Below are 115,343 nucleotides of genomic sequence, written 5' to 3'. Positions count from 1 at the left end.
GATTGTCATGCTGCCCGGTATCGGCCACGCGCGCGCCGCGCAAGCGAGCACGATGGCGGCGGTGAACTGGATGACTGACCGCTTCGCCGGGAAAACACCTCTGGACGATTGCGTCAGATAGGCAACCTTCGCTTCGCGCGCGAAGGCTGGTGGCCCGGCAGGACTCGAACCTGCAACCAGACTGTTATGAGCGGTCTGGATCAGCAGAACACCCTTATCTTCTCGGGATTTTCTACGTCGATAATTTGCGATCTTCTGCGTTCGTTCACGTTCATGCGGGACCCAATCGGGACCCGACAGGACCCGAAGAACAAAGGAGAACAGTTGATTCCGTCATATGCGATCAACCCGCCATGCTTAAGCGTTATCGCCAGTGCTCTGAATCTGCTTCCGTCTTCGGCGACATAGCGGACATGGCTGGATTTGCTATTGGCGCGACCCGGTCGCGATTGGACCCGTTGCGTACATACGATCTGCTTCTGCTGAGTTCAGGAAATGTTCCGGAATTGCCAATCGGTTCCCATGCGCAGCCGGGTGATGTCCGTATTTGACCCCTCGTGTTCTAAGTTGAATTTGCGGGTGTCATGATTTGTTGCCGAACATTCCCGACGCCTCAGTGTTATCGAACGCACGATTGGAGACGGGACATGAAATACGCACTAGGTATTTTTGCGCTTCTGGCGCTCGCAGGTCCGGCGCTTGCCGATCCGGGTAAGGACGAAAGCGGAAAGTGGCGGGGGCGCGGCGCTTACAACTGGCAGGATGAAGGGCCACGGCGCGGGCGCGGCTATCATCGTGCGGAACGAATCCCGCGCGGTCACCTGCCGCCACCGGGCTCGTGCAGAACTTGGTATCATGGAATTCCGCCGGGTCACCAACCACCGCCATACCGGTGTTGATGGTTTGAGGCCGCCTCTGTTGGCGGCCTCTTTCATTTTCGCGAGTATCACCTGTTGGCCCCTTTCGGACCTCACACCACCGCGCGGCGATCTCCGTTGATCTAGGCAAAGCGAACTCAAACGCGGCTTCGTCCGACTCTGACCCGACCCTGAAATGAGCTGCTTATGCGGCTCGACCAGCGTCGTGACCGGCTCTCAGGCGAGCTGCACGGGCCCATGATCATCGCAATGATCGCCGTGCGGATGGTGCAGCCGGCCGTCTACGAGATAGTCGACGTGATCGCCGTGCGGTACCGCTTCGTGTCCGCAATTTGGACCGTGTTTGTGCGAGCAACGGACTTCCGGCGTGCACTGCACCGGATTTGCGGTGTTGACCGCGATCGCGTGCTCATCCACGTGATCCTCGTGCATGTGATGGAGATGGCCATCATGAAGGTAATCCACATGGCCGTCGTGGCGAATCGCGGTGTGCCCGCAGCCCGGACCATGCTTGTGGGGGTGGTTGTCGTGATGCTTCTCGGTGCATTCGGCCATTGTGGATACTCCTTGCGACTCAATTGCCGATCGATACCCCACTCAACCGCCAATTAATAGAATAGTTGCGGATGCCAGCCACCCGTCCACCAGCTGATTGATGTTGAGATGTGATGTTATAGTATTGCGCACATCACCAACTGGAGTGGAAGGTAACTTCCATGGCCCACTACCGAAAGCCCATAGCTGCTGCGGTTGGACTCAACACCGGCATTTTCGCCGTTGAAGCGGTCGCGGGCTATCAGGCTTCGAGCCTGAGCCTCATCATGGACAGCTTCCATAACCTGTCTGATGAACTGGCGCTCGTCTGCCTTTACCTGGCATTCATCGTCGCCCGAGGGCCGTCCCAAAAGCTGCTGAGGAGCGCCAATCTCTTCAATTCGGTTGGCCTGATCGCAGTCAGCGGGTTGTTGTTGTGGCAGGCCGTGGAGCGTCTGTGGAATCCCGTGCCCGTGCACGGAGTCGTCCCCATTGTTGTCGGACTTGCTGCCGCCGCCGCGAACTGGGGTGTCGCCCGGCTACTGTTGGAACCGAGCCGTAACAATGCCGCCATCCGGCTCGCATACATTCACAACATGGGCGACGTGTGGGTGTCGCTCGCACCGGTGGTGGCAGGGGTGCTCCTGCTCCTCACAAGCTATTCCTTTTTTGATTCTCTTATCGCAGGCACCATCGCTGTCTGGATAATTGTGACTACGGGCCGTGAGGTATTCGAATCTCACGAGGAACTGATCTGGCCCGAAAAGATCGTTTGCGGTCATCCGGATCACGCTGAATCGCGTGCCGCTGAAAGCTAGTGATTTTCAAACTGAGCGATGGCCGCTCTTGACACAACGCGGACATTCGACCTCTTGGATGTCTCCCTTGAAGGTTCTACGCTATGGTGTGCACAGCGGGGCATGGACCGATGCGCCGGCGAGACCTCATCGCGATAATTGCTTGCATCGCAGCTTTTCCGCTCGCGGCACACGCGCAGCAGCAAGCCTCGCCTGCCTCGACCGATATCTCAAAATGCGCGCACAATCCGGATGGGTTTCCCCATCCGCTCGACGGACCACGATGGAACGGCTGGGGCGCAGACATCAACAACAGCCGGTTTCAGCCAGCAGCGATGGCTGGATTGACGCCGGACCAAGTGCCTCGCCTACGGCTGAAATGGGCATTCGGATTTCCCGGCGCATCCGCAGCCAATGCCCAGCCCACAATCGTTGGCGGTCTGCTGTTTGTGGGGGGTGGCGATCGCAAGGTTTATGCGCTCGACGCCAAGAGCGGGTGCATTCGGTGGGAGTTCGCAACCGAGGCGGTTGTTCGAACGGCGATCAGTGTTGGTCTGCTCTCCGGCACGGATCAGTCAGCGGTTTTCTTTGGCGATGTGCACGCCAATGCCTATGCCCTGAATGCCACGACGGGCGCATTGCTATGGAAGACTAAGGTCGAGGATCATCCTGCTGCCCGGATCGTTGGCGCGCCGACACTGCATTCCAGCGTGCTGTATGTGCCGGTCTCTTCATTCGAGGAGGCGACTGGATCTAAACCCGACTACCAATGCTGCACTTTTCGAGACAGCGTCGTTGCGCTGGAGAGTGCGACCGGCAGTCAGATATGGAAGGCCTACACGATCCCTGAGGCACCGCGCCCGACAAAGCAGAATGTCATCGGGACGCAGCTGTATGGTCCGTCCGGCGCAGCCGTCTGGTCGGCGCCGACCATCGATGTTCAGCGTCAGGCGCTCTATGTCGCGACCGGGAACAGCTATTCGAACCCGCCGGCAGAAACTAGCGATGCCATCCTTGCGTTTGACCTGGCGACCGGCCGGATGCTCTGGCATCGGCAGGTCACGCCCCACGACAGCTATGTTGTGGGTTGCTTAGGTGCGGACCAGACCAACTGTCCGGAGGACCGTGGTCCAGATTCCGATTTTGGCCAATCGCCCATCCTAGTGAGTTTGCGCAACGGACAGCGCGTGCTGGCCGTCGGGCAGAAATCCGGTGTGGTCCATGCGCTGGATCCTGACCAGGAAGGCAAAATTCTGTGGCAAACGCGGATCGGTAAGGGTGGTCCGCTGGGAGGCATCATGTGGGGCTCCGCCGCGGACGAGGAGCGCGTATACGTCGCCAACTCCGATCTCCGGTTTCTTCCTGACGGCACGATGAGTCTTGATCCCTCTGCCGGCGGAGGCCTTTTCGCGCTGGATCTTGCTACCGGAAAAATCTCGATGCAGGTGTCGCCGGTCCCGTGTGGCCACCGGAGCCGATGCAGCCCTGCGCTTTCCGCTGCAGTCACTGTAATTCCCGGCGTTGTTTTTTCTGGCGGGGTGAGCGGCTATCTACGTGCTTATGCCACTGCTGACGCCAGGCTGCTTTGGGAGATCGACACGGCGCGAAAGTACGCGACGGTGAATGGCGTTTCGGCAAACGGTGGCGCCATGGACGGACCTGGTCCAACGATCGTGGGTGGGATGCTCTACGTAGCTTCCGGCTACGCCCAATGGAGTGGTCTGCCCGGCAACGTCCTGTTGGCCTTCGAAGTCAGGAATCCCTGATAAGGTGGTGTCGGCGATGACGTGATGCCAAGCCAATGTCGCCCGTTGGCACATCGCGTCATTTCGCTGCGCTGCGGAACTTGATCGCTATCCAGGCATAGCGGACTTTGGCAAGCCGTCCGCCCGGCAGATTATAGTTTCACGGCCTAGATTGCTCGAATGCTGCGAGCGCGGACGGCTGGCTTGGTAGTCTGGGGGGTGCCGAAGACGCGCTTGGTCGTCTCCCTCTTGCGAGTGATCGCCCCGGACGCTTCCTTCATGTAATCGGGATGGTGATGACCGTAGGTGTCGATCGGAACCTTCACCGACATGCCGAGATAACCAGCCGATTCCCATGGGGCAGTGCCAAGCTGCATGGGCCAGGTCGCTGCCGTATGGCGTAGCGTGTGCGGCGTGACGTTGCCGTCCGAGAGGTCGAGCTTCGCCACCTCCACCGCCCGCGCGAAGCCGTTCTTCACTGACTTGACGCTAGCGCCCTGCCACTCGACGAAGTGGTTGGCGATGATCTTCTTGTCGTCCCAGCGCCGCATGTGGACCAGCAGACGGTCCGGCAGCGGCACGGTGGGCTGACGCTTGTTCGTAGCGCGCCGTGGGGCCATGCGTTTAACGAATTGCGTGACGATGCAATTGTGCTGCTGATTTGCCCGACGTGTCAAAATGTTTTCGCAGAATTCGCTCAAGGCATCCATGCCCGCGACCACCTGCTACTTTGCATGGGGTTGTTTTCGATATTTTGGTTGGTGGCGGCACCAGTTCGCCTTCGCCAAGGCTCCGGCGCGACAGCCTTCGCTCGCTTCGCGGGCGTTTGTGGCACCGGCTTGCCTAGCCGAAGCTCGCGAAGCTGTCGGGACCAAACAGAAGCGAGTCGCTTAACCCATTGATTCTTTATTCGCGGCCCAGAAGTCGCGAGTCGATAAATCAAAGCGCCCCGAAGGAACCAATTCGCAACACCAACACCCGACCTTCGAAGCTGACACCGCACATGCGTAGAAAAGCTTGCTTAAACCGATGCGGGCAACTAAACTTAAGGATGCAAACGCCGGGGGGTGTCACAGCCGAGGGTCCCACACATGGCCCACAGTATCCCTGCCCGTGCCCATCGCGCGGCACGATCGAGCAAGAACCTGCCTCAGCCCAATCACGCCGAGGTCACGTGCAGCTTGCACAACGAGCTGGCCGCCGTTCATCTCATCACGCCGACAGAGTTCCACGCGCTACCGGCAGACCCGCCCAAGCTCACCGGACCGCAGCGCCGCGCGCTCTTCGCCACCAGGCTCGGCGAGGTAACCAGAAATTACGCCGCCATGGGCGACACGCTTACGCACCCGACGATCGGCGCAAAAGCGCTGTGGAACGTTTACAACGCGGGCCTGATCAAGGATGGCCTTAAGCAAAGCAGCACCACGACAATCATGATCCTCACGCCGAGGGGCGAGGCAGCAATCGGTAAGGATTAAGTGCGCGGCGCGCTGCGTTTGTCTACACCACTTCACCAGCGTCTTGCTCGAGAAGCTGCTCCACGATTACCAGATCAACAAGCAAAAAAAAAATCGGACCTGCTGCTCACGTCGCGCGAGCAGAGCGTGGTTCAGCTTATTGCGGAGGGACATACCAACCGATCGATAAGCGCCGTCTTGAAGCTGAGTGTGAAGACCGTCGAGACCCATCGCGCATCGGCCATGCGCAAGCTCGGGATATCGTCGACGGCAGAGCTGGTCCGCTATGCCATCCGCAAGAGATTGGTTGTGCCCTGAGATACTCCTCAATTATGGATCGCCACTATCTTGATCTGAATGGACGGTGTGAAGATCCATAAACTGCTCGAGATGGAGATTTATCATGCTCTACGTCGACATTCCGACTACCGGCGATCTGAAATCACTGGTCTCCCACCGCGATGACATCTGCCTGTCGATCTATATGCGAACCTCGCCTGTGACACAGGGGACCGCAAGCGATCGGATCGAGCTGAAGAATCTGGCAAAGCAGGGCATCCATCAGCTCGAAGCGGCGGGCGCCGACAAGCGCCGCATTGCTGCATTGGCCGAACATCTGGACGATCTTGTCGACGATGACGAGTTCTGGCGATTTCAGGCGCGCAGCCTCGCGGTGTTGGCGACGCCCGACAACATTCGGACTTTTCGTCTTCCCAACGCGCTGGAGCCCATCGTTGAGGTGTCCGACCGCTTCTTCTTGAAACCCCTGCTGCGGGCTGTCACGTTTCCTCACACTTGTTATGTGCTGGCGCTATCGGAAGGAATGGTCCGCGTGATCGAGGTTCCCGCCGATTTGCCCGCGACGCTCGTCAAGGTCGAGGGCATGCCGAAGGATGCCGCCAGTGCGGTGGGCCGCTCGACGCTGAACGATCGTTCTCCGAGCGGTCGCATTCAGGGCGCCGAAGGTCAGAAAGTGAGATTGCGTCAGTTCGCACGACAGGTGGACAGTTCACTGCGCGCACTGCTTGCCGGCATCGATATCCCCCTGGTGTTGGCGGCGCTTCAGCCTTTCGCATCGATCTATCGATCCGTAAATACCTATGCTCATCTGGCACCGACAGGGATCGACGGCAGCCCTGACGCGCTGACCGATGCTGAACTTGCGGCGCGTGCCCGCTCAGTGCTCGATAGTCTTTATCGTGACGAGATCGCGGCCTTCGCCAAGCGCTTCGACCTTCGCGAGAACCAGGGGCGCGCGACCACGGACATCGCCCAGGCGGCTCGTGCCGCAACCTATGGGGCCGTTGAAACTCTGCTGGTGGACATAGATGAGGTCGTACCCGGAAAGGTGTCGCAGGTGGATGGCAGCGTGACGTTTGCTGACAAGCCGAGCGCCGGCAGTTACGGCGTGGTCGACGAAATCGCAGGGCGAGTCCTGGACGCGGGTGGCCGCGTTCTCGGTGTTCGCAAGACCGACATACCAGGAGGTAAGTCACTCGCCGCGGTCTTGCGCTATCCCATATAGACCGCGGTCATGATCCAGCTCTGCGAGACGGATACCGGTGCGGGTGTGGACCCTCGGTATTTCACGCTTCTGATCCGGTTTGGCTAACACATGCTTTCGGCAGTTCCACCGCCGCACCGTCTGGAAGGCCCTGATCGGCCGTTTGGCCTTTTCGTGCGATAATGCCGCCGAATCTACGATCAAAGATAAGATCCGGTGGTCAGATCGAATGTAGAACACTAGTTTGCTGCGAGGTGAGGATGTACGACAAAGCGATGTGCAACAAGGCCAGGCGCTTCTGGTGCGCGATCGTAGAGTCGTGCCCCTGATTTGCCCGACGTGTCAATGTCACTCGAAGCCACTTTGGCGGCGACAGCCGGCTACTTTGCATGGGGTTGTTTTCGATATTTTGGTTGGGGCTGGCTGCTCGACCGTAGCTCGCGGGCCCGGAAGCCCGCCTTCGCCCCGATGGGCTTCGGCGCGGCAGCCTTCACTACGATGTGGCTTGTCGAGCCGAAGCTGGCGTAGCCAGCGAAGGCTGGTGGGCCCGGCAGGACTCGAACCTGCAACCAGACCGTTATGAGCGGCCGGCTCTAACCATTGAGCTACAGGCCCCGCCGCGGAGCGGCCGCGGGAGAGGGCGGCCGGCAACGGTGCCGCCATCGTTTACAGGCATGACAGCGATACGGCAATGCCGACCTTCCGGGCCGAAAACGCGCTTTCACAAGCGGTCGGGCTTGCCTACAACCCTCCGTGCATCATCGTCACCGAACGTTTGAGGCCAACAATGAAACTCGCTGGGATTGCCTGGGCCGGCCTGCTCCTGTTGGCCGGTGCCGCCGCGGCGCAGGAGGGAGGCAAGGCCATTACCAAAACCACGATCAGCCTGGGAACCGCGACGCCGGGGGGCGGCTTTCCGGTCTACGGCAGTGCATTTGCGGAGGTGATGAATGCGGCCGATCCGGCGCTGTCGATCGAGCCGCGCAACACCAAGGGCTCCAACGAAAACATCCCGCTGCTGGAAGCCGGCCAGCTCGATATCGCGCTGGTGGCGGGGGAGCCCGCCTACGAAGCCTTCATGGGCATCGGCCGGCCGGCGACGAAGCTGAAAATCCTGACCGCGATGTATTCCAGCCCCGGCATGTTCGTGGTACGGGCGGACAGTCCCTACAAGACGATCAGGGATCTGGTCGGCCAGCCGGTCGCGTTCGGCGCCAAGGGCTCGGGCCTGCCGATCCTGTCGCGCTATATCCTCGACGGCATCGGGCTGAAGCAGGACGAGGACTTCAAGTCGATCTATCTCGACCGCGCCGGCGACGGCCCCGCCATGGTCCAGGACGGCCGCGCCGCCGCGCTGTGGGGCGCGGGCATCGGCTGGCCCGGCTTTGCGGCGATGGCGCAAGCTCCCGGCGGCGCGCGATTTATCGCACCCGACGCTAGCGAGATCGCGCGCGTCCGCGCCAAGCACACGTTCCTTAAACCGCTGACTGTGCCCGCCAACAGCTATCCGAACCAGCCGACCGCGATCGATTCCATAGGCTCCTGGAGCTTTGTGCTGGCGCGTGAAAGCCTGCCCGACGACGTCGCCTACCGGTTGGCGCGCACGCTGCATGGGCAGGAGGCCGCGCTCTGCAAGAAGTTGCCGCAGGCCTGTGAGACCACGGTCGCGAACACGGTTGCGGCAGCGCCGAATGCGGGACTGATCCATCCTGGCGTGATCAAGTATTTCAGGGAAGCGGGGGTGGTGAAATGACCGTTGCCTTGGCTCGCGCATCAGCGCGAGGCAACGCAACGGTCATCCCGGGGCGCGCGCAAAGCGAGCGAACCCGGGATCTCGAGATTCCGGGTCTGGTCCTTCGGACCATCCCGGAATGACGACCTTCGGTCGTCATTTCTTCGCCATCGCGCACGCCGGATCGGGCGGGCCGAACGCTTCGTCGCCGGGGATCTTGGCGAGGATCTGATAGTAGTCCCACGGATATTTCGATTCCTCCGGCTTCTTGACCTGCACCAGCCACAGGTCGTGGACCATCAGATTGTCCTCGCGCAGTTTGCCGTTGCGGGAGAAGAAATCCTCGATCGGCTTTTCGCGCATCTTCGCTGCTACCTTCAGCGGCTCGTCGGTGCCGGCTTGCTTGATGGCGTTGAGATAGCTCATGACCGAGGAATAGACGCCGGCCTGCCACATCGTCGGCATCCGGTTCATCTTGGCGAAGTAGCGCTTCGACCATTCGCGGGTCTTGTCGTCCATGTCCCAATAGAACGACGTCGTCAGCAACAGCCCCTGCGCTGCAGGTAATCCAAGCGAATGGATGTCGGTGATCAACGCGAGCAGCGCGGCCATCTGCTGGCCGCCCTTGAACACGCCGAACTCTGCGCCGGTCTTGATCTCGTTCATGTTGTTCGGAGGACCGGCGGCAATGCCGATGATCTTGGCTTTTGAGGCCTGCGCCTGCAACACGAAGGATGAGAGATCAGGCGTGGCAAGCGGCGGGCGCACCGAGCCCAGCACCTTGCCGCCATTGGCCGTGACGACGGTGGAAGCGTCGCGCTCCAGCGAGTGACCGAACGCATAGTCGTCGGTGATGAAGAACCAGCTATCGCCGCCGCGCTTCACCACCGCCTGCGCGGTGCCGACCGCCAGTGCGCGGGTATCGAACACCCATTGTATCGCGTGTGGCGAACAGAACTTGCCGTGGAAGTCTGCGGTGCCGGTCGAGTGCACGATCAGCAGCTTCTTCTTTTCGTTGGTGATGTTTTGCACCGCAAGCCCGACTGCGGAAACCGGAACGTCGAGGATCACGTCGACCTGATCCACGTCATACCAGCGCCGCGCGATGCCGCCGCCGATATCCGGCTTCAACTGGTGATCGCCGACGATGATGCTGATCGGCTTGCCCAGCACCTTGCCGCCGAAATCGTCCACCGCCATCTGCGCAGCAGTGACCGAGCCCTGGCCGGTTGCCGTGGCCGCCGGGCCATTCATGTCGGTGAGAACGCCGAGCTTGACGACGTCGTCCGAGATTTGAGCGAGCGCCGCGGTCGATGCCAGCAGCGCGGCCATGAGCACGGCGAGCCTGGATAGTTTCCTGGCGAACATCCTGTCGTCTCCCTAGGAATCAGCACATTGGCCATTGGTGTTGTCAGGCGGTTGGTTCCGCCAATTGGTCTCATTTGCAACTATTTTGCGCCGGCGTCAATGTGGGCTAAACCACGCGCGCCGTATCCGGTTCTATTTATTTTCCTCCCGATTCAGGGCATAGGCGAGCGCCAATGACCTCGAACCAGCGCTTGCCGACTTCGCTAACGCCGCTCGATGTGGCGCTCGCCGCGTTGCTGGAGGGCGTGGATCCGGTCGCGCCGATGGAACTGGCATTGGCAGAGGCGCTGCGCTGTATTGCCGCTGACATGCCGGGGCTCGATGCCCACCCGCCGCGCGATATCGCTGCCGCGGATGGCTATGCATTCCGCGCGCGCGACCTTGTCGGCGCATCCTCCTATTCGCCGCTGCCATTAATGGCAGCGCCGGTGTGGGTCGAGGCCGGCGAGATCATTCCTGACAATTGCGACTGCGTGCTGGATTCCGATTCCGTCGAAATGTCCGGTCCGCTCGTGCAGGTGCTGGCCGAGGCGATCCCGGGTCAGGGCGTGCGCCGGGCCGGCAGCGATATCACAGCGGGCAGCCGTCTCGTTGAAGCCGGCCGGCGCGTGCTGCCGCGCCATCTCATGATCGCCCGCGCCGCAGGAATGGCGCGATTGAGCGTGCGCCGCCCACGCCTGCGCATCGTCAATATTCCCGGGGGCACAGTAACCGCGGATCTGGTCGCCGATAGCGCGCGGGCCGCGGGCGGTGAGGTTGTCTTGGTCGCGGCTGCAGGTCGCGATGCCGCAGCGATTATCGCGGCGATCGATGACGGTGCGTGCGATCTGCTCCTGATCGTCGGCGGCTCCGGTGTCGGCCGCACCGACACGGCGGTGACGGCATTGGGCGCGCGCGGGAAGATTCTCGCACATGGCATTGCCCTGCAACCAGGCCGCACTTCGGCCGTTGGTCGTGCAGGCAAGATGCCGCTCGTGGTGTTGCCAGGCGCGCCCGACCAGGCCTTGGCGGCGTGGTGGACCCTGGCGCTTCCCGCGCTCGATCGTTTATCGGGCCGCCGGCGGCGCAGCAAGCTCAATCTGCCGCTGGCGCGCAAGATTGCTTCAAGCGTCGGCATTGCCGAGATCGTGCTGCTGGAACGAGAGCAGGATGCCTGGGTACCGCTGGCGGTGGGCGAATTGTCGCTCGATGCGATTGCGCGCGCCGAGGCCTGGCTCGCGGTGCCCGCCGGCTCGGAAGGATTTGCGGCGGGCACCCCGGTCGATGCCTATATGCTGCGGGAGTGATATGGGTTCGGGAATGACGAATACGCCCTCGCCGAAAGGCCGCGACACTATCGATCAGGATCAATTCCTGACCATCCTGTCGCGTGAGGATGCGCTGGCGCGGTTTGAAGCCGCGCTGTTTCCGCGTGCGGTCGCGAGCGAGCAACGCTCGCTTGCGGACGCGCTCGGCTGCGCGCTCGCCGAGGACGTCGTGGCGCCGATCGATGTGCCGCCGTTCGATCGCTCCAATGTCGATGGCTTTGCGGTGCGTTCCGCCGACCTCGCTTCGGCCGGCGAGGCTTCACCGGTGCGTGTGATGCTGAACGACGAGGTGATCGCGTGCGGCACCGCGCCGACGCGGCCGGTCTTGTCGGGAACAGCCACGCCGATCGCGACCGGCGGTCCGGTGCCGCGCGGTGCGGACGCCATCGTCATGGTCGAGCATACCCAACCGGCGGGACATCGTGCGATCGACGTCCGCCGCGCCGCTTCGCCCGGGCAATTCGTATCCTATGCCGGCTCCGATATCGCCCGTGGCGAAGCGCTGCTGCGCGCCGGCACCGTCATTGGCTCGCGCGAGATCGGGATGCTGGCGGCCTGCGGCATCGCGGAGGTGGCCGTCGCGCGTCGGCCGCGCGTTGCGATCATTTCCACCGGCGATGAACTGGTGCAGCCCGGCCATTCCCTGCGGCCGGCCGCGATCTACGACACCAACGGCGCGATCGTCACGGCGGCGATCACGGAGAATGGCGGCGAGGCGAGGTTTCTCGGCGCCATCGCCGATGATGAGGCGCAACTCGAATCCGCGATGCGCGAGGCGCTCGCGAGCAGCGACATGCTGGTGCTGTCAGGCGGCACGTCCAAGGGCGCGGGCGACGTGTCCCACCGCATCATCGGCCGGCTCGGCAAGCCCGGCATCATCGCCCATGGCGTGGCGCTGAAGCCCGGCAAGCCGCTGTGCCTTGCGGTATGCGACGGCAAGCCTGTTATCATCCTGCCGGGATTTCCGACCTCGGCGATGTTCACCTTCCACGACATGATCGTGCCGGTGCTGCGGCGGATGGCCGGCCTGCCGCCGCGCTCGGACGCCAAGGTCAATGCGCGCGTTCCCGTGCGGATCGCGTCCGAACTCGGCCGCGCCGAATTCGTCATGGTGTCGCTGGTTGAAGGCGCGGATGGACTGATCGCGTACCCCACAGGCAAGGGCTCCGGCGCCATCACCTCCTTTGCTCAGGCCGACGGCTTTCTGCGCATTGATGCGCTGGCGGACCAGATGCCGGCGGGCAGCGAGGCCGAGGTGACGCTGTTCACGCCGCACGTGCGGGTGCCCGATCTCGTCATCGTCGGCAGCCATTGCACCGGGCTCGATCTCGTCACGGCGCCGCTGGCACATGCCGGGCTCACCGTGCGCTCGATCGCCGTCGGCAGCCTCGGCGGGCTCTCGGCCGCCAAGCGCGGCGAGTGCGATCTTGCGCCGATCCATTTGTTCGACGAGAAGACCGAGACCTACAACACGCCGTATCTCAGCGATGGGCTCGAACTGATGCCGGGATGGCGTCGCATGCAGGGCATCGTCTTCCGCAAGGGCGATCGGCGCTTCGAGGGATTGAGCGCGGAGGACGCGGTGCGTGCCGCGCTGGCCGATCCCGCCTGCATCATGGTCAATCGCAACCAGGGCGCCGGCACGCGCATCCTGGTCGACCGGCTGCTTGGCGGTGCGCGACCCGATGGCTACTGGAATCAGCCGCGCTCGCACAACGCGGTGGCCGCGGCGGTCGCGCAGCACCGTGCCGATTGGGGCATGACCATTGCGCCAGTCGCGCATGCGTCAAACCTGGGTTTCATTCCCTTTGCCGAAGAGCATTATGATTTTGCACTGGTGACGGCGCGCAAGCAGAGACCGGCCGTGCAGGGCTTTCTCGACGCGCTGGCCTCGGACGGGGCGCGCGCGGCGCTTGAGCAGGCGGGTTTCCGGCCGGCCTGAAGCCTTCGGAGCTGAGGAAGCCGTCAACAGAAGCGGCTCGGGCAGGGATGGGAATGGCAAGACCGCTATAGGCGAGGCTGCGCAGGGCGCGGCGATGGCGATCGAGGACGCCGCCGTGCTGTCGCGTTGCCTCGAGGGCGTCGAGCGGGAAGGCGTTGCCAAGGAGCGAACCGCGCGCATTCAGGCGACCTCCCGTGCGAATACCTGGCTCAGCGGCAGGACCGATACCGACTGGGTGTACGGCTACGACGCCTGGACCGTGCCGCTGGCGGCGTGAACTTTCGATGATGGCGCGTGTCCCGGACGCGGCGCAGCGTGTAACGCTGCTCCGCAGAGCCGGGATCCACTCTTCGCCCGGAAGGGCCCCGGCTCAGCAGCGCAGCATTGCATGCTGCGCTGCGTCCGGGGCACGAAATCTAACCGCCATCCAGCGCTGCCAGCCGTTCTGCTTCCGCGATGTCGTCCATGGTGTTGGCATTGAAGAACGGATCGAGCGGGGTGACCGGCCATGTCACCGTGGCGAGCCTGTAGCGCGCGGTCCAGCGATCGATCTTTCTGATGTCCTCGACGACCAGCGCGTGGCGAAGTTGTTCGCGCAAGCCGATGCTCCATAATCCGATCACCGGATGCGACTGGCCATCGGAGGCGGCAACAGCTAACTCGGCATTCTCCGCTTCGATCGCGTCATACAGCCTGGAGACCAGATCGCGCGGCAGGAATGGGCAGTCTGCGGCGGCGCTGAGAACAAATTTTACATCGGGCCGGTTGACCGCAGCCCAGTCGAGTGCGGCCAGAATGCCGGCCAGCGGGCCAGGAAAATCGGCGACGCTATCGGCAATTACGGGAAGGCCGAACGCTGCGAAGCGTGCTGGGTCGCCATTGGCATTGAGGATGAGCCCGTCGCATTGCGGCGCAAGGCGCGCGATCACGCGGTCGAGGATGGTGCGGCCGGCGATCGTGCGCATCGGCTTGTCGCCGCCACCCATCCGCCGCGCCAATCCGCCGGCGAGCAGAACGCCTGGAATTTTACTCGTCACGCTCTTCGCCCTTGCGCTTGTGCCGCGCGGATTCTTCCTCGACATAGTCGAGGTCCTGGTCGAACACGATCCGCTCCTGTCCTGACAGCGCAATGAAGCGCTTGCCGCGCGTGCGGCCAACCAGCGTCAGCCCGACCTGCCGCGCCAGTTCGACGCCCCACGCGGTGAAGCCCGAGCGCGAAACCAGGATGGGAATGCCCATCCGCACCGTCTTGATCACCATCTCCGAGGTGAGCCGGCCCGTGGTGTAAAGGATCTTGTCGGCGGGATCGACGCCGTGCCGGTAGATCCAGCCGGCGATCTTGTCGACCGCGTTGTGACGGCCGACATCCTCGGTGTAGCAGACGGGAGCGCCTTCCTTGCACAGCACGCAGCCATGGATCGCGCCGGCCTCCAGATAGAGCGAGGGCATGGTGTTGATCGTGCGCGTCATCTGGTAGAGCCACGAGGTGCGCAGCTCCGCCTTCGGCAGCGCCACGCTTTCCACTGCTTCAAGCAGGTCGCCGAACGCGGTGCCCTGTGCGCAGCCGGATGTCTGCGTGCGTTTCTTCAGTTTGGCTTCGAAATTGGTGTGATGCTCGGTGCGCACCACCACGACCTGAAGGTCGTCGTGATACTCGACCTCGGTGACGACGTCGTCATATTTCAGCATGTTCTGGTTCAGGAGATAGCCGAGCGCCAGATATTCAGGATAGTCGCCGATCGTCATCATGGTGACGATCTCCTGCGCGTTCAGGTACAGCGTCAGCGGCCGCTCCACCGGCACCCGGATTTCGACCGTCGCGCCCGTCTGATCGGTCCCGGCGACGCGCTCGGTCAGCCGTGGATCCTCAGGGTTGGGCACGATCAGGGGGGCGGGGGCTTTTTCCATCTTCATCATAGGACGCAGGTTAGCATGACTTTGTCTCCGGGCTGATATAAGGACCGGAGTTAACAAGTCACGGTCTGGCCGTCATGTCCGGGCTTGTCCCGGCCATCCACGCCTTTCTTGCTGCGATAGCGTCAAGACGTGGAAGCCCGGGACTTCCAGGGTGAAGACGCGCTTCGCGCTTTTGCCCGGGCTTGGCGGGGATACTAGTACCGCTGTCGGAGTATGAGATGAAAGTGATAGGCCTCGCGGGATGGAGCGGCGCCGGCAAGACCACCTTGCTGACGCGGGCGATCCCGCAGTTCGCAAAACAGGGCCTGCGCGTGTCCGTGATCAAGCACGCCCACCACGCCTTCGACGTCGACGTACCCGGCAAGGATTCCTGGCGGCATCGCGAGGCCGGCGCGGCCGAAGTTCTGGTGTCATCGGGGCGGCGCTGGGCCCTGATGCACGAGCTGCGCGGGGCGCATGAACCGCGATTGCCGGAATTGCTGGCCAAGATGTCGCCGGTCGATCTCGTCGTGGTCGAGGGCTTCAAGCGCGAGCCGCACCGCAAGATCGAGGTCTATCGCGCCGCGAATGAAAAGCCGCTGCTGTTCCCCGACGATCCCGGTATCGTCGGAATCGCGACCGATACGGCGGTTGAAACCACGCTGCCGACCGCCCATCTCGACGATATCGAGGCGGTGGCGGCCATGATGTTGCGGTCTGCGATATCGCTCGAAGACGTGCTGGCGAAATGCGAAGCTGAGGGCTGATCAGGCACATGGCGCAATTGTCCGACGATTGCTTTGCCTTCGGCGGCCCGATGATGTCGGTCGATGAGGCCGTCGGTCTCATTGCCACGCGTGTGACTCCGGTTGTGGATATCGAGACGGTTACGCTCGCTCGCGCCGATGGCCGCATTCTGGCGCACGAAATCCTGGCGCCGCTGCCGCTGCCGCCCTTCACCAATTCCGCCGTCGACGGCTATGCGGTTGCGAGCCGCGACCTGCCGCAGCAGGAAGAGCAAACGTTTACGGTCATCGGCCGCGTTCAGGCGGGTAGTTCCGCATCTGCGCCGCTCAAGCCGGGGCACGCAATGCGCATCTTCACCGGTGCGCCGATGCCCGAAGGCGCAGATACCGTGTTCATGCAGGAAGATGTCCGCGTCGAGGGCGACAAGGTGGTGCTTCCTGCAGGCCTCAAGCCGGGCGCCAATGTACGTCCCGCGGGCGAAGACATCGCTTCAGGTTTTGCGGCGCTGCTGGCCGGCCAGCGGCTGCGGCCGCAGGACGTTGCGCTTGCCGCAGCCTTCGGCCTGACACAACTCGATGTCACAAGGCGTATTCGCGTCGCCGTGTTTTCCACTGGCAACGAGCTGGCCTCGCCGGGCGAGGCGCGCGCCGCGGTGCAACTGTTCGATTCCAACCGTTTCATGCTAATGGCGATGTTGTCGCGACTCGGCTGCGAGGTCAGCGATCTCGGTATTATCCGGGATGATCGCGCCTCGCTAGCCCGCGCGCTGCAGGAGGTCGCCGGCGGTCATGATTTGATCCTCACGACGGGCGGCGTTTCGACCGGCGAGGAGGACCACGTCAAGGCAAGCGTCGAAAGTGTCGGCAGGCTGGTGCTGTGGCGGATGGCAATCAAGCCGGGACGCCCCGTCGCGATGGGCATCATCGGCGGCACGCCCTTCATCGGATTGCCGGGCAATCCGGTGGCGAGTTTTGTCACTTTCGTTCACGTGGTGCGGCCGACCATTCTGGCGTTATCCGGTGCCCGGCCAGAGCCGCTTCGGCCAATGCCGGTTCGCGCCGCCTTCAGCTACAAGAAGAAGATTTCGCGCCGTGAATATGTCCGCGTCAGCTTGCGCAAGGGTGCCGATGGCGCGCTCGAAGCGGTGAAATTTCCGCGCGAAGGCGCAGGGCTCTTGTCGTCGCTGGCGGACACCGATGGCCTCGTCGAACTCGGCGAAGAAGTCACGCAGGTGTCGCCCGGCCAGACAGTCGGGTTCCTGTCCTATGCAAGCCTGATCAATTGATGTCCGTTGACGATGCGGGCGCCCTTCGCCATGGTCGGCGCATGACGACGACAAAACTCGATCTCGCTGGCCTGAAATGCCCGCTGCCAGCGTTGAAGACACGCAAGGCGCTGAAGACGCTGCCGCCCGGCGACAGGCTGGAAGTGCTCTGCACCGATCCGCTGTCGGTGATCGACATTCCGAACCTTATTCGGGAGACCGGCGACAAGGTCGAAATCACCGAACGCAGCCCAAGCCGCATCGTGTTTCTGATAGAAAAAGCAAATGAGACGATATAAAAGCCGAATGCTTGGGCGATCCCGCTGATAAACCTTCGCGCGTTAATTAGACGAGTTCACGACAGCGCCGATTGCCGGGTGCGACAATCGGTCCTACAAATCCCGGCATGAACTTCCCGACATCGAAGGCGAGCGCGGCGATATCCCCTGCAACGGTCAATGAACCGGCGGCCAAACCAGGCAAGCCGGCCGGCGGTCCCGAGTTCAGCGCGCTGGCGCAGGCCTCGATCCTGATCGTCGATGACGAGCCGGGCATGCGCAATTTTCTCGTGCGCACGCTGGGGCCGCATTGCAAGCACGTGGAAGAGGCCGCCGACACCGACGAAGCCTCGCGCAAGCTCGACAAGAGCCGGTTCGACGTCGTCATTCTCGACAACATCATGCCGGGCAAGAACGGCGTCGACTGGCTGGCGGAGCAGCGGGCCGTCGGCTTCTTCGCCGATGCCATCCTGATTACAGCCTATGCTGATCTCGACACAGCGATCCAGGCGCTGCGCGCTGGCGCAGTCGACTTCGTGCTGAAGCCGTTCCGCTCTAACCAGATCCTCAATGCGGTTGCACGCTGCCTCGACCGGGTTCGGCTGCAGCGCGAGAACTACGTTTTGCGTTATGCGCTGCGCGCTTCATCCGATCGCACCTTCCTGCGCGACAATCTGATCGGGGAGTCGCCGGCGGCCCGCAGCGTGCGCGAAACCATTGCCCGCGTCGCGCGCCTGCCGACCTCGATCCTGCTCACCGGCGAATCCGGCACCGGCAAGGAAGTCGCGGCGCGCTCGATTCACTCGCTCTCCGATCGTGCCGACAAGCCTTTTGTGCCGGTGAACTGCGCCGCCATTCCGCCCGATATGATCGAGGCCGAGCTGTTCGGTCACATCAAGGGTGCCTTCACTGGTGCGGATAGCGGCCGCGAGGGCCTGTTCCTTTATGCGCATGGCGGCACGCTGTTCCTCGATGAGATCGGCGAACTGCCGTTGCCGATGCAGAGCAAGCTGCTGCGTGTTCTGGAGGACCGCCGCGTCCGCCCCGTTGGCTCCGAGCGTGAAGTGCCGGTCGATCTTCGCTTCATCTTTGCGACCAATGCCGATCTCCAAAAGCAAGTGGAGAAGGGACGCTTTCGCGCCGATCTCTATTACCGCCTGAACGTCATGCAGATTCATCTGCCGCTATTGAAGGATCGCGGCGACGACGTGCAGGAGCTCGCCACCATCTTCATGAACAAGCTCTCGATCCAGCTCGGCATGCCGCCGGTTCCGATCGATAGCGCAGTGCGGGCTGCGCTTGCGAGTTACGACTGGCCCGGCAATGTGCGCGAGCTGCGCAATTTGATCGAGCGCACCTTGATCCTCGGCGCGTTTCCGGACGATTTCGCGGGCCCACGGAACGACGGGCAGGTCGCCACCGCCGACAGCCTCGCGGACCTGGAGCGCCGGCACATTCTTTCCGTGCTGAAGGAAACCGGCGGCAACCGCGAGGAAGCGGCGCGGCGGCTCGGCATCTCGCGCAAGACCATCGATCGCAAACTCGCGTTATGGAATGGCTGACCGGGCAGGCTGCATCGAGGAGCCGGTGCGCGGAGCATCCGTCCGCTTCCGGCTGCTCGCGATTGCGCTGCTGCCGATGCTGGTCATTCTGCCGCTTCTGCTTGGGGTTGCCATCTATCGCTGGAATGCGCGGTTCGACGCTACGCTGATCTCCAAGGTGAACGGCGATCTCACCATCGCCCACCAATACCTGGCCCGCATTCTGGAAAAGACCGGCGTTCAGATCCGCGGCCTGAGCCTTTCGTTCCGCTTCCGGGAGGTCGAAGAGCGGGAAACGATCTCCGCGGTGGAGACTTTGCTTGAACAGTCCCGCAAGGAGATGGGTCTGGACTTCCTCTATTTGATGGATGCCGGTGGAAAAATCATCGCCTCGTCACCCGCGCTTGAGGGAGCGCCGAGGGCCGATTGGCCGATCATCACGTCGGCATTGTCAGGCGCATCCCCATCGACCGGCATCGATATCTTCACCAACGACGAACTTGCGGCGATTTCGCCGGCGCTTGCCCAACGCGCGCGTCTCGACCTGGTGCCGACGCCAAACGCGGTGCCGACCGATCGCAGCACGGAAACCCATGGCATGGTGGTGCATGCGGCCAGCCGCGCCACGGCCCCCGGAGGAGGGCCAGCCGCGCTCGTCGGCGGGATTCTGCTGAACCAAAATCTGGAATTCATCGACACGATCAACGATCTCGTCTATCGGGCGGCAAGCCTGCCCGAGGGCAGCCAGGGAACGGCGACGCTGTTTCTCGACGACGTGCGTATCTCAACCAATGTGCGCCTGTTCGAGGGACGGCGTGCGTTGGGAACGCGGGTGTCGGCAGCGGTGCGCTCTGCGGTGATGGGGGAGGGGCGCACCTGGCTGGACAGCGCCTTCGTCGTCAACGACTGGTACATCTCGGCCTACGAGCCGCTCGTCGACACCTACGGCAAGCGCGTCGGCATGCTTTATGTCGGATTTCTGCAGAAGCCGTTCAACGACGCAAAGATTGAGACGATTCTGATCATTGCGCTCGCGTTCATCGCGATCACGGCGGCAAGCGTGCCGATCTTCCTGCGCTGGGCGCAATCGATCTTCATGCCGCTCGAGCGCGTCACGGCGACGATCGGTGAAGTCGAGAGCGGCAACCTCTCGGCCCGCACCAAATTGCCGGCGTCGGGTGACGAGATCGGCCGGGTGGCGGTTCACCTCGATACCTTGCTGGACCAGATTCAGGAGCGGGATCGTCAGTTGCGCGAGTGGAACGAGGAGTTGAACGCGCGGGTGCGCGAACGAACCCGCGATCTCGAACTCGCCAATCTGAAGCTGGAGGCGACCACCAAGCAGCTCATCATGTCCGAGAAGCTCGCTGCCATCGGCGAGATCACCGCGGGCGTTGCGCATGAGATCAACAACCCGATCGCGGTGATGCAGGGCAATCTCGATGTCATCCGCAGCGTGATCGGCGCTGACACCGAGAAAGCCAAGGTCGAGTTTCGGCTTGTCGATGAACAGATCCATCGCATCAGCCAGATCGTAACCGAGCTCTTGCAGTTTGCGCGGCCGGAAGAGTATGCCGGCTATGTCGAGCGTCATGCACCCGGAAGTGTCGTGGCGGACTGCCTGCCGTTGGTGCAGCATCTCCTGAACAAGACCGAAATCAGGGTTGAGCGGGAAGATCGGGCGAGCCGCCTGGTCCTGATGAACCGCACCGAGCTGCAGCAGGTCGTGATCAACCTCATCGTCAACGCGATCCACGCCATGCCGGACGGCGGCACCTTGACGCTGCGCTCGTTCGACGCCGATCGCGACGGCAACCCGGGCATTTCAATTGACGTGGCCGACACCGGCATCGGCATGAGCGCTGACGTCCTGGACAAGGTCTTCGATCCTTTCTTCACCACGAAACGCAGGGAGGGGACCGGCCTTGGCCTTTCCATCAGTCAGACGCTGGTGAAGCGCCAGCGTGGCCAGATCACGGCGGAAAGCCGGATCGGCTCCGGGAGTACATTCCGGGTGTGGCTCCCGGAAGCGAGCTGAGCGGACATTTTGTCCAGCGGCTATCAGGACATTTTGTCCGATGCGTCGGTGTGCATTTGGTTAAGTGATTGATTTTCTGCATCGCGCGATTTGGCACGCGGATTGCTGACTTCTCACTCAAGGGTTGGAGTGGGGAGGGGACGCGATGATCGGATATTCGGTCGCAAGCTGGGCGACCGCGCGCGCTTGCCGTCTTCATGGCGTGCCCAGGCCGCACCTCAAAACGATTTTGCCTCGACTTGAACTCCGATCTGTCGCGCGGACATCGCACGCCCGCGCATACGGTCGGCGCTGCGTGGCCCCCAATCCAATACCCCAACCTCTCAACAATCGTGCCCGGTAAGGCCGCGAACCTGGAGAATACGCCTATGACGACAGCCGATGCCACGCTCGCACCATCGGGTGCGCTCGGGATTCTCGACAAGGAGCGAACGATTGCGACCGCCGGCTTCAATCGCTGGTTAGTGCCGCCGGCCGCACTCTGCATTCATCTGTGCATCGGCATGGCCTATGGCTTCAGCGTGTTCTGGCTGCCGCTGTCGCGCGCGATCGGCGTGACCGCGCCGAAAGCCTGCCCGGACATGACGCTGGTGCAGGAATTGTTCACCACCACCTGCGACTGGAAAGTCGCCAGCATGGGCTGGATGTACACGCTGTTCTTCGTGTTGCTCGGCGTCTCCGCCGCGATCTGGGGCGGCTGGCTGGAGCGCGTCGGACCGCGCAAGGCGGGTTTTGTGTCGGCGCTGTGCTGGTGCGGTGGTCTGGTGCTCGGCGCGATCGGCATCATCACCCATCAACTGTGGCTGTTGTGGCTAGGAAGCGGCGTGATCGGCGGCATCGGGCTCGGCCTCGGCTACATCTCGCCGGTGTCGACGCTGGTGAAATGGTTTCCGGACCGCCGCGGCATGGCGACCGGCATGGCTATCATGGGCTTTGGCGGCGGCGCGATGATCGGCGCGCCGCTGGCGAACCTGTTGATGAATTATTTCAAGTCGCCGACCTCGGTAGGCGCCTGGGAAACCTTCATCGCGATGGGCGCGATCTACTTCGTATTCATGATGATCGGCGCCTTCCGCTATCGCATTCCGCCGGCGGGCTGGCGCCCGGAGGGTTGGACGCCGCCGGCGAAAGCCAATGCGATGATCTCGCAGAACCACGTCCACCTGAAGGACGCGCACAAGACGCCGCAGTTCTGGCTGATCTGGTGGGTGCTCTGCCTCAACGTCTCTGCGGGCATCGGCGTGATCGGCATGGCTTCGCCGATGCTGCAGGAAATCTTCGCCGGCAAGCTGATCGGATTGCCCGACGTCGGCTTCAACCAGCTTGACGCCGCGCAGAAGGCGACCATTGCAGGGATTGCGGCCGGCTTCGCCGGGCTGCTCTCGTTGTTCAACATCGGCGGCCGGTTCTTCTGGGCCTCGCTGTCGGACAAGATGGGCCGCAAGAACACCTACTATACGTTCTTCATCCTGGGCATCGTGCTCTATGCGCTGGCGCCGACATTTGCGGCGATGGGCTCAAAACTTCTGTTCGTGCTCGGCTTCGGTATCATCCTGTCGATGTATGGCGGCGGCTTCGCCACCGTGCCGGCCTATCTCGCCGATATGTTCGGCACACAGTTCGTCGGCGCAATCCATGGCCGTCTGCTGACCGCGTGGTCGACGGCGGGCATCATCGGTCCAGTAGTCGTGAACTACATCCGCGAGTTCCAGCTTGCCGCCGGCGTGCCGCGCGACCAGCTTTACAACACGACGATGTACATCCTGTGCGCGATGCTGATCGCGGGCCTGATCTGCAACTACCTGATCAAGCCGGTCGACGCGAAGTGGCACATGAGCGACGCCGAGGTTGCCAAGCTGCAGGCGGCGACGGCGAGCGCGGGCAGCTCGGGGCCGTCAGGATCCTACGGCATCGGGTTCGGAGGGCTCGACGCCAAGGCTGCGCTGTTCTGGGCGTTCGTCGGCATTCCCCTGGCCTGGGGCGTCTGGAAGACGCTGGAAAGCGCCGTCAAGATCCTCTGACTCTTCTGGCCGTCGCGGGGCGAGCGTTCCGCGACGGCATTTCAGGCGCGATACCGATTTCAAATCGAGTAATCGGAAATGCAGATCAATGCGCATTCGCAATCGCAGCATGAGACGGCTTTATTGATCTCCGGACTAAATTCGCGTGTTCTCATCCCGTGATTAGGCAAAGCGAACGTGATTGCTCCAGGCGCGGAGTGGATCGAAAGCTCGCGGCCTGTGTTGCCCTAAATATCTGATAAATCTCTTGGCATCTGGCATGCCACTGACTAGAGTTGGCCGCAGACTGGCAGGGAACGAGACGTTTCGATGGATCACGACGTACACGACCTACAAAAAGTCCGATCGTTCGATCATCCGGGCGCGGGACGGAAGCGGGCCAAGGCGACGCCGAAGGGCCGCCAGGTCGACCCCACCGCCGCCCATGAGATCGAGCTTCTGCTCGGCGACCGGCCACGGCGGCGCGACCTGCTGATCGAGCATCTGCACCTGATCCAGGACACGTATCACCAGATCTCCGCGGCGCATCTGGCAGCGCTTGCCGACGAGATGAAACTGTCGTTTGCGGAAGTGTTCGAGACCGCGACCTTCTACGCGCATTTCGACGTGGTGAAGGAGGGTGCGCCCGATATCGCGCCGCTGACCATCCGGGTCTGCGATTCGCTGACCTGCGCCATGATGGGCGCGGAGAAGCTGCTGCACGAACTGCAGGACAATGCCGGCCCGGGCATCCGCGTGGTGCGCGCGCCCTGCGTTGGCCGCTGCGACACCGCGCCCGCCGCCGAAGTCGGCCATCACTTTGTCGATCATGCCACGGTTACGAATGTGCTCGCCGCCGCCAAGGCCGGCGACACCCACGCACATCTGCCCAAATATACCGACTATGACGCCTATGTCGCAGGCGGCGGCTACAAGCTGCTCAACCGCCTGCGCTCGGGCGAGCTGAGCAGGAACGACCTGCTGAAGGCGCTCGACGACGCTTCGCTGCGCGGGCTCGGCGGCGCGGGCTTTCCGACGGGACGCAAATGGCGCGCGGTGCTGGGTGAGCCCGGCCCGCGGCTGATGGCGATCAACGGCGACGAGGGCGAACCCGGCACGTTCAAGGACCGCTTCTATCTCGAAACCGATCCGCATCGCTTCATCGAGGGCATGCTGATCGGCGCGCATGTCGTCGAAGCGACCGACGTCTATATCTATCTGCGCGACGAATATCCGGCGTCGCGCGAAATCCTCACGCGCGAAATCGCAAAATTGCCGCCGGGCGGTCCCGTGCTGCATATGCGCCGCGGCGCGGGCGCCTATATCTGCGGCGAGGAATCCTCGCTGCTCGAATCGATCGAGGGCAAGCGTGGTCTGCCTAGGCACAAGCCGCCTTACCCATTCCAGGTCGGCCTGTTCGGCCTGCCGACGCTGATCAACAATATCGAGACGCTGTGGTGGGTGCGCGACATCGTCGAGAAGGGCGCCGACTGGTGGAAGAGCCATGGCCGCAACGATCGCCATGGCCTGCGCAGCTACTCGGTCTCGGGCCGCGTGAAAAATCCCGGCATGAAGCTGGCGCCCGCCGGCGTCACCGTGCGCGAACTGATCGACGAGTTCTGCGGCGGCATGGCCGACGGCCACACCTTCCACGCCTATCTGCCGGGCGGCGCGTCGGGCGGCATCCTGCCGGCATCGATGGACAACATCCCGCTCGATTTCGGCACCCTGGAAAAATACGGCTGCTTCATCGGCTCCGCCGCTGTCGTTATCCTGTCCGAGCAGGACAGTGTGAAGGGCGCGGCGTTGAACCTGATGAAATTCTTCGAAGATGAAAGCTGCGGCCAGTGCACGCCGTGCCGCGTTGGAACCCAGAAGGCGGCGCTTTTGATGCAGCGGCCGGTCTGGGACCGCGAATTGCTGGACCAATTGAGCCAGGCGATGCGCGACGCCTCGATCTGCGGGCTTGGACAAGCTGCTTCGAACCCGCTGACGTCAGTGATTAAATATTTTCCGGAAGAATTCGTGCCGAAAGAGGCCGCGGAATGACCAAGATCAAGTTCGAACTCGACGGCCAACAGGTCGAGGCCAACGCGGGCGAGACCATCTGGCAGGTGGCAAAACGCCACCAGAAGGAAATCCCGCATCTCTGTTATTCGCCGGAGCCGGACTACCGGCCTGACGGCAATTGCCGCGCCTGCATGGTCGAGATCGAGGGCGAGCGCGTGCTGGCCGCGTCCTGCAAGCGCACGCCGAGCGTCGGCATGAAGGTGAAGACCGAAAGCGCCCGCGCCGTCGCGGCGCAGAAAATGGTGATGGAATTGCTGGTCGCCGACCAGCCGGCGCGCGAGACCTCGCACGATCCTGATTCGAAATTCTGGCACTGGGCCGAAAAGGTCGAGGTGACCGAGAGCCGTTTCCCGGCGGCCGAGCGATGGCAGGGCGATACCAGCCATCCCGCGATGAGCGTCAATCTCGACGCCTGCATCCAGTGCGGCCTGTGCGTGCGCGCCTGCCGCGAGGTCCAGGTCAACGACGTCATCGGCATGGCCTATCGCAATGCTGGCGCCAAGATCGTGTTCGACTTCGACGACCCCATGGGTGAATCGACCTGTGTCGCGTGCGGCGAGTGCGTGCAGGCCTGCCCGACCGGCGCACTTATGCCCTCGGTGATGCTGGACGAAAAGCAGACCCGCGTGACTTACGCGGACAAGAAGGTCGACTCGCTATGCCCGTTTTGCGGCGTCGGCTGCCAGGTCACCTATCAGGTCAAGGACGAGAAGGTCATTTATGCCGAGGGCCGCGACGGCCCGGCCAACCACAACCGGCTCTGCGTCAAGGGACGTTTTGGTTTTGATTACATCCATCACCCGCATCGGCTGACAAAGCCGCTGGTGCGGCTGCCCAATGCGAAGAAGGATGCCAACGACCAGGTCGATCCGGCCAATCCGTTCACGCATTTCCGCGAAGCTTCGTGGGAAGAAGCGCTGGATATTGCGGCCAAGGGGCTGGTGAAAATTCGCGACGAGAAGGGCGTCAAAGCGCTCGCCGGCTTCGGCTCAGCAAAGGGCTCCAACGAAGAGGCGTATCTGTTCCAAAAACTGGTGCGCACCGGTTTTGGCTCCAACAATGTCGACCACTGCACGCGGCTGTGCCACGCTTCCTCGGTGGCGGCGCTGATGGAGGGCCTGAACTCGGGCGCGGTGTCGGCGCCGTTTGCTGCGGCGATGGATGCCGAAGTCATCATCGTGATCGGCGCCAATCCGACGATAAATCATCCGGTTGCTGCGACTTATCTCAAGAACGCGGCCAAGCGCGGCGCCAAGCTGATCGTGATGGATCCGCGCCGGCAGGCGCTCTCGCGCCACGCGTGGAAGCATCTCGCGTTCAAGCCCGGCAGCGACGTCGCCATGCTGAACGCGATGCTCCACACCATCATCACCGAAGGGCTGACCGACCAGCAATATATCGCGGGCTATACCGAAGGCTTTGACGAACTCGCCGAGCGTATCAAGGAATTCCCGCCGGAGAAGATGGAAGCGATCTGCGGTATCCCTGCCGAGACGCTGAAGGAGGTGGCGCGAACTTACGCGCGCTCGCAGGCCTCGATCATTTTCTGGGGCATGGGCATCAGCCAGCACATCCACGGCACCGACAACGCGCGCTGCCTGATCGCGCTGGCGCTAACGACAGGCCAGGTCGGCCGTCCCGGCACCGGCCTGCATCCGCTGCGCGGCCAGAACAACGTGCAGGGTGCTTCCGACGCCGGTTTGATCCCGATGTTCCTGCCGGACTATCAGCCGGTCGGACGCACCGATCTGCGCGAGCCTTTCGAAAAACTCTGGCATCAGGATCTTGATCCAGTTCGCGGTCTCACCGTGGTCGAGATCATGAACGCGATCCACGCCGGCGAAATCACCGGCATGTATATCGAGGGCGAAAACCCCGCGATGTCGGATCCCGACCTGCAGCACGCGCGCGAAGCGCTCGCCATGCTCGACCATCTGGTGGTGCAGGATCTCTTCGTCACCGAAACCGCGTTCCACGCTGACGTGATCCTGCCGGCCTCGGCATTCGCTGAAAAGTCCGGCACCTTCACCAATACCGACCGCCGCGTGCAGCTCGCGCGGGAAGTGATCCGTCCGCCGGGCGATGCGCGGCAGGATCTCTGGATCATCCAGGAGATCGGCAAGCGCATGGGGCTGCCGTGGAACTACGACGGCCCGGCCGATGTCTTCACCGAGATGACGCAGGTGATGCCGTCGCTGAAGAACATCACCTGGGAGCGGCTGGTGCGCGAGGGCGCGGTGACCTATCCGGTCGACGATCCGTACAAGCCCGGCAACGAGATCATTTTCACCACAGGTTTCCCAACCGCGAGCGGCCGCGGCAAAATCGTTCCGGCCAAGGTGATCGCGCCGGACGAGGTGCCCGACGCCGAATATCCGATGGTGCTCTCGACCGGCCGCGTGCTCGAGCACTGGCACACCGGCTCGATGACCCGCCGCGCATCCGTGCTCGACCAGATCGAACCGGAGGCGGTGGCGTTCATGTCGCCGAAGGACATGCGCAAGCTCAGCGTCTGGCCAGGCGATTTCATCAAGCTGGAAACTCGTCGCGGCGCGGTCGAGGTCAAGGTGCGGTCCGATCGCGACGTGCCGGAGAACATGATCTTCATGCCGTTCTGCTACGCGGAGGCGGCGGCCAACTTGCTGACCAACCCAGCGCTTGATCCGTTCGGCAAGATCCCCGAATTCAAGTTCTGCGCTGTGCGCGCCGAAAGGCTGGCGCTACAGTCGGCGGCGGAGTAGGTGGAGTGTAACGCATTTGGCGTGGAGCCGTCATTGCGAGCGAAGCAATCCATGCCGCCGCAAAAAGAAAGAACGGATTGCTTCGTCGCTTTGCTCCTCGCAATGACGAGGCGAGTCATGAAACCGCTATAGCCAGCCGGCGCGGCGGAAGCGCCAGAACAATCCTGCGCATACGAGCAGGACGATGCCGACCACGGTGAAATAACCGTACTCCCACTCCAGCTCCGGCATGTGCTTGAAGTTCATGCCGTAGATGCCGGCGATCGCGGTCGGGACCGCGATAATGGCGAGCCATGACGCGAGCTTCTTGGACACGGCCGTCTCTTGCGCCTGGCCGACCAGCAGGCTCGCCTCAAAGGCAAACGCCAGCACTTCGCGAAGCGAATCGATCCGCTCCTGCACCGTCCGGACATGATCGGTAACATCGCGGAACAGCGGCCGCATCGTCGGCCGCACCATCGGCAAATTGTCGTGCTCGAGCCGGCGGCAGACTTCGACCAATGGGCCGACGGCATTGCGCAGGCGCAACAGGTCGCGTCGCAACAGATATAGCCGCTCGATCTGCGTCCGCGTCATCGCGCTTGCAAGCACCTGCTCCTCCATCGCCTCGACTTCTTCCTGAATGGTCTCGAGCACCGGGGAATAATTGTCGACGATGAAATCGAGAATGGCGTAGAGGATGTAATCTTCGCCGCGGGCGAGGGCGCGCGGACAACTCTCGCAACGCTCGCGAACCGCCTTGTACGACGTCGAGGCACCATGGCGCACTGAGACGATGTATCCTTCTCCGACGAACAGATGGGTCTCGCCGAACGCGGTGCTGTCGCCCTCGAGTTGCGCGGTGCGCGCCACGATGAACAGTGCGTCGCCATACTGCTCGATCTTCGGTCGCTGATGGGCGTGATCCGCATCCTCGATCGCAAGGTCATGCAGCTCAAACTGCCGCTGTACGCGGCGCAGCACGGCGATATCAGGTTCATGCAGACCTATCCAGACCACGTGGTCGGGCTTGCTGCGCCAGCTCGATGCTTCATCGATGGCGATGTTGGCGACGCGCCGGCCCTCGACATAGACGCCCGCCGCTACCACGCCGTCGGAGGTGGCCGGTTCGGTTTTGATGATGCCTGGCGATGCGACGTTCATGGCTTCCGCCCTCGATTGCTGCCGAACTTTGCTTCGCGGCGTCGTTTCGATAGAGGCTAGCACCACAGAATCCGTGGTCAATGCGGCCGGGACGACGTTGTTCCGGCGAGTACTGCAACCGGCCCATCTTTATGCTCCGCCTATGCCAAAGGCCCGCCGGGCCTCTCGATATCCTACGCCCGTCTGCGCATGTTCGGTCACGCGGCACGCGCTTCGTGCCGGCATTGGAAAGACTGAACATGACGCGTTTCCATCCGCACCACGGCCGGTGGCGCGGTTCGGCTGCAGACCTTTCCGCTGGCCGTGTGGTCCGTCGCCTGCGGACCGCGTTGAAGAATATCCATCGCGCGATCGCCGCCGCAAGGATCCGGCGTCTGCGCAACGAGCTCCGGCTGCGCGCCGAAACCCGCGCGAAACTGGACGCACGTCCGCCGTATCTCGGTGAGAAGAAGGAGTTCTGACATGCGACAATCACAATCCATATCGAATGTGCCCTCGTTGTTGGGTGCGTTAACCCGCTTCCTGCTGAACTGGCTCGGCAAGCTTGGTAACGAGCCGGTCAGGGCCTATCGCCCAGAAGCCCACTACGTGCGTGGTCCCGGACCAGCGTGGCGAGCAAAGCACGGGCGGAGCTGAAACCTTCGCGAACTCCACAGTGTTGAGCGGATCAATAGTGGAAACGCGAGAAGTAAATCGCAGTCCTTAGCGCGATCAGTCCGACAAGCAGTCCTCCCGCTGAAAGTATCGCAAGCGCGCCAAAGCAAAACTGCCTGACTGTCGGCAAATGTATTCTGGTCGCGCCAGTTTTGATGGTCCGCCTTTCGGGCGAATGAATCGAATCTTCGGAGTGCGTCAACGTCGACATACCCGGAATCCTTTATCGGCTGATCGCAGCGAATGCTGCTTCGTTAAGGCCGATGATGTATCGCGGGCCCATAGGAATGCGAGAGGTTCGGCCGTGGCGTCGCATAGGAGAATCATAAAGCGGGCTTGGGCTCGTGTTTCCCTGAGGCTTGGACGTTGCGTGACGGCAGACCCCTGAACAGATCCTGATCCTGTTTCGGGCGTCGCTTCGCCGGCGCAGCGTCCGGCTCACGTATGCCTACCGCGGCTGCGAATGCCTGCTTCAATCGGGGCTCAGCGATCTGCGCAAGATAACGGCGCAAAATCGCAGACCCCGTCTCGCCACGGCCCAGGATTGCCAGGCAGAGCTTTGCACTTGTTCTCCTGAAGAAGTGGAACGCGCCTTCGCGATCCTTCCGGCCCATCCGATCGATCTCCTGCGCGATTGCCAGAACGTTGAGGCGATCGGTATCGTCGAGGGTGACCGCAAACCGCAAAATCGCTAGGTGCCACGCGCGCAGCGTCCGCTCATGCGGTTCAGTCGATACTCCCGTGCTCATTGCAGCGGCTCGACCGAAGTTCGCCCATGCGAAAACGACATCACGCCTTCGCGGGTCCCAATCAAGCCTTCATCGGAGACGGAGGCGAGCGCGCGTGCCACCCTCGCTTTATCGGCATCATCCAGTTCCATAATCGGCAAACGTGTGTTGGGTTGCATCAATCCGAGCAGGCACAGCGCATGTTTCAGGGCCGCCGGAACGTCCTTCGACAGACAAGCCTCCAGTGGGCCGAGACGCTCTTGCAACTGTCGCGCTGATTGCAGCCGGCCCAGCCTCAGGTTCGAAAAGATGATCCGGCAGGTATCCGGCGCGATATTCGAAAGCAGCGAAACACAGCCATCGCCGCCGCTGGCAGTGAAGCCAAAGGCGGTGCGGTCGTCGCCGGACAGGAGGCGAAAGCCGGGTCGCACAAGCGAGCTCAGGCGCATCGGGCGGGACACGTCACCTGTCGCATCTCTCAAACCCACAAACTGTTTGGACCGCGCGCCAGAGCGGCAATTGTCTCGTCCGCCAGCGGGCGGGCGGTTCGCGCGGGAATGTCGTGCAGGATGATCGGGAGCGCAGTGCAGGCGGCAATGGCGCGGAAATGCGCAATGATTCCGTTCTGCATCGGCTTGTTGTAATAGGGCGCGACCGACAACACGGCGTCCGCGCCGGCGCCCTCGGCACGCATCGTCAACTCGATGGCGCGATCGGTCGAGTTCGATCCCGCGCCCGCTATGACCCGGACGCGGCCTCGCGCGGTCCCGACCGCGCAGCGAATGAGGCGGACCTTTTCATCCGCCGTCAGCGTCGATGCCTCGCCGGCGGTCTCGCCGACTACGATCGCCGAGGCGCCGGCATCGATCTGGCGCTCGCACAACGCGGCGAAGGCACCGAGATCGAGCTCTGCTTGTTCGTCGAACGGCGTCGGGAGGTCGGCAATGTAGCCGGAAAGCCAGCTTGCCGGATTCACATGCGTGGTCATCGGGATTCAGGCGGTTCCGGAAGGAGTCGGTATGGCCCCGGGCGGCATGATGTCCGGCAGGGCAGCGCTGCCGGTCATATTGAGTTCGATCTCGCGCGACAGTTCGATGATCGTTTCCGGATGATGCCCGTTCTCGAACAGTGCGTATTTGAGCGCCTGGGCGCGATTGACGAACAGGCCGCCATAGAGGCCGCTCTGTTCCTGGGCCACCCACTGGCCGCGGCGGTTGCGGCCGATAAAGACGATGGTTGACGCGGCGCGGTACGATGGAGGTTCGACGAGTTTCACGTTGGTATTCCTTCACAAGACAGATAGGCGCCCCCGCAATATCTTTGCGGGTGGATATGAATTCCAGCGGAGTGCGAGCGCGATCTCATAAGGGCGGCATAGGCTGCCGATGTCGGGATACTCAGGCGAGGGTGCAGGTCAGCGCGCATAGCGCGCCATAGGCCGCCATCTCGTCCCAATGGTTGAGATTGCGATCGAGGAGCGGTTCTCGCCGAATGCCGGCGATCACGCCGCAGAGGAGTGTGGCCATCCAGAACAGCGCCATCAGGCTGCGGTTCAGCCCAATGCTCGCGAAGCTGGCGAAGACGATCGGCACGAGCAGGCGGAAGCCAAATCGCACCAGGACCTGGGTCGATCGCAACCGTCGCGGCAGGTTCGGCCAGCGCTGCAAGGGTGACCCGCGTCAGGCGAAATTGTCGCTGAGGACCGGCTCATATTGCGGGTTCGCTTCCCGCGGCACACTTGGGACGCTGGTCCGCCTCGACAGCGCGCTGACGCGTTGTGCCTCGACGTATGCGATCAGGATCGCTAATGCCAAGTCGGCGTGACGGGCCTCGATCGATTGATCAAGCCACCCGGGCAGCTCGCGCTGGCGCGATAGTGCGCAGTACCATTCGCCATCGTCATAGGCGAGGCGGCGGACCTGCCATTGCGGCAGCTCCAGATCGATCAGCGCCAGCGCTGCGTCGGTCCAGGCCTGCGATTCGATCAGCCGCTCGATGCGGGCGTTTTTGAAATTCCGATCCATTGATGGAAGGCGCCGGCAGGTGGCGTGGATAATATCGGACAGGAACTCGACCGTGACGCAACAGGCGTCGCGCAGCCGATCGCCGAGTTCGGCGGGAGCTTGCTGTTCCAAAAGGAGTGACATGGCGTTGTCTCGTTGGTGGCGCGGCTGTCACGGCAACCGCGCTCTCCAAATTGGCGAGATCGCCGTTTGAAAACGAGAGGAGGCGAGGGGTGGAAATATAGGGATTTCATAGGGCCTTTCTTCCCCCTCTCCCCTTGTGGGAGAGGGTGGATCAATCGCGCAAAGCGCGATTGAGACGGGTGAGGGGTCTCTCTCCGCGGAGAGAACCCCTCATCCGGCGCTGCGCGCCACCTTCTCCCACAAGGGAGAAGGAAGAGGGCCGCGTTTTTATGAGATTCCTATAACGTCGCCATCCTTCCCGTCTCGAAAACCTATGCGCCCGGTGGCACCTCAGCCCGGCAAACGCGTTAGCCGTCATTCAGCTTGCGGTTGCACGTCGCACAGGAACATTCCCATGCTGGACATTGTCATATTGGCGCTCGCCCTTGGTTTCTTCATGGCAGGCATTGGTTACGCGTATGCCTGCGAACGGCTTTGAGGGAGAGCGGCCATGATCTTCGACTATTCACTCGCCGGCCTCGTCTCGCTTGGCCTGCTGCTTTACCTGACTTACGCGCTGCTGCGCCCCGAGCGGTTCTGAGGGCGCCATGACTACGCTCGCCGCCGTTGTGCTCGCATTCCTTGCGACCGCGGCGCTACTCATCGTGCTTCTGCGCGTGCTGCTGCCTGCAAGGTAATCTAAAGGACTTTTCCCATGACCCCCATCGGCTGGTTTCAGATTGTTCTGTACTGCGCCATCATCGTCGCGCTCGTGAAGCCGCTCGGCTGGTACATGACGAAGGTCTTCAACGGCGAGCGTACGTTTCTCTCGCCCGTCCTGCGGCCTGTCGAAAGCGCCCTGTACTGGATCGGCGGCGTCGATGAAAAGCGCGAGCAGCATTGGCTGACCTATACGGTCGCGATGTTGCTGTTCCATGTCGGCGGCTTCCTCATCATCTACGGCCTGATGCGGCTGCAGGCGCTGCTGCCGTTCAACCCCGCGGGGCAATCCGCCGTCGCCCAGGATTTGTCCTTCAACACCGCGATCTCCTTCATCACCAACACCAACTGGCAGAACTACGGCGGCGAAAGCACGCTGTCGTACCTGACGCAGATGGTGGGCCTGACGCATCAGAATTTCCTGTCGGCGGCGACCGGCATCGCGCTCGCAGTGGCGCTGATCCGCGGCTTTTCCCGTTCTTCGATGCGCACCATCGGCAACTTCTGGATCGATGTGACGCGTTGCACTCTCTATGTGCTGCTGCCGATCTGCATCGTCTACGCGCTGTTCCTGGTGTGGCAGGGCATGCCGCAGACGCTTGGCGCCTACGTCGAGGCCACGACGCTGGAAGGCGGCAAGCAGACCATTGCGGTCGGCCCTGTCGCTTCGCAGGTTGCTATCAAAATGCTCGGCACCAATGGCGGCGGCTTCTTCAATGCCAATGCCTCACATCCCTTTGAAAACCCCACCGCACTGTCGAACTTCGTGCAGATGATCTCGATCTTTGCGCTCGGCGCGGCGCTGACCAACGTGTTCGGCCGGATGGTCGGCAACCAGCGGCAGGGGTGGGCGATCCTCGGCGTAATGGGCGTTCTCTTCCTTGCCGGCGTCGCCGTCACCTATTGGGCCGAAGCCAACGGCACCTCGACGCTCAATGCGCTCCAACTGACCGGCGGCAACATGGAAGGCAAGGAAGTCCGCTTCGGCATCGTCGCCTCCTCACTCTTCGCGGTCATTACCACCGCTGCCTCCTGCGGCGCGGTCAATGCCATGCATGACTCTTTCACCGCGCTCGGCGGCATGATCCCGCTGCTCAACATCCAACTCGGCGAAATCATCGTCGGCGGCGTCGGCGCCGGCATGTACGGTATGCTGCTGTTCGTCGTGCTGGCGATCTTCGTCGCCGGCCTGATGGTCGGCCGTACGCCGGAATTTGTCGGCAAGAAGATCGAGGCGCGCGAGGTCAAGATGGCAATGCTCGCGATCTTGATCCTGCCGCTGATGATTTTGGGCTGGACGGCCGTTGCGGTCGTCTTCCCTCCGGCGGTGGCGTCGATGGCCAATGCCGGTCCGCATGGCTTTACCGAAGTGCTCTATGCCTTCACCTCGGCGACCGGCAATAACGGCTCGGCCTTCGGCGGCCTGACCGGCAATACCTTCTTCTACAATCTGACACTCGCCAGTTCGATGTTCGTCGGCCGCTTCTTCATGATCGTGCCGGCAATGGCGATGGCGGGATCGCTTGCGGCCAAGAAATCGATCCCGCCCTCGGCCGGCACGCTGCCGACCACCGGCGGCCTGTTCGTCGGCCTCGTCGTCGGCGTCATCCTGATCATCGGCGGCCTGACCTTCTTCCCGGCGCTGGCGCTCGGGCCGATCGTCGAGCACCTGGCGATGAACGCCAACACCTTGTTCTGATCGAAGCCGTCAGGAGTGACGTCCATGGAAACCATGAAATTGCAGAAAAAGACGACGGCGTCGGCAATGCTCGATCCGAAGATCGTGATGCCGGCGATCCGGGCAGCGTTTGCGAAGCTCGATCCGCGGCTGATGGTCAAAAACCCGGTGATGTTCGTGGTCGAGGTCGTCGCCGCGCTCACGACCGTCATCTTCCTGCGTCATCTTGTGACCGGCGGCGAGAGCCTGGCCTTCACGTTCCAGATCATCCTGTGGCTGTGGTTTACCGTACTGTTCGCCAATTTTGCCGAGGCCGTTGCCGAAGGCCGTGGCAAGGCGCAGGCTGAGTCGTTGAAGAAGACCCGCACCGAGAGCCAGGCAAAATTGCTGGAAGGTCCCGGCAAGAACTATCGTCTGGTACCCGGAACCAGCCTGAAGGTGGGTGACATCGTCCTGGTCGAGGCCGGCGACAACATCCCCTCTGATGGCGAGGTGATCGAGGGGGTGGCTTCCGTGAACGAGGCGGCGATCACGGGTGAATCCGCGCCTGTAATCCGCGAATCCGGCGGTGACCGTTCGGCGGTGACCGGCGGAACGCAAGTGCTGTCGGACTGGATCCGCGTCCGGATCACGGCGGCGCAAGGCTCGACCTTCATCGACCGCATGATCAAGCTGGTGGAAGGAGCGGAGCGGCAGAAGACGCCGAACGAGATCGCGCTCAATATTCTGCTCGCAGGCCTGACCATCATCTTCGTGTTCGCCACCGTGACGATCCCGAGCTATGCGGCCTATGCCGGCGGCTCGATTTCGGTGGTGGTGCTGGTAGCGCTGTTCGTCACGCTGATTCCGACCACCATCGGCGCGTTGCTGTCGGCGATCGGTATCGCCGGCATGGACCGGCTGGTGCGCTTCAACGTGCTCGCCATGTCCGGCCGTGCGGTGGAGGCCGCCGGCGACGTCGACACGCTGCTGCTGGACAAGACCGGCACCATCACGCTCGGTAACCGGCAGGCGACGGCGTTTCGCCCCTTGCGCGGTGTCACCGAACAGGAGTTGGCCGATGCGGCGCAGCTCGCCTCGCTCGCTGACGAAACCCCGGAAGGCCGCTCGATCGTCGTGCTGGCAAAGGAGAAATACGGCATCCGCGGCCGCGACATGAAGGAGCTCAATGCGAGCTTCATTCCCTTCGCCGCGCAGACGCGCATGAGCGGCATCGATGCCGGGTCTTCCTCGGTGCGCAAGGGCGCGGTGGATGCGATCCTGAATTATGTCGATGGTGGCGGCGCGACCCGTGCGGTCGCTTCCGGGAATGCCGCGCGCGCCGTGTCAGGCGTCCTCTCGGAGGCGGCTCGCGAGATCCAGGCGATTTCCGACGAGGTCTCGAAAGCCGGCGGCACGCCGCTGGCGGTCGCCAAGGACGGCAAATTGCTCGGCATCGTGCATCTGAAGGACATCGTCAAGGGCGGCATCCGGGAGCGCTTTGCGGAATTGCGCCGCATGGGCATCCGCACCGTGATGATCACCGGCGACAATCCGATGACCGCAGCCGCCATCGCCGCCGAAGCCGGCGTCGACGATTTCCTTGCCCAGGCAACGCCGGAGGACAAGCTGAAGCTGATCCGCGACGAGCAGGCCAGGGGAAAGCTGGTGGCAATGTGCGGCGACGGCACCAACGACGCGCCGGCGCTGGCGCAGGCGGACGTCGGCGTCGCCATGAATACCGGCACGCAGGCGGCGCGCGAGGCCGGTAACATGGTCGATCTCGATTCCAATCCGACCAAGCTGATCGAGGTGGTCGAGATCGGCAAGCAGCTTCTGATGACGCGCGGCGCGTTGACCACGTTCTCGATCGCCAACGACGTCGCAAAGTACTTCGCCATCATCCCGGCGATGTTCCTGGCGTTCTACCCGCAGCTCGAGGTGCTCAACGTCATGCACCTTGCAAGCCCGCAGAGCGCCATCCTGTCGGCGATCATCTTCAACGCGCTGATCATCATCGCGCTGATCCCGCTGGCGCTGAAAGGCGTCGCCTATCGCGCCGTCGGGGCAGGGGCGCTTTTGCGCCGTAACCTGCTGATCTACGGCTTGGGCGGCATCATCGTTCCCTTTATCGGCATCAAGGCCATCGACCTTGCGGTTGTGGCTTTGCATCTGGCCTAACACCACAACCGTCATTGCGAGGAGCGAAGCAACGAAGCAATCCATCTATCCGCTTGTGGGGTCATGGATTGCTTCGCTTCGCTCGCAATGACGGAGAACTTACGGAGACCTAAAATGCTCAGAGAAATCCGTCCCGCGATCCTCATCCTGCTGCTGCTCACCGCGATCACCGGTCTTGCCTATCCCCTTGCCATGACCGCCATCGCCGGCGCGATCTTTCCGAGGCAGGCGCAGGGCAGCCTAATCGAGAGGGACGGCAAGATCATCGGCTCCGCGTTGATCGGGCAGGAGTTCAAGGAAGACAAATATTTCCACGGCCGCCCGTCCGCGACCACGGCGCCGGACCCGGCCGATTCGACCAAAACGGTTTCCGCGCCGTACAATGCGGCCAATTCTGGCGGCTCCAACCTTGGGCCCACCAGCAAAGCGCTGGCCGACCGGATCAAGGAAGACGTCGAAAAGCTGAAGACCGAAAACCCGGCCGCGCCCGTGCCGATCGATCTCGTCACCACCTCCGGCAGCGGACTCGATCCCGACATCTCGCCGGAAGCCGCGCTATTCCAGGTCCCGCGCGTGGCGAAGGCCCGCAACCTGCCGGAGGCGCGCGTCCAGCAACTGGTTACTGAGCACATTCAGGGCCGCATGGCTGGATTGCTTGGTGAGCCGCGCATTAGCGTACTGGAAGTGAATCTGGCGCTGGATGAGGTTTCAAAATGAGACCCGCTAGGCCCCCCGAAGGGTGAGGACTATACTGCCGCATGGCCCAAGCCCGCCGCGACCCCGAACAACGTCCCTCGCCGGAGGCCCTGCTGGAGGCGGCCCGGCGCGAGGAGAGCCGCGCCGGCAAGCTCAAGATCTTTGTCGGCGCCGCGCCCGGCGTCGGCAAGACCTATGAGATGCTGCAGAGCGCCCACGCCAAGAAAAAGGCTGGAGCCGACGTCGTGATCGGCATCGTCGAAACCCACGGCCGGGCTGAAACCGAGGTGCTTCTGAACGGCCTCGAGGTGCTGCCGCGCCGACGGCTTGTCTACAAGGAGCAGACGCTCGAGGAGATGGACCTGGATGCGCTGATCGCGCGGCGGCCGCAGATCGCGCTCGTCGATGAGCTCGCTCACACCAATGCGCCCGGCAGCCGTCATCCCAAGCGCTATCTCGACGTCGAGGAATTGCTGTCCCACGGCATCGACGTCTATACGGCAGTCAATATCCAGCACATCGAGAGCCTCAACGACGTGGTCGCGCAGATCACGCATGTGCGGGTCCGCGAGACTGTGCCGGATTCCGTGTTCGACCGCGCCGACGCCATTGAGCTGATCGACGTCACGCCCGACGATCTGATCCAGCGGCTGAAGGAGGGCAAGGTCTACGTTCCCAAACAGGCCGAGCGCGCGCTGGAGCATTATTTCTCGCCGGGCAACCTGACCGCGCTGCGCGAGCTGGCGCTGCGGCGCACCGCCGAACGCGTCGACGAGCAGTTGCTCACCCATATGCAGGCCAATGCCATAGCAGGTCCCTGGGCGGCGGGCGAGCGCATCCTGGTTTGCGTCAGCGAAGATCCGCGTGCGGCCGGGCTGGTGCGCTATACCAAGCGGCTGGCGGACCGGCTGCACGCGCAATGGACCGCTGTCAGCATCGAGACGCGGCGCAGCCTGCGACTGACCGACGAGCAGCGCGACCGGCTGGCCGATACCATGCGGCTGGCGGAAGCGCTCGGCGGCGAGGCGCTGACCATTCCCGGCGTCGGCCGCCGCATCGCCGACGACGTGATCCATTTCGCGCACGCCAATAACGTCACGCAGATCGTCATCGGCAAGTCGACCCGCTCCTGGTGGTTCGAGCTGACGCGCGGTTCTGTCGTGCACGATCTGGTGCGCCGCGCCGGCCATATCAGCGTCCACGTCATCCCCGGCGACGAACAGGGCGTGGCGAAAGCGGCGGTGCAGACCGCGGCGCGGCAGGAGCCGTTCAACCTGCGGCCCTACATGATGGCGCTGCTGTTCGTCGCGATCGGTCTCGGCGCTGCCGAACTGATCCAACCGATGTTCGCTGGTATCGAGAACGTCGATCTCGTCTTTCTCACCGCCGTGGTCGGCGTCGCCGTTCGCTACGGGCTATGGCCATCGCTGCTGGCGAGCGCCGCGGCGTCGCTATGTTACAATTTCTTCTTTATGCCGCCGTTCTATACCTTCACCATCGCCGATCCGACCAACGTCGCCGCCTTCTTCTTCTTCTTGCTGATTGCGCTGTTGGTCTCCAATGTGGCGGCACGGATCCGCTCTCAGGCCGACACCGCGATCGGCCGGGTGCGCACCACCGAATTGCTCTACGCCTTCAGCCGCAAGCTCGCCGGAACTGCGACGCTGGACGACGTGCTGTGGGCGACCGCCTATCAGACCGCGCTGATGCTGAAGGTGAGGGTGGTGCTGCTATTGCCGGAGGACGGCGCGCTCACCGTGAAGTCGGGCTATCCGCCCGAGGATCAACTGGGCGAGGCCGATCTTGCCGCCGCCAAATGGGCTTGGGACAACGACCGTGCGGCCGGGCGCGGCTCGGATACGCTGCCGGGCGCCAAACGGCTGTTCCTGCCGATGCGAACCGGGCGCGGCGCGATCGGTGTCATCGGCATCGACGACGACCGCACGGGTCCGTTGCTGACGCCGGATCAGCGCCGCCTGCTGGATGCTCTGGTCGATCAGGGCGCGCTGGCGATCGAGCGCGTGCTGCTGGTGGAAGACATGGACCGGGTCAAGCGCACGATGGAATCCGACCGGCTGCGCGGCGCGCTGTTGACCTCGATCTCGCACGATCTGAAGACGCCGTTGGCCTCGGTGCTCGGTGCCGCTTCCACCCTGCGCGATCTCGGCTCCAGCCTCAACGACGCGCAGAAGAACGAACTGCTCGCCACCATGATCGACGAATCCGAGCGCCTCAATCGCTTCATCGCCAATCTGCTCGACATGACCAAGCTGGAATCCGGCGCGATCGTACCGAATACCGCGCGGCATGACGTCTCCGAGATCGTCGGCAGCACGCTGCGCCGCGCGAACAAGATCCTCCTGCATCACAAGGTGTCACTGGAGCTCAGCCCCAATCTGCCGATGCTGGAGCTGGATGCGGTTCTGTTCGAACAGGTGTTGTTCAATTTGCTCGACAACGCGGCCAAATACGCGCCGGCCGGCACCACGATTTCGATCCGGGGAACGCGCGATCAAGCCAGTGTGTCGCTGCAGATCCTCGACGAAGGTAGCGGTATTCCGCCTGCGGAGGTGGAAAACGTGTTCGACAAGTTCTATCGCGCCCAAAAGGGCGATCACGTCCGTGCGGGCACCGGGCTGGGGCTCGCCATCTCGCGCGGTTTCGTCGAGGCGATGCATGGCACGATATCGGCCGCCAATCGTACCGATCGCTCTGGAGCCATCATCACGATTCGACTGCCCGTCCCGGCCTCCGATAGCGCGCTGGATACCGCCGCATGAACGCCGCCCAGATCAAGGTTTTGGTGATCGACGACGAGCCGCCGATCCGCAAATTGCTGCGGATGGGGCTGAGCACGCAGGGCTACGACATCCTCGAAGCCTCCAATGGCAAGATTGCGCTGGAAAAGCTCGCGGATGGCCCGGCGCTGATTATCCTCGATCTCGGCCTGCCCGACATCCAGGGCCATGATCTCCTGCGCATGATCCGCGGCCGCAACGAGAGCGTGCCGATCGTGGTACTGTCGAGCCGCGGCGACGAGGCCGGCAAGGTGCAGGCGCTCGACCTCGGCGCCGACGATTATCTGACCAAGCCGTTCGGCATGGACGAATTGCTGGCGCGGATGCGCGCAGCGCTCCGGCACCAATTGCAGGTGCAGGGCGAGCGCCCGCTATTCCGCGCAGGCGATCTCTCGGTTGACCTGGTGCGCCGCATCGTCAAGGTCGGCGAGCGCGACGTAAAACTCTCGCCGAAGGAATACGAATTGCTACGCGTTCTGGTGCAGCATGCCGGCAAGGTTCTTACCCATCGCTTCCTCTTGAAGGAGCTGTGGGACGAGCTGACGGATGCGCAATATCTGCGCGTCTATGTCCGCCAGCTCCGCCAGAAGATCGAAGCTGATCCCGAGCGCCCGCAATTCGTGCTGACCGAGACGGGTATTGGGTATCGGTTGCGCGCACCGGATTAATCATACCTCCGGTGGCGGAGATCCCCGCACTTACGGTCAGCTTGCCCCACGCGGCATCACCATGAAGTGGTATGCTTCACTGCGGAAGCCGGGTTGGACCTTCCACCCAGGTGGTTCAGAGCAGGAGGGCGTACGGCATGGCTGACAGCGTCATGTATCACGACGGTAACAGGCAATTGCAGGACCGGTTCGACAGCCGCCGGATTTCGGATCGGCTCGAAGAGAAGCTGATGCGCAAGGAATTTTCGGCCGACGACAAGCTGTTCATCGAAGGCCTGCCCTATTTCTTTCTGGCAACCGCCGACGCCGAAGGCAGGCCCGATTGCTCGTTCAAGGGCGGGGCGCCGGGGTTTGTGCGCATCACCGGGCCTTCCGAGCTCGCATTTCCCGACTATGACGGCAACGGCATGTTCAAGAGTCTCGGCAACGTCGTCGTCAATGCCGATGTCGGTCTGCTGTTCATCGCCATGCACGACAAGCCGCGGCGTTTGCGTGTCAACGGCCGCGCCAGCGTGAGCGACAGCGATCCGCTGCTCGCGGAAACCGTCGGCGCGCAGCTCATCGTTCGCGTGACGGCGCGTGCGATCTTCCCGAACTGTCCGCGCTATATTCCGACGATGAGTTCGATCGAGCCGTCGATCTACGTGCCTCAAGCCGGACAGGACGCGCCGGAGCCAGCGTGGAAAGGCTTTGCGGATTTCAAGGACTGCATCCATCCGCGGCAGCCTACATTCAAGGGGTGAGCGGGCAACCGAGCCCGCACCGAAAATCACCCTCGTCGTCCCTGCGAACGCAGGGACCCATGACCACCGGCCTGGATTGCAGCGAAGGCAATTGGCCCCATCGCGCCGCAGATAAGCCGCGGCGTATAGGTCCCTGCGTTCGCAGGGACGACGGTCAAAAGTATTTGAACGGAAGCTCCCTAGATCGCCGTCATCTCGCCCTTGGTGCAGGCTTCCCGCAGCTTGAATTTCTGGATCTTACCCGATCCGGTCAGCGGGAATGCGTCCACGACGTACCAGTGTTTTGGCGTCTTGTGCGGGGCAAGCGAGGCACGCATGTAGGCGATCAATTCTTCCTTGTCGATCGCGGCGCCGGGCGCCGGGCGGATGAAGGCTGCGACCTCTTCGCCCCATTTCTCGTGCGGCAGGCCGATCACGGCGACCTCGCCGACTTTGGGATGCTTGAACAATAGTTCTTCCAGCTCGCGCGGATAGATGTTTTCGCCGCCGCGGATGATCATGTCCTTCAGCCGGCCTTCCACGGTGCAGTAGCCGCGCGCGTCCATCGCGCAGAGATCGCCGGTGTGCAGCCAGCCGTCGGCGTCAATCGCAGCCGCACTCGCATCGGGCATTTCGAAGTAACCGATCATGACGTGATAGCCGCGGGTGCAGAACTCGCCGATCGTGCCGATCGGAACCGTCTTGCCGGTGTTGGGATCGATGATCTTGGTTTCCATATTGGGCAGCGGCAGGCCGATCGTCTTGGCCTTGTCCTCGACGCTGTCATGGGTGCGGGTCTGCGCCGCGACGGGGGAGCATTCGGTCTGGCCGAAAACAATCGTAAAGGGCGCGCCGAGCTTTTCCTCCAAGAGCCGCACCAGCGAGGCCGGCACTGTCGAGCCGCCGGAGCAGATCGCCTTGACGGAGGACAGATCGGTCGCCGCGAATGTCGGGTGCTCCAGCATCGCAACCAGCATGGTGGGAACGCCGAGCATGGCGTTGCCGCGATAGGTCCCGAGCATTTCCAGCACCAGCCCAGGCTCGAAAGCCTCGACCAGCACCGTGGTCGCGGCCTTCGATACCGCGCCGATCACGCAGCAGACGCAGCCGCCGGTATGAAACAGCGGCATCGTGGTGACGAAGACGTCGCCGTCGTCGACGCCCATCCGGTCGGCGGTATCGGCACCGTTGTTGAGCAGTCCGCGATGGCGGAGCAGGGCGCCTTTCGGAAAACCGGTCGTGCCCGACGTGTACTGGATCATGACGGGATCGTCGGGGCTGACGGCCGGCAGCTTGATGCCCTCGTCGTCGCCGGCCGCGATGAAGGCATTCCAGTCGTCGAAGCAGATGATCTCGCGCAACTCGGGGCAGTTCGGCGCCACCGCCTGCACGGTCTCCAGCATCGGGTTGCCGCGGAAGCCGTTGACCACGAAGACGCCGGCGGCGCGCGACTGTTTCAGCACATATTCCACTTCCCGGGCGCGAAAGGCCGGGTTGACGGTGACGAGGATCATGCCCGCCATGCCGGCACCGAATTCGAGCATCATCCATTCCGGAATGTTCTGCGCCCAGACGGCAATGCGCTCGCCTGGCTTGAAGCGCGACAGCAGCGCTCGGGCGGTGCGCTGGGCTTCGCGATAGAACTGTGCGTAGGTCCATTGCCGCCGCTGCGCTGGGTCGGGCACGCCCGCGATCAGGGCGAGGCGATCGGGCGCGGCCTCAGCCGCCTTGCGCAAGAGATCGCCGAATGTCATCTCCCGTACCGCAGGTGTGGTCGGTCCTGCGACGTGCGACTTCGTCAATGCCATTCGTTCCTCCCCGGTCCGGCGCCGCTATTGTCGATGGCGTCAGTTCCCAAGAGGAAAATGCCTTCCGGCTTCGGGTAATGCAAGCGGGAGGGTGGCCAAGGTGCGCGAGAACCGCGTGAGCAATGACGCGGATATGCCTGCGTTAGCTCGCCTTGCGGTGCCTGGCTGTAGACCGGTGCGCTTTCCTTGCCGTCCGGCGCGCCGGCGCCCGCCGCGAAGACGTGGCGTGGGCGCGCCGTTTCGTCGCCGCTTTGCCTTTCAGGCTCGCCTTCAGCGCGTCCATCAGGTTGATGACGTTGTCCGGCCTCTCCTCGGGCTCGGCAACCTTGATCGGCTTGCCGGAAGCCTTGCGGCGCACCAGCGCCTTCAGCGCGTCCTCATACTCATCCTTGAACTTCGAGGGATCGAAATGCGCGGCCATTTTGTGCAGGATGTGGCCCGCGAGTTCGACCATGTCCTTGGTGATCTTCGGGGTCTTGATGTCCTCGAAGAAGTCTTCCTCGTCGCGCAGCTCGTAAGGGTAGCGCAGCGTGGTGCCGAGCAGGCCCTTGCCGAGCGGCTCGATCGCCATGACATGCTCGCGGTTGGTCAGCACGATGCGCGCCAGCGCCACCCGTTCCTCATCCTTCATGGCGTCGCGGATCACGGCGAAGGCATCGACCGCGGCCTTGCCGTCGGGGGCGATGTAATAGGGGTGGTTGTAGTAGCGCTTGTCGATTTCGTCCCGCGGCACAAAACTGTCGATCTCGATCGTATGATTGCTCTCGATCTGGACGGCTTCGAGTTCCTCCTTTTCGATCTCGACATACTGGCCCTTTTTCAGCTCATAGCCGCGGCCTTTCTGGTCGCTCTCGACGACATCGCCGGTCTCGGCATCGATCATCTGCTGTTTCAGCCGGTTGCCGGTCTCCTTGTTGATCATGTGAAAGCGGGTCTTCTCGACCGATGTCGAGGCCGGATACAGCACAACCGGACATGACACCAAAGAGAGCTTAAGCGAGCCTTTCCAGTAGGCGCGGGGGGCCATTGCAATCTCCGGGCGCAGTTTGGGTTTGGGAACTTCAACGGTTAGTATGGGTTTTCGTTCCGGGTGTTGCCGCGGGGCGGTTTTGATTGAGGTGTGGCCGTGGCGTTGAAGAAGCTCAGCACGTACCGCAAGAAACGCGATTTCCGCAAAACGGCGGAGCCCTCCGGCGACGTCGAGGTCGCGCCCGCCCGAGAGCGGCGGTTCGTGATTCAGAAGCATGATGCAACCCGGCTGCATTACGATCTCAGGCTGGAATTCGACGGCGTGTTCAAATCCTGGGCCGTCACCAAGGGGCCGTCACTCGACCCTCACGACAAGCGGCTCGCGGTCGAGGTCGAGGACCACCCGCTCGATTACGGCGATTTTGAAGGCACCATTCCGGAAGACCAGTACGGCGGCGGCACGGTGATGCTGTGGGACCGGGGCTATTGGGAGTCCGATGATCCCGATCGCGGCTTCAAGAAGGGCGACCTGAAATTCACCCTGCATGGCGACAAGCTGCATGGAAGCTGGGTGCTGGTGCGGATGCGGGGCGACCGCTACGGCGGCAAGCGCACCAACTGGCTGCTGATCAAGCACCGTGACGAATTCGTTAGGGAAGGCGAGGATAACGACATTCTCGACGAGGACCTTTCGGTTGCCTCCGGGCGCACAATGGAGCAGATCGCGCAAGGCAAGGGCAAGGCGCCAAAGCCGTTCATGCTGGCCACGAAGACAAAGGCCGACGCGGTCTGGCAATCCAACCGCGGCGATGCGGCCGAGGCGCGGACCTTGCGGAAGACGGCCGCCTTGCGGGCCGCGCCGGAGATCAAGACGCGCGCGCCTGCGCCAGCCGTCAAACCGAAGAAGGTCGCGGCGATGCCGGATTTCGTGGCGCCGCAGCTTTGCACAGTCGTCGAGCGGCCGCCCGGCGGCGAGGGCTGGTGTCACGAGATCAAGTTCGACGGCTACCGGGTGCAATTGCGGGTCGAGGACGGCGATGCGGTGCTCTACACCCGAAAGGGCCTCGACTGGACCGACAAATTCCAGGCGATCGCCGAGGAAGGAAAATCGCTTCCCGACGTGCTGATCGACGGCGAGATCATCGCGCTCGATCATAACGGCGCGCCTAACTTCTCTACCCTGCAGGCGGCGCTATCGGACGGCGACAGCGAGAGCCTGATCTTCTATGCGTTCGACCTGCTGTTCGCCAATGGTGAAGATTTTCGCAAGCTGCCGCTCGGCGACCGCAAGGCGCGGCTGAAGAAATTGCTGGAGGCACAGAAGGGCAAGGACAAGCAGATCCGCTATGTCGAGCATTTCGAAAGCGGCGGTGATGCCGTCCTGCAATCGGCCTGCAAGCTCGAACTGGAGGGCATTGTCTCCAAGAAACTCGATGGGCCCTATCGCTCGGGCCGCACCGAGAGCTGGACCAAGGCGAAATGCCGCGCCGGCCACGAGGTGGTGCTGGGCGGCTGGAAGACCACCAACGGCAAATTCCGTTCGCTGATGGCCGGCGTCTACCGGGGCGATCATCTCGCCTTTGTCGGTATGGTCGGTACCGGTTTCGGGCAGGACAAGGTGCGCCGCATCATGCCGGCGCTGAAGGCCGCAGCCTCCGACAAGAACCCGTTCGGCGGCCAGAACGCGCCAAAGAAAACCCGCGACGTACATTGGCTGAAGCCGGAGCTGGTCGCCGAGATCGAATTCGCGGGGTTCACCGCGGACGGAAATATTCGTCAGGCCGCGTTCAAGGGTCTGCGGCAGGACAAGCCGGCCGAGGAGGTGGAGGCGGAAACACCGTCCAAGGCAGGCGTCGCGCAGCCGAAGCCCGGCAAGGGCAAGGGCGCGACGGTGCGGGCAACGCCCGCAACAGCGAACAAGACCAGCGACGTCATGGGCGTGGTGATCTCAAAGCCGGACAAGGAGCTATGGCCCGACGCCGGCGACGGCGAGGGCGTTACAAAGCTCGACCTCGCGCAATATTTCGAGGCGGTCGGCGAATGGATGATCAGCCACCTCAAGGGCCGTCCATGCTCGATCGTTCGCGCGCCCGACGGCATCCATGGCGAGAAATTCTTTCAACGCCACGCCATGCAGGGCGCGTCCAACCTGTTCGAGCTGGCCAAGGTTTCGGGCGACCGCAAACCCTATCTGCAGATCGACCGGATCGAGGGATTGGCGGCGGTGGCGCAGATCGGCGGCCTCGAATTGCATCCCTGGAATTGTGCGCCGGACGCTTACGACACGCCGGGGCGTCTGGTGTTCGATCTCGATCCCGCGCCCAATGTTGAATTCTCAGACGTCATCGAGGCGGCAAAAGACATGCGCCAGCGGTTGACTGCAGTTGGCCTCGAGAGCTTCTGCAAGACCACCGGCGGCAAGGGGCTGCACGTGGTAACGCCGCTGCTTCATGGCGCAAGGGACAAGGTTTCATGGAAGGAGGCCAAGGCCTTCGCGCAAGGTATCTGCCAGTGGATGGCGAACGATGATCCCGAGCGCTATCTGCTCAACATGTCGAAGAAGCTGCGCAAGGGAAAAATTTTCCTCGACTATCTTCGCAACGACCGGATGTCGACGGCGATCGCTGCCTTGTCGCCCCGTGCGCGCGAGGGTGCTACCGTGTCCATGCCGTTGACCTGGACTCAGGTGCGCGGCGATCTCGATCCGAAGAAGTACACGATCCGCACCGTGCCGTCGCTACTGGAGAAGACGAAAGCGTGGGACGGTTACGATGACGCGGCAGCGTCGATCAAGCCGGCGATGAAGAAATTGGCCTCAATGTAGGGTGGGCAAAGCGAGAGGGTGCCCACCATCTTTTCTCAACAAGAAAGGTGGGCACGGCGCAAGTGCGCCTTTGCCCACCCTACGATTCGCGACGCGTGACTCAGATCTTCCCGAGCAGCAGCAGGATCAACAGGATTACGATCACCAGACCCAGTCCGCCGCCGCCGTAATATCCGGTGCCATAGAACGGGCCGCCACCGATGCCACTGAAACCACCGAGCAGGGCGATGATGAGAATAATCAGAATGATTGTGCCGATAGACATAAATCTCTCCTCCGCCCGAAGCGGGGCGTGTGTCTATCCTGCCTTCGCGGGAAGTAACAAGCGTGAATCACGAAAGTTCCGGTCTGCGAGGCGATCGTGCGGTCGTCCCTTACTTTCGAACCGCGTACAATTACATGCAGCTAGATCAGGGAGGATTTTTCAGCGATGACCAAACCGCTCGTGGTTTCCATCCCGCATAGTCTGGGCCGCGAGGAGGCGATGCGCCGCCTCAAGACAGGACTGTCGCGCGCCGCTTCCAGCGTACCGATGCTAACTGTCGACGAGGAGCGCTGGGAAGACAACCGCATGATCTTCCACGTTAGCGCTCTCGGGCAAGGCGCGGCAGGCCATGTTGACGTCGCCGACGATCACGTGCAGGTGGAAGTGGTGCTGCCATGGTTGTTGCAGCGCTTTGCCGAAGCGGCCCAGGCTGCGATCCGCAGCCGCGGCCAGTTGCTGCTGACCAAGAAGAGCTGACGTATCAGCCGCGAAGGCGCCTTGGTGCGAGTTCTGCCGCGTCATTGTACCTTGCTTTCAGCACCGCGACCGGCAGATGCGTCAGCAGGTCTGACAGGCGCAATTGCGCAGCATCGGCGTCGGCAAAACCTTCCATCGCGTAGCCGCCGACGTTCAGCGCGGCGTCGTAGTTCTCCGGACCGGGCCAATGTCTGCCGCCATCAGTAAACGGCGCGAACCATCGTGGGACCACGACGATCGCAGCCTCGCGGCCTCGCCGGCGGGCGAACGCGATGAAATGGTCGCGACGCGGTCCGCTAACTTCCAAGGGCTCGTAATCACCGCTTGCGAACGTATCGGCGAGCTCGGTTCGAAGCTTGAGCAGATGCCGTGTCCAGGCCAGCTTCAGATGACCGCTCGGCCACTTCTCGACCAGTCGATCCCAATCCGGATTCTCCACCGCGCCCAGCCGGCCAGCGCGTTCGGCAAAGTCGACGGGCCGCCGGTTGTCGGGATCGACCAGCGAAAGATCCCAAAGTTCCGTGCCCTGATAGAAGTCCGGCACGCCCGGTATCGTCGTCTTCAGCGTGATCTGGCTGAGCGAGTTCAGGGCGCCCAGCAACGAGAGCCGCTGCGCCAGTGTTTGCAGGGAATTCAAGAATTCGCCTGACAGCGAGGGGTCGAGGATCTTCGCAATGAAGCACTTGACGCCTGTCTCGTAGGCCGCGTGGGGATTGAGCCAACTCGTTTCCTGCTTGCCCTCGCGCGCCGCCTTCAGCGCATATTCCTGCATTCGCTCCACGAACGAAGCGTCGTCCGGCTGCCATGCCCCCACCAGCGCCTGATACAGCATGTATTCGAACGCCGCCGACGGCGCGCGCAGATCGCCATCGACGAGCAGATGCGGCGCGTTGAGCAGTTTCCATCGGGCTACAATGCCGGTCCATTCTCCCGCAATTTCCGCAAGCGCCATGATGCGCGCGCGCGCATCCTCGCCGCGCTTGGTGTCATGCGTTGCAGTCGCGGTCATGCCATGCGGCCATTCTTTGGCGCGCGCCTCCATCATCCCGTGAAAGTCGTCAACCGATACTGCCCTTGCGGCGGGGTCGCCGCCGACCTCGTTGAGGGCAAGCAGGCGGTGGTAGCGGTAGAACGTCGTGTCCTCCAGCGACTTTGCCATCATCGGTCCGGTGAACTGCTGCATCTTCAAGGCAAACCGGCGCACGCGCGGCGCGCTGTGATGCGCGCGCTCGGACTTGATCAGGTCCATTGTCAGGGCGTCGCGCAGGAAATCGAAAATGCCGTCATCGGCGGCAAACCAGTCGGCGCGCGCCCGCTCGATCGTCCCTGCTATCAACTGGCGGTCATGCGCGGATGGGCCCGACGCTGTCAGGTAGGTGCGATAGACCGGAAAGTGCAGCACGTAGAGTTCGAGCGCCTGCCGCAGGCTGTCGGCGGAATAGTCGCGGGTGGAATAATGTCCGCTGGCAATCCGCGCCAAGAGGCGCGTCAGCACCGTGAACTCGCTGGTCAGCAGCGTTTCCAGCACGCGACGTTTTGCATCTCGCAGGATCGGTTCGAGTCTTGGCGACTGGTTGCTGATCTGCCGCCAGATCTCGTCGAGCGGCTCCAGGCCGCGATCGTCGATCAGAACTTGGGTGATCGCGTTCAGCCACTCATAGCCGGTGGTGCCGTGAACGCCGACGAATGGCGGCAGCTTTTCGTGCTCGCCGAGAATTTTCTCGACCACCACGTAGAAGGGCCTGCTCCGCCCGCCAAAGCCATCGCGGATCAGCCGGCGCAGGCGCTGGAAATACTGGACGGGATCGCGCAGGCCGTCGATGTGATCGAGCCGCAACCCCGTAAGTTTTTCCTCCGCAATCAGCCGTTTGACCAGGCGATGGATCGCCTCGAAGGTACCGGCGTCCTCGACGCGCAGGCCCGCCAGCGTGTTGATATCGAAGAAGCGCCGGTAGTTGATGTCACTGGAAGCGAGCCGCCAATGGCCGAGCTTGTAGTGCTGGCGTTCGAGCAGATGATGCAGCGCCAGCGTTGCAGCGGCGCGATCCGGCCCGGCCCGATAGGCCGCAAGCCCATGCGCGATGATCTCGGCGGCGCCCGTGATGCCCTTTAGTTCAGCCTTAAACGCAGGTGCTTCCTTGCGGTTGGGCCGTCGCGGCCCCTGATAGCGGGAAGCCAGCGCAAGCATGGCCCTGCCGGGCGCACTTTCCTCCGCGCCCGCTTCCTTGACGATCATACGCAGGATTTCGCCATAACGCTCCGGCGCGATCGGCAGTCGATGCTCAAAGTACCAGGCCGAAAAACTGCCTTCGCCGGCGTCGTAGCGCAATTCGATCTCGCCGCTTTCCAGCGCCTGACCGTAGGACGAGCCGATGATCGGCAGCAACACCCCGCCGCGGGCGCGATATGGCAATTGCTCCCAGTCGATGTCGAAGGAGGCTGCGTGCGGCGAGGCAGGCCCCCACTCCAGCATGTCGAGCCACCATGGATTATCGTCAAAATGCACGCCGACATGGTTGGGCACGAAATCGAGAATCAGCCCGAGATCGTGTTGCCGCAGCATGGCGCTTAGCCGCTCGAAGCCGGCTTCGCCGCCGAGCTCGGGATTGAACTGGGCATGGTCGATGACGTCGTAGCCATGCGCGCTGCCCTTGCGGGCGCGCGTGAAGGGCGATGCATAGAGATGGGTGATGCCGAGCGCCTTCACGTAGGGCACCACGGAAGCGGCGGCGTCGAAATCGAAATCCGCCGACAGTTGCAGGCGGTAGGTCGCGATCGGGATCGCCGGGGGCATTTTCCTATCCGATGCGCCAGTGCACCGACCATGGCGGGACGCTATTGCCCAACTCGCTACCCCAGATCAGGGTTCCTGCAGCTTCGCCGTGGCTAACGGCCTTTTCCGACAGGTTGGCGGTGAGGCGAAGCGCAGTGCCATCGCCCATGCGCCAATCGGCGGTCAGCAACCCGCTGCTTTTCGCGTCTGCTTTCCCAAAAGCTGCGCCGGCCAGCCGCGGTACAATCTCCTGCCGCCGAACCTGCAATAGGTTTCGCACCATGGTCAGGCGTTTCTGCCCCGCCGGAGCGTCGCGGCCATCCCAGTCGAGAACGGCGGAATCGCGGGTCGAAGCGGCGAGCGCGTCGGGGACTTCATCGCCATATTCCGCATAGGCCCAGGCCAATTCGATGCGGCGGCCCTTCCGAACCGCGTCGGCGAGTTCGCCGCCGAAATCGCAGAAAAACGGGAAGGGGACCGTCGAGCCCCATTCTTCGCCCATGAACAGCATGGGGATGTGAGGCGCGATCAGCAGGATCTGAAGCGCCGCCTCGATCATCCGCGTGTCGGCGTTGCCTTCTAGCCGGTCGCCCAGCGCACGATTGCCGATCTGGTCGTGGTTCTGCAGGAAGTTGACGAAGGCGGTCGGGGCGAGATGGCCGCTTGGCTCGCCACGCCTAACGCCGCGAAAAGCCGATGGCTCGCCCTGGTAGACGAAACCTGATGATAGCGAGCGGGCGATATCCGATCTCGGCGAACGCTGGTAATCGCCATAGTAGCCCTGCTTCTCGCCGGTCATCAGCACGCGCCAGGCGTGATGGTAATCGTCGTTCCATTGCGCGCGGTATTTGCCGTGTGGAGGGTCCTGGACGGAATCCAGGATGCCGGCGCGGTTGTCGCCGTTCTCCAGCACGAGGTGAATGTGCCGGCCGGTTTCCGCGGCCAATTGGCCGGCAGCGGCGCTGATGTCATGCAGCAGCGACAGCCCGCCCGGTTCAACGATCGAGTTGACGGCATCGAGCCGCAGCCCGTCGAAGCGGTAGTCGCGCAGCCAGGAGAGTGCGTTCTCGATCGCAAAGGCACGGACTTGCCCGACGCGATAGTCGATCGCACTACCCCATGGCGTGTGGGCTTCGGTGAAGAAGGAGGACGCATAGCGGCCGAGATAATTTCCCTCGGGGCCGAAATGGTTGTAGACGACGTCAAGTATCACCATCAGCCCGCGCAGGTGCGCTTCGTCGATCAGCTCCTTGAGATCTTCGGGACGGCCATAGGAGCTGTCGGGTGCGTACCACAAGACGCCGTCATAGCCCCAATTGCGGGAGCCGGCGAAATCCGCCAGCGGCATTAATTCCAATGCGGTGATGCCGGTGGCTACGAGATGGTCGAGCCTGTCGATCATGGCGCGATAGCTGCCTTTCGCAGTGAAGGTGCCGACATGCACCTCGATGATCACCGCCTCCTGCCACGGCCGTCCGTGCCAGCTTGCGGCTCGCCAGCGATACGCGTCATGATCGATCACTTCGCTCGGGCCGAAAACGTCCTCGGGCTGAAACAGCGAAGCTGGATCGGGGACGTCGAGTTCGCCATCGATGCGGAACTTGTAGCGCGCGCCGGCCTTGACACCGGCAATATCGGCCGTGAACCAGCCGTCCTCGCCGCGCCTCATCGCGTGAGGTTGCTCCAGCATCACCTCGACGCGTTTGGCCGCCGGCGCCCACAGCCGAAACCGCGTGCCGTAGTTTGTCAGAAGCGGGCCGAATTGCCGGTCATTCATGCCGCGCCCGCAAAGACAAGCACCGATCGCGGCGGCGCGCTGGTTTCGACGCCCGAAGCGAATTCGGTGGCGGCCAGCACGGCCTCGGTCGTGTTCAGTACCTGCTGCCAGCTCTTGTATTCGGGCATCTGCGGCAACTTGAAAGCAATCTCTTCAGGCGCAGCGTTCAGCACGATAAAGATCGGCGGCTGACCTGGTTCCAAAGGCCCCAGCACATAGGCGAGGAACCGTCCTTCCGGAAAATTCCAGTCGGCTTCCTGCATCTCCTCGGCTGCCGGCGTCAGCCACAGCACGCCGTAGGAGCCGTCCTTGCGCCGCCCGGAGAGCCAGCGCTGGTAGCGCAGTTGCGGGAAGCGCCGGCGCAGCGCGGTCATGTAGCCGACGAAATCGGTGAGGTCTTCGCCCGGCTTGCCGAGATTTTCCCAGTTGACCCAGCCGATCTCGTTGTCCTGGCAATAGGCGTTGTTGTTGCCGTTCTGCGAATTGCCGGCTTCATCGCCGGCCAGCATCAAGGGCGTCCCCTGCGCGAGGAAAAGGCAGGCGAACTGGTTCTTGCGGAGCTGCCGGCGCAGCTCCACGATCGCGGCGTCCGTGGTCGGGCCCTCATGGCCGCAATTGTTGCTGTGGTTATCGTTGGAGCCGTCGCGATTGTCCTCGCCGTTCGCCTCGTTGTGCTTCTCGTTGTAGCTGAACAGGTCGGCCAACGTGAAACCGTCATGCACGGTGATGTGATTGATGCTGGCGCGCGTTGCTCGGTTGTCATGGTGGAACAGGTCGGATGAGGCGGTCATGCGGCGCGAGACCTCGCCGATCAGGCTGCCTTCGCCGCTCCAGTAGCGCCGTAGCGCGCTGCGATAACGATCGTTCCATTCCGACCATTGCGAGGGAAACGCGCCGACCTGATAGCCGCCCAGGCCGAGGTCCCACGGCTCGGCGACGAGCTTTACGGTTGCCAGCACCGGGTCCTGCCGCACGGCCATGAGGAACGCGGAATTGCGGTCAAAACCGTTCGGCTCGCGCGCCAGCGTGGTGGCGAGGTCGAAGCGGAAGCCGTCGACATGGCAGACCTCGACCCAGTAGCGCAGCGAGTCCATCACCATCTGCAGCACGCGGGGATGGGTGAGGTTGACCGAGCTGCCGCAGCCGGTGAAGTCGTCATAGTACCGCGGATGCTCTTTGTTGAGCCAGTAATAGGACGCGTTATCGATACCGCGGAAACACAGCGTCGGGCCGAGATGATTGCCTTCGGCGGTGTGGTTGTAGACTACGTCGAGCATCACCTCGATGCCGGCGTCGTGCAGCCGCGCCACTGTGGTGCGGAACGCATCGAGCGCATTGTCCTGCGCATAGCGCGGCTCCGGTGCGAAGAACGCCAGCGTGTTGTAGCCCCAGTAGTTGGAGAGCTTCTTTTCCACCAGCACCCGGTCGTCGATCAAGCCGTGGATCGGCAACAGTTCGATGGTGGTGACGCCGAGCCGCTTGAGATGGTCGATCATCGCCGGCGAGCACAACCCGCCATAGGTGCCGCGCCAGCCCGGCGCCACGTCGTCGCGCCGCTGCGTCAGGCCCTTGACGTGGGCCTCATAAATGACGGTGTCTTCCCAGGCGATGTTCGGCCGTATCTCGCGGCGGCCCCAGTTGAAGGTCTCGTCGACCACGACCGCCTTCGGCATGCCGCGCGCGTTGTCGCGGCGGTCGAACGAAAGATCCTCGCGCGCGCTCCCCGTTCGATAGCCGAAATGCGCGTCGCTCCACACCAGCCTGCCGGCGAGCCGCTTGGCATAGGGATCGAGCAACAGCTTGTTGGCGTTGAAGCGGTGTCCGCGCTCCGGCGCGTAGGGGCCGTGGACGCGATAGCCGTAGAGCTGTCCTGGCGAGACGTCGTTGAGATAGCCGTGCCAGACGTCCTCATTGCGCTCGGGCAGTTCGATTCGCTCGAGTTCGCGGCGGCCCTGGCCGTCGAACAGGCAAAGCTCGACCTTCTCCGCATTGGCCGAGAATAGCGCGAAGTTGGTACCCCTGCCGTCCCAGCTTGCTCCGAGGCGGGCGGGGCTTCCCGCGGACAGTCGCATGCGTCAGCTTTCCGGTACGAGAAAGATCGCAGCCAGAGGCGGAATGGTGAGGCTGAGTTCGGGGATGCTGCCTTCCAGGGTATGGACGTCGCCGACGTTGCCGACATTGCTGCCGCCATAATGCGCAGAATCGGAATTGAGCGCTTCCCTCCACTTGCCAGCGAACGGCGCCCGGACGCGGTAATTGTGATAGACATTCGGCGAGAAGTTCACGACCACGAGGCAGCGCGCGCGCGCATCGAAACCCTTGCGCAGCCAGGCAAAGACGTTGCCGCCGGAATCGTGGGTGATGACCCATTCAAATCCCGCTTGGTTGCAATCCATCTGATGCAGCGCCGGCACGCTGCGATAGAGCCGGTTGAGGTCGCGGATCAGGTTCTGCATCCCGCTATGGCGGTGCTGCGCCAAAAGGTGCCAGTCCAGCGAATGATCGTGATTCCATTCGCGCTCCTGGCCGAACTCGCAGCCCATGAACAGGAGCTTCTTGCCGGGATGGCCGAACATGAAGCTGTAATAGGCACGCAGGTTCGCAAAGCGCTGCCACTCGTCGCCAGGCATGCGGCCGAGGATCGATCGCTTGCCGTGCACGACTTCGTCATGCGAAAGCGGCAAAATGAAATTCTCTGAAAATGCGTAATGCAGGCCGAACAGCACGTCGCCGTGATGGTGCTTCCGGTATATCGGATCCTTGCCGATATATTTCAGCGTGTCGTGCATCCAGCCCATGTTCCATTTGAAGCCGAAGCCGAGCCCGCCATACTCGACCGGCCGCGAGACCTGCGGCCACGCGGTAGATTCTTCCGCGGCCGTGGTGGCTTCCGGAAAATGCCCGAACAGTTCGATGTTGAAGCGGCGCAGGAACTCGATGGCTTCGAGGTTTTCCCGGCCGCCGAGCCGGTTCGGAATCCACTCGCCGGCGGGCCGGCTGTAGTCGAGGTAGAGCATCGAGGCGACGGCATCGACGCGCAGGCCGTCGACGCCGTAGCGATCGAGCCAGAACAGCGCGTTGGAGACCAGGAAGTTGACCACTTCGGTGCGACCGTAATTGTAGATCAGCGTGCCCCAGTCGAGATGGCGGCCCTGCATCGGGTGGGCGTGCTCGTAGAGTGCGGTGCCGTCGAAATAGCCGAGCCCATGCGGATCGTCGGGAAAATGTCCGGGCACCCAGTCGAGCCACACGCCGAGCCCCTCGCGATGACAGGCATCGACGAGGGCGGCAAAGTCTTCCGGCGGGCCGAACCGGCTGGTCGGCGCGTACAGGCCGGTCGGCTGATAGCCCCAGGAGCCGTCGAACGGATGTTCGCTGACGGGCAGAAACTCGAGATGGGTAAAGCCCATATCCTTGGCATAGGCCGGAAGCTGTTCGGCGAGGTCGCGATAGCTCAGCCATTCATTGCCGTTCTTGCGCCGCCAGGAGCCGAGATGAACCTCGTAGATCGAGATCGGCGCTTCCAGCGCGTTGATGCCCGACGGCGCCGGGCGCGGATGCGAAATTCTGCTTTCGTCGACGACGATAGAGGCCGTTGAGGGTCGGACTTCCGCCGCAAAGGCCACTGGATCGGATTTCAGCGGCAGATGCCGTCCGTCGGAGCCGGTAATATCGAACTTGTACCGGTCGCCGGCGCGGGCATGGGGCACGAACAATTCCCAATAGCCGACGCCGCGCACCCGCATCGGATGCCGCCGCGCATTCCAGAAATTGAAATCGCCGACCACGTTGACTGCCTTGGCGTTCGGCGCCAGCACCACGAACGCCACGCCGTCGACGCCATCGAGTATCATCGGATGCGCGCCGAGCTTGTCGTAGATCCGCCGGTGGGTGCCTTCGCCCAGGAGATAGAGGTCGAAGTCGCTGAGCACGGGCGGAAAGCGGTAGGGGTCGTCGAGATCGACGACGTTCTCGCCGAAGCGGGCGCGGAGCTGATAGCGTTTCGATCCGTTCGGCAGTGCGCCTTCAAACAGCCCGGCATCGTGAATGCGCTCAAGCGGCGCCGTCTCGCCTTGCTCGCCGATCGCCTCCACGTTGGACGCTTCGGGGATGAAAGCGCGCACCACGCTGTGTCCGCCTTCGCTGTGCAAGCCGAGATATCGAAACGGATCCGAATGCTTGCCTTCGATGATTGCGTAGGCCTCTGCGGATAGCTTGGTCATGAGGACTCGAAGGACGGTTGTGACAACATTTTGGTAATTCCGCTCAGTGGCACGCGCAGCCATTCCGGCCGGAATGACAGTTCGTGTTCGATCTCGTTCAGCGCCTTCTCGAGCAGGAAGAAGGTCAGCAGGCCGTCTGCCGCCGTCGGATCGGCCGGCCAAAGCCGTTGGTCGGTCATTGCTTCGCGGTAGGCGGCGAGAAATGCGGCCGTCGCCCGGTCCCGCCATTCGCCAAGCGCCGCGCCGAGCTTGCCGTGATCATCGTGGGCTACTTTGAGCGCGCGCTCAAGGGCTGCGGTTGCCGAATAATCGATCGAGCGGATCAGGCTTGCGATGTCGCGTGCTGCGGGCATCTTGCGGCGGCGTTCGGCGATACTGCGCCGCGGCGCGCCTTCGAAGTCGACGATGAAGATGTCGTCCTTGACGATCAGCAACTGGGTGAGATCGAGGTCGCCATGGCCGCGAATGTTGGCGGCGTCGGCCTCACGCAGCAGCAGCGTTTCCAGCCAATCCGGCAGGACCGGCTGCAACGCCAGCACCTGATCGGCCAACGCTCGGTCGGCTTCCTTCAGCGTTTCTCGCCGCTGCCGAAGCGCATCGAAGACGCGCCCGGCGCTGAGCAGCAGATCGTCGACCCAGCGCTGCACGTCGTCGCCGCTGGTCGGCTCCGGCGCGAATTCGGCAAGCTCGGCGTTGCTGGCGAGCGCAACATGCAGCTCGGCCACGCGCCGTCCGGCCTGCGAGATGTAGCGAAGGTAAGGGATCTCTTCCTCGCGCTCGCCGGGATGGATGCTCGCTGCGAGCAGGCTCTGCTCCTCGACGAAGCGATCGAGATAGGCCGCACTCATGGTCCAGAGGTCGCCCTGATTGGCGATGAAGGCGTGAACGACGCCGACCGCGCTCTTCTCGTTGCCCTCGACCAGCTCGGCGCTGCCGAGCAGCGCCGGCGCATTGGGAAAGTTGGCGACGTCAGTCAGGAAGCGTCCCATCTCGATTTCGGGATTGGGGCCGGCCTGAAGCGTCCGGTAGATCTTGACGACATAGTCATTGTCCACCAGCGCGGTGCTGCGCGGCAGTTCGGATTCAATGGTGCGGATGTGCTCGGGCTGCCGGATCGGCTTGTCGTCGAAGCGGCGGGTCGGCCGGAATTCGAGCCGCAGGCCCTGTTCGCTCTCGTCGATCGTCAGCGATTGCTGCAGATTGCGCAAAAATAGCGCGACGAAGATCTGGTCGGTGGCAACGTCGAGCAGCGTTCCCTCACGCGCGCCCTGGCGAACGGCGGCCAGCGCATGCGGATTGTAGCGCTCGCGGTCGAAGCGCACCCATTCGATCTGCATCGGCAGCACGTAGCGCGTGGTGACGCCGCGCTGCGTCGCTTCGAAAAAAGCGAGCCACGGCCGGTTGTCGCCGATGTCGCAGAACGGAATCGCCGACGTTAGTTTCGGATGGATCGCCTTGGCCGAGCGTTCCGGGTACCAGCGGCTGCGCGCCAGATGTCCCGGAAGCACGTCGCGCTCGAACACGCCGCGCTCGCGCGCCAGCGATACCCAGGTCGCGTTCAACGGCACCACCAGCGTTTCAAACTCGGGCACCGCGCGCTGCGGCACCGGCGCCGATTTGTCGCGCTCCTGCAGTTCGAACCAGTAGAAGCCGTAAGGCGACAGCGTGATCATGTAGGGCAGCTCGCCGATCGCCGGGAAGCGCGTGCGGCCGAGCATTTCCAGCGGGATGCGGTCCTTGAAGGCGGAGAGATCCAGTTCGGTCGCCTGAGCCGATCGCGACAGATTGGCGACGCACAGAATGACCTCGTCCCGGTACTGGCGCACATAGCACAACACCGAGCGGTTTTCCGGGCGAATGAATGTCATGCTGCCGCGGCCGAAGGCGAGCGTGGATTTGCGAACCGCGATCAGCCGCTTGGTGGCAGAGAGCAGCGAGGAGAGGCTGCGGGACTGCGCCTCGACATTGACGGACTCGTAGCCATAGACCGGGTCCATGATTGTCGGCGCGTAGAGCCGCGCGGGGTCGGCACGCGAGAAGCCGCCGTTGCGATCCGGCGTCCACTGCATCGGGGTGCGGACGCCGTTGCGGTCGCCGAGATAGATGTTGTCGCCCATGCCGATCTCGTCGCCATAATAGATGATCGGCGTGCCCGGAAACGAGAACAACAGCGAATTCATCAGCTCGATCTTGCGCCGGTCATTGTCCATAAGCGGCGCCAGCCGCCGCCGGATGCCGACATTGATGCGGGCGCGCGGATCGTTGGCGTAGGTCGACCACAGGTAATCGCGCTCGACGTCGGTGACCATTTCCAGCGTCAGTTCGTCGTGGTTGCGCAGGAACAGCGCCCACTGGCAATTGCCTGGAATATCCGGCGTCTGGCGCAGGATGTCGGTGATCGGAAAACGGTCTTCCTGCGCGATAGCCATGTAGATGCGCGGCATTAGCGGAAAATGATAGGCCATGTGGCATTCGTCGCCACGGCCGAAATATTCCTGCACGTCCTCCGGCCATTGATTGGCCTCGGCCAGCAGCACCTTGCCTTTTGCGTAGGCATCGAGTTCGCTGCGCAGCCGCTTGATGATGGCATGCGTCTCCGGCAGGTTCTCGTTGTTGGTGCCGTCGCGCTCGCAGAGATAGGGAATGGCGTCGAGCCGGAAGCCGTCGACCCCGGTGTCGAGCCACCGCTTCATCACCTGCACCAGCGCGCTCACCACGCGCGGATTGTCGAAATTGAGATCCGGCTGGTGCGAGAAGAAGCGGTGCCAGTAGAACTGGCCAGCTTCCGGGTCCCAGGTCCAGTTCGACTTCTCGGTATCGGTGAAGATGATCCGCGTGCCCAAATATTTCTGGTCGGTATCGCTCCAGACATACCAGTTGCGGGCAGAGGAGTTCGGGTCCGAGCGGCGGGCGCGCTTGAACCAGTCGTGCTGATCGGAGGTGTGGTTGATGACGAGCTCGGTAATGACCCGCAGGCCGCGCTTCTTGGCTTCCTGAATGAAGCGCCTGAAATCCTTCATCGTCCCGAAATCGGGGTTGATGTCGCCGTAGTCCGCGATGTCGTAGCCGTCGTCGCGACCGGGGGAGGGATAGAACGGCAACAGCCACAATGTGGTGACGCCAAGGTCTTGCAGGTACCCCAGTTTCTCCGTCAGCCCGGCAAAGTCGCCGATGCCGTCATTGTTGCTGTCGGCGAAGGCCTTGACGTGCAACTGATAGATGATCGCATCCTTGTACCAGAGCTCCTCTGTGGCGACGTCGGCTGCGGGCAGCTCCTTTGCTTCGACCACAATGCTGCTATCCGGATTCAGTGGATAGGAGCCGTCGATAGGAAGGGAGACGCCGGCGTTGGAGCTCTCGGCGGTTTGCGCTTTTTTGTTCACGGTGATGCCATTGCCATGGAAATGACGTCCCCGTTTCGTTTGCAGAAAGGGAGACGTTCCGGACATAGATAGAAGCCGCTCGGTTCGCTTTGGTTCCAGCGGAACCGTTGGCGGGCCTGAACGTTAGACACCGTCTATCTCCTTCCCGTAATTGGACAATTTCGCGACATCGGTTTGATGTTTGCGTGCAAAGTACGTGCCGAATGGATCTTTTCGCTCAAGCTAAAGCCCTGGGAATTCAAACCGAATTCCTGGATGGTCAGGGTAATCGCCGTGTGACAGACGCGGCCGCCCTCAAAATTATCCTGGATGCCCTGCCGCCGCAGGCGCCGGGGCCGCTGGTAGGCCACCCGGTCGTGGTCCGGTCCGGACGGCCGTCGCGAACCGAACTCCCCACAGCCACGCTCCCGGCGGAGTGGAAAATCGTTGCAGATTCAGGAGTTATCGCCAAGGGCGAGAGCTCGGATCATGCCATCGACTGGCCCAGGGACCTGCCGCTCGGCATCTACCGGCTGCAGTTGAGCGATGCCGCGAGAGTCGAGGACGTGCCGCTGATCTCGGCGCCGGAACGGGCGTTTGGCGGCGAGTTCGACCGCTGCTGGCTGCTCGCCGTCCAGCTTTACGGCGTCCGCTCCGCGCGCAACTGGGGCATGGGCGACTTCGCCGACCTCGCAAGCCTGATCGCACTCGCCGATCATCTCGGCGCCGACGGCGTCGGCCTCAATCCGCTACACGCCCTGTTCGACGATCGCCCGGGCGATTGCAGCCCGTATTCGCCGAACAGCCGGTTGTTTCTCAACGCGCTTTACATCGACGTCGAAAAGCTTCCCGAATATCAGCTCGATTCCGAAACTCGCGAGGCGCTGGCGCCATTGCGGGCGGGCGACGTCGTCGATTATGTCAGTGTCGCCGGTTTGAAATGGCGCGCGCTTCGCTCCGCCTTTGCTGCCTTCAAGGCCAATGCCAACCCAACCCGCCGACAGGATTTCGACAAATTCCGTACCGAGTGCGGTACCTTGCTGTCGCATTTTGCCTGCTTCGAGGTACTCCGGCACAAATTCGGCAAGCCGTGGTGGGAGTGGCCAGAAGAGTGGCGGCAGCCCGACGACGCCAGATGCGCCGCCCTTCGCCAAGGCCCGGACGCCAACGAAATCGAATTCGTCGAATTTGTGCAATGGACCGCAGACCGGCAGCTCGGCGCGGCCAGCGATCTGGCGAAGAAGCTTGGCATGAAGGTAGGGCTCTATCTCGACGTCGCGGTCGGCGTACAGGCCGACGGGTTCGATGCCTGGAACGAACAGGTCGCGATCTCTCGTCATCTTGGCGTCGGCGCGCCACCCGATCCCCTCAACACCGCCGGCCAGACCTGGGGCCTTGCCGGCTTCAATGCGGCAGGGCTCGAACGGCAGTCCTTTGCGCCGTATCGCGACATGCTGCGCGCCTCGATGCGGCACGCCGGTGCGATCCGGCTCGACCATGTGCTCGGGCTGAAGCGGCTCTATCTGGTGCCGCAAGGCTTCACCGCACGCGACGGCGTCTATGTGCAGATGCCGTTCGAGGCGCTGCTTGCGGTGACCGCGCTGGAAAGCCTCACGCAGCGCTGCGTCGTGATCGGCGAAGATCTCGGCACCGTGCCGGAAGGCTTTCGCGACCAGATCGCCGATTGGGGCATCTGGTCGTATCTCGTGATGATGTTCGAGCGCGACGACCACGGATCGTTCCGCAGCATCGATCATTACCTGACCAACGCGCTCGTCACCTTCAACACCCATGATCTCTCGACCTATGCCGGCTGGCGCTCGTTCGGCGATCTCAAGCTGAAGCGCTCGCTCGGGATCGATCCGGGCGAGAGCGACGAGGCGCGCTGGCACGCGCTTGCCATGCTGGACGACGTGCTGCGGCATCACGCCATCTACCGCAACGATCTCTATTCGGTCGCGAACTTCCTGGCGCGGACCAAGTCGCGGCTGCTCGCGGTCTCGCTGGAAGATCTGCTTGGGGTGGTCGACCAGCCCAATATCCCCGGTACCGTCAACGAGCATCCGAACTGGCGGCGGCGGCTTCCGGTGTCGATCGAGGAGATGACGTCCACGATCGACATCGCCGCACTCAAGGCGGCAACCCATGAGCGATCGCGCGCCGCGATCTGACGAGTTCGAGAAGGAAGGCAGAGCGGGATGACAGTTGGAAGAAATGCCATTCCGTTCTGGCGGTGAATCACCTTGTCGTGCCGGATCGAAGACTACGGGTTGATCGGCGATTGCGAGACCGCGGCACTGGTCGGCCGTGACGGATCGATCGATTGGCTGTGCTGGCCGGCCTTCGATTCCGACGCTTGCTTTGCAGCCCTTCTCGGTACCCACAAGCATGGCCGCTGGCTGATCGCACCGGTGGAGGAAGTTACCGGCACCTCGCGCAACTATTGGGGCGACACCCTGATCCTGCAGACGCGGTTCGAGACCGCTGACGGCGCGGTCGAGCTGCTCGATTTCATGCCGCCGCGCGGCAACGCCTCCGATGTGGTGCGGTTGGTGCGCGGCCTTCGCGGGCGGGTCAGGATGCACATGCAGCTTGTCATCCGCTTCGGCTTCGGCACCGATATTCCCTGGGTCAAGAAGACCGAGGACGGCTCCGCCCTGCTCGCTATTTGCGGACAGGACATGACGGTGTTGCGCACCCCGGTGGAAACGCGCGGGGAGGACCTGACGACGGTCGCCGATTTCGAGGTCGGCGAGGGCGATACCGTCCCCTTCGTGCTCACCTACGGCCCTTCGCATCTGCCGGTGCCCAAGCCGATCGATCCGGCCTATGCCTTGCAGGATACCGAAGCGTTCTGGACCGAGTGGAGCAACCGTTGCACCTATGAGGGCGAATACCGCGCTCTCGTGATGCGCTCGCTGATCACGCTGAAGGCGCAGACCTATGCGCCGACCGGCGGCATCGTCGCTGCGCCGACGACCTCGCTGCCGGAAAAGCTCGGCGGCGCCAGGAATTGGGATTATCGCTTCTGTTGGCTGCGCGACGCCACCTTCACGCTGCTGGCGCTGATGAACTCGGGCTATACCGAGGAAGCTTCCGCCTGGCACCATTGGCTGTTGCGGGCAGCGGCGGGTTCTCCCGCCAACATGCAGATCATGTACGGCATCATGGGCCAGCGGCGTCTCCTGGAATGGGAGGCCACGTGGCTGCCCGGCTATGAAGGCGCACGTCCCGTGCGGATCGGCAACGCCGCGCATGCGCAACTGCAGCTCGACGTCTACGGCGAACTGATCGACGCCTTTCACCAGTGGCGCGTGGCCAAGCTTGAAATGGATGAAACGAGCTGGGCGCTGGAATGCGCCGTGCTGCAGCACCTTGCCGAGCGGTGGGACCAACCGGATCACGGCATCTGGGAGCGCCGGGGCGCGGGCAGGCATTATGTCTCGTCGAAAGTAATGACCTGGGTCGCGTTCGACCGCGGCATCAAGAGCGCGGAAACATTTGGCTTCAAGGCGCCGCTCGAGAAATGGCGCGCGCTGCGCGACGCCATTCACGCCGACGTCTGCGCAAAGGGCTTTGACGCCGAGTTGAACGCGTTCGTCGAGTCATACGGCTCGAAAATGCTCGACGCGAGCATCTTATTGCTGCCGTCAGTGGGATTTCTGCCGCCGGAGGACCCCCGCGTGCGCGGTACGCTTGTCGCGGTCGAACAGCATCTGATGCAGGACGGTTTTGTGCTGCGGCACGACCCGCGGGAAGTCCCGGCGGAGAAACAGCCGGCCGAAGGCGCGTTCCTCGCCTGCACGCTGTGGCTTGCGGACGCGTATGTGCTGGCGGGCGAATTCGGCAAGGCGCAGGAGTTGTTCGCCCGCGTCGTCGCAGTCGCCAACGACCTCGGCCTCTTGGCCGAGGAGTACGATACGGTGGCCGGTCGCCAGACAGGAAATTTCCCGCAGGCGCTGACGCATATCGCGCTGATCAACACCGCGCAGAACCTCAGCGTGGCGAAGAAGGCAACCGAGAAACCGGCGATGCAGCGCTCGAAATAGCGGGCGAGGTCGGTAGGGTGGGCGCGCAGCGCCGTGCCCACCATCTCACGTCCTGCTCTAAAATGGTGGGCACGCGGAGCCTGTCATCGGGCGCGCGTTCGCGCGACCCGGTGGCTCTGCCCACCCTACGGTTCCGCGCCCTTGCCTATCGGAGCCGCAGCACGGTCTCGATCGCCGCCGCGAATCCGTCGCGCTCGTTGCTGTCGGTGACGTGCGTGGCGTGCTTTTTGATGTCTTCGGCCGCATTGCCCATCGCAAACGAAACGCCGCTTCGGGCAAACATCGGAAGATCGTTCTCCATGTCGCCGATGGTCGCGACCGCTGCCGCCGAAATGCCGAGCCGGCTGATCATGGCGTCCACGAAGGTGCCCTTGTCGTGACCGGGCGGCGTGACGTCGAGATAATAGGTCTGCGAGCGAACCGCGACGACCTCCCGGCCGAGCGCCTCTCGCATTGCCACCTCGCAGCGCTGCAACAGCGCAGCATCCGAACTGGCGCCGACGATCTTGCAGGTCTCCGCGAGATGCGGCGTGAAGTCGGTGACGATGGTCGGATCGGCCTTGATCGCGCGCTTCTCGTGCGGGACGTACTCGCCGTCGGGATTGCGCGTGTACCAGCGCTGATTGGTGAACAGCCAGATATCCACGCCGAAGGCATTGAGTACGTCGAGCGTGCGCTGGGCCACGGTTGCGCCGATCAAATGCTGCTCGATCGGTTTGAGCCCGGCATCGACGATCGAGCTGCCGTTGAAGGTGCCGACCGGAAGCGTGATCGAAAGCGGCTCGATCAGGAAACCCATGCCGATGGTCGGCCGGCTGGAGACGATGGTGAAACCGATGCCGGCCGCATGCAGCTTGCGAGCGGCCGCCTTGGCGCCATCGGTCAGGATCTTGTCGTGCGTCAACAGGGTGCCGTCGACGTCGGAAACAACGAGCGCGATACGTGTCATTGGGGGACCAGGTTCAATTGACCGACGATGTCACCCACGATGCTCTCCACCGGGGCATCGATCGATACAATGATCGGCCGCTCGCCCGCGCCCGGCGGCTCCAGCGTCCTGAATTGGCTGGCGAGCAGGCCCGGCGGCATGAAATGTCCCTTGCGGGCGGCAAGCCGGGCCGCGATCAGATCCTGCGTTCCGTCGAGAAAAACGATGCGGACATCGTCGCGGCCGTGCACGAGAATGTCGCGATAGGCGCGCTTCAATGCCGAGCAGGCGATCACGGCGTGCTCGCCGGACCCTGAGAGGCGGTCGATCTCGTCGGCGATTGCCCGCAGCCACGGCCAGCGGTCCTCGTCGGTCAGCGGGTGGCCGGCGCTCATCTTCGCAACGTTTCCCGGCGGGTGAAACCGGTCGCCGTCCTCGTAGCGCCAGCCGAGGCGTTTTGCGAGACGATCGGCGATGGTGCTCTTGCCCGAACCGGAAACGCCCATCACCACCAGCGCGCTGGGAGTCCTATCGCCCACCAAAATCCTCCGGAAGCGCATCCCGGTCCACCAGCCAGACCGTCTCGCCGGTGGATCGCGCACGGTTGGCAGGCAGATTCTCGCGTGCAAGGAGGCGCGTCAAGATCGCATGCTTCTCGGTGCCCGCTATCTCGAACAGCATTTCGCGGCAGGAGGCAAGGGTGGGCAGCGTGAGGGTGACCCGCGGGACGAATGGCTCGACATTCGCGCGTGGCACGCCGACCACCCAGCGCGCGGTCTGATCGAGCGCGGGATCGCCGGGAAACAGCGACGCGGTGTGGCCATCGGGACCTACACCCATCAACACGAGATCGAACAATGGGCGGGCTTGATCGAGCGTGTCTGCTCCATAGAACGATTGCAGTTCCCGTTCGTAAAGCGCGGCGCAGCGATCCGGATCGGTCGGGTCGGCGGTCGCGGTCGGAATCGGATGGATGTTTGCCGCCGGCGCGCAGCTATCCAGAAAAAGCTCTCGCGCCATGCCCATGTTGTTGAGTGGATCGTCCGCCGGCACGAAGCGCTCGTCGCCAATGAACCAGTGCACGCGCTGCCACGGGATCCGGCTGCGATACGCATCGGTTGCGAGCAATTGATAAAGCTGTCTGGGGCTGGATCCGCCGGTCAGGCAAATCGCCACGCGGCCGCTATTGGCCTCGATCCTGGCGAGCACGCGATCGGCCGCGGCCTCGGCGAGTGCGGCCGGATCGGCGACCGCGATCACGCGGCGATTGTCGTTCGCTGTCATCGCTCACCCGAGCTTTCGCCAGCTTCGGCCTTCGCGGGTCAACAGTTCGTTCGCTTCCTGCGGACCTTCGCTGCCGGCCTGGTAGGTCTGCAAGCCCTCGGCCCCTACCTTCTTCCAGGCGTCGAGAAATGGTTGCACCGCCTTCCAGCCGGCCTCGACGCTGTCGGCGCGCTGGAACAGGATGTTGTCGCCGGTCATGCAGTCATAGATCAGCGTCTCGTAGCCGGTCGAAGGCTCCGCCTTGAAATAGTCCTTGTAGCGAAACTTCATCTCGACGCCGTCGATCAGGATCGAGGGGCCGGGCACCTTGGTGTTGAACTGCAGCGCGATGCCTTCGTTCGGCGCGACCCCGATCACGAGGTAATTCTGCGCCAGCCGTTCCACCGGCGTGCAGTTGAACATCGCGAACGGCGCCTGCTTGAACTTGATCGCGACTTCGGTGCGCTTGACGCCGAGCGCCTTGCCAGTGCGCAGGTAGAAGGGAACGCCGGCCCAGCGCCAATTGTCGATGATTAGTTTCAGCGCCACATAGGTTTCGGTCGTACTGCCGGCCGCGACGTCTGCGATTTTGCGATAGTCCGCAATCTCGTTATCTCCGATCCGGCCGGCCAGATATTGGCCGCGCACGGAATTCCGCAGCGCCTCGGCCTCGCTCTGGAGCTGGATCGCGGCCAGCACGTCCGCCTTTTCGGTGCGGACCGAATGCGCGTCGAACCGGATCGGCGGCTCCATTGCTACCAGTGACAGCAATTGAAACAGATGGTTCGGCACCATGTCGCGCAGCGCGCCGGTCTGGTCGTAAAAGCTGCCGCGGTGGCCGACGCCGAGCTGTTCATTGACCGTGATCTGGACATGGTCGATATGGTTGCGATTCCAGATCGGCTCGAACATGCCGTTGGCAAAGCGCAGCACTAAAATGTTCTGCACCGTTTCCTTGCCGAGATAGTGATCGATCCGGTAGATCTCGTGCTCATCGACAAGTTTTAGCAATTCGCTGTTCAGCGCCTTGGCGGAAGCGAGGTCGGTGCCGAACGGCTTTTCCACCACCAGCCGCCGCCACGCGCCGTTCTCGGCCAGCATGCCGGTGCGGCCTAGCTCGCGGCTGATCGGCAGGAAGGCGTTCGGCGGCGTTGCCAGGTAGAACAGCCGGTTGCCGCCGGTGTTTCGCGCGGCTTCCAGGTCGCCGAGCTGCTTGCTCATCGCGTCGAATGAAGCCGGATCCTTCGGATCGGCTTCGATGCAGGTCAGGCAATCCAAAAGCCGACGCGAAATCGCATCCTCCACCGGCCGGGTCGCGAACTGGCGCAGGCCCTTCATCAGGCTCTCGCGCAGCCTGTCGTTCGTCATGCCCTTGCGGGCGACGCCGACCAGGCAGAATCTATCCGGCAGGAGATCGCTGGCGGCGAGATTATACAGGGCAGGGATGATCAGCCGGTGCGTGAGGTCGCCGGTGACGCCGAAAATCACGAAGGAGCAGGGATCGGGCTTCTTCTGTGTTGTTTGACCGACCGCCATGACCGCTCACGCCTTTGAAGTGGGTTTCTTCGGCGGCTCCTTGTGGCCGCCGAAACCGGCCCGCATCGCGGAAAGAATTTTTTCCGCAAAGGTGTGATCCTTGCGCGAACGGAAGCGCGCATAGAGTGCCGCCGTCAGCACTTCCGCCGGCACAGCTTCGTCGATCGCGGCGTTGACCGTCCAGCGGCCTTCGCCGGAATCTTCGACAAAGCCGGAGTAGGTGTCGAGCGTCTGGTTTTCCGCAAGCGCCGAAGCGGTGAGATCGAGCAGCCAGGAGGGGATCACGCTGCCGCGCCGCCACACCTCGGCAATGTCGGCCACGTCGAACTCGAAACGATGCTCCGGCGGCAGCGCGTCGATGTTGGCGTTCTTCAGGATATCAAACCCTTCGGCATAGGCCTGCATCAGGCCGTATTCGATGCCGTTATGGATCATCTTGACGAAGTGCCCGGCGCCGGACGGCCCGGCATGGATATAGCCTTGCTCGACGCGCGGGTCGCGGCCCTCGCGTCCCGGTGTGCGCGGAATGTCGCCCACGCCCGGCGCCAGCGTCTTGAAGATTGGATCGAGCCGGTCGACCACCGCCCTATCGCCGCCGATCATCATGCAATAGCCGCGCTCGATGCCCCAGACGCCGCCGCTGGTGCCGACGTCGAGGTAGTGCAGGCCTTTTGCCTTCAGCGCCGCGCCGCGGCGGACGTCGTCCTGCCAGAACGTATTCCCGCCATCGATGATGACGTCGCCGGGCTGCATCAGCTTTGCCAATGCCTCGATGGTCGTCTCGGTGATCTTGCCTGCCGGGAGCATTACCCAGGCGGTGCAAGGCTTCTCGAGTTTCGCCACGAAATCGTCCAGCGTGTCAGCGCCGGTTGCGCCTTCCGCCGCCAGTGCGGCGACCGCCTTGGCGTCCTTGTCGTAGACCACGGCGGTGTGGCCGTCCTTCATCAGCCGGCGGACGATGTTGCCGCCCATCCGGCCGAGGCCGATCATGCCGAGTTGCATATCCTGACTTCCTTAACTGAGCGCCTCTGCGATCGCAGCATCGAGCGCAGACAGCCCCGATCCGAGATCGCCCTTGAGATGGACGCGCAGCGCACGCCTGCCGCGTTCGGTGAGCACGTCGAAATCGCCGCGCGCCTGCGCCGCCTTGATGATGCCGAAACTCGCCTTCTGTCCGGGCACCGGCAAATCCTCGGCATCGTCGGCCGTGATCTGCAGGAACACGCCGCTGTCGGGACCGCCCTTATAGGCCTGGCCGGTCGAGTGCAGGAAGCGCGGGCCGAATTCGGCGCAGGTCGCCAGATGATGCTTGTCGCGCACCGCAAGCCGCATCTTTTGCAGCGAGCCAATCGTACCGGGATTGCGCGCGATATAGGCGAGCAGGGCGACATAGTCGCCGCCGTCGGAGCGCGAAAGATGCGCTTTGACCCAGGAGCCGAGCGTGCCGTCGGCGCCAGCCTTGCGCAGCTCGGCCGCATTGTGCTCGTCGGTGTAAAGATCAGCCTCGTCGGTCGAAATCACCGGCTCCTCCGCCGGCAGCGATCCGGTCTTCTCGAACGCACTCGTCAACTCGCGCGTCTTGATCTTGGCCGCTTCTACATCGGGTTGGTTGAACGGATTGATGCCGAGGATCGCGCCTGCGACGGCGGTCGCCATCTCAAACCGGAAAAACTCCTGACCGATATGGTCGATCGACTTCATGACGATGCGAACCACGGGATGTCCGGCCGCCTCGAGCGCCTTGAGCCGATCATCATGCGAGGCGTCATCTTCGCCTTCGGTCCGGATGTCGATGAAGAAGCGGTCGTCGCCGTAAAGCGAGGGGTCGCCGAGCGGCTCGCCGTCGATCGGGATCAGGCCCTTGCCTTCCTTGCCGGTGGATTCGGCGATCAGTTGCTCGGCCCAGGCGCCGAAATCCGCGACCTTCTCCGACGAGGTAATCGTCACCTTGTCGCGGCCTTCGAGGCCGGCAAGGCCCATCGCCAGTCCGAGCTGCACGCCCGGATTTTCGTGCGGCGGCACGTCGGCGCCGCAGGAGCGCACCATCGCGAGCGCGTGCGTGATCAGGCTGCGGACGTCAATGCCGGCGGCAGCCGCTGGCACCAGTCCGAACGGCGACAGCACGGAATAGCGTCCGCCGATCGTGGGGTCGCCATGGAAGATGCGGGCAAAGCCTTGGCTGATCGCCACCTTCTCCAGGGACGAGCCGGGATCGGTGACCGCGATGAAGCGATGGCCGGCCTTGTCCTTGCCGATGGTCTTGGCGACGCGATCGAAGAAGTAATCCTTCATCACGTTCGGCTCGGTGGTGCCGCCGGACTTGCTGGAGACGATGAACAGCGTGTGGGCAAGGTCGACGGTTTCCTCCATCGCCTGCACCTGCGCGGGATCGGTGGAATCGAGCACATGCAGCTTCGGGAAACCGGATTTCCTGGCAAACGTCTCCGCCAGCACCTCCGGTCCGAGGCTGGATCCGCCCATGCCGAGCACAACCGCGTCGCTGAAATTCTGCCCCTTCACGCGGCGGGCAAAATCCTCGTAGTCGGCAATGTTGGCGGCGGCCGCGCTGTTCAGCCAGCCCAGCCATTTGTTCTCGTCGTCGCCGGTCCAGACCGACTTGTCCTTTTGCCACAGCCTTCGGATTTTGGCCGACGCGCGCCACTCCTCGGTGCTCTTCTCGACGGCCTTGCCGATGCCATCGCCGAACGCGAATTGCTGCCGGTCGATGCCGCCGCCGAGCGAGGTCGCGCGCTTGTATGCGACCGCGCCATAGAGCTTGTCGGCAGAGTCCGCGAACAGCTTGACGCCGTCCTTGACCAGCTCGGCTGTGATGGCGTCGAGCGAGATGCCGGATTTTTCGAGCTCTTCGAGCACGCGGCGCGCATCCTCGATATTCTCCTCGAGGCTGTCCCTCACTTTGCCATGGTCGCGGAATGCATCGAGCGTTGCCGGCGGCACGGTGTTGACGGTGTTGGCACCGATCAGCTCCTCGACGTAAAGCACGTCGCTATAGTCCTTGTTCTTGGTGCCGGTGGAGGCCCACAACAACCGCTGCGGCTTGGCGCCCCTGGCGGCAAGCTTCTCCCACCGGGGGCCGGCGAACAGCCGCTTGTAGTCCTGATAGGCGAGCTTGGCGTTGGCGATGGCGACCTTGCCCTTCAGCGCGCTCAGTCGCTCCTTCTCGCTCGGGTCATTGGCCTTCGCGATCTTCTCGTCGAGCTGCTTGTCGACTGCGGTATCGATGCGGCTGACGAAGAAAGACGCGACGCTGGCGATGTGAGAGGGATCGCCGCCCTTGGCGACGTATTTTTCCAGACCCGCGATGTACGCCTCCGCCACCTCGCGATAGACGTTTTGCGAGAACAGCAGCGTGATGTTGATGCTGACGCCATCGCCGATCAGGTGTTCGATCGCGGGCAGGCCTTCCGGCGTGGCCGGCACCTTCACCATCAAGTTCTGCCGCTTGACGTCCTTCCAGAGCCGTTCGGCTTCCGCAATGGTTCCCTTGGTATCGGTTGCCAGATAGGGCGAGACCTCAAGGCTGACGAAGCCGTCGCTTCCGTTCAAACGGTCGTACACCGGGCGCAGCACGTCGGCGGCGTTCTGGATGTCCTCGACGGCGAGCGCCTCGAACAGGGCGGCGACCGGGCGGTCGCCTGCTTTCAGAGCGCGGCTGATGGCACTGTCATATTCATCCGAACTGCCGATCGCCTTTTCGAAGATCGAGGGATTGGACGTCACGCCCTTGACACCGTCGGTATCGATCAGCGCCTTGAGATCGCCCTTGGCGACGAAGCCGCGGGCGAGGAAGTCCAGCCAGATTGCCTGGCCATGGTTTTCGAGTGCTTTGACGGGATTCATGGTGCCTGTTCTGTTCGATCGGTCGATTTTTGGGCTTCCGGCAGCTTTCGGGGGCAGGGCCGGAAAGTCAACATTTTGGTTGGGCATGCAGCCGGATGGAATGGTCCCGGACGATAACGCCAGTGGCTCCGGTTCGATCCCGGAAAAGTCCGTTCTGGCCCGCCGTGAGACTGGCGGGTCGGTCGAACCAGGGTTCGGATGGTGACGCCGACGGACACATTGCACGAAGTCGTGAAGGAGCCCGTGATGAGCCGTCGTTTCTCGCCTCCGGGCCATCTCGCGATTTCGTGCGGCCTGGATCAGAACACAAGACGTATTCAGCGCGATGGAGCGGCGAAAGTGCGGCGACCAAATTGTCCAAATGAGCGATCGACGTGAATTGTTCACGTCATGCGCAAACCCCTCACGGCCTCAGGTAAAGATAACCCTGCGATTGCAACTCGGCGATCCGCACCACGCCGCCGCGGTCGGCGGCAATGAAGCCCGGCAGCAAATCTTCCAGCGCGACATTTTGGGATTTCATGGTGTTGCCACAGGCGGCGAGCTCGATTCCAGCTTTGGAGAATTGACCGATACGCCGGGAAAGCTCGGGATTGACGGAAGCCGAATGAAACGCCCGTAGTGCCTGGCCGTGAACCACCAGCGCGATCGTGACATGGTCGGGACCACCGACCCCATCGAGATGATTCTGGATGTTGCCGAGCACGAAATTGACCTTGTCGAGATCGTTGAGGTGATAAACCACTTTCAATTTTGCCGAAGGTGCTGCCTCGCTGGCCGCACTGGCGCGAGAGGCGGCAAAGACTGCACTGAGCGCCGAAACCGCGCCCCACAGGATATTGCGTCGGTGCATGGCGTCCTCCCAGCCTCGAACAATGTGGCTTCTATTTGCGCCGGAGCGCCGCAAGTTCCTTGCGGTCGGTCACGAGTTCAGCGCATTCGCGTAAGTCCGCGCGATCGACGCGGAAAATCTTGTCGTCGGCGCCGGCAACCAGATCGTTGCTGGCATCGTCGTCGGCCTTGTTGCGCTCCCAGATCCTGATCCGCTCCAGCCGGATCAGTGCGGATCTATCGTCCTTCATCGCCACTTCAATGCCGCCGCCTTCGCAATCGATGCTGCAGCCGAGACGAATTTCGCCGCCGGTGCTTGCGGCGACAATGTGATTGCAATAGCCGCTGGAATCGAAATTGCCCGCGCGGTGGCGATATTTGAAACCGAGGCGGAAGGAATAATTGACGGTCTTGTCTTCCGGCGCGCCTTCGGCCGTCACCAAAAGCTTCATCGCGCTGACCTTCTGCTTCGGATGCTGCGCCAGATGGTTGGCGTCATAACGACGCACGAAGCAGGCATACGTCTTTTGGCTGAGCGGGCTGCCGAACATTTGCCCGTCGAAAGCGGCGGCCTTGGCTTTATCGACGCCATCCTGGGCGTGGCAGGCATTGGCTCCGACGAGGGAGGCAACGGTGGCAACGATCCAGAGATATTTCATGGCAGACTCGGATTAAACGCGCGGCATATTACTTTAGTTGCAGGTGGCGCCGGGTGCGTTCAAACGCGCAGGTTCGTGACTGGCCCTGACGGATATTTGGCCATTTTGCGTCAGCGCGGCCCGCCCAAAGGCCTGAATGCGTGATAAATGCGGCGTTTATCCCCGGTTCAGAGCCCGGGGCTTACTGCGTTTGCTGCCTTCGCCTTGCCCGGGCCGGCGCAAATTCGAGCCCCGCACCTGCTCACAATCCCTAAAAAACCCTTACATAATGCTCAGTACTTCCCCGGTGAAAAATGTTGCTGCCCGGCTACAACGCGAGCGAAATGGCACCGTATCTTTACGAGGTAGAGGCCCTTAGCATGAGTATTGCATTGCATTGTGAAGTCCGTCGCGTGTCCAATCGTCATATGTGCTGACGGTGATTCGCGAACGGAAGCTGTGACGCTCCGATACTGGAACCCTAGTGGTGCGTCCGGCATTTACAGGTGACCATGGAGAGACGGATCATGTACAACGATTCTCTGTTCAATGCTTTCGCCCGGTCCTTCGAAGCTCGAAGTCAAGCCGACATGTCGATGGCGGAATATCTCGAGTCGTGTCGAAACGATCCGATGCGATATGCCAATGCGACCGAACGACTACTAGCTGCGATCGGCGAGCCCCAGATGATTGACACGGCCAAGGACCCCCGCCTTGGCCGTATCTTTTTGAATCGCACGATGCGGCTCTATCCGGCGTTCGCGGGCTTCTACGGCATGGAAGACACGATCGAGCGCCTCGTCGGGTTCTTCCGCCACGCCGCGCAGGGCCTCGAAGAGCGCAAGCAGATCCTCTATCTGCTGGGCCCCGTCGGCGGCGGAAAGTCGTCGCTCGCCGAGCGCCTCAAATCGTTGATGGAAGTTCACCCCATCTACGTGTTGAAGGCCGGCGACGAACTCAGCCCCGTGTTCGAAAGCCCGCTCAGCCTGTTCGATCCGGATACGCTCGGGCCGATGCTCGAGGAGAAGTACGGCATTCCGCGCCGCCGCCTCAACGGACTGATGAGCCCGTGGTGCTACAAGCGCCTCGAAGCGTTCGGCGGCGACATCTCGCAATTCCGGGTCGCCAGGATCCAGCCGTCGCGGCTGCGGCAGATCGCGATCGCAAAGACCGAGCCTGGCGATGAAAACAACCAGGATATCTCGTCACTGGTCGGCAAGGTCGACATCCGCAAGCTGGAGACCTTCGCCCAGAACGATCCCGACGCCTATAGCTATTCGGGCGGCCTCAACCGCGCCAACCAAGGCATTCTCGAATTCGTCGAGATGTTCAAGGCGCCGATCAAGATGCTGCATCCGCTGCTGACGGCGACGCAGGAGGGCAACTATATCGGGACCGAGAACATCGGTGCGATCCCCTTCAGCGGCGTCATTCTCGCCCACTCCAACGAGGCCGAATGGACAAGCTTCAAAGCCAACAAGAACAATGAGGCGTTCATCGACCGTATCTGCGTCATCAAGGTGCCGTACGTCCTGCGGGTTGCCGAAGAACAGAAGATCTACGAGAAGCTGATCCAGAGCTCCGAACTGGCCACCGCCCCGTGCGCCCCGGCCACGCTGGAAACAATGGCGCGCTTCTCGGTGATGTCACGGTTGCGCAAGCACGAGAATTCGACCGTGTTCGCCAAGATGCGGATCTACGATGGTGAAAGCCTGAAGGAGTCCGATCCGAAGGCGCGCAGCGTTCAGGAATACAGGGACGCTGCCGGCGTCGATGAAGGCATGGACGGCGTTTCGACCCGCTTCGCCTTCAAGGTTCTCGCCGCGACCTTCAACCACGACACCAACGAGGTCGGTGCCGACGCGGTCCATCTGATGTACACGCTGGAGCAGGCAATTCGGCGCGAGCAGCTTCCCGACGAAGTCGAGAAGCGTTACCTCGAATTCATCAAGGCCGAACTGGCGCCGCGCTACGCCGAGTTCATCGGGAACGAGATCCAGAAGGCCTATCTCGAATCCTATGCGGATTACGGCCAGAACCTGTTCGATCGCTATGTCGATTATGCCGATGCCTGGATCGAGGATCAGGACTTCAAGGACCCGGACACCGGCCAACTGCTCGATCGCGACCTGCTCAACCAGGAACTGACCAAGATCGAAAAGCCGGCCGGCATTGCCAATCCCAAGGACTTCCGCAACGAGGTCGTCAAGTTCTCGCTGCGGTCGCGCGCCCAGAACAGCGGCAAGAACCCGGCGTGGACCAGCTACGAGAAGATTCGCGAAGTGATCGAGAAGCGGATATTCTCCCAGGTCGAGGACCTGCTTCCCGTCATTTCATTCGGCTCGAAGAAGGACGGCGATACCGAAAAGAAGCATGACGACTTTGTCGCGCGCATGGTCGAGCGCGGCTATACCGAGCGGCAAGTCCGCAGGCTGGTCGAGTGGTACATGCGCGTAAAACAGGCTGGCTGAGGCGGATGAAAACGTGGCTATTCACATCGTCGACCGGCGCCTGAATCCAGGCAGCAAGAGTCTTGAGAACCGCCAGCGCTTTCTGCGCAGGGCCAAGGCGCTGGTCCAGGGAGCTGTGAAGAAATCGTCGCAGAGCCGGGACATCAAGGATGTCCTGGAAGGCGGCGAGGTCAGCGTCCCGATCGACGGCATGGACGAGCCGCGCTTTCGCCGCGAAGGCGGCACGCGCGACATGGTGCTGCCTGGAAACAAGAAGTTCGTCGAAGGCGATATCCTGCCGCGACCAAACCAGAGCGGCGGCAGAGGAAGAGGAGCGGGCGAGGGCGACAGCGAAGATACGTTCCGCTTCGTTCTCAGCCGCGACGAGTTTGTCGACCTGTTCCTGGACGACCTGGAATTGCCTGATCTTGCCAAGCGAAAGCTGGCTGAGGTGGAGAGCGAAGGCATTCGCCGGGCCGGTTACACAACGTCCGGATCGCCTGCCAACATCTCGGTGAGCCGAACGGTAAGTCGCGCTCTGACGCGGCGTGTTGCGCTACGGCGACCGAGGCGGGAGGTGCTGGAGGCCCTCGAGGCGGAGCTTTTGGATTGCAGCGAGGAGCGTCGCGCCGAGCTCATGGCCGAGATCGAGGCCATGAAGACAAAGATGCGCCGCATCCCGTTCATCGATCCGATCGACATCCGGTACCGGCGTTTCGAGACGGTACCGAAGCCCGTGGCGCAGGCCGTGATGTTCTGCCTGATGGACGTCTCCGGTTCGATGACCGAGCATATGAAGGATCTCGCCAAGCGCTTCTATATGCTGCTCTACGTCTTCCTGAAGCGGCGCTATCGCCACGTCGAGATCGTTTTCATCCGGCATACCGACCGGGCCGAAGAGGTCGACGAGCAGACGTTCTTTTACGGGCCGGCTTCCGGCGGCACGCTGGTGTCAAGCGCGTTGCAGGCGATGCATGACATTGTGCGATCGCGGTTCCGGCCGGCGGACTGGAACATCTACGCTGCACAGGCTTCCGACGGCGACAATTCCTACGCGGATGGCGAAGTCGCGAGCCGGCTCCTCACCGACAACATCCTGCCGGTCACCCAGTTTTTTGCCTACCTGGAAGTCGGCCAGGAAAACGGCCTGTCCTACGAAATGCCCAATTCGGCGCTCTGGACCCTTTACGAGGGCCTGCGTGCGAATGGTGCGCCGCTGTCGATGCGCAAGGTCAACGAGCGCAGCGAGATATTCCCGGTGTTTCACGATCTCTTCCAGCGCCGTGGCCAGCAGGAAAGGACCGGGTCATGACCACGACCGACCAGTTGCTGTTCGAGGGGGCCGACTGGGACTTTCGGACGCTGCAGCGGATCTGCGACGCCTGCGAGCAGATTGCGCGGGACGAATTGGGGCTCGACGTCTATCCCAACCAGATCGAGGTCATTACCGCCGAGCAGATGCTGGACGCCTATTCGTCGGTCGGCATGCCCCTGTTCTACAAGCATTGGTCGTTCGGCAAGCACTTTGCCTTTCAGGAGGCATCCTACCGCAAGGGGTTGATGGGCCTGGCCTACGAGATCGTCATCAACTCGTCGCCGTGCATATCCTACCTCATGGAGGAAAACACCGCGACGATGCAGACGCTCGTCATCGCGCATGCCGCCTTCGGCCATAATCACTTCTTCAAGAACAACTATCTGTTCAAGCAATGGACCGATGCTGACGGCATTCTCGACTATCTCGAATTCGCCAAGCGCTATGTGGCGCACTGCGAGGAGCGCCATGGCCGGCTGGCGGTCGAGCATACGCTCGACGCCGCGCACGCCTTGATGTCGCACGGCATCGATCGCTATCCCGGCAAGAAGAGCCTCGATCTTCGCGCGGAGGAAAAGCGGGCGGGCAGGCGCCGTGCCCATGAGGAGAGCGCCTTCAACGATCTGTGGCGCACCGTTCCCACCGGCCCGGCCAAGAGCGGCGCGGTACTGGATGTCGAACGACGTCGCGCGATGCTCGGTCTACCGCAGGAAAACCTGCTTTATTTTCTCGAGAAGACGGCGCCTCGGCTGAAGCCCTGGCAGCGCGAAATATTGCGGATCGTGCGGCACATCGCGCAATACTTCTATCCGCAGAGCCAGACCAAGGTGATGAACGAGGGCACGGCGACCTACGTTCATTATCGCATCATAAGCCGGCTGCACGAGCAGGGGCGGCTGACGGACGGCAATTTCCTCGAATTCCTGCAGTCGCACACTAACGTCGTGTTCCAGCCCGAGTTCGACGATCCGCGCTATTCCGGCTTCAATCCCTATGCGCTGGGATTTGCGATGATGCAGGACATCGAACGCATCGTCACCAATCCGGAAGCCGAGGACCGCGATTGGTTCCCGGATATCGCCGGGACCGGCGACACGATGGGCGTGTTGCGGGACATCTGGGCCAATTATCGCGATGAAAGCTTCATCAGCCAGTTCCTGAGCCCGCGGCTGATGCGGCACTTCCGCATGTTCCATCTGCATGACGATCCGGAAGAGCGGGCCGGCATCCTGGTAGATGCCATCCACGACGAGCGCGGCTATCGCCGGCTCCGGCGCGAACTGGCGCGGCAGTACGATGTCGGTTTCATCGATGCGAACATCGAGGTCGTCGATGTCGACCTTGCGGGCGATCGTCGCCTGATGCTGCGCCACACCGTGGTAAAGGGCGCCCAGCTCAGCGAAGCCGACACCAAGCGCGTGCTGCAGCACCTTGCCGATCTCTGGACCTACGACGTATCCCTCGTCGAGGCCGATGCATCTGGTACGGTCTTGAAGGAGTACGTTGCAAACCCGCGGAAGATCGCCGCGGTAGCATAGCTACCGCAGGCTGGCGTTGATCTTTTCCAGCGCCGCCGAGCCGGGGCACAGGTCCTTGGCTTCGAGCGTATTGAGCGGCGTCTCGACGGTGTCGAGATGGGTGTGGAGGTCTTCCGCGTCCGGATCGACATAGAGCAGCCCGGTGACGACTTGGCCCTTGGCGGCGTGTTTCTGCAGGAAGGTCATGGCGGCCAGCCGGTCGTTGGCGTCGTAGTCGGCGTCGATCTTGCGCAGCGCCAGCCGCGTGCCGTCATGCTGCTCGACCACCTGCACCGTGCCGGGCGCATATTCGACGCTGATCGGGTCGCGGCCGGTGAGCACGTCGAGGCGGTTCACCGCATCATTATGCTCGCGGACATAGTCAAAGCTCTTGGTCGAGCCGGCGTGGTTGTTGAAGGCGATGCAGGGGCTGATGACGTCGATGAACGCCGCGCCTTTGTGCCGAATGGCGGCTGCGATCAGCGGCACGAGCTGGCTCTTGTCGCCGGAGAAGCTGCGCGCCACGAAGCTGGCGCCCAATTGCAGCGCGATCGCCACCAGGTCGATGGCGTTGTCGGTGTTCATTACGCCCTTTTTCGACTTCGAACCGCGATCGGCGGTCGCCGAAAATTGCCCCTTGGTCAGGCCGTAGACGCCGTTGTTCTCGACGATGTAGGTCATGTTGACGGCGCGCCGGATCGAATGCGCGAACTGGCCGAAGCCGATCGAGGCGCTATCGCCGTCGCCGGAGACGCCGAGATAGATCAGGTCGCGGTTGGCGAGGTTGGCGCCGGTCAAGACCGACGGCATCCGGCCGTGCACCGAATTGAAGCCGTGCGAATTGCCGAGGAAATAGTCCGGCGTCTTCGACGAGCAGCCGATGCCGGAAATTTTTGCCACCCGGTGCGGCTCGATCGACAACTCATAGCAGGCCTCGATGATCGAGGCGGTGATCGAGTCGTGGCCGCAGCCGGCGCACAGGGTCGAAACTTTCCCCTCGTAATCCCGGTGGGTGTAGCCGAGTTCGTTCTTCGGCAGGCCCGGATGCTGGAATTTTGGTTTCGCAATGTAGGTCATGACACGGCCTTGCGGAGAGGGGTCACTTTCAGATGATCCTGGTGGTCGCCGATCGCATTGGCGATGAAGCGTGCGGTGATCGGCGTGCCGTCATAGTGCAGGATCGGCACCAGCCGGACCGGATCGATGCCGTTCTCGTTGACGATCAACTGCCGCAACTGGCCGTCGCGATTCTGCTCGACCACGTACACGAAATCATGGTCGGCGATGAAGCTCGCCACGCTGGAGTGGAACGGGAAGGCGCGGATGCGCATGCGGTCGAGCTGATGCCCGCGCGCTTCCAAGATCCCGATCGCCTCGTCCATCGCGGGCGACGTCGAGCCGAAATAGATCACGCCGTATTTGGTCGGCCTGGCGGCGTTGGCCTGCAACGGCCGCGGCACCATGTCTTGCGCGGTCTCGAATTTGCGCACCAGCCGCTGCATGTTGTCGGCGTAGATGGCGCCTTCCTCCGAATAGCGCGCGTAGCGGTCGCGCGAGGTGCCGCGGGTGAAGAACGAACCCTTGGTCGGGTGCGTGCCGGGATAGGTGCGGTAGGGGATGCCGTCGCCGTCGACGTCGAGATAGCGGCCGAAATCGCGCCCCGGTTCATTGAGCATTTCCGCAGTCATCACCTTGCCGCGGTCATACTGCCTGGCGTCGTCCCACTTCAGCGGGCGGCAGAGGCGGTGGTTCATGCCGATGTCGAGGTCGAGCATCAGGAAGATCATGGTTTGCAGCCGATCGGCGAGATCGAATGATTGTGCGGCGAACTCGAACGCTTCGGCCGGGTCTTCCGGGAACAGCAGGACGTGCTTGGTATCGCCGTGCGAGGCATAGGCGCAGGCGATGATGTCGCATTGCTGGGTACGCGTCGGCATGCCCGTTGAGGGGCCGGCGCGCTGGATGTTCATGATCACGGCCGGAATTTCCGCGAAGTAGGACAGGCCGATGAATTCGGTCATCAGGGAAATGCCGGGGCCGGAGGTTGCGGTGAAGGCCCGCGCACCGTTCCAGGAGGCACCGATCACGATGCCGATGGATGCGAGCTCGTCCTCGCCCTGCACGATCGCGTATTTCGCCTTGCCCGTCTCAGGGTCGTGCCGCAGCTTCTTGCAGTGGCTGGTGAAGGCTTCCGCCACCGACGACGACGGCGTGATCGGATACCAGGCGCAGACTGTGGCGCCGCCATAGACCGCCCCTAGCGCCGCCGCGCTGTTGCCTTCCATGAAGATGCGGTCGCCGACCTTGTCGGACTTCTTCACCTGCAAACCGATCGGGCACTTCAGGTTCTGCAGTGCCCAGTCGCGGCCGAGATGCAGCGCGTGGACATTCGATGACAGCAGCTTTTCCTTGCCCTTGTACTGTTCGCCGATCAGTTGCTCGACCAGCTTGGGATCGAGATCGAGCAGGGCGCAGAGCGCGCCGAGATAGATGATGTTCTTGAAGAGCTGGCGCTGGCGCGGATCGGTATAGGTCGAATTGGTGATTGCGGTCAGCGGCACGCCGATCACGGTGATGTCGGCGCGGAATTTCGACGACGGCATCGGCTTGGTGGAATCGTAGAACAGATAGCCGCCGGGCTCGATCGAGGCGACGTCCTTGTCCCAGGTCTGCGGGTTCATCGCCACCATCAAATCGACGCCGCCGCGGGCGCCGAGATGGCCGGCCTCCGTCACGCGCACCTCATACCAGGTCGGAAGCCCCTGGATGTTCGAGGGGAAGATATTGCGCGGTGAGACCGGCACGCCGTGGCGCAGGATCGAGCGCGCGAACAGTTCGTTGGCGCTGGCTGAACCCGAACCGTTGACGTTGGCGAAACGGACGACGAAGTCGTTTACGCTGCTGATCGGGCTTTGGACTGACATGTTGATCCCGCGTAAGTCATATCGATGAGGTATTTTTGCATGTCCCAGGCACCAGTCGGACAACGCTCGGCGCACAGCCCGCAATGCAGGCAGACGTCTTCATCCTTCACCATGACGCGGCCGGTCTTGAGCCCTTCGGCGACATAGAGCGCCTGGTCGTGATGCGGCGACGGCGCTTTCAGCCGCTGCCGCAGGTCATCCTCCTCGCCATTCTCTGTAAACGTGATGCAATCCATCGGGCAGATGTCGACGCAGGCGTCGCATTCGATGCAGGCGGGCGCCGAGAATATGGTCTGCACGTCGCAGTTCAGGCAGCGCTGCGCCTCGCCGAGCGCGAGCTTGACGTCATAGCCGAGCTCGACTTCCGCCTTGATGTCCTTCAGCGCGATCACCTTGTCGCGATGCGGCACCTTGAAGCGCTTGTCGCCGGAGATGTCGTTGTCGTAGCTCCACTCGTGGATGCCCATCTTCTGCGAGAAGACGTTTACCTCGGGCAGCGGACGCTCGTTGATGTCCTCGCCTGAGAGCATCTTGTGGATCGACAGCGCCGCGTCGTGGCCGTGCGCCACCGCCCAGATGATGTTCTTCGGACCGAACGCGGCATCGCCGCCAAAGAACACTTTCGAATTGGTCGATACGAAGGTGATGGGATCGACCTGCGGCATGTTCCATTTGTCGAACTCGATACCGCAGTCGCGCTCGATCCAGGGGAACGCGTTCTCCTGGCCGACGGCCACCAGCACGTCGTCGCAAGGGATGGTCTGGTTAGGTTCGCCCGTGGGCACCAGGTTACGACGGCCCTTGGCGTCGTATTCGGCCTTCACCTTCTGGAAGGTGACGCCGATCAGCTTGCCGCTTACATGCTTGAATGCCACCGGCACCATGTAATTGAGGATCGGAATATCCTCGTGAAGGGCGTCTTCCTTCTCCCAGGGGCTTGCCTTCATCTCCTCGAAGCCGGAGCGCACGATCACTTTGACGTCCTCGCCGCCGAGCCGGCGCGCGGTGCGGCAACAATCCATCGCGGTGTTGCCGCCGCCGAGCACAATCACGCGGCGGCCGATCTTCTCGACATGGCCGAACGAGACCGATGCCAGCCATTCGATGCCGATGCGAATGTTGGCGGCTGCTTCCTTGCGGCCGGGGATGTCGAGCTCGCGGCCGCGCGGCGCGCCGGAGCCCACAAAGATCGCGTCGTAGTTCTCGTTGAGCAGCTTCTTCAGGCTGTCAACGCGGTGGCCGCCCTTGAACTCGACGCCGAGGTCGAGGATGTAGCCGGTTTCCTCGTCGATGACAGTGTCAGGCAGGCGGAACTTTGGAATCTGGCTCCGCATCATGCCGCCCGCCTTGGGATCGGAATCGAACACGGTGCAGTGATAGCCGAGCGGTGCGAGGTCCCGCGCCACCGTGAGCGACGCAGGCCCGCCGCCGACCAGCGCGATGCGCTTGCCGTTCTTCGCCGATGACGGCTTCGGCATGCGGTGCTTGACGTCGTCCTTGAAGTCGGCGGCAACGCGCTTCAGGCGGCAGATCGCAACCGGGTTCTCCTCGACGCGGCCGCGCCGGCAGGCGGGCTCGCATGGACGATCGCAGGTGCGTCCCAGAATTCCGGGAAACACATTCGATTTCCAGTTGATCATGTAGGCGTCGCTATAACGCCCCTCGGCAATCAAACGGATGTACTCGGGAACCGGGGTGTGAGCGGGGCAGGCCCATTGGCAATCAACCACTTTGTGAAAGTAGTCTGGCGCCGAGATATCAGTCGGTTTCATTCCTACCTTGTCCGCGCAAGCTTAGAAAACGCGGCCTTATTTTGCCTGCGAACGCTTAACGAGCGTTCTTGTGGTTTTTAAATTGGATCATAGGCTTATCTTATTAGAGCCATTCCAGACGCTGCGCACAAGGCAATTCTGTGCGATCTCCAGCTTTCCAATTGCACGGAAGCGTGGATTTGGCGTCGCAGCGTCAATCTGGCACTGCAGCATGTGCAATGTAGCTTTGATTTAATGCTGAATGAACGGGCAGACGTCAGGTCAGCGGCAGCGCAGCTCCGGCCGTCGCAAGAATGACGACGACAATCCATGGCGGCAGCTTCCAGACCGTCAGCAGCAGGAAGCCCGCCAGCGCGACGGCGAAGTCACGTGGTGTGAGCACGGCGCTGGTCCAGACCGGATTGTAGAGCGCGGCGCCAAGGATGCCGACAACAGCGGCATTGGTGCCGCGCATCGCGGCCTGGGCCTTGGGGCGCAGGCGCAGCGCGTCCCAGAACGGCAGCATGCCGTAGACCAGCAGCAGTCCCGGCAGGGACAAGGCGATGAGCGCAATCGAAGCGCCTGCCAGCCCATTGGGGGCGGGCTCCGCGACCGCGCCGAGATAGGCCGCGAACGTGAACAGCGGTCCGGGCACTGCTTGCGCCATGCCGTAACCGGCGAGGAAATCCGCGTTGCTGACCCAGCCCGGCGTTACGACTTCCGCCTGCAATAGCGGCAGCACGACATGGCCGCCGCCGAACACCAGGGCGCCGGAACGATAGAAGGCGTCGAACAGGGCAAGCCCTTGCGAGCCGGTTTGTGCCGTCACCAGCGGCGTGATCAGGAACAAGACCGCGAAAACCACGAGCGCCCCCGCGCCGTGTCGATGCGCTACGGAGAATCCGAGATGGCCGGTCGGAGCGGGTGCGCCTCCGCGGCACAGCCAGAGTCCGGCCAAGGCCCCAAGCGCGATGGCGCCGATCTGTCCGAATGACCCACCGACGAAAACCACGATCGCAACCGCGGCAAGCGCGATGGCGGCGCGTTCGCGGTCCGGCGTCAGGCTGCTCGCCATGCCCCAGATGGCCTGAGCGACCACAGCAACCGCCACCAGCTTCAGGCCGTGAAGAATGCCTTCGGCAAACGGGCCAGTGAGGACGCTCGCACCGAGCGCGAAAGCGAAGAGAATGATGGCCGATGGCATGGTGAAAGCGAACCACGCAGCTAACCCGCCGAGCAGGCCGTTGCCGCGCAGTATGCCGAGGGCGAAGCCGACCTGGCTGGACGCCGGGCCGGGCAGGAATTGGCAGAGCGCAACGATATCAGCGTAACTGCTTTCGCTGAGCCATTTCCGTCGCTCGACGAATTCGGTCCTGAAGTAACCGAGATGTGCGATCGGCCCGCCGAACGATGTAAGGCCAAGCTTGAGGAAGGCGGCAAAAACCTCGGCGATACCGTCCGCGGATTTTTCCGCCATGCATTTCGACTCCGTTATGCTGATCGACGATATCGGGAACGTGCCCGGCCGCCAAGCGCTTCGCTCCGAGCGACCCGACGACTACGTGTGCGCCTGATCAGCCGCCGATATCGCTCTTCGCCAGATCCCACATCAGCCGGTAGCTGCCGCTCGAGATCGCCAGCGGCTTCAATGCGATATTGCCGCTGAAGCGCAGCATCGCGGCCGGCAGCGCGCCAACGTCGGTCGCGTCAATCAGGACAAACCAATCGCTGGCGCCGGGATCGGACGCCGAGGGATCGTCGGTGATCGGCTTCGACAGCGCCGGGTCGCTCTCGATCAGGTGCACGGATATGATCCCGTCGAGCTGCGCGGGATCGAGTTGCTCGCCGAGCGCAACGCGCAGCTTGTCCTCGCCGCCGGACGGGGGACGCAGCCTCACGACGCCGAGCGCCGCGCCGCGGCCGGTGCCGCGGCTGATCGTGATGCGCGCGACCGCGCGAATCATGTTTTTGAAACGAGCAATGTTGGCTTTCGACCATGCGGTCTGGTTGGCGAGCGCGGTGCGATAGGCCGGACTATCCAGCACCTCGAAGGTCTCCGTGGAATAGAGGCTGAGATATTTCGGGTCGGCCTCATGCGCGACATAGCGGCGCGCCTCGAGAAAGCCATCGATCGCGACGCGCTCTTCGAGATGTTCGCGATCGTACCAGCGATTGAACTCGGCTTCGTGCTCGGCATCGATATTCATCGAGGTCAGCAACATACCCTTTCCGGCGATCGGCATTTTCTTGCTTCCTATTTTGCTGACTTGGGACGCCATGTCCGCGATTGCCTTCATCACAGCGTCGCGGACGCCGGGATCGTACAGCGTGTGGCCGGCGCCCTCGACAAAGCGGATTTCAGCTTCCTGCCACATGGCAGCAAGCGCGTGCGAGGTCGCGGGCGGACAAAGCAGATCGTAACGGCCTTGCACGATGATGCCGGGAACGCCGGCAAGCTTGGCCGCTTCGGCTATCAATTGATCCGGCTTCATGAAGCAGTCATTGGCGAAATAGTGCGCTTCCATAAACGGCGTCGTCGGAATGTTGCGCGACGAATTCAGCGTCGACAGGTCAAGGCGCGTGCGGTTCGGCGTGTGTTCGGAAAGAATACGTTCGGTTTCGCCCCATGCCCGCGCGGCAGGAACATGCACGTCGGGATTGGAATCGAGGATGCGGCGGAAATAGGCCTGCAGCGGTTGAGCGCGCTCGCCTTCCGGCAACACGCTCATGAAGTCGTGGTAAAGTCCGGGATAAAACCGCGGCAGCACTTTTAGAAAGCCGTTTTCGATTTCCTCTGATGTGCCCAGGAAAGTAGCGCGAAGCACGATGCCGCTGACGCGGTCGGGATGGGCCTGCGCATAGGCCAGCGCCAGCGTCGCGCCCCAGGAGCCGCCGACAACCATCCAGCGCTGAAAGCCGAATTTCTCGCGGATCATTTCCATATCGGCGATCAGATGCGGCAGCGTGTTGGCTTCGCGACGACCCTTGGGGCGGCTGCGTCCGGCACCGCGCTGGTCGAACAGTACGGCATGAAAACGTTCGGGATCGAACAGCCGGCGATGATCGGGCTGGCAGCCGCTGCCGGGCCCGCCATGCAGATAGACCGCTGGAATGCCATCGGGCCGGCCGATGCTCTCGACATAGACGTCGTGGCCTTCGCCGACCGCGAGTTGCTCCGATGTCAGCGGCGCAAAGGGGTCGGCGCGTTTGATGGATTTGCCGGCATCGGCATCAGGCGCCATGCTCGCCTTCCGTCTCCAGCGTGCCTCCGGCGAAATTGCGATAGAGGAAGCGGTCCTGGTGCGCGGCGGCCTCGCGCTGGGCGGTCTTGAAGATCTCTTCATGCCGCGGCGAGAGCGTGCAGGCCGGATCGGTATTTCCGGCGTCGCCGGTCAGCGCAAAGGCCTGGCAGCGGCAGCCGCCGAAATCGATCTCGCGGAACTCGCAGCTCTTGCACGGCTCGGGCATCCAGCCGGTGCCGCGATAGCGGTTGAAGGCTTCCGAGTTCTGCCAGATCCAGGCGATCGAATGGTTCGAGCGGACGGATTCGAATTCGAGCCCGGTGATGCTTTCCGCGGCGTGGCAGGGCAGCACCTTGCCCGCGGGCGAGATGTTGAAAAACTGCCGGCCCCAGCCGCCCATGCACTTCTTCGGCCGCAGCGCGTAATAATCCGGAACGACATAATCGATGGCGAGGATGCCCTTCAGGCGCGTCGCAGCTTCCTCGACGATCCGGCTGGTTTCCTCGATCTGCTGGAGCGTCGGCATCAGCGCCGCGCGGTTCTTCAAGGCCCAGCCGTAATACTGGACGTTGGCGACCTCGAGCCGGTCGGCGTCGAGATCGACTGCCATCTGAATGATATCACGGAGTTGGTGCAGGTTCTGGCGGTGCATGACCGCGTTGACCGTCAACGGCAGGTCGAGTTCACGCGTCCATTTAGCGACTTCAAGCTTTTTCTCATGCGCATTTTTCAGCCCTGCGACGCGGTCGGCCACGATCGGCTCGTTGCCCTGGAAGCTGATCTGCACATGGCAGAGCCCGGCATCGGCGAGCGCCGAAAGCTTTTCCCTGTTCAGCAGCACCGCCGAGGTGATGAGATTGCTGTACAGCTCGACATCGGTCGCGTGCTGCACCAACTCCACCAGGTCCTTGCGCGCGGTCGGCTCGCCGCCCGAGAAATGGATTTGCAGCACGCCGATTTCGGCGAGCTCGCTCAAGACCTTCTTCCATTCTCCTGTAGTCAATTCGCTGCTGCCGCGGTCGAGCTCAACCGGGTTGGAGCAATAGGGGCATTGCAGCGGGCAGCGGTGCGTCAGTTCGGCGAGCACGGCAAGCGGAATGCCGAACGTCTCTGCGGTCGAGCGCTTCTGTTCAAGCACCGCGAGCCCGTCACTGGGCGCGGGGCTGGCTGTTTTGCCGTCTGCGAGAATGTCGGTCATGACGTCTTCTCACGCGCTTCGGTCAGAAAGCCCTTGTCGGCGAGGTCCTGCAGCATGGCGATGACGTCGGTTAAAATCGCCTCGCGCGGCGCGGCGTATTTGGCTGCAAGCTGGTCGACCATGTCGGCGACGCTGCGTACGCCGTCGCAAAGTTGCAGCACCTCGACTGCGATCTCATCCGGCGCCAGCACCCGCTCCGGCGCCAGGATCACCCAGACCTGCCGCGTCTCATCGAACTTCAAGCGGGCGTGGCGCGGCAATTTCGGTCGGCTCGCCTCGCTGACACTGATGTTGCGGCCTAGAGCCATCGATCGCTAGTTCCCTTTGTCAGTTTCCTCGTTAGTTTCCTTGGGGCACGAATGCCCCGGGCGGTATATGGCCCTCGACATAGGCATGATACAGCGCGTCGAGCTGAACCCATAGCACGTTGGTCTTGAAGATCAGCGCGTTGCAGACTGCCTCGCGCTCCGCCGGCGTCTTTGCGTTCGTCTTGACGTATTCCAGCGCAAAACCGGCATCGCGCGGCGCCTGGGTCAGGCGGCGGCTGAAATAGCTCATGATGTCAGGATTGACGAAATCGTAGTGCTGCAGCATCCCGGAGATGCGCTCCTCGTGCAGATTCGGCGCGAACAGTTCCGTAAGCGAGGAAGCGATCGCCTCCAGCGGCGTCTTGTCGCGGCAGAAATGCACATAGGCCTCCACCGCAAACCGCGTTGCCGGCAGGATGCCTTCGGTTGATTCCACATAGGCGCTGTCGAGGCCGAGCCCCTCGGTCAGCTTGAGCCAGCGCTCGATGCCGCCCTCGCTGCCCACGTCGCCGTCGTGATCCTCGATGCGATGCCGCCATTGGATCCGGGTCGCACGATCGCGGAACCGCGAGATCACCATCGCATCCTTCAGCGGGATCGTGCTCTGGTAATAATAGCGGTTGAGCGCCCAGGCCTGCACTTGCCCCTTGTTGAGCTTGCCGCCATGCAACAGCCGATGGAACGGATGCAAGCTGTGATAGCGCGTCGCGCCGATATGACGGAGGGTTGCCTCCAGTTCCTCAGCGGTGTTGAGCGTAATGCCCTTGCCGATCGATAGGGCGGTCATTGCGGGTGCAGCGACGACGTTCACAGCTTGATCTCCGTTCCGTCAGCGGGGATGTGCCAGCCTGCCTGCTCCACGGCCTTGCGCTCGTCCGAGCCGCGCAGCAGAGCGGGGTTTGAGTTGTTGATATGCAGGAACACCTTCGTTCCGACGTCGAGATCGGCGAGGCTCTCGATCGCGCCATGATCGCCCGACATCGAAATATGGCCCATGCTTTGTCCCGTCTTGGTGCCGAGGCCGGCTGCGATCAACTCGTCGTCGCGCCACACGGTGCCGTCAAAAAACACCAGTGCAGCGCCCGAAAGGCGCGATTTGAGATCGTCGGTCACACGTGCGCAGGCGGCCAGGAAATAGAAATACTTGCTGCTTCCTTTGTCCAGAATCCGCAAGCCCAGCGTGTCGCCCGCGCCGTCGTCGCCTGCCGGATGCGCCTTGCCTTCGAGATACCACGCGCCCTTGCCGGGAACCGCGAAGGGCAGGATTTCCATGCCGGATGGCGAGCCGTCGGGCAGGGCGGGCTCGAACGCCTTGTCGACCTCGATCGGGCGCCGCTTCACGTTGTTTTCGCCCAGCACGTTAAAGATGCTGTTCGATCGCAAAATCGCAAGGACTCGCTCATGCGCATAGAGCGTAAACGGTGACCCTTCGCGCATCGACAACAGTCCCGCGACGGCGTCGATTTCGCCATTGGTGAGGATCACGCCGGCGATCGGGCTGTGCCTGAGCTGTCCAGCCCTGGGATGAAGCTGCGGCGTCGCGATCACCTGCTGGCGCAGGTCGGGCGAGGCGTTGACGAGAAACCAGTGCTCGCCGTCAGTGCTCACCGCGATGGAAGCCTGCGTGCTCCGCAATTCGGGATGATCGCTTCGTGCTTTCCGGCACACCGGGCATCCGCAATTCCACTGCGGAACTCCGCCGCCAGCCGCGGCGCCCAGGACGACGACGCGAAGCATGATCCGTCTCCTGGAGATTCGAAACTCGAAGATACAAACCAAAACGCCACGAGGTGGAAACCAGCCTCGGACGCAGCTCCGCTCTTGCGGAACGCGTCAGGCCCGGAAGTCCACCTGCGTGAGATTTGATACGCGCTGCCGCTTATTTGCGGGTGGCGCACATATACATGTTGATTTCCATGCCGACCGACACTTCGGCGATTTTCGGTGCTTTCCAGGCCATTTGGTGCTCCTTTTGCTGCCGGACGACTTCCGCCCTCATCTGTTAAAGTACTGCGGATCGAAAAGTTCGCCAGTTAAATCTTTTGCCTGGGACCTCCATTTGTTTATGCTGCGCCGCGAAGAAGAATTCACGGAGTTGTGCGGAGGGCCTTGGTCAAAACAGCGTGGGATCAAGCGTTTCGCGGTTGTTCGCACCACGGCGAATGACAATTGTGGTGCGACGGAGCGCTACCGGCTCCGGATAAAGAACTTGTGAGATAGAGCCTTCCGGTTGCGGGGGCTCAACTGGGAGCCAGGTTTCCGCCGATGCCGCGATATTACTTCAACACCCGTATCGGCGATGAGCTGATTTCCGATCCTGACGGTGAAGTGCTCAGGGATCCCGATCGCGCCTGGGAAATGGCGCGTGCCATGATCCGGGAATTGCTCAAGACCGATGGCGCTGACGGTGCGCTTCTCAGCGCCACCATCGAAGTCACCGACGACGATGGCGAGATCGTGCTGGAGTTTCCGTTCGCCGAGGCGATTCTCGATGCGCCTGGCGGTCCCATAACCAGGCACTGACCGCGCGCTGAATCGGCGTCGGAGCTTCGTGCTCGCTCGGTTTTGCGATGCAACTTCCGGGCGCAAGTTTTGCGATTGCGCACCGGCGGATAAATATTGGAGAGTGCCGGCCGGGAAAGCCTCCGGCGCCGGTGCGAGCCCGCGCGAAGAGAAAGGCTTCCGCCAGGGAGAACGCCCATGATGAGCTATTTGTCGGTGCCGCGCAGCGTGCTGCTGTCCGGCGCATTCCTCAGTGCCTTCGTACTAAGCGCGGCTGCCCAGCAGTCAGCCGAACCGCCGGCTGCCGCCCAGCAGTCCACCACGCCACCGGCCGCCCAAGCGCCGGCTGCCGGCGCGCCGCCGCCCGCCGGTACTGCGGCCTCGCCCACGCTTCCGCCGGGATCGCCGCTGATCGGACGTCCCGCAGGCAACGATGCCGCCGCCAAGCTGGCACCGATCGCCCCGCCGCCGATCCCCGCGGCGCCGGACAAGCTGCCGACGGCGAAACTCAAGGTGCCGGCCGGCTTCAACATCGAGGTCTATGCCGCCGGCATGGCGAATGCCCGCTCGCTCGCGCTCGGCGACAAGGGCACGGTGTTCGTCGGCAGCCGCCTCGTCGACAAGGTCTATGCCATCGTCAACAAGGACGGCAAACGCGAAGTCAAGGTGCTGGCTTCCGGCCTCTACCGGCCCAACGGCGTCGCCTTCAAGGACGGCACGCTCTACATCGCTGAACTGTCCAAGATCTCCAAAATCGAGAAGGTCGAAGACAATCTGGATAACCCGCCGAAGCCGACCGTGATCTTCGACAAGCTGCCGAAGGATGAGGCCCATGGCTGGAAGTTCATCGCCATCGGTCCCGACAACAAGCTCTACGCTCCCGTCGGCCAGCCCGGCAACAACGTGCTCAACGATGACGAGCATGGCCTGATCCGCCGGATGAACTTCGACGGTTCGGACGCGGAAGTGATCGTTCGCGGTGTTCGACACACCGTCGGCTTCGATTGGCATCCGGAGACTAAGCAGCTCTATTTCACCGACAACGGTCGCGACTGGATGTCGGAAGACGTGCCCGAGGACGAGCTGAACCGGATCACCAAAGTCGGCGAACATTTCGGCGCGCCGTTCTGCCTGCAGGGCAACATCGTCGATCCCGAATTCGGCTGGGGCAAATCGTGCAGCGAATACACTGCACCCGTTGGCTTGCTCGGCCCGCATTCCGCAGCGCTCGGCATGCGCTTCTACACCGGCAACATGTTCCCGAAAGCCTACAAGAACGCGGCGATCATCGCCCGGCACGGCTCCTGGAACCGCTCCAGGAAGGTTGGCGGCGATGTCGTCGTTGCCAAGCTCAACAAGGACGGCACCATGAAGTCGATGGAGCCGTTCCTCACCGGCTTCCTCGAGGACAACAAATATATCGGCCGCCCGGTTGACGTGCTGCAGATGAAGGACGGTTCGCTGCTGGTCTCCGACGACTACAACGGCGCCGTCTATCGCATCACCTACGGCAAGCCGAAGACGGCGGGGAAGTCGTAACTCAGCAAAAGCCGTCATTGCGAGCGAAGCGAAGCAATCCATTTCGCCACCTGCGGGGACGCGGATTGCTTCGTCGCTTCGCTCCTCGCAATGACGGCAGTGGAATGAAGCGATGCGATACACGTTCGTTGCGGCTCTGGCATTTGCCTCCATTTCCTTTTCCGCCAACGCCGAGCCCATCGAACAACGCATTGCGCCGTGCCTCGCCTGCCACGGCGAAAAGGGCCAGTCCGAAACCGAGAACACGCCGTCGCTTGGCGGGCAGCAGGCGCCCTATACGCTGATCCAGCTTTTCATGTTCCGCGAGAAGCTGCGCGTCTTCGAGCCGATGAACGAGATGACGAAGGCGCTGACTGACGATGATCTCCGCCTTTTCTCGGACTTCATCGCCAAGATGCCGAAGCCTGAGCCGCCGGGGGAAAATGGCGATCCAGCGCGGATGCAGCGTGGCCAGGCGCTGGTGCGGCAGCACCGCTGCGATAGCTGCCATAATGGCGACCTCTCCGGCAAGGAAAACGTCCCGCGCATCGCCAACCAGCGCGAGGATTATCTTGCCAAGACGCTTGGCGAGTACAAAGACAATAGCCGCCACGGCTACGACGCCAGCATGGCCGACGTGATGGCGCCGATCTCGCCGGAGCAGATTGCCGATCTGGCCTATTACATCGCCCGTCTGCGCTAAATCCGGGCGGCGGCCCCGCTGGCATTGCCCTGCGCGCGGCGCTACAAGGGCGCAATTGGATGGAGTTTTGCATGCAAGACCTATGGCGACTGTCGGCTGCGGAAATGGCCTCACTGATCAGGTCGAAAAAAGTCTCGGCGAAAGAGGCGGCGACCGCGGCGCTGGCGCGGCTCGACGCGGTCAATCCCAAAATCAATGCTGTCGTCGACCACAGGCCCGAGGACGTTCTTTCTCAGGCTGCCGCCATCGATGCCGCGATCGGGCGCGGCGAGGATGCCGGTCCGCTGGGTGGTGTGCCTGTTACGGTGAAGGTCAATATCGACCAGCAAGGTTTTGCCACCACCAACGGGCTGAAGCTGCAGCGCGACGCGATCGCCAAGAGCAACAGCCCGGTGATCGACAATTTGCGTAAATCCGGCGCGGTCATTCTCGGGCGCACCAATTGCCCGGCGTTCTCCTATCGCTGGTTCACCACCAACCTCATCCATGGCGATACCAAGAATCCCCGTGATCCCGGCATCACCCCGGGCGGCTCGTCCGGCGGCGCGGGCGCCGCGGTCGCAGCCGGCATCGGGCATATCGCACACGGCACCGACATTGCGGGATCGATCCGCTATCCGGCTTACGCCTGTGGCGTGCACGGGTTGCGGCCGACCATGGGACGCATCGCCGCGTTCAACGCGGCGCTCCCCGAACGGCCGATCGGGCCGCAGATCAGCGCCGTGTCAGGCCCGCTGGCCCGCACCATCGGCGATATCAGGATCGCGCTGGCTGCGATGTCGGCGCAGGATTATCGCGATCCCTGGTGGGTACCGGCGCCGCTCGAAGGGCCGGCAATGCCGAAGCGCGTCGCGATGTGCCTCAACCCTGGCGGTCTCGATCCCGTGCCCGAAGTGAAGGCCGCGGTGGCGGACGCCGGCAAGCGGCTCGAGCGCGCGGGCTGGATCGTCGAGGAAATCGCCGACACGCCGCCGCTGCGCGAGGCCGCTGATCTGCAGACGAAACTCTGGCTCGGCGACGGCTATGAGGCGCAGTTGGAAGCTGCCGAGCGCGAAGGCGATCCCGGCGCGCTGGCGTGCCTCCGCGGCAACCGCGCGAAAGTGCATCCCTTCGACCTGTCGAAAGCGCTGACACGGCGCGCGACGCTGACCCGCGAATGGCTGGCGTTCTTTGAAAACCATGCCGTCCTGCTGATGCCGGTGTCCGGCGAATTGCCGTTCCCCGATCAGCTCGACCGCAAGGACGAGGCGTCGTTTGCGCGCGTCTGGCATGCGCAATTGCCGCAGATCGCCATTCCCTTCATGGGCCTGCCTGCGCTAACGGTTTCGACCGGGCTGGTCGGACGCGTTCCCGTCGGCGTGCAACTGGTTTCCGGGCGCTATCGCGAAGATCTCTGTCTCGCCGCGGGCGAGGCGGTGGAAGCCGGCGGAACGCCCTCGGCAGCGATCGATCCTGCCGGCTAGAGCATGATCCCGAAAAGTGGGGTTTTCGGATAAGATCATGCTCCGGTGACAATAGAGAGGGCCATGCCAGGCGTTTATGATTTTACGGCGCAGTCGCTTACCGGCGAAGACATTCCGCTGAAGCGGTTCGAGGACCAGGTGCTCCTGATCGTCAATACCGCCAGCGCCTGCGGGTTCACGCCGCAATACAAGGGCCTGGAGCAGTTGCATCGTGAACTGGCGCCGCGCGGCTTTGCGGTGCTCGGGTTTCCCTGCAACCAGTTCGGCGGGCAGGAACCGGGCGACGCCAAGCAGATCGAGCAATTTTGCGCAGGCAAATATGACGTAACGTTCCCGATGTTCGCCAAGATCGACGTCAACGGCAGCCATGCGCATCCGTTGTTCAACCATCTGAAGAACGCGAAATCGGGACTGTTGGGTTCGTCGATCAAATGGAATTTCACCAAATTCCTGGTTGACCGCTCGGGCAGGGTGGTCGGGCGCTACGCCCCAACCGCGACGCCCGAGGGAATCAGAAGAGAAATCGAGGCACTGCTGTGAACGAGACCAACAAAGCAATGAGCGACCAATTCCCCGACCGTCTTTCGGTCGATCCGAGCAGCCCATACTACAACGCCGAGATCCTCGCGCGCGATGTCGGCATTCGCTTCAAGGGCGTCGAGAAGACAAATGTCGAGGAATATTGCATCAGCGAGGGCTGGGTGCGCGTCACCGCAGGCAATGCCAAGGACCGCCACGGCAACCCGCTGACCATCAAGGTGCATGGCCCGGTCGAGCCGTATTTCCGCGACAAGAAGTAAAGATTGCGAGGCGGCGGTCTCTCGTTCGTCATTGCGAGCGAAGCGAAGCAATCCACATCTCGGCACGGGGAAAGGTGGATTGCTTCGCTTCGCTCCTCGCAATGACGGTGGAGGCAGATAAGCTCTATTCGATGCCCATTCTCTGAAGGTCCATCACCATGTCCGTCCGCATCGTCGACGTCTGCGAAATCACAAAGCCGATCTCCTCGCCGATCCGCAACGCCTATATCGATTTCACCAAAATGACGACGAGCCTGGTTGCCGTCGTCACCGACGCCGTGCGTGACGGCAAGCGCGTCGTCGGCTACGGCTTCAATTCCAACGGCCGGTACGGGCAGGGCGGCCTGATCCGCGAACGCTTTGCGCCGCGGCTGAAGGAAGCCGATCCGAAAACGCTGCTCGATGCCTCCGGCGACAATCTCGACCCGGACAAGGTCTGGGCGGCGATGATGGCGAACGAAAAGCCGGGCGGCCACGGCGAGCGCTCGGTCGCGGTCGGCACCATCGATATGGCGGTGTGGGACGCCGTGGCCAAGATCGCAGGGAAGCCGCTGTTCCGGTTGCTTGCCGAGCGCCATGGCCGCGAGGCTAATCCGCGCGTGTTCGTCTATGCCGCCGGCGGCTACTATTATCCGGGCAAGGATCTGTCGGCGCTGCGCGGCGAGATGCGCGGCTATCTCGACCGCGGCTACAACGTCGTCAAGATGAAGATCGGGGGCGCGCCGGTCGCGGAAGACCGCGAGCGCATCGAAGCCGTGCTGAAGGAGATCGGCAAGGACGCCCAGCTCGCCGTCGACGCCAACGGCCGCTTCGACCTGGAGACCGCGATTGCCTACGCAAAGATGCTGCGGGAGTATCCGCTGTTCTGGTACGAAGAGGCCGGCGATCCCCTCGACTTCGCGCTGCAGGCCGCGCTGGCCGAATTCTATCCAGCGCCGATGGCGACCGGCGAAAACCTGTTCAGCCATCAGGACGCGAAAAACCTGATCCGCTATGGCGGCATGCGGCCCGATCGCGACTGGCTGCAGTTCGACTGCGCGCTGTCCTACGGCTTGTGCGAATACCAGCGCACGCTGGCCGCACTGAAAACCCACGGCTGGTCGCCGAGCCGCTGCATTCCCCACGGCGGCCACCAGATGTCGCTCAACATCGCGGCGGGCCTCGGCCTTGGCGGTAACGAGAGCTATCCTGACCTGTTCCAGCCTTATGGCGGCTTCCCGGATGGCGTCCGTGTCGAGAACGGTCACATCACCATGCCGGACCTGCCGGGTATCGGATTCGAGGGGAAATCCGATCTCTATGCCGGGATGAAGGCGCTGGCGGCGTAGGGCCGGATGCCATAGGAAAGGCTGGAATCGGTGGCCTGGACGGGGCTTTCGCTCTGGTGCCGATCATGCATTTCCGGGCCGCAGTTTACCGCTCATCCATCTTTGAAGGACGCCGCGATCTTGGCCACCACGCTTCCCCAACTCTCGCTTGCGAAGGACAAGATCCGCGTCTTGCTCCTTGAAGGTGTCAACGACAGCGCCGTGCAGATAATCGAGGCTGCCGGCTATTCCAACATGACACGCCTGTCCAAGGCGCTCGAGGGCGATGCGCTGAAAGAGGCCATCAAGGGAGTGCATCTGCTCGGCATCCGCTCGCGCACGCAAATCACCAAGGAGGTTCTCGACGCTGCGGACCGCCTGATCGCGGTCGGATGTTTCAGCGTCGGCACCAACCAGGTGGACATTGAGGCCGCGCGCCGGAGCGGAATTCCAGTGTTCAACGCACCGTTCTCCAACACGCGGAGCGTGGCAGAACTGGTAATCGGCGAGATCGTCATCCTGCTGCGCCGGATCGTCGCGCGTTCCAACGCCGCCCATGAGGGGCGTTGGGACAAGTCGGCCAATGACAGCTACGAGGTAAGGGGCAAGACGCTCGGCATCGTCGGTTACGGCAATATCGGTTCGCAGCTCTCCAACCTCGCGGAAGCGCTGGGCATGCGGGTGATCTTTTATGATCACACCGACAGGCTTCGTCACGGCAACACCGAGCCGACCGCGAGCCTGCATGAGCTTCTGGCGCAAAGCGATGTCGTGAGCCTGCATGTGCCGGAAACTCCCGCTACGCACGGCATGATCGGGCGCGAGGAGATTCGCGCGATCAAGCATGGCGCATATTTCATCAACAACAGCCGCGGCACGGTCGTGGATCTCGAGGCGCTCGCCGAGGCGCTGCGCGAAAACCGGCTTCGCGGCGCCGCGGTCGACGTCTTTCCGGTCGAGCCGCGCTCGAACGCCGAGCGCTTCGTCTCGCCGCTGCAGGGCCTGGAGAACGTCATCCTGACGCCGCATATCGGCGGGTCGACCGAGGAGGCGCAGGAGCGTATCGGCGCCGAAGTCGCGCGCAAGCTGGTCGATTACAGCGATTCCGGCTCGACCATGGGCGCCGTCAACTTCCCGCAGGTTCAATTGCCGTCGCGGCCGTCAGGCACGCGTTTCATTCAGGTGCAGCGTAACCTGCCGGGCATGCTCGGGCATTTGAATGAAGTGCTGGCGCGTCATGCCGTCAACATCGCCGCGCAATATTACGAGACCGCGCACGACGTCGGCTACGTGGTGCTGGACGTCGATGCCTCGGCCGCCGACGGCCAGCGCGTGCTCGCGGACATCCGGGCGCTGGAAGGCACCATCCGAGCCCGGTTGCTCTATGAGTACAAGTCCTGAAGCGGATTCCCAGATCAGCCCTCGGACAACAACCCCTTCTCGATGGCTGATTGCCTGTTCCTGAAAATGGCCATCGCCGTCTTCATCCGCAGGAAGCCGAACTTCGCATACAACGGCTCGCGGCCGGCGACCGCATAGAGAATTATCTTCGCGTGTCCTTGTGATTGGGCGAGCAGTCTTTCGATAAGCTGCTTTCCGAGACCTGTTCCCTGATGGCTCGGCAAAACCGCGACGTCGCAAAGATACGCGCAATCACGTCCGTCAGCCAGAACGCGGCCGGCGCCGACGAGGCGGCCGCCATCGCGGGCAAAGCAGCAGAACATGCTGTTGCCGAACACCACCTCGAGATCGGCTGCATTCTTGTTGCCGAGCGGGGCGGCCCGATAGAGGGCTTCGAGTTCCTGCCAATCCACGCCGTCGCGGCTGTCGCTCCAAATGACCGTCATCGCGAAGGGGCTCCGCGCCGTCCTACTACAGCCGCATATCCAGAAGCCGCCGCCCCTCGGTCTTCAGCAGTTTCTTCACCGAACTTGATGCGGCGATCTCGCCCTGGTTGGCGTAGGCCTCATGGTTCTTCTCGATGTCCTCGAGCCGGTAGAGGTAATTGACCATGATGCCGGCAGATTCCCGCAGGCCCTTGGGCGAGAGATCGCCGAGCCAGTCGATCTTCTCCAGCCGTGCGCCGTTGCCGATGTGGAAGCGGGCCACCGAATCGACCAGCCGGCCCTTCGGCGTGCGGGCTTTCAGGAAATAGTACGCCGCGAGCGGCTCCAGCACGGTGCGCAATTGCGCGGTCAGCTCGTCATTCTCGAACCAGTCCGGCTTGTCGAGGCTTTCGAGCAGTATCCGCTCCTCATCGCCCAGCGGAACGTCGTCGGCCTGTTTCAGCCATTGCATGAAGCCCGGCACCGGCGACAGCGTGATGAAGGTGTCGAGCTTCGGCAGTTCGCGCCGCAACTCCTCGACCACCTGCTTGATCAGGAAGCTGCCGAAGGAAATGCCGCCAAGCCCTTTCTGCGTATTCGAGATCGAATAGAACACGGCGGTGCGCGCGCGTTCGATCGGCACCGGCTGCCGCTCGGCGGCGAGCAGCGGTGCGATCGCGGTCGGAATCGTCTCGGTCAGCGCGACTTCGACGAAGATCAGCGGTTCGTCGTTGAGCTGGGGATGGAAGAAGGCGTAGCACCGCCTGTCGACGGGATCGATGCGGCGGCGCAAATCGTTCCAGTCGCGGATTTCGTGCACGGCTTCATAGCGAATGATCTGTTCCAGAATATTGGCCGGCGTCGACCAGTCTATCCTCCGCAGCACGAGAAATCCCCTGTTGAACCAAGAAGACAGCAAATGCACCACGTCGCGGTCGAGCGCGGCCAGATCCTTGTTGCCCTTCATCAGGGAAAGCAGGTCGGCGCGCATCGCCACCAACTCGCTGGTGCCGCCGGGCGCACGGTTGAGCCGGCGGATCAGTTCCTGCCGACGCGGCTCGGAAGCAAAATGAAGGTCGCTGGCATCGCTGTCGTTCGGCTGGCTGCGCCAGCTCTCGATCGCCTGCGACAGCTTCTCGCGGTCGGGGCCGAAATTGCGGGCCAGCGTTTCGAAGAACGTGAGCCGACCGGCGGCGTCGAGATCGTGGTAGCGATCGAGCACCTCGCGCGCCATCGCGGTGCCGGAGGCTTCGCCGCGGCCCGACAGCAGCGCTTCACATAATTCGATCAGCTCCGAAGCATCCTGGCCGTCGTCGGACGGTCCGGCCCGCCGCAGCAGTGTACGGCCGCGTTCTGATATCGTCGCGAGAAGATCGGAGAAAAAGGCATTGGCCATGTGGCGGGTCGAATCCAGCGGGGGGTTTTGCGGAATCTTACATGGGATTTAGGTCGGTGCCGATCACAATCAAGAAGTCCAGGTCGTCATAGCCCGCGCGTGCGGGGTATCCAGTACGCCGCGGCATCTTCGTTAATCATCGCCGCCTCTGGAATACTGGATTACCCGCTTCGCTGACAATGACGACAATACAATGTCACCGCCTCACTCCTTCCCCGCGAATTCCGTCGGTGTTTTGCCGGTAACCTGCCGGAAAGCATGGGAAAAAGCCGGCACGCTGGCATAGCCCAAATCCGAGGCAAGCTGCTTGACGGAGACGCCGGCATCCGTCGACAGCTTCTCGATCGCTGCTGCAATCCGGGCGCGCTGGCACCAGCTCTTGAAGCTCAATTGCGTCTCCGACGAGAACAGCCGCGACAGCGTTCGCACCGAGGTGCCGACCTCGCGCGCCAGCGTTTCGATCTCATGGTCGCCGGTCGGGTCCGTAAGCACGATGTCGGCGGCGCGCCGGCAGCGCGGCTCGCGCGGCAGCGGGATGAAGGTCGCCGAATCTTCCGCCTGATCGAGCTCCATCATGGCCAGTCGCAGCAGAAGCTCGGTTCGCTCGCGGTCGCCGCGATCGTCGAACAAGGCCAGGATGGTCTGATGCAACAGCGGTGACACCCGCACCACGAATTCCGCATCCAGGCTGTGGCTGCGCACTTCGCGCCGCAGCCAGTCGAGCTCGAAATAGAGCGTCCGCATCTCGATATCGGCGAGCACATCGATCGCATGCTCCGATAGCGCGGGCACCCACACCGCGCGGTCCGACGGCACCAGCCAGCGGCCCTTTGGCGTCGTCACCTGCATGGTGCCCTTCGCCGCATAGACGAGCTGCGCCTCGCGGTGCATGTGGGTGTCGAGCCGGACGCCCTTCCGGTAGCTGTTCGCAATCATGTGGATGCCGTCGCCGGTCGAGATGCGGCGCCCGACAATGGCGGCAATTGGCTTTTCGGCGATATTCATTGGCGACATCCCGTCAGGACAACCCCGTATAACCTATTTCGGAAAATTGCGGGATTCGGGAATCGACCATGAACAGCCCAAGGAACAGCGCGAGCCGGGTGATCACTTTCGTCAACGCCGCCCACTTCATCGACCATTATTCGATGCTGATCTTTGCCGCTGCCGTCATCATCATGGGCCCGGCGCTCGGCATGGCCTATTCGGAGCTGTTGCCTTACGCCACCCCGGGTTTCGTCGCATTCGGCGCGGGCTCGCTCGTCACCGGCTGGCTCGGCGACCGCTGGAGCCGGCGCCACATGATGGTGATATTTTTCCTCGGCATCGGCGCGTCGATGATCGCCGTCGGCTTCGTGCAGACGCCCTTACAACTCGGCGCGGCGCTGCTCGCGATCGGCCTGTTCGCCTCGATCTATCATCCGGTCGGCACCGCGATGATCGTGTCCTATGCCGACAAACTCGGCCGCGAGATGGGCCTGAACGGCGTCTGGGGCAATCTCGGCGTGGCGTCCTCGGCGCTGGTCACCGGCGTGATCGGGCAATATCTCGGCTGGCGCTGGGCTTTCATCGTGCCGGGAATCGTCACGATCCTGATCGGCGCGGCCTTTGCGCTGATGGTGGTGCACGAGGACCGAACCGGCACCAGGCAGGCGGCAGCGCAGGCGCGGGTTGCGAAAGAGGACATGTGGCGGGTGTTTTTGGCGCTTTTGATCGTGGTGATCGCGATATCCACGACGTTCAACGCCATCACGGTCGCGATGCCGAAACTATTCGCCGAGCGGCTGGCCGGCCTGACCAACAGTCCGGCCCTGCTCGGGGTGATCGCGGCCGGCGTCTATGTGTTCGGCGCGATGACGCAATATACCATCGGGAAGCTGATCGACCATTATTCGCTGAAGGCCGTGATGCTGCCGTTGTCGTTCTTGCTGGCGCCGTTCATGTACTTCGCGGCGACGCTGTCGAACCTGCCGCTGATCATCGCGTCCATCGGCATCGTGATGGGTGCGTTCGGCCAGGTCACCGTCAACGACGCCATGGTCGGCAAATACACCACCGAGGAATGGCGCTCGCGCGCCTATTCGGTGCGATACTTCGTCGGCTTCACCGCGGCCGGCGCCTCCGTCGGCCTGGTGGCGTGGCTCTACGAAAAGGGCGGCTTTGTCACCATGCTCCAGACATTCGGCGCGCTGTGCCTTTTGGTGATCGTGGCGGCGATCATCCTGCCGCAGGAAATCAAGGTGCCGGCCGCGCAAACCGCGCCGTGACATCACTAATTAATTGATCATGCACCACTTTCCGTCATGGAAAGGTGGGGGCGAGGTCGGACATGACGAACAGATGTACTGGCGCCTGCGCCCCGTGTTGCGGCGCAATAGCTTCGCGTGCGGCCGTGAACTCAAACAGAACACTTGACCATCGCCACCCTCCTTGTGTGAGGTGAGCGCATGACCCGAATCCGGCTTTTCCTGTTCATCATTGCGATATTTATGCCTTCGCTGGCGACGGCGCAGACCATGAAATTCGAGCAGGCCGCGGCCATGCTGGCTGCGAGCTGCGGCAAGGACATCGATGACAATTGCCGCGGCGTCAATCTCGACGCGACGCGCCTGAAGGAGTGTCTGGGCCGCAACCAGGACGTGGTGTCGGCGAAGTGCAAGACCGATTATCCCCAGGCCCTCGGCGCCATCCAGCAGCGCATTACCGCACGCACCTCCCTTGTGAGACTGTGCAATTGGGAATTGAACAAGTTTTGCGGCGAGGTTCGCCAGGATCCCGTCAAGGGACTGCAATGTCTGTTGGAATCCACCAAGAAGGCGACCCCGAACTGCAACAAGGCGATCAGCGCCGCGGGGTATCACTGATGCTTGGGGGAGATAAGCTGTGCGGCATCGGTCTCGCGCTGGGCGCCATGGCAGCCTTTGCCCTGCCGATAACGGCGGGGCTGGCGCAAACGGCCATGTCGAGCGGTGACATCATTGAGAAGCTTGCCGTCGAAGCCGAATCGGATATCGACTTGGCTGCCTTGCGCCAGCAGGCTGCCGACCGCATCAAGGCGAGAGCGGATGCGCAGCCGCAGAAACGCCCGCCGATCGCGCCGCAACTGACGAAGCTGCCGCAAATCCGTGTCGACGTCGTGTTCGACCAGGATTCCTCCCTGATCCGGCCGGCCTCCTATCAGACCATCGGCAGCATCGCGGACGCGCTCACAGATCCGAAGACGCGGCCCTATCGCTATCTGATCGTCGATCACGTCGAATCCGCCGGACGGCGCGACCACAATCTGATCCTGAGCCAGCGGCGCGCCGAATCGATCCGCGACGTTCTGGTGAACACCTTCAAGGTGTCGCCGAAACGGCTTCAGGCGCTTGGTTTAGGCGAGGAACAGTTGCAGGATGTCAATCGTCCCGCATCATCAGCCAATGCGCGCGTCCAGATCATGGCGATCGGCAAGTTCGAAACGGCCGAGCCGGCAACGCCGGCTGCGGCTCCAAAAGGCGCGGCTGCGGCAAAAAAGAAGCGCTGATCATCCGCGCAGGGATGAATGGGACACCAGCCGCCGGCTGGGGAAGGAGCTCCCGATGTTCAATCAACTCTCGCCGGCAACGGCCGGTCTCTTTCTGGGATTGACAGTGATGATGACGATGCCCGCTACAGCCGATGCCTTGAAGGATGAGATTGCGCCGACCGGCAAGCTGCGGGTGGCGATCGCGATCAGTCCGGCCGGCGGCGCGTTCTGGTCGACCAGGACCGAAACCGGCTATGCCGGCGTGCCGGTCGATCTCGGCAAGGCGATGGCGGAACAACTCGGCGTCCCCGTCGAATACGTTGCGCACAACAATTCCGGGCAGATCGTCGATGCGGCGTCGAAGGGCACCTGGGACATCACCTTCCTGCCGAAGGATCCGGAACGCGAGGGCAGGATGTCGTTCGGACCGATCTATGAGGTGTCGGATGCGACCTACATCGTCAAGCCTGGCTCGACGGTCACGAATTTCGCAACACTCGATCAACCCGGGATCAAGGTCGCGGCGGTCAACAACACGACCACGATGCGCGGCGCGATCGCGCATTTGAAGAACGCCAAAGTCACGGGCTACCAGACCTATGACGAAATCTTCGGCCTGCTCAAGAATGGCGAGATCGATGCGTTCGCGCTGTCGCGCGACCAGCTCAACGCGATGGCAAAGAGGATTCCGGGCACGCGCGTGCTGGATGAAACCTTCAAGCAGACCGTGACGGCGGTGGCGGTGCCGCCCAATCATCCGCTGTCGCTGGCGTTTGTGGTCAGGTTCCTGAACGAAGCGATCTCCAACGGCACGCTGCGCAAGGCCTACGACAATAACGGCCTGAAAGATCGGCCGATGAGGACGCAAACGAAGTAGTTCGTCATTGCGAGGAGCGAAGCGACGAAGCAATCCATCCATCCGTTATGCTGTGTCATGGATTGCTTCGCTCCGCTCGCAATGACAGAGAGAGGGTAGCCGGCAGGCGCTAACATATGTGCAACTGCACAAATACAAGGCAGCCGTTCCTCTCCGGGGCACCGCGCGATAGGGCGATAACCACGTAGAAATACGCGCCTTTTTGAGCCTGCGGCTCGATTTCGGGTTGGCACATCGATTGCTTAATCCTGTCTCAGTCAATGACGACTGCCGTCCGTTCGGATTGCCAAGGCCAGCGTTGGCCGAAGGCGTTGGGATCAAGCGGCCTCGCGTGAGGCGCTTCGAGCAGTCTTCGGGACCACCTCACGATAGCTCGCGCATCCTCGTTCCTGATCGGGCGTGACCTGCGTCGTTCTGTGCCGCTCAAAGGCGGCGCGGAATCTATCGCGCACGAGGACGGCAAGATTTTTCATTTAATCGGTGCACGGCTGCGCAGCATCCGGCGCGCTTCAACGTTGTCTCGAAAGGGGAACTGGAATGGCCTATCTCGCGCCTTCGGAATTCGTGACCAAGATGGTCGACGCCGGAGAATCCAAGATCTTCATGTCGACGCGCGATACGGTCATCCGCGCCTACATGGCCGGAGCGATCCTCGCGCTTGCCGCGGCGTTTGCGATCACCATCAACGTGCAGACCGGCGTGCCGATCGTCGGCGCCGCGCTGTTCCCGGTCGGCTTCTGCATGCTGTATCTGCTCGGCTTCGACCTGCTCACCGGCGTGTTCGTGCTGGCGCCGTTGGCGCTGATCGACAAGCGCCCTGGCGTGACGCTTGGCGGCGTGCTGCGCAACTGGGGCCTCGTCTTCATCGGCAATTTCGCCGGCGCCTTCACGGTCGCCGTGATGATGGCGATCGTGTTCACTTTCGGCTGGTCGCAGCCACCGGACAAGATCGGCCAGGTGATCGGCACAATCGGCGAGAGCCGTACCGTCGGCTATGCCAACCATGGCGCGGCCGGCATGCTGACGCTGTTCATCCGCGGCATGCTCTGCAACTGGATGGTCTCGGCCGGGGTCGTCGGCGCGATGATTTCCACGCATGTCAGCGGCAAGGTGATCGCGATGTGGATGCCGATCATGCTGTTCTTCTTCATGACCTTCGAGCATTCCATCGTGAACATGTTCCTGTTCCCATCCGGTCTCCTGCTCGGCGGCAACTTCACTTGGTGGGACTATCTGATTTGGAACGAGATTCCGACCGTGGTCGGCAACCTCGTCGGCGGCCTCGCTTTCACCGGGCTGACGCTGTACGCGACCCACGTCAAGACGGGCCCGTCGCGCAGCGCGTCGGCTGCGGCATCTTCGCGGCCGTCCTCGCGCATTGCCGCTTGATCTTAAGACGAGGATGGGCCTCTCCTCGTCAGGGGAGAGGCCCATCGTCGTGAAAGCCGGGAATGCCGCGCGAGCTGAAAATATCGGTCGGACAATTTTCCGATAAGGGCCTCAAGGAAACCAACCAGGATTTCCATGGCGTCCTGATCCCGGACGAGCCGCTGCTCAGCCTCAAGGGCATTTCGATCGTGCTGGCCGACGGCATCAGCACGAGCAAGGTCAGCCGGGTCGCCGCAGAATCGGCGGTCAAGGGGTTTTTGACCGATTATTACTGCACCTCGGAATCCTGGTCGGTGCGCACCTCGGCGCAGCGCGTGCTGGAGGCGACCAATTCCTGGCTGCATTCGCAGACGCGCAGCCAGTATGCCTATGACAAGGACCGCGGTTACGTCTGTACGCTCTCCGCCATGGTCATCAAGTCGACCACGGCGCATCTCTTTCACATCGGCGATTCCCGCATCTATCGTCTCTCCGGCAATACGCTGGAGCAATTGACCAACGACCACCGCATCGTCATCTCGTCGCAGCAGAGCTATCTCGGCCGCGCGCTCGGCGTAAATCCGCAAATCGAAATCGACTACCAGATGCTGCGGCTCGAGCCGGGCGACGTCTTTGTGCTCGTGACCGACGGCATCTACGAGCATCTTAGCGCCCGCCGCATGGCAAAGGCGGTGAACGAAGGCGGCGCCGATCTCGATGCGGCCGCGAAGGGGATTGTCGACCAGGCTTTTGAAGCTGGCAGCAAGGACAATCTCACCGTCCAGATCGTCCGCGTCGATGAGGTGCCCGACGGCGCCGCCAGCGAAGTGTTCGCCCAGCCGCATGAACTGCCGCTGCCGCCGCTTCTTGAGGCGCGCACCGTGTTCGACGGCTACCGAATCGTCCGCGAACTGCACGGCTCCAGCCGCAGCCACATCTATCTTGCCGTCGACATCGAAACCGACGCGGTGGTCACCATCAAGATTCCGTCGATCGATTTACGCGATGATCCGGCTTACCTGAAGCGGTTCATGATGGAGGAGTGGGTGGCGCGGCGGATCGACAGTCCGCATGTGCTTAAACCCTGCCTGCTGCAGCGCAAGCGCAACTTCCTCTATGTCGCGACCGAGTACATCGACGGGCAGACGCTGACGCAATGGATGATCGACAATCCGAAACCGAGCCTGGAAGCCGTGCGCGGCATCGTCGAGCAGATCGCCAAGGGCTTGCGCGCCTTCCATCGCAAGGAGATGCTGCACCAGGACATCAGGCCCGACAACATCATGATTGATGCTACGGGCACCGTGAAGATCATCGATTTCGGTTCGACGAAAATCACGGGCGTTGTCGAGGCCGAGCCATCCGGCATCCGCAATGACATTCTCGGCACCCAGCAATACACCGCGCCCGAATATTTCCTCGGCGAGCCGGCAACGATGCGTTCGGACTTGTTTTCGCTCGGCGTCATCACCTATCAGATGCTGACCGGAAAATTGCCCTATGGCGCCCAGATCGCAAAGGCGCGGACCAGGTCGCAATTCAACAAACTGGTCTACCGCCCGGCGTCGCATGGCGACCGCGAGTTGCCGCAATGGATCGACGGCACGCTCGAGAAGGCCGTGCACCCCAATCCCTACAAGCGCTATGACAGTTTTTCGGAATTCCTGTTCGACCTGCGCCATCCCAATGCAAACTATCTCTCGACGTCACGGACGCCGCTGATCGAGCGCAATCCGCTATTGTTCTGGAAAAGCACGACGGTCGTGCTGGCGCTGGCCGTGATCGTGCTGCTGGCGATGCAGCACGGGATGCATCGGTGAAGGCATCATGTCCCGGACGCGGTGCAGCGTGTAACGCTGCTCCGCAGAGCCGGGATCCAGAGTCATAGACCCCAGCAGCGCATCACGCCGCAAGGGCGGCGCGCTGCGCAAGCATCCGGGGAACGCAGAGTGTTAGTTCGTCGTACCCGCCGGAATCGGGTCGAGGCCGCTCTTGACGATTTCGGGACGCGCGGCGGGTGAGGCGAGGAACTTGATCAGCGCCTTGCCGGCCTCTGGTTCTTTCGAGAGGCTGGCGATCCCTGCGGAGAACACCGTGATCTTCTGCAATTCGTCCGGCAGCGGGCCGACGATCTCGATGCCCTCCACGGGCTTCAATTCGCTGATCTGCTGGAAGCCGATCTCGGCATCGCCGCGCGCGACGATCTCGCCGACCGGCGTTGCCGGAATCTTCCTCGCTTTGTCTTTCATGGCTTCCGTAATGCCGAGCTTGTCGAACATCTCGGTCGAGACGTAGACGCCGCTGGCGCTGTCGGAATAGGCCACGGTCTTCACCGCAAGCAGCGCGCGCTTGAGCGCATCCGCCGTAGAAATGTCCGGCTTTGGCGTGCCTGACTTAACGGCAACCCCAATCGGCGACTTGACGAGATCAACGCTCGTGCCGGCAGTCACTTTGCCTTTCTTGGCGAGATCGTCGAGCGCATAACCGACCATGATGAGGACGTCGGCCGGTTCGCCGCGCTCCAGCCGCACCGGGATAGCATTCGTGGTCGTGCCCATCGACGGCCCGTAAGCGGTCAGCACCTTGTGGCCGGTGCTGCGCTCGAATTCCGGAACCAGCGCCTTGTAGGCGGCCGACAGTCCGCCCGAGATCATCACGCGCACCTCGGCAGCCGTGGCTGTGACGGTCAGCAGGAACGCACTGAGAGTGGCGAGCGCGAGGGTGCGAAGTGTTTTCGAAAGCCGCGTCATGAATTCCTCCCGGGACGACTCTTGAGCGGTCGACCTCGGAAGGTTTTTACAGCGTGAGAAGGAAGGCGGCTAGTGCCGCATGTCGGCACTGCGTAGGGTGAGCAAAGGAGCGAAGCGACGTGCCCACCATTCTCGCGTGCCGATCGCTGATGCATGGGCACGCTACGCTTTGCCCACCCTACGGCGTTGCGCACGACGTAACGAAACCCTCACGAATTCAAATGCACAAAGTCCCGCAGCAGCGGATAGATCTCGTTGTTCCAGCGCTTGCCGGAGAACACGCCATAGTGGCCGACGCCGGCCTGCATGTGGTGCACCTTGCGATAGGCGCGCACGCCGGTGCAGAGGTCTTGTGCCGCCAGCGTCTGGCCGATCGAACAGATATCGTCCTTTTCGCCTTCGACCGTCATCAGGCCCATGCGCCTGATGGCGGCCGGATCGACCTTCCGGCCGCGATGCATCAGTTTGCCCTGCGGCAACAGATGCTCCTGAAACACGTCGCGAACGGTCTCGATATAGAATTCGGCGGGCAGGTCCATGACCGCAAAATATTCGTCGTAGAAGGTCTTGATGATCGCGGCTTTTTCCTTCTCGCCCCTGGCGAGATGATTGGCGAGGTCGATGTGCTGCTTGACGTGGCGCTCCAGATTCATCGATACGAAGGCGGTGAGCTGCACGAAGCCGGGATAGACTTTTCGAAACGCGCCCTTGCACTGCACCGGCACGTAATTGATCAGGTTTTTCTCAAACCAGTTGATCGGCTTGCTCTTGGCGAATTCATTGACCTTGGTCGGCTGGATCCGCGTGTCGATCGGCCCCGCCATCAGAGTCAACGTCGCCGGGCGGGCGGGGTGATTATCCTCCGACATCACGGCGGCCGCGGCCAGCGCCGAGACCGACGGCTGGCAGATCGCCACCATGTGCGCACGCGGACCGATCTTGTCCAGGAAGGTGATCAGGTGATCGGTGTAATCTTCGAGCCCGAACCGGCCGGCATGAAGCGGAATGTCGCGCGGATTGTGCCAGTCGGTGATGTAGACGTCGTGGTCCTGCAGCAACGTCTTCACGGTACCGCGCAATAGCGTCGCGAAATGGCCGGACATCGGCGCCACCAGCAACAGTCGCGGCTGCTCCGGCGCGTTCTCTTTCTTGAAATGCAAGAGCGAGCCGAACGGGGTGGCGAAGGTGACTTCCTCGGTTACCTCCAGCTCCTGATTGCCGACCAGCACCCTGTCGATGCCATAGGCCGGCCGGTGATAGGTGAGGGAGGAGCGCGAGATCAGTTCGAGCGAAGCGGCCAGCCGGCCGAACAATTTGTCGGAGACGCCCTGCGGCACCAGGTTGAGATATCTGAGCGCCGCTGCCGCCCCGGTCCGCCATGGCGACGTCAGGTCCATGTGGTTCTGGTAGGCCTGGTACATCAAACCTGTCTGTATCAGAATTGGTAAATCATTGTACCAAAGAGATTTTTTCATTCGTCCCGCCGACCGAAATCCACGTCGCCGCCCAACAGCCGACAGGCGAACCAATAAGCTGATCAAGCAACATTCGGACCAATCGATCGGCATTTTGCTCTGGGTAAAGGTTCAGGCCGACCTCGCGCATTGGGTTCCGGGCGCTAGCTTGGGGCATGTCCCTAAAGGCACTGTTTGAAGCGGCGAAATCAATTCCCCTGCCTGTCCATTGGACGGAAGCGGATGCCACTGACGGTTAGACGCCATCGCCAGCTTGACCGGGACAGGCGCGAGTCATATCGGCACTTGCTGCAAGACGTCCCCGATCGGGCCGGGAGGAACGAAGACCGGCGGCTGGAACGGTGCCTCGTGAATCGCCAGCAAACCGAGAACCGATACCGCGGCCAGCGTGAAGATGAACAGCGCAGCGATCTGTGGTCGCGGTCTTTCCAGATGCACGACGGAAATCGCCAATTGGGTGACGAGCGCAAGCATCAGGACCGCTGCCCACTTCGACACAGCGGTGCGATCATCGCTGAGCTCGACGCGGTCTTCGTGAGCATTCCGTATCCTCAGCACCATGTCCAGCAGCGCCTTTCGGACATCGGCGTCCTTCGAGACGCCGGTCTGCGCCACTTCTCGCAGCAGGTCGTTCATCGCCGCATCTGTCGTTGCGGACCTCTGCTGCCGCGCCAGTCGAGGCCACTCGTCTTCGACAACGGCGGTCACATAAGCGCGAATCGCGGAGCGCAAGCGACTGTTATCGGCTCCGCTTGCGGCACTCAGGCTGTAAAGTGCGACGAGCGTGTTGCTTTCGATGAGGACGATACGATCGGCCTGGTTGTTGCGATCCCATATGTCGTTGGACAGGAACGCGAGCAGCAGTCCGAAGATGATAGCAGTCGACCCAAAGAACGGGGCAACCACCCCTTTGAAGCTTTGGATGCGTCCGCTGAGCGGTGACCGGAAAGTCAGCCATACCATCAGGGCTGCCGTAGCGAGGTAGAACGCGAACAGGCTCAGGAAGAGCACGACGACAGGAAGCGCGAGCCACGCTATGAACCAGCTTTGCATCACGGCTCCTGGGAACGCTTGCCCCTTAGCATCCTAGCGCGTCGGCGGCATACGGCAATTGCCCAGCGAAGCGCTCTCGATTGCTTTCGTCACCACGAGACCGGCAAGCTCTGCGCCGTGTTTGGAAGATATCTGCCACCGTCCAAGGGAGACCAATCCGTCGCAACTGGTTCTGGTGCTACATCATTGACATCATTCACATCAGCCCCTGTCCCATACGCCATGCAATATCGACGCCACAGCGGGCCGGGCCGCCTCTAAAACTGGCACGTGGCTTGCTGTACAAATGCCCGACGCACAGGCATTGGGCGGCGGCGCGGTCGGCCGTCCTTGGCTGCGCAAAAGGCGTTTTGGTTTTCGAGGGAAGGCCATATGGCGACGACGACACTGACCATATCCAGCAAGAATTACTCGTCCTGGTCGCTGCGCGGCTGGCTGCTGGCGAAGTTCTCAGGGCTTGAGTTCGAGGAGGTCATCACCGCCCCGGACGATGCTTCCGCGCGGGCCGAAATCCTGCTGCTGTCGTCGTCGATCCTGGTGCCGTGCCTGCGCCACGACGGCGCCACCATCTGGGATACGCTGGCGATCGCGGAATATCTCAATGAGGCCATGCCGGACGCCGGCCTGCTGCCGGCCGACCGGATCCGACGCGCCCATTGCCGCTCGATCTGCGGCGAAATCCATTCGGGGTTCACCACCCTGCGCGCCTCGCTGCCGGTCAACCTGAAGGGCCATTTCCCGGGCTTCAAGATCTGGTCGCGCGCGCAGGCCGATATCGACCGGGTCTGCACCATCTGGCGCGAATGCCTTGCGGAATCAGGCGGGCCGTTCCTGTTCGGCGAGCGCACCATGGCGGACGCCATGTACGCGCCCGTCGTGACCCGTTTCATGACCTATGACGTCAAGCTCGAGCCCATCCTCGCGGCCTATGCCAGTACCATCATGGCAATGCCAGAGATGCAGGAATGGATCGAGGCCGCCAAGGCCGAGCCCGCCGATATCGAAGAGCTCGAGGTCGAATATTAGGCAGGCCTGCGGCCCTGCTCGCCTGAAGGGCTCAGGCAACGGGCAGGCTTGCTCAAGCCGGTGTCGGTCGTGATCTGCGCGCGGCCGACCCTTTCGCCATTTTTCGCAAGCCGCCGAAACCGGATTTCTGCCTACGGCCAAGCGGTTCACTGCACCGATGCCGGCCAAATCGCTGCATTGCAAGGTGACTGGCGTGGATTTCGCATAGCAGCATGCAGCCGTGAACGCGACGATGCGACGCTGCCGAAAATTTGGACGCTCTTCGCCTGTCGCGGTCCCGTCAACGCGAACCGTGGAGGCTTCAATGAACAAGCAGGCCGTCGTCAGCAAATTCTCTCACGTCAAACCCGGCGATACCGAGTTCAAGGGCGGAGGTCTGCGCGACTTCTTCCTGTACCGCGATCTCGGCATTGCCGATGCCACCGGCGGGCAGGTGATCTGCCATCTGGTCAAGGCCAACCCCGACTTGCCGCCCGAAGAGGGCACCGGCTGGCACAAGCACGAATGCGAATTCCAGATCGTGATCATGACCAAGGGCTGGGCGCGCTTCATGTATGAGGACAAGTCGACCTTGGTGCAGGCCGGCGATGTCGTGCACCAGCGGCCGGGCATCACGCATTACCTGTACGATTACTCGGAAGACATGGAATACCTCGAGATCGTCAGCCCCGCCGACTTCAAGACCGTCGACGTGCCTCCTGCGGTCGACAAGGTGCCGCCGCCCACGCCGTGGAGCTGACCGCCCATGTCATCGCCTGAGGAATTAACCTTTGTCGTCGGCCGCTGGCTGCGGCCGATTGCTGTGTTCTCTATGTGGTGCGCCGGCTGGAATGGGTGCCCGACATCTAGCCGTGAACAGGAGCGTACGGCGCCAAATCAGTGATTCGGGCGCTGTTCGTTCCGTAGCTGTTCCGAACCTTAAAGTTCCGCGCTCGTCCGTCGCATTTTGACGCAACCTGCGACGGGTCAGGGCCTTTCCGAGGCGTTTTCAGATCTCGGCCGCGGCAGTCGCCAACCGACCACGGTGGCCTCGACCATGCCGCCGGTCCTGTCATTGCGCCATTGACCGTCGATCCATCGGCAGGCGAACGGCAGTTGATAGGTTCCGCTGTGATCTTCGCAAAGAACTTCCACCGGCAGGTTCTGCGGCGGCTCCCCGTTGCCATCGAACTGCGCCAGTCGTTTTTCACGCGTTGCCATCAATCAATCTCCACTGCCGCACCCGGCTAACACACCGGTTTGAGGTGCGGCGAAATCCATCCACTGTTAACGGGATGAAGCACAACGCCTGAATGAGGTATCAGTATGGTATCTCTGGGGACGGGGCCCTGCTTCGCGCAAATTGCTGTGATAGACGTTCCCCTGCGTGGGATGCTTGTGGAACGAGGATTTTGATGATTGCTCCGATGCCCAGGATCATGATCGTCGCCATCACGCTGTTGATGGCTTTGTTGCCGGCAAGCGTCCGCGCGCAGGACGTTCCCGGCATCGAGATCTGCACCGTCGAAAAAACCATGGAGCGGCGCACCTCTTGCCTGCAGAGCAATGTCGACTTCCTGCAGAAGACGATCACAAAACTCACCACCGATCATCAGCAGAAAATTGATGCCGCCAACCGGCAGATCGAGGCGCTGAAGAACGCGGTCATTGGCTTGCAGAAGCTGGTCGGCGAGTTGCAGGCGGCGCAGAACAAGGCGGCGGAGGATGCGAAGAAGACCGCTGCGCCAACGGCGAAGGATTCAGCGCCTGCAAAGGACGGTACGAAGTAGTTCTATTGCGTCAGAGCCGCTCGAAGCCCCTCATCCTGAGGAGCCCGCTAGAGGCGGGCGTCTCGAAGGATGTAGGCCACAGACGGGGCCTCATGGTTCTCCCGGCGAAGCATCGTCCGGAGACGCGCGGAGCCTGTCATCGGGCCGCGCTAAGCGCGGACCCGTTCGCGCTCCTCACCATGAGGGCTGATGACGCAGTAGAGATAGCTGCCGTTACGCCACGCGGTATTGCTCCATGACGGCCTTATCCGGTTCGTAACCGAGACCCGGCCCCTGCGGCACCTCCACATTGCCATTGGCATCGACGTCGATGCCGCCGCGCCACAAGCAGGCGGCGCGTTTCATGGAGAACACCTCGACAAAGCTCGCGTCGTCGCGCAGCGACATCAAGTGCAGCGTCGCCAGGAAGCCCGGCCCGAAATACGGCGAATGCGGCGCAAGCCTGACGCCGAATTCGTCGGCCAAGGCAGCGACCTTAAGATATTCGGTGATGCCGCCGACCTTGATGACGGAGGGTTGCGCATGGCTTACCGCGCCCGCCTTCAGCATCTGCCTGAATTGATGAACCGTGCAGGCATTCTCGCCAGCCGCAATGTTAAGCCCGCCCTTGCTTCGCACTTCGGCCAGCGTCGCAAAATCTTCCGGCGGCCAGACCGGCTCTTCGAGGAACATCGGCGTTGCGTCGCGGCAGGAATGCGCGAAGGCGATCGCGGCCTCGCCATTCAGCGGACAGTTCAAATCGACCATTAGCGGAATGCCGGCGCCGACCGCCTGCCGCGCGGCAAATACCGCAGGCGTTGTGGTCTCATGCAGCTTGATCGCCTTGTAGCCCTGCCGCAGCGCGGTCTCGCATTCGCTTGCGATCAGCTCTGGCTTTCCGATCCGCAGCAGGCTCGCATAGGCAGGAATCCGCTTGCGCTTGGCTTCGCCGATCAGGCGGTGCAACGGCACGCCCTTGACCTTTGCCGCGAGGTCCCACAGCGCTATATCCAACGCGGAGATCGCAAACATGGTGATGCCATAGCGGCCGAATAGATGCAGGTTGCGCTGGATCTGTTCCATGAAGGCGGGAATGCCGGCCGCATCTGGGACTTTCTGTCCCCGCGCCTGCGGCGCAATCATTTCCTCGATGGCGGCGTAGCTAGTTCGCGGGCAGACATAGGCAAAGGCATCGCCCCAGCCGGTGACGCCGGCGTCGGTCGAAACTTCCACCATGACGATTTCCACCGCCGAGATGGCAGACGCGCCTTGTTTGAAGCTCGCGACACCGGCGTCATAGGGAATACGGATATGGTGCGCCCGGACATTGGTGATCAGCATGGTACCCTCCGAAAGCGTTCCCTACCTTGTCAGTGGCACGATCGAAGAGCAAGGACTGTCAAATGAAGCGCGGCGGAACCGCCGATAATGCCAACGCTTCGTATGAAAGCTGTGAGCCATGAATCCAGCCCAGAAGGCGCTCTGGTACATCGAAAGCCATCTCGCCGAGCCGCTGACGCTCGATGAGATCGCCGGCATTGCCGGCGTCTCGCGTTTCCATCTGGTGCGGGCATTTGCCGCCGCGACCGGCCTTTCGGTGATGCGCTATGTGCGTGCCCGCAGGCTGACCAAGGCGGCGCAGGCGCTGGCCGCCGGCGCGCCCGACATTCTAAGCCTCGCGCTGGACGCGGACTACAGTTCTCACGAAGCTTTCACCCGCGCGTTCCGCGACCATTTCGGCATCACGCCCGAAGCGGTCCGCGCCGCAACGTGCCTTGATCATCTCAAGCTTCAGGAGCCAA

The 115,343-nt window shown here is 62.6% G+C and carries 96 protein-coding genes, 1 tRNA gene and 2 pseudogenes (2 of these 99 running past the window's edge); 52 read left to right on the top strand and 47 right to left on the bottom strand.

The window, feature by feature from the left end; all coding sequences use genetic code 11:
* The 4 genes from YUO_RS40385 to YUO_RS40375 form a co-directional block, all read left to right on the top strand.
* Window positions 1-121: the end of an alpha/beta fold hydrolase gene (locus YUO_RS40385; protein ID WP_235782668.1), read on the top strand. It extends 1,085 nt beyond the left edge of the window; 121 of the gene's 1,206 nt are visible here — the last part of the coding sequence; the start codon falls outside the window, past its left edge; its stop codon occupies window positions 119-121.
* A gap of 943 nt (window positions 122-1,064) precedes the next feature.
* Window positions 1,065-1,490 carry a hypothetical protein gene (locus YUO_RS46130; protein WP_028347140.1) on the top strand — a complete coding sequence of 142 codons (426 nt, stop codon included), beginning with the start codon at window positions 1,065-1,067 and terminating at the stop codon, window positions 1,488-1,490.
* A 104-nt stretch (window positions 1,491-1,594) separates the two neighbouring features.
* A complete protein-coding gene (locus YUO_RS40380) occupies window positions 1,595-2,230 on the top strand; it encodes a cation diffusion facilitator family transporter (protein WP_028347139.1) in 636 nt (211 codons plus the stop codon).
* A 110-nt stretch (window positions 2,231-2,340) separates the two neighbouring features.
* A complete protein-coding gene (locus YUO_RS40375; protein WP_235782667.1) occupies window positions 2,341-3,975 on the top strand; it encodes an outer membrane protein assembly factor BamB family protein in 1,635 nt (544 codons plus the stop codon).
* 146 nt (window positions 3,976-4,121) lie between these two features.
* Here the strand turns inward: YUO_RS40375 and YUO_RS40370 are convergent, their stop codons facing one another.
* The gene (locus YUO_RS40370; protein WP_083754540.1) at window positions 4,122-4,664 is read right to left on the bottom strand and encodes a site-specific integrase; all 543 of its coding nucleotides are present in this window, start codon (window positions 4,662-4,664) and stop codon (window positions 4,122-4,124) included.
* A 381-nt stretch (window positions 4,665-5,045) separates the two neighbouring features.
* Here YUO_RS40370 and YUO_RS0110080 point away from each other — a divergent pair, with 381 nt between their 5' ends.
* The 3 genes and pseudogenes from YUO_RS0110080 (at window position 5,046) to YUO_RS0110070 (ending at window position 6,936) form a co-directional block, all read left to right on the top strand.
* The gene (locus tag YUO_RS0110080; protein WP_028347137.1) at window positions 5,046-5,432 is read left to right on the top strand and encodes a hypothetical protein; all 387 of its coding nucleotides are present in this window, start codon (window positions 5,046-5,048) and stop codon (window positions 5,430-5,432) included.
* 28 nt (window positions 5,433-5,460) lie between these two features.
* Window positions 5,461-5,729, top strand: a pseudogene (locus YUO_RS40365) (response regulator transcription factor); the annotation flags it as partial.
* A gap of 85 nt (window positions 5,730-5,814) precedes the next feature.
* On the top strand, window positions 5,815-6,936 hold the full coding sequence (locus YUO_RS0110070) for a baeRF11 domain-containing protein (RefSeq protein WP_028347136.1): 1,122 nt from the start codon (window positions 5,815-5,817) through the stop codon (window positions 6,934-6,936).
* Between the two features lie 518 nt (window positions 6,937-7,454).
* Here YUO_RS0110070 and YUO_RS0110060 read toward each other — a convergent pair.
* Window positions 7,455-7,530, bottom strand: a tRNA-Ile gene (locus YUO_RS0110060).
* A 172-nt stretch (window positions 7,531-7,702) separates the two neighbouring features.
* Here YUO_RS0110060 and YUO_RS0110055 point away from each other — a divergent pair.
* Window positions 7,703-8,668 (top strand): TAXI family TRAP transporter solute-binding subunit, encoded by a 966-nt coding sequence (locus YUO_RS0110055; protein ID WP_051379373.1) that lies wholly within the window; start codon window positions 7,703-7,705, stop codon window positions 8,666-8,668.
* A gap of 135 nt (window positions 8,669-8,803) precedes the next feature.
* Here YUO_RS0110055 and YUO_RS0110050 read toward each other — a convergent pair whose 3' ends face one another.
* Window positions 8,804-10,015 carry an ABC transporter substrate-binding protein gene (locus YUO_RS0110050; RefSeq protein ID WP_028347133.1) on the bottom strand — a complete coding sequence of 404 codons (1,212 nt, stop codon included), beginning with the start codon at window positions 10,013-10,015 and terminating at the stop codon, window positions 8,804-8,806.
* A gap of 173 nt (window positions 10,016-10,188) precedes the next feature.
* Here YUO_RS0110050 and YUO_RS0110045 point away from each other — a divergent pair, with 173 nt between their 5' ends.
* Genes YUO_RS0110045 through YUO_RS47685 form a run of 3 tightly spaced genes read left to right on the top strand, consistent with a single transcriptional unit; the run spans window position 10,189 to window position 13,541 of the window.
* On the top strand, window positions 10,189-11,301 hold the full coding sequence (locus tag YUO_RS0110045; protein ID WP_028347132.1) for a molybdopterin-binding protein: 1,113 nt from the start codon (window positions 10,189-10,191) through the stop codon (window positions 11,299-11,301).
* A 1-nt stretch (window position 11,302) separates the two neighbouring features.
* Window positions 11,303-13,264 (top strand): molybdopterin biosynthesis protein, encoded by a 1,962-nt coding sequence (locus YUO_RS0110040; RefSeq protein WP_156908566.1) that lies wholly within the window; start codon window positions 11,303-11,305, stop codon window positions 13,262-13,264.
* Entirely contained in the window at window positions 13,236-13,541 is a 306-nt protein-coding gene (locus YUO_RS47685) for a hypothetical protein (protein WP_028347130.1), read from the top strand. The genes YUO_RS0110040 and YUO_RS47685 overlap by 29 nt, the downstream gene beginning before the upstream one ends.
* A gap of 139 nt (window positions 13,542-13,680) precedes the next feature.
* Here YUO_RS47685 and mobA read toward each other — a convergent pair whose 3' ends face one another.
* Together mobA and YUO_RS0110025 are read right to left on the bottom strand one after the other, a co-directional pair.
* Window positions 13,681-14,346, bottom strand: coding sequence for a molybdenum cofactor guanylyltransferase MobA (gene mobA, locus YUO_RS0110030; protein WP_051379372.1), 666 nt, complete (start codon window positions 14,344-14,346; stop codon window positions 13,681-13,683).
* On the bottom strand, window positions 14,291-15,181 hold the full coding sequence (locus YUO_RS0110025) for a formate dehydrogenase accessory sulfurtransferase FdhD (RefSeq protein WP_028347128.1): 891 nt from the start codon (window positions 15,179-15,181) through the stop codon (window positions 14,291-14,293). The genes mobA and YUO_RS0110025 overlap by 56 nt, the downstream gene beginning before the upstream one ends.
* A gap of 218 nt (window positions 15,182-15,399) precedes the next feature.
* On the opposite strand from YUO_RS0110025, the gene mobB reads away from it, so the two are divergent.
* The 8 genes from mobB (at window position 15,400) to fdhF (ending at window position 27,839) form a co-directional block, all read left to right on the top strand.
* A complete protein-coding gene (gene mobB, locus YUO_RS0110020; RefSeq protein WP_028347127.1) occupies window positions 15,400-15,927 on the top strand; it encodes a molybdopterin-guanine dinucleotide biosynthesis protein B in 528 nt (175 codons plus the stop codon).
* A gap of 8 nt (window positions 15,928-15,935) precedes the next feature.
* Entirely contained in the window at window positions 15,936-17,192 is a 1,257-nt protein-coding gene (locus YUO_RS0110015) for a molybdopterin molybdotransferase MoeA (RefSeq protein ID WP_028347126.1), read from the top strand.
* A gap of 41 nt (window positions 17,193-17,233) precedes the next feature.
* The gene (locus YUO_RS0110010) at window positions 17,234-17,470 is read left to right on the top strand and encodes a sulfurtransferase TusA family protein (RefSeq protein ID WP_028347125.1); all 237 of its coding nucleotides are present in this window, start codon (window positions 17,234-17,236) and stop codon (window positions 17,468-17,470) included.
* A gap of 107 nt (window positions 17,471-17,577) precedes the next feature.
* Window positions 17,578-19,011 carry a sigma-54-dependent transcriptional regulator gene (locus YUO_RS0110005; protein ID WP_028347124.1) on the top strand — a complete coding sequence of 478 codons (1,434 nt, stop codon included), beginning with the start codon at window positions 17,578-17,580 and terminating at the stop codon, window positions 19,009-19,011.
* Window positions 19,004-21,028, top strand: coding sequence for a sensor histidine kinase (locus YUO_RS0110000; RefSeq protein WP_035726367.1), 2,025 nt, complete (start codon window positions 19,004-19,006; stop codon window positions 21,026-21,028). The genes YUO_RS0110005 and YUO_RS0110000 overlap by 8 nt, the downstream gene beginning before the upstream one ends.
* Window positions 21,029-21,396: 368 nt before the next feature.
* A complete protein-coding gene (locus tag YUO_RS0109995; protein WP_028347122.1) occupies window positions 21,397-23,049 on the top strand; it encodes an OFA family MFS transporter in 1,653 nt (550 codons plus the stop codon).
* 309 nt (window positions 23,050-23,358) lie between these two features.
* On the top strand, window positions 23,359-25,077 hold the full coding sequence (locus tag YUO_RS0109990; RefSeq protein WP_028347121.1) for an NADH-ubiquinone oxidoreductase-F iron-sulfur binding region domain-containing protein: 1,719 nt from the start codon (window positions 23,359-23,361) through the stop codon (window positions 25,075-25,077).
* Entirely contained in the window at window positions 25,074-27,839 is a 2,766-nt protein-coding gene (gene fdhF / locus YUO_RS0109985; RefSeq protein ID WP_028347120.1) for a formate dehydrogenase subunit alpha, read from the top strand. Before YUO_RS0109990 ends, fdhF begins: the two co-directional genes overlap by 4 nt.
* A 126-nt stretch (window positions 27,840-27,965) precedes the next feature.
* On the opposite strand, the gene YUO_RS0109980 is transcribed toward fdhF, so the two are convergent.
* Window positions 27,966-28,982, bottom strand: a complete 1,017-nt coding sequence (locus tag YUO_RS0109980) for a magnesium and cobalt transport protein CorA (RefSeq protein WP_035726364.1) — start codon at window positions 28,980-28,982, stop codon at window positions 27,966-27,968.
* 239 nt (window positions 28,983-29,221) lie between these two features.
* Between YUO_RS0109980 and YUO_RS0109975 the strand changes: the two genes are divergently transcribed.
* Window positions 29,222-29,443, top strand: coding sequence for a hypothetical protein (locus YUO_RS0109975; RefSeq protein ID WP_028347118.1), 222 nt, complete (start codon window positions 29,222-29,224; stop codon window positions 29,441-29,443).
* 516 nt (window positions 29,444-29,959) lie between these two features.
* On the opposite strand, the gene YUO_RS40360 is transcribed toward YUO_RS0109975, so the two are convergent.
* The 6 genes from YUO_RS40360 to YUO_RS0109950 form a co-directional block, all read right to left on the bottom strand.
* Window positions 29,960-30,385: a hypothetical protein gene (locus tag YUO_RS40360; protein WP_051379351.1), complete on the bottom strand. Its 426-nt coding sequence runs from the start codon at window positions 30,383-30,385 to the stop codon at window positions 29,960-29,962.
* Window positions 30,382-30,825 (bottom strand): dihydrodipicolinate synthase family protein, encoded by a 444-nt coding sequence (locus YUO_RS48655; protein WP_347335919.1) that lies wholly within the window; start codon window positions 30,823-30,825, stop codon window positions 30,382-30,384. The genes YUO_RS40360 and YUO_RS48655 overlap by 4 nt, the downstream gene beginning before the upstream one ends.
* A gap of 17 nt (window positions 30,826-30,842) precedes the next feature.
* Window positions 30,843-31,352, bottom strand: a complete 510-nt coding sequence (locus YUO_RS48650) for a dihydrodipicolinate synthase family protein (RefSeq protein WP_347335918.1) — start codon at window positions 31,350-31,352, stop codon at window positions 30,843-30,845.
* A gap of 6 nt (window positions 31,353-31,358) precedes the next feature.
* The gene (locus YUO_RS40350; RefSeq protein WP_051379350.1) at window positions 31,359-31,640 is read right to left on the bottom strand and encodes a hypothetical protein; all 282 of its coding nucleotides are present in this window, start codon (window positions 31,638-31,640) and stop codon (window positions 31,359-31,361) included.
* Between the two features lie 121 nt (window positions 31,641-31,761).
* Window positions 31,762-32,031 carry a hypothetical protein gene (locus tag YUO_RS0109955; protein ID WP_028347117.1) on the bottom strand — a complete coding sequence of 90 codons (270 nt, stop codon included), beginning with the start codon at window positions 32,029-32,031 and terminating at the stop codon, window positions 31,762-31,764.
* 12 nt (window positions 32,032-32,043) lie between these two features.
* Entirely contained in the window at window positions 32,044-32,511 is a 468-nt protein-coding gene (locus YUO_RS0109950) for a hypothetical protein (RefSeq protein WP_028347116.1), read from the bottom strand.
* Between the two features lie 490 nt (window positions 32,512-33,001).
* On the opposite strand from YUO_RS0109950, the gene YUO_RS40345 reads away from it, so the two are divergent.
* The 7 genes from YUO_RS40345 (at window position 33,002) to YUO_RS0109905 (ending at window position 41,953) form a co-directional block, all read left to right on the top strand.
* Entirely contained in the window at window positions 33,002-33,091 is a 90-nt protein-coding gene (locus YUO_RS40345) for a K(+)-transporting ATPase subunit F (protein WP_035726361.1), read from the top strand.
* 114 nt (window positions 33,092-33,205) lie between these two features.
* Window positions 33,206-34,909, top strand: coding sequence for a potassium-transporting ATPase subunit KdpA (kdpA, locus tag YUO_RS0109930; RefSeq protein ID WP_028347115.1), 1,704 nt, complete (start codon window positions 33,206-33,208; stop codon window positions 34,907-34,909).
* A 24-nt stretch (window positions 34,910-34,933) separates the two neighbouring features.
* Window positions 34,934-37,048, top strand: coding sequence for a potassium-transporting ATPase subunit KdpB (kdpB, locus tag YUO_RS0109925; RefSeq protein WP_028347114.1), 2,115 nt, complete (start codon window positions 34,934-34,936; stop codon window positions 37,046-37,048).
* A gap of 114 nt (window positions 37,049-37,162) precedes the next feature.
* The gene (locus YUO_RS0109920) at window positions 37,163-37,765 is read left to right on the top strand and encodes a K(+)-transporting ATPase subunit C (protein ID WP_028347113.1); all 603 of its coding nucleotides are present in this window, start codon (window positions 37,163-37,165) and stop codon (window positions 37,763-37,765) included.
* Window positions 37,766-37,806: 41 nt separating this feature from the next.
* Window positions 37,807-40,524 carry a sensor histidine kinase gene (locus YUO_RS0109915; protein WP_028347112.1) on the top strand — a complete coding sequence of 906 codons (2,718 nt, stop codon included), beginning with the start codon at window positions 37,807-37,809 and terminating at the stop codon, window positions 40,522-40,524.
* Window positions 40,521-41,210 carry a response regulator gene (locus tag YUO_RS0109910; RefSeq protein ID WP_028347111.1) on the top strand — a complete coding sequence of 230 codons (690 nt, stop codon included), beginning with the start codon at window positions 40,521-40,523 and terminating at the stop codon, window positions 41,208-41,210. Before YUO_RS0109915 ends, YUO_RS0109910 begins: the two co-directional genes overlap by 4 nt.
* 137 nt (window positions 41,211-41,347) lie before the next feature.
* Window positions 41,348-41,953, top strand: a complete 606-nt coding sequence (locus tag YUO_RS0109905) for a pyridoxamine 5'-phosphate oxidase family protein (RefSeq protein WP_028347110.1) — start codon at window positions 41,348-41,350, stop codon at window positions 41,951-41,953.
* Window positions 41,954-42,132: 179 nt separating this feature from the next.
* Here the strand turns inward: YUO_RS0109905 and YUO_RS0109900 are convergent, their stop codons facing one another.
* Together YUO_RS0109900 and ku are read right to left on the bottom strand one after the other, a co-directional pair.
* Window positions 42,133-43,740 carry an AMP-binding protein gene (locus YUO_RS0109900; RefSeq protein WP_028347109.1) on the bottom strand — a complete coding sequence of 536 codons (1,608 nt, stop codon included), beginning with the start codon at window positions 43,738-43,740 and terminating at the stop codon, window positions 42,133-42,135.
* A gap of 142 nt (window positions 43,741-43,882) precedes the next feature.
* Complete coding sequence (ku, locus tag YUO_RS0109895; protein ID WP_028347108.1) at window positions 43,883-44,767, bottom strand: non-homologous end joining protein Ku; 885 nt, start codon at window positions 44,765-44,767, stop codon at window positions 43,883-43,885.
* A 99-nt stretch (window positions 44,768-44,866) separates the two neighbouring features.
* Between ku and ligD the strand changes: the two genes are divergently transcribed.
* Window positions 44,867-47,533 (top strand): DNA ligase D, encoded by a 2,667-nt coding sequence (gene ligD / locus YUO_RS0109890; RefSeq protein ID WP_028347107.1) that lies wholly within the window; start codon window positions 44,867-44,869, stop codon window positions 47,531-47,533.
* A 100-nt stretch (window positions 47,534-47,633) separates the two neighbouring features.
* Here ligD and YUO_RS44670 read toward each other — a convergent pair whose 3' ends face one another.
* Complete coding sequence (locus YUO_RS44670) at window positions 47,634-47,798, bottom strand: DUF3309 family protein (RefSeq protein ID WP_065727178.1); 165 nt, start codon at window positions 47,796-47,798, stop codon at window positions 47,634-47,636.
* 165 nt (window positions 47,799-47,963) lie between these two features.
* Here YUO_RS44670 and YUO_RS0109880 point away from each other — a divergent pair, with 165 nt between their 5' ends.
* On the top strand, window positions 47,964-48,275 hold the full coding sequence (locus tag YUO_RS0109880; RefSeq protein WP_028347106.1) for a polyhydroxyalkanoic acid system family protein: 312 nt from the start codon (window positions 47,964-47,966) through the stop codon (window positions 48,273-48,275).
* Window positions 48,276-48,279: 4 nt separating this feature from the next.
* On the opposite strand, the gene treY is transcribed toward YUO_RS0109880, so the two are convergent.
* From treY to treS, 5 genes are read right to left on the bottom strand one after another with little or no spacing between them, the layout of a single operon-like run.
* On the bottom strand, window positions 48,280-51,069 hold the full coding sequence (gene treY, locus YUO_RS0109875; RefSeq protein ID WP_028347105.1) for a malto-oligosyltrehalose synthase: 2,790 nt from the start codon (window positions 51,067-51,069) through the stop codon (window positions 48,280-48,282).
* Window positions 51,070-51,073: 4 nt separating this feature from the next.
* On the bottom strand, window positions 51,074-52,825 hold the full coding sequence (treZ, locus tag YUO_RS0109870) for a malto-oligosyltrehalose trehalohydrolase (protein ID WP_028347104.1): 1,752 nt from the start codon (window positions 52,823-52,825) through the stop codon (window positions 51,074-51,076).
* Window positions 52,822-54,897: a glycogen debranching protein GlgX gene (gene glgX, locus YUO_RS0109865; RefSeq protein ID WP_028347103.1), complete on the bottom strand. Its 2,076-nt coding sequence runs from the start codon at window positions 54,895-54,897 to the stop codon at window positions 52,822-52,824. Before glgX ends, treZ begins: the two co-directional genes overlap by 4 nt.
* 3 nt (window positions 54,898-54,900) lie before the next feature.
* Window positions 54,901-57,048, bottom strand: a complete 2,148-nt coding sequence (gene glgB, locus YUO_RS0109860; protein ID WP_028347102.1) for a 1,4-alpha-glucan branching protein GlgB — start codon at window positions 57,046-57,048, stop codon at window positions 54,901-54,903.
* On the bottom strand, window positions 57,045-60,338 hold the full coding sequence (treS, locus tag YUO_RS0109855) for a maltose alpha-D-glucosyltransferase (protein ID WP_430649534.1): 3,294 nt from the start codon (window positions 60,336-60,338) through the stop codon (window positions 57,045-57,047). Before treS ends, glgB begins: the two co-directional genes overlap by 4 nt.
* 296 nt (window positions 60,339-60,634) lie before the next feature.
* Here treS and malQ point away from each other — a divergent pair, with 296 nt between their 5' ends.
* Window positions 60,635-62,581 (top strand): 4-alpha-glucanotransferase, encoded by a 1,947-nt coding sequence (gene malQ / locus YUO_RS0109850; protein WP_028347100.1) that lies wholly within the window; start codon window positions 60,635-60,637, stop codon window positions 62,579-62,581.
* 72 nt (window positions 62,582-62,653) lie between these two features.
* Window positions 62,654-64,459: a glycoside hydrolase family 15 protein gene (locus tag YUO_RS0109845; RefSeq protein WP_028347099.1), complete on the top strand. Its 1,806-nt coding sequence runs from the start codon at window positions 62,654-62,656 to the stop codon at window positions 64,457-64,459.
* 145 nt (window positions 64,460-64,604) lie between these two features.
* Here the strand turns inward: YUO_RS0109845 and YUO_RS0109840 are convergent, their stop codons facing one another.
* The 8 genes from YUO_RS0109840 to YUO_RS0109800 form a co-directional block, all read right to left on the bottom strand.
* On the bottom strand, window positions 64,605-65,408 hold the full coding sequence (locus YUO_RS0109840; RefSeq protein WP_028347098.1) for a Cof-type HAD-IIB family hydrolase: 804 nt from the start codon (window positions 65,406-65,408) through the stop codon (window positions 64,605-64,607).
* Window positions 65,405-65,947 (bottom strand): gluconokinase, encoded by a 543-nt coding sequence (locus YUO_RS0109835; protein WP_051379349.1) that lies wholly within the window; start codon window positions 65,945-65,947, stop codon window positions 65,405-65,407. Before YUO_RS0109835 ends, YUO_RS0109840 begins: the two co-directional genes overlap by 4 nt.
* Window positions 65,916-66,671: a 6-phosphogluconolactonase gene (gene pgl, locus YUO_RS0109830; RefSeq protein WP_028347096.1), complete on the bottom strand. Its 756-nt coding sequence runs from the start codon at window positions 66,669-66,671 to the stop codon at window positions 65,916-65,918. The genes YUO_RS0109835 and pgl overlap by 32 nt, the downstream gene beginning before the upstream one ends.
* Window positions 66,672-66,674: 3 nt before the next feature.
* The gene (gene zwf, locus YUO_RS0109825; protein ID WP_028347095.1) at window positions 66,675-68,186 is read right to left on the bottom strand and encodes a glucose-6-phosphate dehydrogenase; all 1,512 of its coding nucleotides are present in this window, start codon (window positions 68,184-68,186) and stop codon (window positions 66,675-66,677) included.
* 6 nt (window positions 68,187-68,192) lie between these two features.
* Window positions 68,193-69,188: a phosphogluconate dehydrogenase (NAD(+)-dependent, decarboxylating) gene (gene gnd, locus YUO_RS0109820; protein WP_028347094.1), complete on the bottom strand. Its 996-nt coding sequence runs from the start codon at window positions 69,186-69,188 to the stop codon at window positions 68,193-68,195.
* Between the two features lie 12 nt (window positions 69,189-69,200).
* The gene (locus YUO_RS0109815) at window positions 69,201-72,047 is read right to left on the bottom strand and encodes a bifunctional transaldolase/phosoglucose isomerase (protein ID WP_028347093.1); all 2,847 of its coding nucleotides are present in this window, start codon (window positions 72,045-72,047) and stop codon (window positions 69,201-69,203) included.
* Between the two features lie 403 nt (window positions 72,048-72,450).
* Complete coding sequence (locus YUO_RS0109805; RefSeq protein ID WP_028347091.1) at window positions 72,451-72,900, bottom strand: DsrE family protein; 450 nt, start codon at window positions 72,898-72,900, stop codon at window positions 72,451-72,453.
* A 31-nt stretch (window positions 72,901-72,931) separates the two neighbouring features.
* Window positions 72,932-73,537, bottom strand: a complete 606-nt coding sequence (locus YUO_RS0109800; protein ID WP_028347090.1) for a hypothetical protein — start codon at window positions 73,535-73,537, stop codon at window positions 72,932-72,934.
* A 506-nt stretch (window positions 73,538-74,043) separates the two neighbouring features.
* Between YUO_RS0109800 and YUO_RS0109795 the strand changes: the two genes are divergently transcribed.
* Genes YUO_RS0109795 through YUO_RS0109785 form a run of 3 tightly spaced genes read left to right on the top strand, consistent with a single transcriptional unit; the run spans window position 74,044 to window position 78,819 of the window.
* Window positions 74,044-75,987, top strand: a complete 1,944-nt coding sequence (locus tag YUO_RS0109795) for a PrkA family serine protein kinase (RefSeq protein ID WP_028347089.1) — start codon at window positions 74,044-74,046, stop codon at window positions 75,985-75,987.
* 19 nt (window positions 75,988-76,006) lie between these two features.
* Window positions 76,007-77,278 (top strand): YeaH/YhbH family protein, encoded by a 1,272-nt coding sequence (locus YUO_RS0109790; protein WP_028347088.1) that lies wholly within the window; start codon window positions 76,007-76,009, stop codon window positions 77,276-77,278.
* Window positions 77,275-78,819 (top strand): SpoVR family protein, encoded by a 1,545-nt coding sequence (locus YUO_RS0109785; protein WP_028347087.1) that lies wholly within the window; start codon window positions 77,275-77,277, stop codon window positions 78,817-78,819. Before YUO_RS0109790 ends, YUO_RS0109785 begins: the two co-directional genes overlap by 4 nt.
* On the opposite strand, the gene YUO_RS0109780 is transcribed toward YUO_RS0109785, so the two are convergent.
* The 11 genes and pseudogenes from YUO_RS0109780 to pqqA form a co-directional block, all read right to left on the bottom strand.
* Entirely contained in the window at window positions 78,820-79,875 is a 1,056-nt protein-coding gene (locus YUO_RS0109780) for a 2-oxoacid:ferredoxin oxidoreductase subunit beta (RefSeq protein ID WP_028347086.1), read from the bottom strand. It abuts the gene before it with no gap.
* The gene (locus YUO_RS0109775; protein ID WP_028347085.1) at window positions 79,872-81,722 is read right to left on the bottom strand and encodes a 2-oxoacid:acceptor oxidoreductase subunit alpha; all 1,851 of its coding nucleotides are present in this window, start codon (window positions 81,720-81,722) and stop codon (window positions 79,872-79,874) included. Before YUO_RS0109775 ends, YUO_RS0109780 begins: the two co-directional genes overlap by 4 nt.
* The gene (locus YUO_RS0109770; protein ID WP_028347084.1) at window positions 81,692-83,494 is read right to left on the bottom strand and encodes an FAD-dependent oxidoreductase; all 1,803 of its coding nucleotides are present in this window, start codon (window positions 83,492-83,494) and stop codon (window positions 81,692-81,694) included. The genes YUO_RS0109775 and YUO_RS0109770 overlap by 31 nt, the downstream gene beginning before the upstream one ends.
* A gap of 256 nt (window positions 83,495-83,750) precedes the next feature.
* Window positions 83,751-84,950, bottom strand: a complete 1,200-nt coding sequence (gene chrA / locus YUO_RS0109765; RefSeq protein ID WP_028347083.1) for a chromate efflux transporter — start codon at window positions 84,948-84,950, stop codon at window positions 83,751-83,753.
* A gap of 97 nt (window positions 84,951-85,047) precedes the next feature.
* Window positions 85,048-85,716, bottom strand: a complete 669-nt coding sequence (locus YUO_RS44665) for a DUF4286 family protein (RefSeq protein ID WP_083754550.1) — start codon at window positions 85,714-85,716, stop codon at window positions 85,048-85,050.
* 15 nt (window positions 85,717-85,731) lie between these two features.
* Window positions 85,732-86,715 (bottom strand): annotated as a pseudogene (pip, locus tag YUO_RS40340) (prolyl aminopeptidase); the annotation flags it as partial.
* Entirely contained in the window at window positions 86,705-87,913 is a 1,209-nt protein-coding gene (gene pqqE / locus YUO_RS0109750) for a pyrroloquinoline quinone biosynthesis protein PqqE (protein WP_028347082.1), read from the bottom strand. The pseudogene pip and the gene pqqE, both read right to left, overlap by 11 nt.
* On the bottom strand, window positions 87,910-88,221 hold the full coding sequence (pqqD, locus tag YUO_RS0109745; protein ID WP_028347081.1) for a pyrroloquinoline quinone biosynthesis peptide chaperone PqqD: 312 nt from the start codon (window positions 88,219-88,221) through the stop codon (window positions 87,910-87,912). Before pqqD ends, pqqE begins: the two co-directional genes overlap by 4 nt.
* Window positions 88,222-88,252: 31 nt before the next feature.
* On the bottom strand, window positions 88,253-89,008 hold the full coding sequence (gene pqqC / locus YUO_RS0109740; RefSeq protein ID WP_028347080.1) for a pyrroloquinoline-quinone synthase PqqC: 756 nt from the start codon (window positions 89,006-89,008) through the stop codon (window positions 88,253-88,255).
* 20 nt (window positions 89,009-89,028) lie between these two features.
* Complete coding sequence (pqqB, locus tag YUO_RS0109735; RefSeq protein WP_028347079.1) at window positions 89,029-89,958, bottom strand: pyrroloquinoline quinone biosynthesis protein PqqB; 930 nt, start codon at window positions 89,956-89,958, stop codon at window positions 89,029-89,031.
* 142 nt (window positions 89,959-90,100) lie between these two features.
* The gene (gene pqqA / locus YUO_RS40335; RefSeq protein ID WP_082637312.1) at window positions 90,101-90,181 is read right to left on the bottom strand and encodes a pyrroloquinoline quinone precursor peptide PqqA; all 81 of its coding nucleotides are present in this window, start codon (window positions 90,179-90,181) and stop codon (window positions 90,101-90,103) included.
* Window positions 90,182-90,486: 305 nt separating this feature from the next.
* Between pqqA and YUO_RS0109725 the strand changes: the two genes are divergently transcribed.
* The 8 genes from YUO_RS0109725 (at window position 90,487) to serA (ending at window position 97,915) form a co-directional block, all read left to right on the top strand.
* Entirely contained in the window at window positions 90,487-90,744 is a 258-nt protein-coding gene (locus YUO_RS0109725) for a DUF6894 family protein (RefSeq protein ID WP_028347078.1), read from the top strand.
* 177 nt (window positions 90,745-90,921) lie between these two features.
* Window positions 90,922-92,262 carry a PQQ-dependent sugar dehydrogenase gene (locus YUO_RS0109720; RefSeq protein WP_028347077.1) on the top strand — a complete coding sequence of 447 codons (1,341 nt, stop codon included), beginning with the start codon at window positions 90,922-90,924 and terminating at the stop codon, window positions 92,260-92,262.
* Window positions 92,263-92,374: 112 nt separating this feature from the next.
* Window positions 92,375-92,944, top strand: coding sequence for a c-type cytochrome (locus YUO_RS0109715; protein ID WP_028347076.1), 570 nt, complete (start codon window positions 92,375-92,377; stop codon window positions 92,942-92,944).
* 71 nt (window positions 92,945-93,015) lie between these two features.
* Window positions 93,016-94,407, top strand: a complete 1,392-nt coding sequence (locus YUO_RS0109710) for an amidase family protein (RefSeq protein ID WP_028347075.1) — start codon at window positions 93,016-93,018, stop codon at window positions 94,405-94,407.
* Window positions 94,408-94,470: 63 nt separating this feature from the next.
* Window positions 94,471-94,947: a glutathione peroxidase gene (locus YUO_RS0109705; protein ID WP_028347074.1), complete on the top strand. Its 477-nt coding sequence runs from the start codon at window positions 94,471-94,473 to the stop codon at window positions 94,945-94,947.
* Between the two features lie 17 nt (window positions 94,948-94,964).
* The gene (locus tag YUO_RS0109700; RefSeq protein WP_035726517.1) at window positions 94,965-95,207 is read left to right on the top strand and encodes a DUF3297 family protein; all 243 of its coding nucleotides are present in this window, start codon (window positions 94,965-94,967) and stop codon (window positions 95,205-95,207) included.
* A 158-nt stretch (window positions 95,208-95,365) separates the two neighbouring features.
* Window positions 95,366-96,535, top strand: coding sequence for a mandelate racemase/muconate lactonizing enzyme family protein (locus YUO_RS0109695; protein ID WP_028347072.1), 1,170 nt, complete (start codon window positions 95,366-95,368; stop codon window positions 96,533-96,535).
* Between the two features lie 120 nt (window positions 96,536-96,655).
* Complete coding sequence (serA, locus tag YUO_RS0109690) at window positions 96,656-97,915, top strand: phosphoglycerate dehydrogenase (protein ID WP_035726516.1); 1,260 nt, start codon at window positions 96,656-96,658, stop codon at window positions 97,913-97,915.
* A 14-nt stretch (window positions 97,916-97,929) separates the two neighbouring features.
* Here serA and YUO_RS0109685 read toward each other — a convergent pair whose 3' ends face one another.
* The 3 genes from YUO_RS0109685 to YUO_RS0109675 form a co-directional block, all read right to left on the bottom strand.
* The gene (locus tag YUO_RS0109685; protein WP_028347070.1) at window positions 97,930-98,361 is read right to left on the bottom strand and encodes a GNAT family N-acetyltransferase; all 432 of its coding nucleotides are present in this window, start codon (window positions 98,359-98,361) and stop codon (window positions 97,930-97,932) included.
* A 25-nt stretch (window positions 98,362-98,386) separates the two neighbouring features.
* The gene (locus YUO_RS0109680; RefSeq protein ID WP_028347069.1) at window positions 98,387-99,736 is read right to left on the bottom strand and encodes a malonyl-CoA decarboxylase; all 1,350 of its coding nucleotides are present in this window, start codon (window positions 99,734-99,736) and stop codon (window positions 98,387-98,389) included.
* Window positions 99,737-99,940: 204 nt separating this feature from the next.
* The gene (locus tag YUO_RS0109675; protein WP_035726515.1) at window positions 99,941-100,741 is read right to left on the bottom strand and encodes an AraC family transcriptional regulator; all 801 of its coding nucleotides are present in this window, start codon (window positions 100,739-100,741) and stop codon (window positions 99,941-99,943) included.
* 68 nt (window positions 100,742-100,809) lie between these two features.
* Here YUO_RS0109675 and YUO_RS0109670 point away from each other — a divergent pair, with 68 nt between their 5' ends.
* The 6 genes from YUO_RS0109670 (at window position 100,810) to YUO_RS0109645 (ending at window position 107,309) form a co-directional block, all read left to right on the top strand.
* Window positions 100,810-102,003: an MFS transporter gene (locus YUO_RS0109670; protein ID WP_028347067.1), complete on the top strand. Its 1,194-nt coding sequence runs from the start codon at window positions 100,810-100,812 to the stop codon at window positions 102,001-102,003.
* 180 nt (window positions 102,004-102,183) lie between these two features.
* Window positions 102,184-102,600, top strand: a complete 417-nt coding sequence (locus YUO_RS0109665) for a hypothetical protein (RefSeq protein ID WP_028347066.1) — start codon at window positions 102,184-102,186, stop codon at window positions 102,598-102,600.
* Window positions 102,600-103,262 carry an OmpA family protein gene (locus tag YUO_RS0109660; RefSeq protein ID WP_051379348.1) on the top strand — a complete coding sequence of 221 codons (663 nt, stop codon included), beginning with the start codon at window positions 102,600-102,602 and terminating at the stop codon, window positions 103,260-103,262. The genes YUO_RS0109665 and YUO_RS0109660 overlap by 1 nt, the downstream gene beginning before the upstream one ends.
* A 112-nt stretch (window positions 103,263-103,374) precedes the next feature.
* Window positions 103,375-104,121 (top strand): ABC transporter substrate-binding protein, encoded by a 747-nt coding sequence (locus YUO_RS0109655; RefSeq protein WP_156908584.1) that lies wholly within the window; start codon window positions 103,375-103,377, stop codon window positions 104,119-104,121.
* Between the two features lie 537 nt (window positions 104,122-104,658).
* Window positions 104,659-105,510 (top strand): formate/nitrite transporter family protein, encoded by an 852-nt coding sequence (locus YUO_RS0109650; RefSeq protein ID WP_028347063.1) that lies wholly within the window; start codon window positions 104,659-104,661, stop codon window positions 105,508-105,510.
* A gap of 62 nt (window positions 105,511-105,572) precedes the next feature.
* Window positions 105,573-107,309, top strand: a complete 1,737-nt coding sequence (locus tag YUO_RS0109645) for a bifunctional protein-serine/threonine kinase/phosphatase (protein WP_028347062.1) — start codon at window positions 105,573-105,575, stop codon at window positions 107,307-107,309.
* Between the two features lie 132 nt (window positions 107,310-107,441).
* On the opposite strand, the gene YUO_RS0109640 is transcribed toward YUO_RS0109645, so the two are convergent.
* The 3 genes from YUO_RS0109640 to YUO_RS0109630 all read right to left on the bottom strand — a co-directional run bounded on the left by YUO_RS0109640 (window position 107,442) and on the right by YUO_RS0109630 (window position 110,767).
* Window positions 107,442-108,239 (bottom strand): substrate-binding domain-containing protein, encoded by a 798-nt coding sequence (locus YUO_RS0109640; protein WP_028347061.1) that lies wholly within the window; start codon window positions 108,237-108,239, stop codon window positions 107,442-107,444.
* 209 nt (window positions 108,240-108,448) lie between these two features.
* Entirely contained in the window at window positions 108,449-109,714 is a 1,266-nt protein-coding gene (locus YUO_RS0109635; RefSeq protein ID WP_051379347.1) for a polyhydroxyalkanoate depolymerase, read from the bottom strand.
* 273 nt (window positions 109,715-109,987) lie between these two features.
* Window positions 109,988-110,767 (bottom strand): bestrophin-like domain, encoded by a 780-nt coding sequence (locus YUO_RS0109630; protein WP_035726344.1) that lies wholly within the window; start codon window positions 110,765-110,767, stop codon window positions 109,988-109,990.
* Between the two features lie 372 nt (window positions 110,768-111,139).
* Here YUO_RS0109630 and YUO_RS0109625 point away from each other — a divergent pair, with 372 nt between their 5' ends.
* Window positions 111,140-111,793: a glutathione S-transferase family protein gene (locus YUO_RS0109625; RefSeq protein WP_028347058.1), complete on the top strand. Its 654-nt coding sequence runs from the start codon at window positions 111,140-111,142 to the stop codon at window positions 111,791-111,793.
* 304 nt (window positions 111,794-112,097) lie between these two features.
* Window positions 112,098-112,532 carry a cupin domain-containing protein gene (locus tag YUO_RS0109620; RefSeq protein WP_028347057.1) on the top strand — a complete coding sequence of 145 codons (435 nt, stop codon included), beginning with the start codon at window positions 112,098-112,100 and terminating at the stop codon, window positions 112,530-112,532.
* Window positions 112,533-112,759: 227 nt separating this feature from the next.
* Here the strand turns inward: YUO_RS0109620 and YUO_RS0109615 are convergent, their stop codons facing one another.
* Window positions 112,760-112,993: a hypothetical protein gene (locus YUO_RS0109615; protein WP_028347056.1), complete on the bottom strand. Its 234-nt coding sequence runs from the start codon at window positions 112,991-112,993 to the stop codon at window positions 112,760-112,762.
* Window positions 112,994-113,199: 206 nt separating this feature from the next.
* Between YUO_RS0109615 and YUO_RS0109610 the strand changes: the two genes are divergently transcribed.
* On the top strand, window positions 113,200-113,562 hold the full coding sequence (locus YUO_RS0109610) for a hypothetical protein (RefSeq protein WP_430649533.1): 363 nt from the start codon (window positions 113,200-113,202) through the stop codon (window positions 113,560-113,562).
* A gap of 213 nt (window positions 113,563-113,775) precedes the next feature.
* Here YUO_RS0109610 and YUO_RS0109605 read toward each other — a convergent pair whose 3' ends face one another.
* Complete coding sequence (locus YUO_RS0109605; protein ID WP_028347054.1) at window positions 113,776-114,882, bottom strand: mandelate racemase/muconate lactonizing enzyme family protein; 1,107 nt, start codon at window positions 114,880-114,882, stop codon at window positions 113,776-113,778.
* 118 nt (window positions 114,883-115,000) lie between these two features.
* Here YUO_RS0109605 and YUO_RS0109600 point away from each other — a divergent pair, with 118 nt between their 5' ends.
* A protein-coding gene (locus YUO_RS0109600; RefSeq protein WP_028347053.1) for an AraC family transcriptional regulator crosses the window boundary here: on the top strand, window positions 115,001-115,343 show its start. 491 nt of this gene lie beyond the right edge of the window; the window shows 343 of its 834 coding nt (coding positions 1-343); its start codon is at window positions 115,001-115,003; its stop codon lies off the right edge, out of view.

Origin of the sequence: Bradyrhizobium murdochi, from assembly GCF_000472965.1 — a bacterium.
GTDB lineage: Bacteria > Pseudomonadota > Alphaproteobacteria > Rhizobiales > Xanthobacteraceae > Bradyrhizobium > Bradyrhizobium murdochi.
This window is presented reverse-complemented; position numbering and strand designations above follow the sequence as displayed.

Excerpts from the sequence above, each read along its gene's own strand:
- fdhF (WP_028347120.1), top strand. The coding sequence starts at position 25,074 with ATGACCAAGATCAAGTTCGAACTCGACGGCCAACAGGTCGAGGCCAAC.
- YUO_RS0109605 (WP_028347054.1), bottom strand. The coding sequence starts at position 114,882 with ATGCTGATCACCAATGTCCGGGCGCACCATATCCGTATTCCCTATGAC.
- YUO_RS0109910 (WP_028347111.1), top strand. The coding sequence starts at position 40,521 with ATGAACGCCGCCCAGATCAAGGTTTTGGTGATCGACGACGAGCCGCCG.
- YUO_RS0110040 (WP_156908566.1), top strand. The coding sequence starts at position 11,303 with ATGGGTTCGGGAATGACGAATACGCCCTCGCCGAAAGGCCGCGACACT.
- YUO_RS0110045 (WP_028347132.1), top strand. The coding sequence starts at position 10,189 with ATGACCTCGAACCAGCGCTTGCCGACTTCGCTAACGCCGCTCGATGTG.
- kdpB (WP_028347114.1), top strand. The coding sequence starts at position 34,934 with ATGGAAACCATGAAATTGCAGAAAAAGACGACGGCGTCGGCAATGCTC.
- YUO_RS44670 (WP_065727178.1), bottom strand. The coding sequence starts at position 47,798 with ATGTCTATCGGCACAATCATTCTGATTATTCTCATCATCGCCCTGCTC.
- YUO_RS40360 (WP_051379351.1), bottom strand. The coding sequence starts at position 30,385 with ATGAGCACGGGAGTATCGACTGAACCGCATGAGCGGACGCTGCGCGCG.
- YUO_RS0109920 (WP_028347113.1), top strand. The coding sequence starts at position 37,163 with ATGCTCAGAGAAATCCGTCCCGCGATCCTCATCCTGCTGCTGCTCACC.
- YUO_RS0109805 (WP_028347091.1), bottom strand. The coding sequence starts at position 72,900 with ATGCACCGACGCAATATCCTGTGGGGCGCGGTTTCGGCGCTCAGTGCA.
- treY (WP_028347105.1), bottom strand. The coding sequence starts at position 51,069 with ATGCCCCCGGCGATCCCGATCGCGACCTACCGCCTGCAACTGTCGGCG.
- YUO_RS0109785 (WP_028347087.1), top strand. The coding sequence starts at position 77,275 with ATGACCACGACCGACCAGTTGCTGTTCGAGGGGGCCGACTGGGACTTT.
- YUO_RS0109700 (WP_035726517.1), top strand. The coding sequence starts at position 94,965 with ATGAGCGACCAATTCCCCGACCGTCTTTCGGTCGATCCGAGCAGCCCA.
- YUO_RS0109900 (WP_028347109.1), bottom strand. The coding sequence starts at position 43,740 with ATGGCATTGACGAAGTCGCACGTCGCAGGACCGACCACACCTGCGGTA.
- YUO_RS0109615 (WP_028347056.1), bottom strand. The coding sequence starts at position 112,993 with ATGGCAACGCGTGAAAAACGACTGGCGCAGTTCGATGGCAACGGGGAG.
- YUO_RS0109725 (WP_028347078.1), top strand. The coding sequence starts at position 90,487 with ATGCCGCGATATTACTTCAACACCCGTATCGGCGATGAGCTGATTTCC.
- malQ (WP_028347100.1), top strand. The coding sequence starts at position 60,635 with ATGGATCTTTTCGCTCAAGCTAAAGCCCTGGGAATTCAAACCGAATTC.
- YUO_RS0109775 (WP_028347085.1), bottom strand. The coding sequence starts at position 81,722 with ATGTCAGTCCAAAGCCCGATCAGCAGCGTAAACGACTTCGTCGTCCGT.
- YUO_RS0109625 (WP_028347058.1), top strand. The coding sequence starts at position 111,140 with ATGGCGACGACGACACTGACCATATCCAGCAAGAATTACTCGTCCTGG.
- YUO_RS0110080 (WP_028347137.1), top strand. The coding sequence starts at position 5,046 with ATGGCCCACAGTATCCCTGCCCGTGCCCATCGCGCGGCACGATCGAGC.
- YUO_RS0110000 (WP_035726367.1), top strand. The coding sequence starts at position 19,004 with ATGGCTGACCGGGCAGGCTGCATCGAGGAGCCGGTGCGCGGAGCATCC.
- YUO_RS0110005 (WP_028347124.1), top strand. The coding sequence starts at position 17,578 with ATGAACTTCCCGACATCGAAGGCGAGCGCGGCGATATCCCCTGCAACG.
- YUO_RS0109665 (WP_028347066.1), top strand. The coding sequence starts at position 102,184 with ATGACCCGAATCCGGCTTTTCCTGTTCATCATTGCGATATTTATGCCT.
- glgB (WP_028347102.1), bottom strand. The coding sequence starts at position 57,048 with ATGACCAAGCTATCCGCAGAGGCCTACGCAATCATCGAAGGCAAGCAT.
- chrA (WP_028347083.1), bottom strand. The coding sequence starts at position 84,950 with ATGGCGGAAAAATCCGCGGACGGTATCGCCGAGGTTTTTGCCGCCTTC.
- pqqE (WP_028347082.1), bottom strand. The coding sequence starts at position 87,913 with ATGACCGACATTCTCGCAGACGGCAAAACAGCCAGCCCCGCGCCCAGT.
- YUO_RS0109685 (WP_028347070.1), bottom strand. The coding sequence starts at position 98,361 with ATGACGGTCATTTGGAGCGACAGCCGCGACGGCGTGGATTGGCAGGAA.
- YUO_RS0109815 (WP_028347093.1), bottom strand. The coding sequence starts at position 72,047 with ATGAATCCCGTCAAAGCACTCGAAAACCATGGCCAGGCAATCTGGCTG.
- pqqC (WP_028347080.1), bottom strand. The coding sequence starts at position 89,008 with ATGACCGCCCTATCGATCGGCAAGGGCATTACGCTCAACACCGCTGAG.
- YUO_RS0109610 (WP_430649533.1), top strand. The coding sequence starts at position 113,200 with ATGCCCAGGATCATGATCGTCGCCATCACGCTGTTGATGGCTTTGTTG.
- YUO_RS0110015 (WP_028347126.1), top strand. The coding sequence starts at position 15,936 with ATGGCGCAATTGTCCGACGATTGCTTTGCCTTCGGCGGCCCGATGATG.
- YUO_RS0109620 (WP_028347057.1), top strand. The coding sequence starts at position 112,098 with ATGAACAAGCAGGCCGTCGTCAGCAAATTCTCTCACGTCAAACCCGGC.
- YUO_RS0109975 (WP_028347118.1), top strand. The coding sequence starts at position 29,222 with ATGACGCGTTTCCATCCGCACCACGGCCGGTGGCGCGGTTCGGCTGCA.
- treZ (WP_028347104.1), bottom strand. The coding sequence starts at position 52,825 with ATGAATGACCGGCAATTCGGCCCGCTTCTGACAAACTACGGCACGCGG.
- YUO_RS0109795 (WP_028347089.1), top strand. The coding sequence starts at position 74,044 with ATGTACAACGATTCTCTGTTCAATGCTTTCGCCCGGTCCTTCGAAGCT.
- YUO_RS0110025 (WP_028347128.1), bottom strand. The coding sequence starts at position 15,181 with ATGATGAAGATGGAAAAAGCCCCCGCCCCCCTGATCGTGCCCAACCCT.
- YUO_RS40345 (WP_035726361.1), top strand. The coding sequence starts at position 33,002 with ATGATCTTCGACTATTCACTCGCCGGCCTCGTCTCGCTTGGCCTGCTG.
- YUO_RS0109680 (WP_028347069.1), bottom strand. The coding sequence starts at position 99,736 with ATGGCCAATGCCTTTTTCTCCGATCTTCTCGCGACGATATCAGAACGC.
- YUO_RS0109705 (WP_028347074.1), top strand. The coding sequence starts at position 94,471 with ATGCCAGGCGTTTATGATTTTACGGCGCAGTCGCTTACCGGCGAAGAC.
- YUO_RS0110010 (WP_028347125.1), top strand. The coding sequence starts at position 17,234 with ATGACGACGACAAAACTCGATCTCGCTGGCCTGAAATGCCCGCTGCCA.
- gnd (WP_028347094.1), bottom strand. The coding sequence starts at position 69,188 with ATGCAACTCGGCATGATCGGCCTCGGCCGGATGGGCGGCAACATCGTC.
- YUO_RS0109950 (WP_028347116.1), bottom strand. The coding sequence starts at position 32,511 with ATGTCACTCCTTTTGGAACAGCAAGCTCCCGCCGAACTCGGCGATCGG.
- YUO_RS48650 (WP_347335918.1), bottom strand. The coding sequence starts at position 31,352 with ATGACCACGCATGTGAATCCGGCAAGCTGGCTTTCCGGCTACATTGCC.
- YUO_RS0109980 (WP_035726364.1), bottom strand. The coding sequence starts at position 28,982 with ATGAACGTCGCATCGCCAGGCATCATCAAAACCGAACCGGCCACCTCC.
- YUO_RS0109675 (WP_035726515.1), bottom strand. The coding sequence starts at position 100,741 with ATGAATATCGCCGAAAAGCCAATTGCCGCCATTGTCGGGCGCCGCATC.
- YUO_RS0110070 (WP_028347136.1), top strand. The coding sequence starts at position 5,815 with ATGCTCTACGTCGACATTCCGACTACCGGCGATCTGAAATCACTGGTC.
- YUO_RS0109720 (WP_028347077.1), top strand. The coding sequence starts at position 90,922 with ATGATGAGCTATTTGTCGGTGCCGCGCAGCGTGCTGCTGTCCGGCGCA.
- YUO_RS0109645 (WP_028347062.1), top strand. The coding sequence starts at position 105,573 with ATGCCGCGCGAGCTGAAAATATCGGTCGGACAATTTTCCGATAAGGGC.
- pgl (WP_028347096.1), bottom strand. The coding sequence starts at position 66,671 with ATGACAGCGAACGACAATCGCCGCGTGATCGCGGTCGCCGATCCGGCC.
- YUO_RS0109660 (WP_051379348.1), top strand. The coding sequence starts at position 102,600 with ATGCTTGGGGGAGATAAGCTGTGCGGCATCGGTCTCGCGCTGGGCGCC.
- YUO_RS0109770 (WP_028347084.1), bottom strand. The coding sequence starts at position 83,494 with ATGAAACCGACTGATATCTCGGCGCCAGACTACTTTCACAAAGTGGTT.
- YUO_RS0109800 (WP_028347090.1), bottom strand. The coding sequence starts at position 73,537 with ATGAAATATCTCTGGATCGTTGCCACCGTTGCCTCCCTCGTCGGAGCC.
- YUO_RS0109640 (WP_028347061.1), bottom strand. The coding sequence starts at position 108,239 with ATGACGCGGCTTTCGAAAACACTTCGCACCCTCGCGCTCGCCACTCTC.
- ku (WP_028347108.1), bottom strand. The coding sequence starts at position 44,767 with ATGGCCCCCCGCGCCTACTGGAAAGGCTCGCTTAAGCTCTCTTTGGTG.
- YUO_RS0109835 (WP_051379349.1), bottom strand. The coding sequence starts at position 65,947 with ATGCGCTTCCGGAGGATTTTGGTGGGCGATAGGACTCCCAGCGCGCTG.
- YUO_RS40370 (WP_083754540.1), bottom strand. The coding sequence starts at position 4,664 with ATGGATGCCTTGAGCGAATTCTGCGAAAACATTTTGACACGTCGGGCA.
- glgX (WP_028347103.1), bottom strand. The coding sequence starts at position 54,897 with ATGCGACTGTCCGCGGGAAGCCCCGCCCGCCTCGGAGCAAGCTGGGAC.
- YUO_RS0109650 (WP_028347063.1), top strand. The coding sequence starts at position 104,659 with ATGGCCTATCTCGCGCCTTCGGAATTCGTGACCAAGATGGTCGACGCC.
- YUO_RS0109995 (WP_028347122.1), top strand. The coding sequence starts at position 21,397 with ATGACGACAGCCGATGCCACGCTCGCACCATCGGGTGCGCTCGGGATT.
- YUO_RS44665 (WP_083754550.1), bottom strand. The coding sequence starts at position 85,716 with ATGCCGATCGCCGGAAAGGGTATGTTGCTGACCTCGATGAATATCGAT.
- YUO_RS40380 (WP_028347139.1), top strand. The coding sequence starts at position 1,595 with ATGGCCCACTACCGAAAGCCCATAGCTGCTGCGGTTGGACTCAACACC.
- YUO_RS0109630 (WP_035726344.1), bottom strand. The coding sequence starts at position 110,767 with ATGCAAAGCTGGTTCATAGCGTGGCTCGCGCTTCCTGTCGTCGTGCTC.
- YUO_RS0109655 (WP_156908584.1), top strand. The coding sequence starts at position 103,375 with ATGACGATGCCCGCTACAGCCGATGCCTTGAAGGATGAGATTGCGCCG.
- YUO_RS0109905 (WP_028347110.1), top strand. The coding sequence starts at position 41,348 with ATGGCTGACAGCGTCATGTATCACGACGGTAACAGGCAATTGCAGGAC.
- mobB (WP_028347127.1), top strand. The coding sequence starts at position 15,400 with ATGAAAGTGATAGGCCTCGCGGGATGGAGCGGCGCCGGCAAGACCACC.
- kdpA (WP_028347115.1), top strand. The coding sequence starts at position 33,206 with ATGACCCCCATCGGCTGGTTTCAGATTGTTCTGTACTGCGCCATCATC.
- YUO_RS0109715 (WP_028347076.1), top strand. The coding sequence starts at position 92,375 with ATGCGATACACGTTCGTTGCGGCTCTGGCATTTGCCTCCATTTCCTTT.
- YUO_RS0109695 (WP_028347072.1), top strand. The coding sequence starts at position 95,366 with ATGTCCGTCCGCATCGTCGACGTCTGCGAAATCACAAAGCCGATCTCC.
- mobA (WP_051379372.1), bottom strand. The coding sequence starts at position 14,346 with ATGTCGAGGAAGAATCCGCGCGGCACAAGCGCAAGGGCGAAGAGCGTG.
- YUO_RS0109840 (WP_028347098.1), bottom strand. The coding sequence starts at position 65,408 with ATGACACGTATCGCGCTCGTTGTTTCCGACGTCGACGGCACCCTGTTG.
- YUO_RS0109880 (WP_028347106.1), top strand. The coding sequence starts at position 47,964 with ATGACCAAACCGCTCGTGGTTTCCATCCCGCATAGTCTGGGCCGCGAG.
- YUO_RS0109990 (WP_028347121.1), top strand. The coding sequence starts at position 23,359 with ATGGATCACGACGTACACGACCTACAAAAAGTCCGATCGTTCGATCAT.
- YUO_RS0109915 (WP_028347112.1), top strand. The coding sequence starts at position 37,807 with ATGGCCCAAGCCCGCCGCGACCCCGAACAACGTCCCTCGCCGGAGGCC.
- YUO_RS0110055 (WP_051379373.1), top strand. The coding sequence starts at position 7,703 with ATGAAACTCGCTGGGATTGCCTGGGCCGGCCTGCTCCTGTTGGCCGGT.
- zwf (WP_028347095.1), bottom strand. The coding sequence starts at position 68,186 with ATGGCGGTCGGTCAAACAACACAGAAGAAGCCCGATCCCTGCTCCTTC.
- pqqA (WP_082637312.1), bottom strand. The coding sequence starts at position 90,181 with ATGGCCTGGAAAGCACCGAAAATCGCCGAAGTGTCGGTCGGCATGGAA.
- pqqD (WP_028347081.1), bottom strand. The coding sequence starts at position 88,221 with ATGGCTCTAGGCCGCAACATCAGTGTCAGCGAGGCGAGCCGACCGAAA.
- pqqB (WP_028347079.1), bottom strand. The coding sequence starts at position 89,958 with ATGCTTCGCGTCGTCGTCCTGGGCGCCGCGGCTGGCGGCGGAGTTCCG.
- YUO_RS0109635 (WP_051379347.1), bottom strand. The coding sequence starts at position 109,714 with ATGAAAAAATCTCTTTGGTACAATGATTTACCAATTCTGATACAGACA.
- YUO_RS0110050 (WP_028347133.1), bottom strand. The coding sequence starts at position 10,015 with ATGTTCGCCAGGAAACTATCCAGGCTCGCCGTGCTCATGGCCGCGCTG.
- YUO_RS0109710 (WP_028347075.1), top strand. The coding sequence starts at position 93,016 with ATGCAAGACCTATGGCGACTGTCGGCTGCGGAAATGGCCTCACTGATC.
- YUO_RS0109670 (WP_028347067.1), top strand. The coding sequence starts at position 100,810 with ATGAACAGCCCAAGGAACAGCGCGAGCCGGGTGATCACTTTCGTCAAC.
- YUO_RS40375 (WP_235782667.1), top strand. The coding sequence starts at position 2,341 with ATGCGCCGGCGAGACCTCATCGCGATAATTGCTTGCATCGCAGCTTTT.
- YUO_RS0109780 (WP_028347086.1), bottom strand. The coding sequence starts at position 79,875 with ATGACCTACATTGCGAAACCAAAATTCCAGCATCCGGGCCTGCCGAAG.
- YUO_RS46130 (WP_028347140.1), top strand. The coding sequence starts at position 1,065 with ATGCGGCTCGACCAGCGTCGTGACCGGCTCTCAGGCGAGCTGCACGGG.